Below are 115343 nucleotides of genomic sequence, written 5' to 3' on the forward strand. Positions count from 1 at the left end.
CTACATCATAAGCTGCGATAGATTCTTTTTTCTTTTCGCCAAGCTCATAGTAATGATTGTAATCTTCAAAGACTTTTAACGGTGAAATTAGACCGTAAGCCTTACCTTGATCGATATATAAATCTTGCTGTAATGCATAACCTAATTCATGTCCACGACGGCTCGCCGCCCACAACATTGCCATGGTTGAATCCTTTTTAAGGTTTACGGTTTCAATCGGATCCATGACGACAAGTACACGCATGCTCAAGCTCTTCTTAAAATTTAAATTAACATGAGTATAGCTGAGATTTTTCACTGGTTTTTCTTAATTTCAGTAAAACCTTATCTGTTATTTCTTGATCTGGAATTTAAGTAAATTCAGTTAAACTATGAGCATAAAATATTATTTTTAAAGGCTAAACATGAAACTTTATCGCTATTTAACTGGTCCTGATGACTCTGCTTTTTGTGCAAGAGTGACTAAAGCACTGAATCATGGTTGGGAATTATATGAAGCGCCAACCATGACCTTTAATGGCACGCATGTCATTGTTGGACAAGCAATTTGCAAAACAATTGACGAGAATTATGATCCAGAAATGGATATTTTAGATGTCCTCAAAAATAACGCGTAATTCCAGAAGGGTGCTTTTAATCGACAAAAGCCCCTCTCCAAAACTCAATTAACAAGAAAAACTAATGAGTTAATTCACATAGTTTGCTTAATTTACTCATTACATTCCTAAAAAATAGTTATTAAAAAATAAATATGTCATTTTTTAAGGTAATAGTTCTTTTATTCTAAACAATTAAATGATTATAATTATCATTTATACTTTTATTTTTGTTAATTGATTTTATTTTTATGTTAAGAATTTCTATACCATCTCCCCAAATTAAGCGTCTTTTCCCGCTGAGCTTACTCAGTCTAATGATCTTGAATATTCAAGGTGCCTACGCAGAAGACTTGATTGACTCGTCATCGAAAGTGGCAGCTACCATGCCCACCATAAAAATTGAGGCCATGAGTGAACTCGACCCAATTAAAAGTTATATCGACTATGACAAGGCCAATGTCACACGCAATGGTTTAGACAAAAAAGATATTCCTCAAACCGTTGATACCATTGATGTACAGAAATATAAAATTTATGGATCAAATGATTTAAGCGTTATGCTGCAAGGCACCCCTGGCGTATCAACCAGTTATGATATGCGCGGTGATGGGATCACGATTCGTGGTTTTGGTGCTGATACAGGTGATATTTACCGCGATGGCATACGTGAAAGCGGACAAGTACGTCGTAGTACAGCAAATATCGAACGTATTGAAATTTTAAAAGGCCCCGCCTCTGTTTTATATGGCCGTAGTGCTGGCGGCGGTGTTGTGAATATGGTGAGTAAGTTCGCCAATTTTGTCTCTAAAAGTTCAGTTGGTGCGTACGCTGGTTCATATGATAACTACGGAACAACGGCTGACATCAACCAAGTACTTAATGACAATCTAGCAGTACGTTTAACTGGAGAATATGGCGAGTCAGGCAGCTTCCGCTCTGGCATTGAAAATAAGATTGAAATGTTTTCACCAAGTTTCACTTATAAAAATGACGATGGAACACTCACTTGGACCACGCAATATACCTATGACAAATTAGGTCGTGTACCTGATCGTGGTCCATCACATGACATTCTGCCTGCGGGAACTTCAATTAAAATGGGATTTGCCCAAGAGGGCGATTATATTGATGATATTTTGCAAGTTGTGCGTACCGATGTGAATTATCAATATGCGCCTGATTGGAACTTCCACTGGGCAGCAAGTTATCGACAAGCAGAACAGAACTTTGATCACTTTTACTTTGGAACGTATTGTGGGTTAGATGGAAAAAACTCAAAGGATGAGTCTTGTACTAAAAAAGGTTACATCGACCAAATTTACTACTGGCAACAAACCAGCAATAAGACCACCACCAATACATTTGATATTAAGGGCAAGTTCAAAACAGGCCAACTTGAACATCAAATCATGATGGGTACAGACTGGACTTATGAACAGCGAGAGCCACGTTTAGCCAATAAAACTCAAAATGGGTCAGCCATTTATGGTTACGTTAATCCAATCACTGGTGAACGAGAGTACAGCCGTGGCAATGGCCCATTAAAAATTAGTCAGCATAACTATAATGAAGGCACCACTTACGGCATATTTATTCAGGATTTAATTGGTCTAAATGACCAACTTAAACTGATGATGGGTGTCCGCTACGACTACTTCGATTTTTCAACCACCAACAAGTTAACTAATGAACACCGTAACGTAAAAGATGGTAGCTTTAGCCCAAATGTTGGTTTGGTATGGCAACCGCTTCCTGAACATAGTTTTTACACGTCTTACTCTAAGAGCTTTGCACCATTTGGCGGACAAATGGGTGTTAACCAAGTCACTGGAAGCACTGATGTCGAAAAAATGGATAAAGAACCTCAATATAACGAGCAATACGAAATTGGGGTAAAAAGTGAATGGTTAGATAGTCGTTTAAATACTCAATTTTCTGTCTTTGATATTCGTAAAAATAATATCCGCTATAAACCAAAGCCTAATGAAGAACCAGAAGTATGGGCAACTGCTGGTCAGCATCAATCTCGTGGTCTTGAATTTAGTTTTATTGGCCGCGTACTTGATAATGTCTTTGTCCGTGGTGGTTATGGCTACACAGATGCAAAAGTAAAAGAAGAGAAACAAAAACCTGAACAAGAAGGTAACTATTTAGCAAATACATCTAAAAACACGGGTAATTTATTTGTTCGTTATTTACCAACCGAGCAGTGGTATACCGAGGTGGGTGTAACGTATGTAGGTTCGTATTATCCAAATCTTAATAATCAAGTAAAAATGGAAGGCTTTAACCGTGTCGATGCCGCGATTGGTTATAGTGCTAACCCATGGAACGTCACACTTGCGGTGAATAATCTAACCAATAAAGAGTACTGGCGTTCAGATAGCATGCCAGGCACACCACGTAATGTGCTATTGCGTTTGAATTATCAGTTTTAAATAAAAATATTAAAAAGGCATACCCTATTTAGAGGTATGCCTTTTTATTTTTAGATACCGTATTTTTCGCGATAAGCTTGCATATTTGCTAGGGCTTCTGTTTCGCAATTGGTGATGACTAAACAAGGTCAACAAGACAAATTGGGCATGACGTGGGATGTAAAAGATTTTAAATAAATAAAATTATAGGATTTCGCATAAGGTCCCATTATATTAAATGGAAAACTTACTCCGTTGAGTTTTCACAGTTCAGTAACATACATTTTCCATCAATTTTACTAACTAAGCTTATAGGTTTAGATGTTTCTCCATCATCAAAAGATAGCTCAACTAATAAATTTTGATCCTCGAAAGATTCTAATTCTTTAATTAATTGTTTGATACTTTTGCCCTGTATTATCCACTCTGGCTGTTTAGTCATATTATTCCCATCAATTAAATATTTCTAAAATTAACATAAGACAGCTTATACAAAATACTTTAAATTTTCATTTTAACATCAAAATCTTAGTCTAATCCGTTCTAGGTTTCAGCGCATTGGAACAGTTTTTTTATGATTGTTCACGCTCCACCACCATTATTTAACCAACTCAATAATTTGATTAAATTATAAAAAAAGGAAGCCATCGCTTCCTTTTTTAAATTATTAAAAATTAGATTCCATACTTTTCGCGATAAGCTTGCATATTTGCTAGCGCTTCTTTTTCACCTTTCGCTTCTAAATAATCCATTAAATCTTTCATGGTAATTAGGGCATGCACAGGAATTTCTAATTCTTTTTGAACTTCTTGAATTGCTGAAAGCTCACCTTGACCACGTTCTTGACGATCTAATGCCACCAAAACACCCGCAATAGTTGCACCAGCATTTTTCAAAATCGTTACCACTTCACGAATAGCAGTACCTGCGGTAATTACGTCATCAATAATCCAGACTTTTTTACCTTCAACCGCAGCACCAACTAATACACCGCCTTCACCATGATCTTTCGCTTCTTTACGATTAAAGCCCCATGGCACACTTTTGTTATGGACTTGCGACAAAGCAACAGCAGTCGCTGCTACAAACGGAATCCCTTTGTAAGCTGGTCCAAAAATCACATCAACATTTTCACATTGTGTTAATTTATCGGCATAGCCTTGCGCTAAAAGAGATAAAGCTTCACCATCGTTGAGTAGGCCTGCATTAAAAAAATAAGGACTCACGCGTCCAGATTTTAAAGTAAACTCACCAAATTTAAGCACACCGCGTGATAATGCGAGTTCGATAAATGCTTGCGGGTGAAATGACACAGGCGTTGTCATGAGGTGCTCCAAATTCACAATTGAGGTTAAACTTTCGCATGATACCAAAGGATCAGTATCCAAGTGATGTAAAAATTCTTCGAGTCGTTTCCATTAACGTAAATGGCTTACGTTCTTCAGTAACGAAAGGCTTACTTGAATGGTTAGAACAATCAGATGCCGATGTCGTATGCATGCAGGAAAGCCGCATTACCCATGAACAATGGACTGAAAAATTTAGACCCGAAGGATGGCATACCCATCTCTTTCCAGCAGAGCGTGCAGGTTATGCGGGGACTGCGATATATAGCCGCCTACCCTTCGTCTCGATTAAAGATGGTTTAGGGTTTGAGCTGGCTGACAGTCAAGGCCGCTTTATTTCTGCGGAATTCGATTTAGGTTTGTCACATCCGGTACATATTGCCTCATTATACTTACCTTCAGGCTCAAGTGGTGAAGAAGCGCAAGCACGTAAAGATTTATTTTTAGGTGAATACGCAAAAATCTTGAAACAATGGCGTGATGAAAATAAGTCAGTCATCATTTGTGGTGACTACAACATTGTTCATAAACGTATTGATATTAAAAACTGGTCGGGTAACCAAAAATCATCTGGTTGTTTACCCCATGAGCGTGCATGGCTTGACCATATTTACGATGAACTTGGCTATGTTGATACATTCCGTATCGTTCGCCCAGAAGCAGAACTTTATTCATGGTGGTCAAATCGCGGCCAAGCTCGTGCAAAAAATGTAGGGTGGCGTATTGACTATCATGCATGCTCACCAGACTGGAAAGCACGCACAACCAACGCTTGGGTCTTTAAAGATCAATGGTTTAGCGATCATGCACCAGTAATTATCGACTATAAAATTCAAGAGTAAGTGAACGAGTGTTCACTTGCATTGTCGTTTTCGCTTACAGCATATGTCGTTTTTGAGTATTTTTCTTACACAGCTTTAACGGCATTATAGCCCCACGGCACAAGGACGCAGTCAGGATGACGCAAAAGGATAGGACGCCGTAGGAAGATAAAATAAACTTATGATAAGTTTATTTGCAAGGATGTGACATTGGACGTTGAAATGAGACCCGCATGATCAGGATGATTAAATGCGGGTTTTCTCTTTTTTAGTCTCTTATTTTTTGCGCTAAGTTCTTTTAGTTTTAACTTCTTCTTATTAAGCTCATTATTACCTTGTCTTATGACAATAACATGACATTTCTTTTTCGATTAATCATTAATTTTCATTTGTTTTAAAAGTATGGGTATAAAGTAGTGCTTAAAAGCTTTTTGGGTTAGGCTGTGTGCTCTCTCTTTTTGACATGGTCCGATAAAATGTTAAAAATTTATGGAATTAAAAACTGTAATTCAATGAAAAAAGCATTTGATGCTTTGCAAGCTAAAGGTTTGAGCTACGATTTTCATGATTATAAAAAACAAGGCATTGATGCAGATACTCTAAAGATCTGGTTAAAAGAAATTGGGCAAGATACAGTTCTCAATAAAAAAGGAACGACTTGGCGCAAGCTTTCAGAAGAAGAACAAAATCGTGCTTTAAGCAGTGAAGATAACCTTATTGAAGCACTCATTGCTCAACCAAGTTTAATTAAAAGACCAGTTTTACAAACCTCACAAGGTTTCATTGTAGGTTTTGATGAATCTACCTATCAAAACATCCAAGCATAAAAAAACGAGCCATACGGCTCGTTTTTTTATTAAAACTTTTAGTTAGCGCGAATCCATGTTTGGTTACGACCAAGTGCAGAAACGCCAATATAACCACGTAGTTTAAGCTTTTTACCGCCATCAGTTAACTCACCTTTCAGTTTGTAAGTTTTACCTGATTTTGGGTCTAAAATCGTACCGTTTTCATAACTGTTACCACCTACATTTTTTAAATTATGTACAATGGTGACACCTTTAAGTGGTTTGTTTTTATACGGACCTTCACATTTTGTACAAGCGTTTTCTTCGCCTGGTGTCAAAATGTTTTGAATGGTTGCAGTTAAGGTTCCGTCCTTCTGTTCCGTAAATTTCACTACGGCTTTTGGCTTGTTGGTCTGATCATCAATCGTTTTCCATACCGTTCCATTGAGTGAATCAGCCGCATTGGCAAATGCAGCCATACCAATGAGTCCTAAAGCTAAAGCAATTTTTTTCATTTTTGTAATATCCTTGGGTCTTTCAAGATTTTTAGTATTCAGAAGTCGCAAAGATATTGCAATTTTTGAATGTGACTGTTTCGTGTAACCTTGTAATCTTGCAAAATAAAATTTACAAGAAAACAAGAAACTAGCATAAAAATGGATGCTCTATGAATATATCAAATGTTTGGAAATATTATTTTACAGAAACTTTTCTTAAAACAACAATTCGCAAGCCAAGTCAGTTAAATTTGCCGGCTACCGCCTTACGTCCCGTTCTAGATCAGATGTGTCGTGCTTTCCCACGACAAAAAAATGTTTCTGTACGCCCAATTCGGTTAGCAGGCATTAAAGGTGAAGAAATCAAACCACAAGATTCTGCCACTCAGCTGATTTTTCACATTCACGGCGGCGCTTTTTTTCTTGGCAGTGTCAAAACACACCATGCTTTCATGACGGATTTAGCTGCCCGTACCCAAATGCAGATTATTCATGTGGACTATCCACTTGCACCAGAGCATCCTTATCCTGAGGCAACTGAAGCTCTATATGACATCTATCAATCTTTAGTAGTACAAGGTGTTCAGCCTAAAGATATTATTTTGTCAGGTGATTCATGCGGAGCAAATTTAGCGCTAGCACTTTGCTTACGTTTAAAAGAACAACCTGAGCTCATGCCAAGTGGTCTGATTTTGCTATCTCCTTTTTTGGATTTAACACTCACGAGTGAGTCGCTCAGATTTAATAAAAAACATGATGCCTTACTCTCTATTGAAGCGCTGCAAACAGGAACTCAGTACTATATAGGCAATCATATTGCAGCTGATGACCCACGTGTTTCGCCTATTTTCGATGACTTGCATGGCCTACCGCCTACTTTAGTTCAAGTCGGGTCTAAAGAAATCTTATTAGACGATGCCAAACGTTTTAGAGAAAAAGCTGAAGATGCTGGTGTTAAAGTTCAATTCAAACTTTATACAGGCATGTGGCATAACTTCCAGATGTTTAATGCATGGTTTGATGAGGCAAAACAAGCATTGGCAGATATTGCTGAATTTGCTCACGAACTTGATAAAACTTAATTTATCTATAAATGATGTGGAGAGTGAACAAAACTTTTCGCATCATTTTCTTTATAAAAAGTCATCATCTATAAAATGAAAATCATGTTATGTTTAAAAAATAAATTATTTAAACAATCCAATTTTAGGATGGTCCAATAAAGAGGCATCTATATTTAGGAGCCCTTACATATTATGAAAAGTCGTTTAATCACTCATCCCATACATAGAATAAAACAGGTGATAATCGATTTCATTCACCATAATCACATCATTAACTGGACGCCGCTACAAAAAAGCGCACTGATGCTGACACTTGCCGGTGCAATGAATTTCAGTTGGATTTTATGGAAAGGCTATATTCTCATTACCCCAAGTGTCTGGCAATGGGCTCATTTACCTTTGGTTGAATCACAGATTTGGCTTAATTTATTTACCTTATTTTTATTAATTATTTTAATTATTCCCTGTTATCGCTACAAAAATGATGAATGGGCTCAAAGAGTTATTCCTTTCATTAGCGTTCAGTTCTTTGCACTCATGCTATGTCACGATGGATATTTAATTGGCAGTATTAGCCCAGCCACTATGGTCGGTTATGTCGGCACTATTGGGGTAGGTCTGGTGTTATTCGACCGAAAAATCGTTTATAGCGCCCTTGTACCTGCAACAATTATTTTAACGGTATGTACGTATTTAGGCATGATAGGTACTTTGCCTTATGCCCCTCTATTTAATTTTGATGCCATGGACCATGCTCAAACCAATTCATTTTGGTTGGGAAGTATGGCTTTTTTTATTATGCCGATCTTACTGGCTTGTTTTATTTTATTTGAAATATTACTTACACAATGGCGTCAGCGGGAAACCTACATTCAACGTTTAAGTCAAATTGATCCATTAACTAATGTATTAAATAGGCGTAGTTTAAATACGTATTTAGAGTCCTTACATCAACAGCAATTTGATTATGCAGTGGTACTTCTCGATATCGATCATTTTAAAAAAATTAATGATATATACGGGCATCACCAGGGTGATCAAGTCTTAATTGAAATTGCTCAATGTCTTTCTGAGAACTTGCGTAACGAGGATATTATTGGTCGATTTGGTGGAGAGGAGTTTATTTTATTACTCCCCCACACCGATATTATTCAAGCAGAGAAAATTGCTGAGCGTTGTCGTCTTGCTCTGCAAGAACTACCTGTTTGTAGCGCTCAAAACAATCCTATTCATATTAGTGCAAGTTTTGGAATCAGCAGTTCAGCTTTTGCAGAAGATCCTTATCTTGTTATTCGACAGGCTGACCAAGCACTTTACGCTGTAAAAGCTTCAGGACGTAATCAGGTACGTACATTTCATCAGAATGAAGCTGCTAATACACTATGATTCTTTTAGTTTTGCCAAACTCGCAAGTTGCTGTAAAAGCTCTTGCTGACTAAAAGCACCAGTTAAACGTAAAGCACGAATCTCTTTTTGCTCTGGGTTTAAAAATAAGTAGGTCGGTGGTCCTAAAATATTCCATTGTTTGAGTAACGCTTCATGCGACTGATCATAGTGACTCAAATCAAGCTTAATTAAATAATAAGGTGCGAGAGCAGACTGAACCTCAGGTGCTTTTAAAATACGGTGCTCAATCGGTTGGCAAGCAACACACCAATCTGCATATACATCAACCACAATAGCCCGATCAGTAGGCGCTGCTGCTAAAATCTTTTGGAAGTCTGCCGCGCTAGTCGCAACATGCCACTCGGTCATGTGGTCAGAACTTTGCAAAGTTCGATTTTGAATATGTTGATATTGATTATAGGCTACAAAAGGGGTAACGATTAATAATAAGATCGCATAGAGCCACTGTAGCTGCCCTTTTTTCCAGAAAAACTGATAAACAGCATAGGCTATAAAAGAGAGACCTAGCACTAGACTAAGTACTTGCATCCCCCAATCTGGCAATAAAGGACGAATAAAGTAGAGACTTAAACCCAACATCAGAAAAGCAAAAATTACTTTAATCTGATGCATCCAATCTCCCGCTTTAGGTAAGAATTTTGCACCTAAAATGCTCGCAAGCAATAAGGGAATTCCCATTCCAAAACCTAAACAGAATAAAAGCAAAGCGCCTTGCCATTGGTTTTGTGTTTGAGAAATAAATAATAAAGTTCCAGCGAGAGGTGCAGTCATACAAGGGCCGACCAAAAGTGCAGAAACCACACCCATGACTCCAGCACCGACTAAAGTGCCGCCTTGTTGCATTGACTGAATACGATCAAGTCGGTTTAACCATGTTTGCGGTAAACGAATTTCAAACAAGCCAAATAGGTTCAGAGCAAATACGATAAACAACAAACTAAAAGCAATTAAAGTCGCAGGCTGTTGTAACCAGCGCTGGAAATTTAAGCCTGCTGAAGAAGCAATTAAACCCAAGCCTGCATAGACCAATGCCATGCTACACACAAAAGTAAGTGCAATGGTCCAAGCCTTTAAACCTTTATGTTCTCGAATAATCAGCGAAGTTAAAATAGGCAACATCGGTAAAGAACATGGTGTAAATGCGAGCAACATGCCTAAACCGAGAAATAACAAAACCCCATACCAAAGTGAGTGTTCAATTAGCTTAGCAGACCAAATCTGATCTTGCGCAATTTGTGGCGTGGCTGGATCAATTACTGCCTCTGTGCCCTGCTCTTTTTCTAAAAGTTTTGAATCTGAGGAAGTGTCGGATTGAGTATTTGCCAAATCGAGCAATCGTTTTGGTGCTGTTCCTGCTTGGTTTTGTACACCGACCAAGCCATCTGCATCAGTTTGAAATTCAATAGTTTGTGGCGGATAACAAATACGATCTTTGGCACAGCCCTGCCAAGTCACACTATAGTGCTCTGAAGGTTTTGTTTTAATTTTGAAATTAACTTGATGGTAGTAAACCTGACTTTGCCCATAATTTTCATCATATTGGGCAATTGCTTTAGGTAACTTTAAAGCTAAAGGTTGAGTACCTTGTTGTACGGTAAATTTATGCTGATATAGATAGTAATTTGGCTGAATCTGCCAAGATAAACTCGCAGTATGCGGCTCAGAAGATTCAACCGAAAATGAAAAAGCTTGTTCGGGCGAGAGCAGCTTATCTTGTGCGGAAACCAACTGGCTAAACACACAAACAGCAACGGTTAGAAAATAAAGAATTCCCTGATGAATAAGCTTTTTCATTAACATAAATTTAAATTGCTTCGATTAGAACAAGAACGCCACGCCTAAGCCACCATTGTAGCTCTTGTCTTGACCCTCTAAATCGACCCCGATACTTGCGTCAAGCTGAGTACGATTATTTACAGCGTAGACTAAACCTGTACCTAAACCGTATTCATAGTCTTGGCTTTCAGCTTTACGGTAAATGAATTCAGAATATCCAGAAAGTTTACCGGCAATCTTATAATTGATTGCTGGAATTGCAGTCACAGCCCAGTCACTATTTTGCACTTCGTAACGCATAGTAATTGAGGTATCAATCAAGTCATTATATTTATAAGCTACTGCTGAGCTTAGGCTATAAATATCATCATGCGCAGTAAATTCATCATTACCAGTTGCAATGACAGCTTGAGCTAACACAGCCATTGATAAGTTTTCATCATCTAGATCAATTGCTTTTTTCAAACCGATGCTTACATCACCAAAGCCTGAATTGTCAGTTTTTTTACCAACACGTTTGGTTTGAGTCCATGCTGGACCTTGCCAACCTAATTGTAACTCTAAGCCATCAGCCAAACCTGTACGGAATAGCATATCTTCACTTACAGTTACGGTCTTTTCTTTAACGCCATCAACAGTCGACTCTGTATAAGTCGCGCTAGGTAAACCCTGTTCCCAAGCTAACTTACCCACTGGTGTAATACCTGTTCCGAAGCCTGCTCCAGGACGGTCAAAGGAAAATTCTGCTGCGAAAGTACTTCCAGCAGCAACAGTTGTAAGGGCAAAAGTTAAAATTTGTACTATTTTCATTTTAATGTCCAATCAAGTAGTTAATTCTTTTGTCATTTTAGCCCCATGACGGCGCAATAATTCTAATGTTTCACGCTCTTCTTCAAGTGATTCTGACCAATCTATTTCATCAAAATCACAATCAAAGAACAACTGACTGATTGAAGATAAAACGGTGAGTCCTTCTTCATCACGTGAGTTTGGATCAACTTTTTCATCGAGTAAACGTTGAACAGCTGGAGCACATGCCGAGCTTGCTGCATCCCATAATGGACCATAAAACTCTTCTGCATCCCAAAGGTGTACATTTGCTTTGGCTTGAATTAGGGCTTCAAGAATATCGAGATAAACTTGTAACGCTTGTTGCTTCTCTTCTTTTGATAATGGTGTACCTGCTTCATAAGCTTCCGATACATTTTCCCACCATTTAAAAATTCCGTCACAGATAATTGATACAGGTGGCCCTTGCTCTGGATCAATAAAGTTCGGATCAAGTCCGTCAGCAAGTAATTTCTGCACTTGCGCGAGTTCTAATTCTTCTATGGCTTTAATTAAAGCTTGCTGCTGGGTGGTTAACATGACCATCTCTCAAAAATATATTAGGGCTATTATGCCTAATCTCTTCTCCAGATTTTAGAGGTTGATTGCATCGCATTGCAAACCTAATGTTGTGAATAGTTTTATTTTCATCAAATATAAAAAAAGCCCCGAAGGGCTTTTTAGCATTTTCAATTAAACTTCATCATCAATGAATTCTGGTTGCCCACCTCTCGGGTGTTCTTTTTTCTCAAAAGTATGTTCGAGGCTACGTTTTAATTTTTCAATCGCGCCATGAATCGAGGCGTCAATATTTCCTGCTTTATGATGTACTGCAACCGGTTTCAAACCTGAAGGACGCGCTTCAATCATACAGTGGATATCTTTGTCACCACCTTTGTCCCCATTTTCATCACTAAAATGAACCGAAAAATGCGTAATACGTTCGCTATGACGTTGGAATTCTTGAGTAAGTTCTGCACGTACATAAGTAATTAAACGTTCGCTGTTATGGATGTTTTTATCTGTGCGGATTTCAATATTCATAAATACCATCCTCTCTTTCTTACTGTGGATCTTTTCTATGCAAAACTTTTTTATGTTGGCATGTTTTAAGCATGCATGAACTGACTTCAATTGTACATTTTGATGGTGTAATGGTTTGTTATCTCCTGACTTAAACGTACTGGTTTTAATTTATTTTGAAGATCTTCATATCTTCAATATCAGTCCATCTATAAAAATATGCAAGCTGATTTTTTAAATTTTTATGAAAAATTGAACAAAAGGAGAGCAATCGTGACCAAATCTTATCTATCTGGAGCCGAACTCATTGAGCAAATTCAAAAGTCTCCTTATTCACGTGATTTGATCGGTTATCACGGACAGCCTCCACAGGTTAAATGGCCTAACAATGCCAAGATTACAGTGCAATTTGTTCTTAATTATGAAGAAGGTGGCGAAAAACATATTGAGCACGGCGATGAAGGCTCAGAACAGTTTTTATCGGAGATTATTGGGGCTGCAAGTTACCCAGCGAAACATATGTCGATGGACTCGATGTACGAATATGGTTCACGTGCTGGTTTTTGGCGCATTCATAATGAGTTCCAAAAGCGCAAACTTCCAATGACCATTTTTGGAGTTGCAATGGCACTCGTTCGCAATCCTTATATTGTAGAAGCGATTAAGCAAGCTGATTATGATGTGGTTTCTCATGGTTACCGCTGGCTTCACTATCAAGATACTGATATTGAGTTAGAAAAACAGCATATAGAACAAGCTTTATCTGTTTTAGAAAACTTGTTTGGAAATAAAGTGATCGGTTGGTACACTGGACGTGATAGCCCTAATACACGTCAATTACTTGCAGAATTCCCACAAATTCAATACGACTCTGATTATTATGGCGATGATCTGCCTTTTTGGACGACTCTCACCAATGCTGCGGGTGCAACACGCCCTCATCTGATTATTCCGTATACTTTGGAATGTAACGATATGAAATTCTGCTCACCCGGTGGATTTAATAGTTCAGAACAATTTTTTCAATATTTAAAAGATAGTTTTGATGTGCTGTATGCAGAGGGAGAAAATGCACCAAAAATGATGTCGATTGGAATGCATTGCCGTATTTTAGGGCGCCCAGGTCGTTTTAAAGCACTACAAAAGTTTCTCGACTACATTCAAATGCACGATCGAGTCTGGATATGTAGTCGTCAAGACATTGCTGAACATTGGTATAAAAATCACATAACTAAATAATTGATTTTTAATTTTCCAAATTCATAAGCGAATCATGAACACCTCTTGGCACTGTTATTGCTAAAACTCTATATCACGACAACGAGTTTAGGAATAACAGTGTTTTTAGCCGAGTTTAATCAAGCCCCACCCGAACAACTTAAAACTTTGTTAAAAAACTGTGTCCACATTCCAGCATGGGCCGAGAAAATCACTTCAAGACGTCCCTATTCATCAAAAGCATCTCTTTTAGAGCATGCAGAAAATTTAAGTCAAATGTGGTCATGGCAAGACATTGAAACTGCTTTAGCAACCCATCCAAAAATTGGTGAACGACAAGCAAAAAAACAACTCAATGCAAAAGAGCAACATTTTTCAAATCAGGAACAAGCTGGCATTTCTTTAGATGAACAAACGCAACAAGCGCTGATACAAGGCAACCTTGATTATGAACAAAAGTTTGGCTTTATTTTTCTAATTAAAGCAGCGGGCCTCAGTAGCGATGAGATTTTAAAAAAGCTACGCGAACGTTTACAACATGACTTAGCTATCGAAAAAGTAATTGTACATGAGCAACTCTCAGCGATTGCTCTATTACGTCTATCTCAGGAAATACAAGCATGATCAGCACTCATATTTTAGATACGAATTTAGGCAAACCAGCTGCACACGTAGAAGTGAAGTTGTTTCATGCAGAAACCCACGAGCTGATTGCAACCGCAACCACTAATTCAGACGGTCGAGTGGCTGATTTTGGAATAACAGACTTTGCAAAAGGTGCTTATCAACTTGAATTTGAAATTGCACCTTATTTTTCATCTCAGCAAATTAAAACTTTTTTCCCACGTGTTTGTATTCAGTTTTTTGTAGAAGACGTCAATCAGCATTATCACATTCCATTACTGATCAGCCCGTTTGCTTACTCCACTTATCGCGGTAGTTAATTCAAATATAAATAGGAGAAAAATATGAATCATCAGCAAAAAAATACGATTTCTCCAGAGCATGAATATTTAGGAATTTCCAAAAGTTTTGCTTACGGCTTACAGCATGTGCTGACCATGTATGGTGGCATTGTAGCCCCGCCCTTAATTATTGGAACAGCAGCGGGCTTAAGCTCAGCACAAATCGGAATGCTCATTGCTGCTGCCCTATTTGTGGGGGGATTGGCAACACTGATTCAAACCATTGGAACCAAATATCTAGGTGCAAAATTACCTCTGGTACAGGGTGTGTCTTTTGCAGGTGTAGCCACCATGGTTGCTATTATCACTACAGGCGGTGGTTTGCCTGCTGTCTACGGCGCGGTCATTGCTGCATCTCTGATTGGACTATGCCTTGCGCCTTACTTCTCAAAAATTATTCGGTTTTTCCCACCCGTTGTGACTGGATGCGTCATTACGATTATTGGATTATCTTTGCTACCTGTTGCAATTCGCTGGATGATGGGTGGTAACAACAAAGCACCTGACTGGGGTAGCGTAGAAAATATCTCTTTGGCCCTGCTGACCTTAGGCATTGTGATTGTTTTAAATATGCTGCCGCAAGCAAGCATTCGTCGTTTATCAATTTTGTTGGCTATTGTTGTTGGTACTACTCTTGGCTACTTTATGGGTTTTGGTGATTTTAGTCAGGTGAGTTCAGGCGCATGGCTGCAATTTCCACACTTATTTGCATTTGGTTTACCAACTTTCGAGCTCAGTGCAATCTTGTCGATGCTAATCGTGACGTTAGTCATTATGACTGAAACCACAGCAGATATTATTGCAGTCGGAGATATTGTAGGAACTGAAGTCGATTCGAAACGAATCGCCAATGGCGTTCGTGCAGATATGTTTTCGAGTGCTTGTGCGCCTATCTTTGGTTCATTCATGCAAAGTGCTTTTGCTCAAAATGTTGGACTGGTTGCGATTACAGGCATAAAAAGCCGCTTTGTAGTCGCAGCAGGTGGTGTGATTCTGATTATTTTGGGCCTACTCCCTATTATGGGTCGTTTGATTGCCGCGATTCCAATGCCTGTACTTGGCGGTGCAGGTTTGGTCTTGTTTGGGTCGGTTGCAGCGAGTGGAATTCGCACTTTGGCAAAAATAGATTATAACGATCAGAAAAATTTGATTATTGTGGCAACTGCTTTATCAGCAGGGATGATTCCAATTATTAACCATGAGTTTTATGCCCATTTCCCAGTTTGGGTACAAACATTATTTCACTCAGGTATTAGTTCAACATGTATTTTTGCTATCCTGTTGAATTTATTATTTAATCATTTACCCTCATTTCGCAGTTCGCGTACACCACATTTAAGCCAAACAATAAACACAAGAAATACTCATTAAAGATTTACTTTTTAGCGCCCCACTTCGGTGGGCTTTTTTTTAACCGTTGATCAAATTTGGCTTCATTTTTGCTTAAGACCCTGTATCCTTAGCGTGCTTTATTTGGGGGGAGATCATTTAAATGCAATTAAAGCAACTTGCGGCGACTTGTGCCTTGTTATCTGCAACTGCCATGGTTCAGGCGAAACCAATCTGGCAAGATTTTAGCGTGACTGGACTTTATGGTGAAAACTATGAAGTTGTAGATGAGAAAGAAACCACGATTACTTTGGAATATGCAGCGAAAGTTAAATATGCTGACGTATTTTTCTTCTTAGACCGCATGCGTGGCGAAGATGACTATAAAAGCACTTATTTTGAGTTATCACCACGTTTAAGTTTAGGTGAAGTATCTGGTAAAAAACTGGCATATGGCCCAGTAAAAGATGTGTTGATTAGTACCACTTGGGAGAGTAACTCTCAAAACGGCAACAACTTCGACAACTTCCTTTATGGTTTCGCAGTTGATTTAGATATCCCATATTTCCAATATGCGAATTTAAACTTCTACCGTGCCAATAATGAGAAAACTGACGACGATTATCAAATGACATTCGTTTACGGCATTCCATTAAAATTAGGATCTGAAGATTTCTTGGTAGATGGTTTCCTTGACTGGTCAACTGCTGAAGATGACCATGCAAGCGAGTTGAACTGGACAACTCAATGGAAATGGAATGTAGGTAAACACATTTCTCCTGATACACGTTTATACCTAGGTATCGAGCACTCAGTGTGGAATAACAAATTTGGTATTAAAGGTGCCGACGAAAATAACGTGAGTGCATTGGTTAAATACCACTTCTAAAATTTTGATTTAGAAGCATAAAAACAGCAAGGAAAAATCCTTGCTGTTTTTGTTTTTAATCGAGTGGATTACCCACAATATTGCTAATAATCCCCTGCATAATATGTCCGCCTTGTTCACGGCGTAATTCTGCATACCAAGCTTGGGTAACAGCTTCATCTTTCATATGGGTCACATCACAACGTTTGCGCGCACGAAGTACCAATTCATTAGCGCGTTCATTACGTTTATTTTGATAGCGTCGTAAAGCATCGTCTAACCCCAAAGTATTAATTTGCAGAGAACGCGCTAAATAAATTGCGTCTTCCATCGCTTGGCAACCGCCTTGGCCAATATCAGGTGTCGTGCTGTGTGCAGCATCACCCAAAATCACCACACGACCTTTATAAAATTGAGTGAACGGTTCAATATCATGTATTTCGACCCGATTAGTTTTTTGTGGGTTTAAGCGTTCAATGAGCTGCTGTACTGGCAAACACCAATCAGCAAAATATTGTTTTAAAAGTTGTTTATATTCATCTCGGTTATTGTCTAAACCTGCTGGCAAAGGCACATCTAAAAAGAAATAGAACTTACCATCTGCAACTGGCATTAAAGAAGCTCGCTTGCCTTCACCCACATAAGTCGTCCATTGCTGAGCTGGGGCTAAATCTTCAGATATTTCAACCAAGCCATTCCAGTTCACATAACCCGCATAACGGCGCTGTACTTGTTGGCCCAAAACATAGGTCCGTGTAAGTGAGTGAGTACCGTCAGACCCAATTAATAGATCAGCCTGCGTTGAGCTGCCATCTGCAAAATGGACCTCAACAAAATCAGCTTTGTCTTCAAGGCTGACCATTTTTTTACCTAGATAAATCTGATCTCTGCCAAATTCATCCATGAGCATATTTTGTAAATCGGCACGTGCAACTGGATAAGGTCTTTGGCCTACCTCTTCAATTAATGGTAGTAAACTGAATTGTGTCATCACATCTCCAGTTAGACCATCTACATAGGCCAAATCATCCATTTGTCCACCAAGTTTGGCGATTTTGTCAGTTAATCCCAGATAGTTTAGACATTTCACACCATTCGACCACAGCGAAATTGCAGCGCCAACTGGAAGAATCTTTTCAGTTTGCTCAAAAATACGAACTTGGTGACCAAATTTTTTTAATGCAATGCCTGTGGTTAGACCTCCGATTCCCGCACCAATAATCACCACATTCATAACACGCTCCTATAGATATTCACCTATAGAGTGCTTATGCTAAAAACATGCCATCGTTCAAAATTTATTTAGCTTTTCCACAAAACTGGCATGCACCATGCTTATATATTTAAGTACAAAACTCGTCTCGGCACGCTCAGTGTGAGTGCAGTTTTAAATGAAAAATCATGTTTTTAACAAGAAATACGGATAATCCACTATGGCAATATTGCACGCTCCAGCATTTGAACTTCCTGAAATTTTGAATACGAAAACTAATTTGGCAGATGCCCGAATTGGTGCTCAAGTTATTGAGTGTTCAGATGATTTCTTTGCAGAAGCAAAGCGTATGCTGCAATTTGATGCACCTATTTTTGTTGAAGATAAATTTGATGACAACGGCAAATGGATGGACGGTTGGGAGACGCGCCGTAAACGTCACGCAGGCTATGACTGGTGTATTGTGAAGCTTGGTGTGACTGGAAAAATCAGTGCACTTGATATTGATACCAGCTTTTTTACAGGAAATTATCCTGCATCTGCATCATTAGAAGCATGTTATGCACCAAATGGTGACCTTACAGGGGCAAAATGGGAGAGTCTTTTAGGAAATACAGAACTCGGCCCAAGCCAGCATCATATTTTTATGGTCAATAATGATGCACTTTTCACTCATATACGCCTCAATATTTTCCCAGATGGTGGTATTGCTCGTTTACGTGTCTATGGAGACGTTCATATTCAGGTGACTGATAGCGAGCAAACTCTTGATTTATTGGCCCTAGAAAATGGTGGGCGTGTAGTTGCCTATAGCGATGCGCACTTTGGACATCCACGTAATTTGATTAACCCAGGCCGTGGCATCAACATGGGGGATGGATGGGAAACCAAACGCCGCCGAGCACCGGGTTATGACTGGTGTATTCTTGCACTCGGTAAAAGCGGAAAAATTGAGAAACTTGAAATTGATACGGCTCACTTTAAAGGCAATTTCCCTGCTCAAGTATCCATTCAAGCGGTTTACCTTGAAAATGCAACCGATGCACAACTGATTCCACAAAGTATGTTCTGGTCTTATTTACTTGAAGCTCAACCAATGCAAATGGACCATATTCATGAATATGTGAATGAGATTTTACAGCATGAAAAAATCTCGCATATTCGTATTAACATGATTCCAGATGGTGGTATTAGTCGTGTTCGTTTATGGGGAAAAATTGCCAAGTCATGATCATAAAGAATGTTCAAATTCAGCCCTTAACCATTGAGAACTTTCAGCCCTTCGGAGAGGTCATCTGTTGCGACGGGCATGATTTTTTTCATATTAACGATGCCCACACCGAGCGCTACCATGCGCTCGTTGAAACTGAAATTGAAGGGGAAGCAAAGGCAGGAATTAGTATTTTCCGTAATATTAAGGCCAGTATACTACCTCTGGAAATTTCAATGCTAGAGCGCCATCCAAAGGGTTCTCAGGCATTTATTCCATTACAGCAACAAAAGTTTTTAATTATTGTCGCGCCCGCTTTAGACGAGAATACTCCCGACATTTCAAAGCTATGTGCATTTGTTTCAAATGGAAAGCAAAGTATCAATTATCGAGCAGGCACATGGCATCATCCTTTGCTTACCTTTGAGGTACCAAGTGATTTTGCAGTGGTAGATCGAATTGGTAGCTGCGCAAATTGTGATGTTTTTCAATTTCCCCAGGCTATAAAAATTACGACCTAAATTAAAATAGACAAATCTGTCTATTTTAATTTAATGGCAGAAACCGTTGTGGTGATTTCCAACAACTTAGATTTACATAAAAAAATCCCCGCCTATTGAGCGAGGATTTTTTTAATTCTATTTTAAACAGTGATATCAGCTAGGTTACCCTTCTGCTCAAGCCACTGCTTACGATCTGCCGAACGTTTTTTCGCAAGTAATTTGTCGAGTAAACCTGCTGTAAAATGGGCATCATCAAGATCTAATTGAACCAAGCGGCGTGTATTAGGATCCATGGTCGTTTCACGTAGCTGAATCGCGTTCATCTCACCCAACCCTTTGAATCGGGTAATTTGCGGATTACGATTACCTTTAATATTTTTCAAAATAGTTTCAAGTTCATCATCATCAAGCGCGTAATAGACATCTTTACCAATATCGATACGGAACAATGGTGGCATTGCCACATACAAATGCCCTTCTTCAACTAATGTTGGAAAGTGTTTTACGAATAAAGCGCAAAGCAAAGTCGCAATGTGTAAACCATCCGAGTCAGCATCGGCCAAAATACAGATTTTGCCATAGCGTAGTTCTGATAAATCATCACTACCAGGGTCTACACCAATGGCAATCGCAATATCGTGAACCTCTTGAGAAGCCAAAACCTCATCAGAAGAAACTTCCCATGTGTTTAAGATTTTTCCACGAATTGGCATGATAGCTTGAAAGTTTTTATCACGGGCTTGCTTGGCACTACCGCCCGCAGAGTCACCCTCGACAATGAATAGCTCACTGTCTTCACGAGTTTGGCCAACACAGTCAGCCAATTTACCCGGTAAAGCAGGGCCAGAAACAATCTTTTTACGTTCGACTTTCTTCGCTGCTTTTAAACGACGACCAGCTTTAGAAATCGCCATTTCTGCCAATTGCATGGCAATTTCAGCATGTTGGTTTAGCCAGAGTGCGAAAGCATCTTTCGCAATATTTAAAACAATATTAGATGCTTCCCGACTCGAAAGACGCTCTTTGGTTTGACCTGAAAACTGCGGTTCTTGGAACTTGAGTGATAAAATATAGTTCACACCATCCCAAACATCTTCTGCCGAAAGTTTAAGGTTACGCGGTAACAAGTTACGTAGCTCACAGAACTCACGTAATGCCTCAGTTACACCTGAACGTAAACCATTCACATGAGTCCCGCCTTGCGCGGTTGGAATCAGGTTGACGTAACTTTCTTGAACCTGTTCACCACCTTCTACATTCCAACAAATTGCAAATTCACACGCCGCACGGTCTGCCTGACCATTACTCACAAAAGCGGGATTTGGCAAAATTTCGCGGTCTTGTAATTCATCCATCAAATAATCGACAAGGCCATTTTCAAATTGCCATTCGATTTTTTCATCGTTAATTTGATCGATATAGAGAATTTTTAAACCAGCCGCTAAAACAGCTTTGGCTTTTAAATTGTGTTTAAGTGCTTTTAAAGCAAATTTTGGACTATCAAAATATTTCGCTTCTGGCCAAAAATGTACCGTTGTACCTGTCGCGCGTTTTGGAGCTTTACCTTCGAGAACGGCTAAAGGTGCTACGGGTTCACCTTGCTCAAAGGCCATTTGATATAGGTTACCCTGACGTTGAACTTCGACCTCAACACGTGTTGATAAAGCGTTTACAACTGAAATTCCCACACCATGCAAACCACCTGAAAATTGGTAATTATCGGTACTGAATTTACCACCGGCATGCAGCTTGGTCAGAATGATTTCGATACCACTTTGGCCATATTCAGGGTGAATATCGACCGGCATACCACGGCCGTTATCTTCAACAGACAATGAACCATCTTTATAAACTGTGACACATATTTTGTCGGCATGACCAGCTAATGCTTCATCAACAGCATTATCAATGACTTCTTGGGCTAAATGGTTAGGTCGAGTCGTATCGGTATACATCCCTGGACGACGACGAACAGGGTCTAAACCAGAAAGGACTTCAAGCGATTGAGCCGTATATTGTGTCACGTTGTACGTTTTCCTTATTTGATGGTGTGCGCAAAGAATTCGATCACTAACGGTAATTTTTCTTCAAAATCTTCCATAGCATGATTGCCATGAGCATCCGTCAAAATCAATGAGGATGGCGTTGCAGCACTATAATAGCGTTGTGCTTGACGATAATCCAAAATTTCGTCGCCTTGTTGCAACAAGACGAGTATTTTGTCAGCATTTTCAGGTTGTTTCAGTTCCAGTTGTTGTAATTGTCGCAACTGAATATGATCAATTGACCATTGATCATTCACCACGTAGGGCATACTTTCAACTTGGAATAACTCATCAAACAACTTCCATGGTTGCATAGCAGGATTAATCAGTACAGCCGGAATATTATATTTCGCGACAAAATATGTCGCAAAAAATCCGCCGAGACTACTACCGACTAAAGCTACGTCTTGCAACGATTCAATCAGCGCTGAAACTTGCTCTACCACTAGATTAGGAGATCTGTTTAGGTCTGGCAAATGCACATTTATGCCTAATTCGCTACAATACTGCTTCAGGCTTAGCCCTTTAATTGAAAGAGAGCTACTATTAAAACCATGGAGGTAGATAATATTCATATATTTCCCTCTAAATTGAGAATAAACTCACATTTTTGTTCTCAGTTTGTATATAAAAACACTATTGTCAGACAAGAAAAAACACTCAACTAACCATTCATCAGTATTTTAAAAACATGTGTTATTTAAACTACTAAGATGGAAACGTTTACTGCCGTTGATAAAAAGTACAGCTTAAAACGTCGGTTATAACGTATATGGGGAAAAGATATGCCGAGCTTAACACCACTACATGAAACTTATTGTAAATGGGATCGTACGCCACCGAGTCAGGCAGACGTACTAGAAGGTTTAGCTCAACTGTTCAGTACCAGCTTAAATGGTGTACATGAATTAATACAAGTTATTAATATTGAAGTATTAAAAAATGCTTTTGGTATAAGTACTCAAAATGCTAAAAACTTTCAAAAACGACCATTTGTGCAAAAGGCATATCAATTTTCTTATGGCGCTTTACAAAAATATGGTAGCTGCTTTTTAGCGCCTGGTTTGCGTCGCATTATTGAGAAATATCCCACACTTCATGAAAAACCTTTAACGCCAAACCTTCATTTTTTAGTGGGAATTTTGAATGGGATTTTTGGGGATTACCTGCTTAAACAACATAGCCCCCTTGCTTTGCCAATGGTGCTATACGATCACTACGGTGCAATACAACAAGGGGAACTTGCAGGTCGTATTGTGATTTTGGCTCATGGTTTATGTATGAACCACCTTACTTGGTCAAATGCACATTATGGCGGTATTGGGGAGCGTCTGTTAGCCCAGCGTGACCATAACACTATGCTGTATTTAAACTACAATACAGGTCGACGCATTTCAGCCAATGGACGCAGTTTTTCAAATTTATTAGAAGATTTGGTACAACGTAATCCAAGAATTACAAGTATTGATATTATTGGCCATAGTATGGGCGGACTGGTTTCTCGCAGTGCCTTGTTTTATGGCAAACAAAATATGTATCAATGGATTCATATGGTCGAGAATCTAGTCTGCATTGGCTCTCCGCATCATGGTGCAGTGTTGGAGCGCTTTGGCTTTACCATACAAGACAAACTTGGGGCTTTCCCCTTCGTAGGTTTACTCGGTCAACTGGTTAATATTCGTAGTAATGGCATTTTAGACTTACGCCATGGTAGCGTTCGTGATGACGACTGGGAATATATGGATGCCCGAATTGGCATGATGGATGATAACCGTGCCCCAGCTCCCCTACCTTCCCATATCAATACCTTTTTAGTGGCAGGAACACTAGAGTTTGAAAAGGTGCGTAATAAAGCCCTTACCGTGATTGGCGATTACTTAGTGAGTGTGAAAAGCGCACTTGGCGAACATCCAAATCCACGTTTTCAGCTTAAAGTTCCAGACTCACATAAAGCCGTTTTTTATGGTTTAAATCACTTTGAAATTCAGTATCACTCGAGTGTTGCCGAGCAGATTACTCGCTGGCTATATCCTAATGTTAATGATTATGTGCAAGAAGGTATTCAAACCCATATTATTGATATGCCGAACTATACGCTCGAAGATTTAGAAGGAATTGTAGAGACGTAAAAAAAGCCCAACTTTTGTTGGGCTTCTTTAATTAATTGGCTTTTGTAGAAGACAGAAAATATTTTTAAATTTCAACCTTCCAAGCTTTATTGGCAACTACTTTTCCATTTTTTATATTTAAAACAATGTTATAAGCTGCTGCACCACCATTATTAAAAGTATTTAAAATATAAATATTATTATTTAAATAATATATTTTAAAATCAGCAAGCTCGTTCTTGTCACCATCTATACCATTTTTAGGAAAAAAGTATTGCTCTATATCATTTTTACCAATTTCTATTTTCTTATCTTTATCCTTAATTATGATTTTATCAAGTTGTAAAAAAATCATTATTAGGTAAAGTACCATCAGTACCAAAGAATTGTTTATTATTAAAATACTTATATTCACCTTTAAAAGTTTTATAAAGTTTAGGATCTAAAATAGCTTTTTTTGTATACACTTCTACTATTATATTTTTATCACTATAGACAACCTTTTCTCTAGAATATTGAGATAGCTTAATAGAAGTGTAACCACTAAAATTATTTATTCTATTTTTATAGACAAATCCAGTTACACCATTACTTGCATTAACCAAACAAAAATTATTTATCCCTTTATCCCTTACACAAGAAATAATTTCATTATTATTTAATTTGGACGTAACTTTAGAATTTAAACTTGAATTTCCTCGTACATTAACGTACCCATCCTTATCTTGAATAAAACCAAAGTCAGCATATGAAGCTCCTACAGGACCAATCATAAAAACAGTAAAAAAAATTATAAACTTAAGTTTTTCCTTCATTTAGGATAATTTCCATTTTGAATTTTAGTAAAATAGTAATATTATTTTTTAGATAATATTACTATTATCAAATACAATCAAAGTTCTAATAATTTATAATTATTCCTCATAATCATTACAATCAATTTTCTTATTTTTTAAATTCGCATCAGTTGTATAGCCAATTTTAAAATTTAAATTTAATAAGTCTTCTTTTCTAAAAACCTTAGGAACAATATTCCAAACATTTTTTCCATTAGTTACAAACACCAAATTAAACTCTGGGACTTTATTATTATTGGTATCAATTTGATACTCTACAGAAAATTCATCTTTTTTCTTACCAACAATATTATATATACGTGGTTCATTTAATTTTTTATCACAAGCTTGATATATATAAATCTTATTTTTTAAAATCTTAATTGTACTTTCACTACAATAACACCCGCCTACTTCCAATTCTTTTATAACACCATCTTTATAATTAAATGGCTTTATTAAGTTCCCTTCCAAACTATCAAAGTCTAGGTATGATATTCTTAAATCTTTAGTTTTAGAGTTATTAAAATCACTCAGACATTTATAATTTTCATTATTTGCTTCTTTTCCATTAAAATTACATTTTAAATTTCTATTTTTCAACCAAGCACGTTGAGTATCAACAAGATACTTAACTTCGTTTTTATTATCACTAATATAGCTTTTTATATCAGAATATGTATTATTCAGATCATGCTCACTATTTTTATATACTGTTCTCTCATCTAACTGTTGTGGCTTATAATCTGCAGCATTTGAGCAGGCACTCAAACTAAAGACTAATAGCACACTAAAAAAATTAAGATTAATGCCTTGCATCGTACGTTCCTTTAATAAACAATTGATATTCACTATTACGCCTTTTCGTCAAACCGAGATCTGGAACTTTTTTCCCATTTACAGTTATTTTATTTATATCTAACATTTCTTTAGGCCCATCTTTATAATTACTTTCATTAATAAGCTTACATAAATTTGGGGCTTTACTAGCAATATTCCCGATATTGAATGCTAACGATACTAAAGCATCAAATTCATATTGATATAGAGGAACTTTAATAGCTTTTTTGACATAAGCTTCATGTTTCAAAACATCTTCTTCAAAATAATTTTTAGCCTGAGATATTGAGATAAAATCTTTTAAAGCTTTTTTACCTAAAGCTTTACATGATGATTGTCCTACGAGATGTCCCCATCCAACTGTACAATATCCTTTAGAATCATCGTAATAGTATGTTCCTTGCCCATCAGGAGTTAAATATTTTCCTTCCCATTCTTGAACAAATAATCTTGCATTTGCACTTGTTGTTAAATTGCTTATAGGTATTCTATTTCCAATTGATTTCTGAGAAGTAGTTTGAGGCAGCTGTAAATCAAAACTATTTCTATATCCTTCTAACAATATTGCTAAAGGATCAGCTATATCATCACGTCTCGAATAAAGTCCATGTTCTTTTATTGTAAGATTTGACGCATCATCTAATGAAAAACCATTGCCTGTAAAATATTCAAAATGTAGCATTGAAACATTATGTGCTGTTTTTCCAGCAATAGGGATAGCAGCTGGTCCATTCTTATTTTTCATTACACCTGTTTTGCCCAATATTTGGCCTTGCTTAACGGGCTCCCCCACTTTTAATGTTATTGATTTTGGATCTAATTCACCATACCTAATTACAAACTCTCTACCATCATCAGTTTTATGCCTAATACTTAATTGATTAGTTTGTAGATAGAATCCTTGCGAAGCTATTACTTTACCTGGTGCTATAGCAACTACTTCAAAGCCACTTTCTGCTTTGCTGACAGGTTTACAATTACTATATAAATCTCTTCCCGCATGCTTTCTATTACCACTTCTATTTCTTCCAAAGATTGCCATTGAAGCATTAGTATCATTGAGTTTAGCTCCCCAATAATAATTTGATAGTTCTCCACCAATATCATTGATAGGTTTTACTTTAAAAGGGAAAATAATACTTGCTTTATAATTAGATATATTCTGTTTTGGATTTCCAGTATCTTGACTTTCAGCATTCATATTTTTTAATTCTGGTGCAGTACTATTAAGAATCTGATCTTTAATATGATTATAGATCTTATCTGCACTAATATCTGGTATCCAATCCGGAGCTTTCGCTAGTGTACCAAACCAATGGTCATCTTTATCATCATGATTATCCTTTTTAGCGACTCCATTATTAATATTAGAACTATTATTTATTTTCTTTGGTTCTCTATTATTTCCTTTGTTTAAAGGTAGCTTTAGTATTTGTCCTTCCGAAATCTTATTTGCATCATTAATTTTATTTATTCTTTGAATTTCTTCAATTTTACAATTCATATCTTTTGAAATTTTTAATAAAGTATCACCCTTTTTCACTTTATATGTTTTTCTACTATATTGACCAGTTTTCCCTTTCTCTCTCAGCTGAGTTTTTATTAAAACTGATGGACTATATAACTTGACGATAGCATGACTTTTTTCAAGACAAACTCTGCTGATAAGTTGCATCTGATTTAAAATATTTTGGAAATAAACATCAAGTACAACTCCTTTATCTCTACTTATATCAACAATCGCTCCTTTAGAATTTGTTAATCCTTCAGCAATGAGATTATTACCATTTTTTATTTGATATTTAGCATTTTTAATGGGATACCCTAGTAAGTCTAATAAAATAAAGGTTACTAAACACTTATTTTTCATTATTTTTTACTCCTAAAAGAAAATCCTCATTATCCCATTCATCAACAATTACATCCCACAGCTCTTGCTCTTTTCCAACTAAAACTTTTATATCAAATGGGTCTTCTTTTGTAATTTTCCCAGTTCGCCCATGTTCATCTAAGGCTCCTGAGATAAATGAATTTGTTTCTTGAATAAAAGCTTTATAAGTAAACTGACTAAAATCGCTCTCCCAAAATAAATCATAAACATCTAACTTATTACTATACATAGCAGTATTTGGAAGCTGTGGAACCTCATAAGAAACCTTAGCTCCACTCGTAAACAAATGCTGCCCAGCTTTACTTTCAAACTTACCGCCTGTTGTTGAAAATACGCCATCCGCATTAATTTTGAGCTGCGACCCACCTGCTGTTAATACAATTTCTTTTGGGCTTGTGAGCTCGATTTTTTCTTCAGTAGAAATGAGCTTGATGACCTTCTTAGCAATCGCTTCAATAGCATCGTCTTGTGCTTGTAGTTCGAGCTTTCCTTTTGCTGCATAAGCGCGGAAACCTTTTTGTGCAGCGAACAAACTGATTTTGTCTTGTGCATGTCCAATAATATTTTTCTGTGCACTTAAATTAATTGAACCGCTGGCACTTTCAGCAATATCTTGCGACGCTTGCAGAATAATATTTTCAGGTGTCGTCAAGGCAATGCCATTTGGCGATGCTAATAACATAAGCGCTTGTCTAAAAATTTTGCCTTGTTCTTGCTGTTGAGTATCGGAACTGCTTTCTAAACCTTGGGTATAACCTTCCATAAAGCCTTGCAAAGAACTTAATGCTTTAGAAGGTGATACTTCTAATTTACTGCCTTTACTAAACGTTCCACATACACTCATCATGTCAAAGTCTTTGGTCTCAACATTGGCTAAGACTTTTCCGACCTCTTGAATACTCTCAAATGGTTTTTTATGAATGCGATCTTTAATGCTGGCAAGTTTACCTTTAACGATGTCAGCTCCATGTTCTTCAATGTTTTCGATGAACGCTTTTAAATTTTCTACTGCATCTTTGGCATCGGTAAAGAAAGCATTAAATTCATCTACAACGCCTTTTGCATTGCCGCCTAGTGCGCCAATATCTTGGATAAAGCCGCCACAGTCTTTTAAGGCGTGAATAGGATCGTTATTAATCCCTTCTTTAAATAAGTTCACCGTACTATTTAATGCTTGACCTGTGGTTTTTAGCTCAAGCGACTGGATGAATTTGGGTAAGCGATTAATCACGTTCAAAGCATCAGTTTGTTGCTTGGCTGCAACTTCACTGAGCATTTTCATACTCTCGTAGCCTTGTGAAAGTAAAGATTGTGCTTGCGCAGCCTCTAAATGGTCTGCAATCGCCTGCTCTTGTGCATAAGTACTAATGAGCATGCCTTTGCCCGCACGCACGGCTCCCCAAGCATCTGTTCTAAGCTCAAAACCCTCACCACGACCTTGGCTAGTCGCTTGTTCTTTCGGATGGCTTAAGTTACCTAAATTTAGTTGCGTCGCTGCATGACTACTTTGTAGTTGAGTACTGATTTGCCCAGTTGTGTCATCAAAGCGTAATTGGTTAAAACCACTACCGCTGATTTCTTGACTGCGAATCCCGCTTAGTTTTTTAGTCGCAGGAAGCTGTCCTTTTACATCGAACTTGGTTGGCGAACGCTGCGCTTCATGGATACGCCCTGTCACAAATGGACGGTCAATATTGCCATCAAAGAAGTCTATGACAACCACCTCACCGATACGTGGCAAGAAGCGTGCTCCATAGCCTTCGCCTGCCCAAGGGGTTAGTACATCCACCCAAGCCGAGTCGGTATCGTTATCATTGCTACCTGCGCCACCATCATGGCCATGATCATCACTACGGGTAAATAGAAAACGTACTTTTATACGACCCCATTCATCGACATGAATGGTCTCTCCCTCTGGTCCCACGACTTTCGCTCTTTGTGGGTAAGCAATTGGTCGGTGCTGTTCTGGATTATATTCAGGCGCAGTTTTGATTTGACGGCGGATTAGAGTCAGCTCATTACCTTGACGCTCTACATCATCATAACCATGTCTATCCCAATGACTTTGGGTTAACAACTGGCTAACTTGCTGATGCAAATCTTTCGGTAGGTTATTTTGGTTATAGAAATTTTTAGCAATAATCAGGAACTCTTGATCAGCCCCTTCATGCTGATCAATTTCAGGATGCTCCTGTAGGTTAAACCAATAACCAACTTGGCTATCACGGACACTACTATAGGCCTTAAAGTATTTGGCCTGACTCGCATACATGTCAGTGAAGTGCTGATTTAATTTTTCTAGCTGATTACTACTTGAAGCGGTAGCTTGATCTTCCCCTTTTAAATCTTGCATCCAAGCTGGACTCATATGCCATGCTTGTTCAAGGCTTAAACTCGCTGAATCAAACTGGTCTGAATGTATGTGTGTAGTAATAACTGAACCTACACCTTCTTCGTGTGCCAGAACATCGGGTTGCCAGCGCTGCACATGTACTGCTGTCGGTTGCAGAGTCCGCACTGCTACAAAACCCGTAATGCTATCTTGATATTCTGTTGCACTACTGCGGTGATAACGAATGCTGCGTCGTTCTAAAGCTTGGTACTGGCTATTGTCATCAATGAGTCTTAGTTTTTGAGCCTGTATTGGCGCAGTAAAATGAGGTACAAAAAGTTCGGCTTCATCAATTAGCCAGCTAACGCCCTCACTTCGCCATAAGCGTGTCAGAAAGTCATAATCAGCCTCATTGTGCTGCATGATAAATGGGCGAATATCATAATTCTGACTTAACCCCCTAAGATCGAGACTTAAACTTGTCGCAAAAAGCTGACTTTTTTCTTGCCACTCTTTAAATAAAACTTCCGTGACTTCAATAATACTTTTATTCATAAAAACACGACTATTACGGCGCTTGTGCCATAAATTTGTCGCATCTTTTAAGGTCAGTTTATAAAGCGTTAAAGCACCGTCACTCTGACCATAACTAGCTTCAGTCACAATACCTGTAGTTCGGAATAATTGTCCTGAATCAGTGACCTGATCAACAGCAACCTGTACCCCTATAAATTGCTTCAATGCAATTTGGGCACTCGTCGAAAGGCAAATCAACTCAGCTTCAATTTCCCCATTTAGCTGGTGTTGGCCCTCGATACGCTGTAAAAAAACTTGGTTATTAAGCAGTTCATTAGAAAATTGCACATGAATCGCGCGTTTCTGTGCACTTAACCCTATTTTTTCCAAAACATTAAAGATATTAAAAAACATTTTTTATAATCATAAGGATATAAAACGGCTGCACTTTATAAAAAACAGACCTATCTGTCTATATCATTATTCTTTTTTTTAATTTGTTTTCTTATAGTTTGATTAATTCTAAAACAATAAAAAAAAGCCCAACATAATATTGAGCTTTTTTTAATCCGTTTAAACTTACTTTTTAGCAGTCTTAAACACTGGGTAAAAACGGAATAATTGCCATAAACAGACCAGTAAGAGCAAAAGGAAATAAACCAATGACCAAACTGGTAAAGACTGACCTAAAAAGGTCCAGTCAATAGCTGCACACTCACCTGAACCAGAAAGCACTTCTTGCAAAACTGCTTTCATAGGTAAAGCATCAATTAAATAATTTAAACCTGGTCCACAACTCGGTACTTGATCTGCAGGTAAATGCTGTATCCACACATGACGCCCTGCCACACCGACTGACCATAAAATTGCGATGCCAGCCAAAAATGCATAAAAGCGTTTAACCGCATTGGAAACTGGGTTATGCAAAAATGCTATGAGCGCCACAAAACCCATCGCCATTAAGCCAACACGTTGAAAAATACAGAGCGGACATGGCTCTAAACCTTTTACATGTTCCAGATACAACGCAAAAGACATGCCGACAATACTTGCTAAAACAAGTAGTCCACTCACCAAACGGTAACTTAATCGCATGTAAAACCTCGTTTTATTATCGATATTGTTCAAGATATTGATCAAAACTGACCTGTGTATCTTGCTCAAGTTGTTCTTGCTGCTGTAACGACTGTGCAGCCAATTGTTCAAAATGTTTCAAGGTTTCCACACTAAGCTCATGCTCTTCATAACTTTCAGCATGTAATTGCGCCATGTGGCTACCAAAACTCCAAGTTCCACCATGTTTTAACGTATCGTCAATAACATGGGCAGATAAAGTCTCATCAACTTCATCAATTCGTGCTTGCATGATCGCTAATGCTGAACCATACAAGTCCGTTGCGTAGGTCTGATCGAGTAGCTGTGCACAATCTTGCATTTTTGCAATATATAAACGTGCCCAATCTTCGATGTGATATGACCCTGTTAAATCTGTAATGGTTGCGTTCGGCGCTCGGCCTCGGTTTACCACCTCGGTCTGATTTTTCTCAACCAACTCTTGCTCTGGGCCTAATAGCTCTGGGCTGTCACTTAGCAAACAATAAAGTGCTAACACTTCAAGGAAGCCTGCCGTCGTTTCATCAACACCAATTGCCGAATATGGGTTTACATCAACAGCACGTAGCTCAACATATCCCACTCCTCGATTTTTCAAGGCTTGAGACGGTGTTTCACCTTTTTGAGGCACCTGTTTTGGGCGTACAAGACTGTAATATTCATTCTCGATCTGCAAAACATGATCATTGATTTGCAACGGCTCACCAGAGGCATCATTTAACCCTAAACGGCTAAATGGCGGGTAAGGAGAATGAACGGCTTTTTGTAAACCATCCAGATAGCCAGTCAAATTGTTGTAGTGAATACCTAAGCTTTTTTGAGCTGAGTTTTGGTAACCCAATCGTCCCATGCGCAAAGCTGTAGCATACGGTAAATAGTATGAACCTTTGATTAAAGGCAACAACTGATGTTTATGTCCAGTTAAGAAACAACGACATACTGTTGGGCTAGCACCCACTAAAAACATAACTAACGGTGTTAAACGGATAAAATTACGAATAAGACCAAAATAACGATGGCTACGATAATCCTGCAAACTTAATGATTTTAATTGTTCGTCAGTTTCATGAGCTTGTAGCTCGGCAAAAAGTGTATCTGGAAAAGATAAATTGTAATGCACGCCTGAAATGGTCTGCATACGGCGACCATATCGAATTCCCAGCCCACGGCGGTATAGTGTTTTAAAACGACCAATATTAGAGGTACCGTATTGTGCTAGACGAATCCTTTCTTCATTGTCATCTAACATACATGGCATAGACAGCGGCCAGAGTTTCTCACCATTTTCTAAATGACGATGCACAACCGCATGAATATCGGTGAGCTCATTCAAAGCTTCACCAATGGTTGGCTTAGGCGAGGTAATAAACTCCATTAATGCTTCTGAATAATCAGTCGTAATTTGTGGATGTGTTAAAGCTGAGCCCAATGCCTTTGGATGTAACTCTTGTGATAAGAACCCATTACTTTGCATACGTAGGCTTTCACGCTCTATTCCACGTAACATGCCTTGTAGTAGCGACGAATCCACCCAAGCAGGAATAACTGATTGAGAGGGTGTAGTGGGTTGACTCATGCATTTGCTCGCTTATTAAAGATCACTATATACAAAATCGTGAGATGATACGGCTATTTATATACTCACATCATTCCAGTTTGGCAATTTTTATCACAATCTTGTTATTTAAGACACGAAAGAATTGTGATTTTATTGAAGAATAATTGCTAAAGAGTTGTCAATATCATGAACGAACAAGACATTTTAAACTTTTGGTTTTCTCCTGAACACCGTTCACTTTGGTTTGCAAAAAGTGATGATTTTGACAAAAAAATTTGTGAAACTTTTTCTGACGTTCATCGACAGGCAACTCAAGCAGAACTCTGGTCTTGGCGAAAAACAGCTGAAGGCCGTCTGGCAGAGATTATTGTACTAGACCAGTTTTCTCGCAACATTTATCGTGATCAACCCCAATCTTTTGCCTACGACAGCTTGGCATTAGCTTTGGCACAAGAAACGATTAGCTTGCAACTCGATGCACAGCTTAATCCTGACCAACGCTCATTTTTGTATATGCCATTTATGCATAGTGAATCAAAATTGATCCATGAGTTTGCTTTAAAGTTATTTCAACGCCTCGGCAATGAAATTAATTTAAGCTTTGAGAAAAAGCATAAAGTGATTATTGATCGCTTTGGACGTTATCCTCATCGCAATACCATCCTCGGACGTGTTTCGACACCAGAGGAAACCGAATTTTTATTAGAACCGAACAGCAGTTTTTAAGACTGCTCTATTTTTTAATGCTGAGTTATCCATTCTTCCATGCTCAGCTGGGAGTTCACCATGAAATATCTCTCTCTTTGTTTAGCTTTAGGCACTGCCTTAACTCTAGGTGCTTGTTCTACCATACCTAGCAAACCAAAAACTTTCGATCAACTTGGCCAGTTTTCAGCCTATCCGTTAAATGCACAAACGTTCCGAATCAGCTTCCAAGCTGACTCAAACATGAGCTATGGAACAGCTGAAGAAATTACCTTGGTGAAATCAGCACAAACGACTGTACAAAAAGGCTTCCGCTTTTTTAAAGTACAAAATGACCCAAGTAATCAAAGCCAAAAACCACCTCGTCAGGCTGTGGTTTATCCAGCTGCACCGAGTTTTTATCCGTATGGTTATGGGCGTCGTTATCCGGGTTTCTGGCATGACCCGTTCTATGATTTCCCACAAGTGGTCAATATCGACCCTGTTCAAGTGTCGTATACTATTGAATGTTATCGGGATCAAAAGCAGGCTCCGCAGGACGCTTTTGATGCAACATTAATCCTCAAATCTATCGGACAAAAATATGGATTGAGTCCGACAGGAGAGCTGTTGCCACCGCCTGAGCCTCCAGTAAAACAAAAATGAATAGGATAAATTTATGAACATGGCAGAAGAAGTTCACCACGTGCCCAGTCTTAAACGTAGCAAATATTTTGCTACTCTGGCGCTTATTATTGTCGTTGTGCTGTGGATTGCACTGATGGTGGCTGATCGTTTTCTGCCAGAGTACACAGGTTTTATTCATATTTTAATGTTAGGGGCAGAAGCCGGTGTAGTCGGTGGTTTAGCCGACTGGTATGCGATTACGGTTCTGTTTCGGAACCCATTTGGTAAGTTACCCATTCCTAAGTTTTTACGCGACCATACCGAGATTATTCCGCGCAACAAAGCTCGCATTGCAGAGTCAATGGGCCGTTTTGTACAAGAAAACTTTCTTTCGCCTCAAGTGGTCGAACGAAGCTTAGAAAAAACGGACTTAAGCCTCGCAATTGGTCAATGGTTAGCAAGCCCACAAAACAATACCCAAGTGGTGCAGCTCATTCAGCAAACAGTACCGAAAATTTTTGAGTTTGTTAGCCAAGATCAAATTGCCAATTTTGTGCAAAACAATAGTGTGCAATGGGTGCGTAATACTGAAGTCAATAAACTCGCAAGTGAAATGCTACGCGCGGTCTTGGAAAATGATTTCCACCAAGACGTTTTACAGCGTGGACTCGATATTGCTCATGAATGGGTGGTACAAAACCCAGATAAAACCCGTGAATTAACCCGAAAAATGTTTAAAGCACTTGGTGTCTGGTCACTTGCAAAAGGCGCAAGCTGGATTGGTATTGATGTTCAACAACGTACCATCGATTCACTGGTTGAAAAAGTAGAATCGATGCTGGCAGACCCTGAACACCCATGGCGACAAGAAATTGAAACCATTGCCCACTCTCTCATGCTTGAGCTGGCAAAACCAGACAGCGTTGCTAGCCAACGTCTCAACAGCGGTAAAGATGCCCTTCTCGATAGTCCACAAGTCCTCAATTTCATCAGTGGCGCTGTTACGATTTTGTGTAATGCCATTAAAGAAGATTTAATGAAAGAAGACTCTGGCATTGCAATGAACCTAAGAGCTGCTATTCAGCAACTGGGTGAAAATCTTGTTCAGAATGTAAAAGTACGTGAAGTTCTCAACAAAGAAATGACAGGACTTGCGCTGACTTTTACAGATCAATATAGCCATAAAATCATACGCTATGTGAGTGAGCGCATTCATGAATGGGATTCGCGCGAAATGATTGGGAAAATTGAAAATGAAGTCGGTGGCGACCTACATATGATCCGAGTAAATGGCGTTGTAGTCGGTGCATTTATTGGTTTAACCCTCGGTGTAATTCGGGCAGTGATCGAATCAATTTTATAACTTTAAATATTTTAATAAGAGAATAATATGCTTCAACTACAGTCCAAACTGGCCACTCAAGGCGTGACTATTTTTAGTACCATGACGGCAATGGCACATCGTTTAGGTGCTCTCAACCTGTCACAAGGCTTCCCAGATTTTCCGGCACCACAAGCCTTACTGGAAGCTTTATCTCAGGCGACTTTAGCTGGGCATAATCAATATCCACCCGGCGATGGTATTCTCGGTTTACGCGAGCAACTCGCTTTACAATTTCAGCAGCGTGACCAACTTCAACTTGACCCTATAACGCAAATCACGATTACTCCCGGCGCAACCATTGCAATTTTTTGTGCCATACAGGCATGCATCAATGCAGGTGATGAAGTCATTATTTTTGACCCAAGTTATGACAGCTACGGCCCTTCTGTGCAGTTAGCAGGTGGTAAAGCTGTTCATATTGCACTTGAGGCACCTGACTTTAAGGTGAACTGGCAACACGTTAAAGATTTGATTAATGACAAAACCCGTATGATTGTGGTGAATACTCCCCATAATCCAACAGGTACCATCTGGGCAAAACAGGATTGGTTAGAACTGATTGCACTGATTCAAGATAAAAACATTGTGGTTTTATCTGATGAAGTCTATGAACACTTAGTCTTTGATGGTCAGCAACACTTTAGTGCATTGCATTTTCCAGAACTCAGAGAGCGTAGTTTTGTGATTGGATCTTTTGGGAAAACCTTTCATGTGACGGGCTGGAAAACAGGTTATTGCGTCGCTTCACCTGAGTTAATGCGTTTATTCCGCCAGATTTACCAATATGCGAATTTCTGTGGCACGACACCTTGTCAGATTGCTCTAGCGCAATATATGCAGCAACATCCGGAACATATTCAAGAGCTTTCACAGTTTTACCAAACTAAGCGAGATCGTTTTAATCAGGCAATTCACAATAGCCGTTTTTTACTAAAACCATCTCAAGGGACATATTTCCAAAATCTTGATTACAGTCAGATTAGACCTGACTTAAACGATGTAGAAATGTGCCAGTTTCTTGCCGAGCAACATAAAATTGTGGCTATTCCTGTTTCAGTTTTCTACCAGCAAGCGCCCGAGTCTTTACGCCTGATTCGCTTCTGCTTTGCTAAAAATGATGAGACATTGCAAAAAGCAGGAGAAATCTTGAATGAATGTTAATAAATTTAGAAACTTAGCATAGTAAAACACTACAAGAAATTTCACCTAAATATGCTAAGTTGAATGTCTGCCCCGCTCATCAAAGAGATGGGCGATGGAGAACACATGCCACCAAGACAGTCTTTAATTCACCAGCAAAATCTATGGAAAACATTTTTTGTTTTCTTACTGCCTCTCATTGCAACCAATATTTTGCAAAACTTGTCGGGGACGATTAACACCATCTTTGTTGGCCAAATGATGGGAGTAGATGCAATTGCAGCAGTTTCTGTATATTTCCCTATTTTATTCTTGCTTCTCGCTTTTATTATCGGGATTTCAACGGGTACTACTGTTTTAGTAGGGCAAGCGTGGGGTGCACAAAATATAGAGAAAGTCCAAAGTGTGGTCGGTTCTACCCTATTTATGACTCTGATTGGTGGGGTAATTACTGCGATTATCGGTGTGTTTTTTGCCCACGATATTTTAGAGTTATTGGGTACTGACCCTAAGGTAATGCATCTTGCTTTGCCTTATGTGCAATGGATGCTGGCGGGTAGCCCGCTTCTGTTTGTTTATATTATTTATACCTCAATTTTACGTGGTGTAGGCGACAGTACCACGCCTTTACTTGCGTTGGCTTTAACCAGTGTCATCGGCGTAATTATTACACCAATTCTACTTAAAGGTTATTTTGGCTTCCCTGCTCTAGGAATTATTGCACCTGCCATAGCATCAATTATTAGTTATATCGCAATATTAATTTTTCTTGCAATTTATCTGAACAAGAAAAATCATCCACTTCGGCCGAATCGTCAGCTTCTGCAACATATCCGTCATAATCCAGAACTGAGCAAAATCATTTTGCGCTTAGGCGTCCCAACCGGCATTCAAATGATTACCACCTCAATGGCTGGCTTGGTTATTGTTGGGTTAGTTAACCGTTATGGATCACATGCGACAGCAGCCTATGGTGCAGTGAATCAGGTGCTCAACTACATTCAGTTCCCTGCCTTATCAATCTCAATTGCGGCTTCAATTTTTGCAGCACAAGCGATTGGTGCTGGCAAATCTGATCTGTTAGCACGAGTAACCCGCACAGCTTTGGGAATGAACTTTTTATTTACAGGTACCTTAATTGCACTCGGCTATCTATTTTCAAAATATTTAATGGCTTTGTTTATTACCGACCCAACTGTGGTGGTGTTAGGGCAGCAACTTTTATTTATTGTACTTTGGGCAATTTTATTCTTTGGTGCAGGTGCCATTTTTGCATCGATCATGCGTGCCAGTGGAACCGTGACTGTTCCAATGCTACTTAATATTTCTGCTATTTTATTTATTGAAATTCCATGTGCTTACTGGTTTAGCTCAATATGGGGCCTTAAAGGAATCTGGGTTGCCTATGCCTTGGCATTTGTTAGTTTATGTATTATTCAAGGCTTGTATTACCAATTTATCTGGAAGAAAAAGAAGATCAAAGTTCTTATTTAGAACGAACTAAACCACATAAAAAAGCCATCATTTGATGGCTTTTTTACGTTAAAAAATTATTTCATTAATTTGGTCACAATGGTTGAAGCACGTTGATATCCCGTTGGGAATAAACGCTGGAATGCATCAAGAATTTTTGCATCACTGCCAATCAATAAACGGCGTTTATTTTTTAATACCGCTTGTAAAATTTGACGAGCTGCTTCTTCAGGTGGAGTACGTAGTAGCTTGTCAAAGTTTTGAATTGACTTAGTCGGGTCCATACCCAAACTATTCAAGCTATCACTCATTTTTGCAGATTTAGCAATATTGGTGCGGATTCCGCCCGGATGTACACACAAAGAGCTTACGCCACTTTTTTCAATATCTAACTCTTGGCGTAATGATTCAGTAAAACCACGTACAGCAAATTTAGTCGCGTTATAACCAGATTGAGTCGGTTGAGCAGTCAGACCAAATAAGCTTGAGATGTTAATAATATGGCCATCTTGAGTTTGCTTAATGAACGGTAAAAACTCTTTAGTACCGTACACGACACCCCAGAAGTTAATCCCAACGATCCACTCTAAATCTTCGTAGGTCGCACCTTCAACAGTTGAGCCTAACGCGACACCCGCATTGTTAAAAATCAGGTTAACAGAACCGTGATCTTGCACAGTTTCTTGCGCCCACTGCTTTACCGCTTCACGATCCGACACATCAAGCTTTTTGGTAGTAACCGTAATATTGCTGTACGGTTTTAAAAGCTCGACAGTTTGTTGTAATCCTTTTTCATTAATATCACTCAACGAAAGATGGCAGCCCTGTTTTGCCAAAAGAATTGCTAACTGTTGCCCAATGCCAGAACCTGCGCCCGTAATTGCAGCGACTTTGTTTTTAAAATTTTTCATTGTCCATCCTTTGTTTTTCGATATTTGCACAACCGGTTCATTGCATGTGCAGTTCAGACATCTTCAATATAATTTTGACAATATCCATTGTCAATATAGTACACTGTAATTTCAGATAGAATGGCACAATTCTTCTGAGGGCTTTATCATAGTGAGTATATTTGGCCAAAACCTATAAATTAGGAAACCAATCTTTAGGAAACGACTTATTTATGGCGACTAACGACTCAACCAGTAAAAAGAAAACAAAAAGTGTGAGTAAAGAACGTCAGTTCAAAGGGTTATCTCTATCTGAACGTAAAGAGGCGCGCCGTGAAAAATTGATTGAAGCAGGTATTGCGACCTACGGAACACTCGGTTTTTTTTCCGTGACGGTAAAAGATGTATGCCAAGAGGCAAAACTCACAGAACGTTATTTTTATGAATCATTTAAAAAGAGTGAAGATTTATTCCAAACAATCTTTTTAAAAATGATTGAAGAATTACAGCAGAACTTAATGCAAGCCGTGATTAAAGCTACCCCCGATCCAGAAAAAATGGTCGATGCTGGTTTAAGAGCACTGCTGACAACATTAAAAGACGACCCAAGATTAGCTCGTATTGTCTATGTCGACGCAGTTTTGGTACAAGAGTTACATAATCAGGCCACTATTCAAGAAACACTTGCGCAATTTGATCGCATGATTCAAGCCTTTGTTATGCTGACCATGCCGCAAATTCAACACCACGAAAATGAGCTTTCTTTAATCGCAACTGGTTTGAATGGATACGTCACTCAAATTGCGATTCGATGGGTCATGGGAGGGTTTGAACAGTCTCTTGAGCAGGTTTTAACCGCATGCCGTATCGTTTTCTTATCTTTATTAGCGCAAGTTTCAAAATAATATTAAAGTTTTTTGACAGCCATAAATGTGCGAAACCAGTTAAGCTATTCAAGTGATAACCTATTGAATGATTTTAAGAAAATTAAAATCTTCATGTCACAATTTGGTCATACCTTTGCCTTGGTTTTGTCACAAATTATTGCTAAATTTAATTTTATAGACTTTTCTGCAATGAAATTGTCATAATTAATCTTTGTAATAAGCCTGTCATAACTACAAAACGGTTCACCGTTAAATCTATAGGATATTGCGCTGTGAAAGATGACTATATTTTAATTGTCGATGATGAGCTTCCTATTCGCGAAATGATCCATACTTCTTTGGACATGGCAGGCTTTCAGTGTTTACAGGCAGAAGATGCCAAACAGGCTCATCAAATTATCGTCGACCAACGTCCGGCGCTTATCTTGCTTGATTGGATGTTACCTGGAGGCGTAAGTGGTGTCGATTTATGTCGCCGCTTAAAACGCGATGAGAACTTAGCAGAAATTCCAGTGATTATGTTGACTGCTCGCGGAGAAGAAGACCACAAAGTACAAGGTCTTGACGCAGGTGCAGATGACTACATGACTAAGCCTTTTTCAACACGTGAACTGGTTTCACGTATCAAGGCAGTTCTGCGTCGTGCTAATGCATTAAGTGGCGAAAAAACCATTGATGCCAATGGCTTAATTCTTGATCCTGTAAGCCAACGTGTTAGCTTTGGCAACAGCATTTTAGATATGGGTCCAACTGAATATCGCTTACTTGCATTTTTTATGACCCATCCAGAGCGTGCATATACACGTGCCCAGTTGCTCGATCAGGTATGGGGCGGTAATGTATATATTGAAGACCGCACTATCGATGTGCACATTCGCCGTTTGCGTAAAGTTTTAGAACCTTTTGGTGTTGACCGATTTGTTCAGACTGTGCGTGGAACTGGCTACCGTTTCTCAACACGTGCAGATTTAGCCGCAGGTTAACCAAGATTTATGTATGAACCCTACCCCGTCCCCGAACAGGTACGTGAACAAAAACTTTCTCGCTACAGTAGTTTATGGACGTTTGCCAAACAAGATTTACGGCTCTTATTATTTTTTCTAATTATTGCCGGTTTAGTCGGTTTAGGCGTTGGGTATTTCTGGAGCTGTATTTTTATCGCCTTCGTGGTGTTTTTTACACTCCAGTTGCGTTCTTTATATCTGGTCAATGACTGGATTGCGAATAAACCTTATGACGTTCCTCCAAATCTGAATGGGATTTGGGGGGCATTATTATTTAATGTCTACCGTGCTCAGCGCCAAGAACGAATTGTACAGGCCGAAATGGTCGGTTTAATTGACCGTGCACAGTCCTCTTTGGTTGCGCTTGCTGAAGCCGTTGTTTTAATTGATGACCAACATCAAATCGAGTGGTGGAACCCTGCTGCCGAACGTTTGTTAGGAATCAGTCCTCTCGACCGCGGCCGAAATCTATTAACGATTTTACGTCAGCCAACCTTTATTGAATATTTTAACAATATTGATCAAGCACCCGATGGGATTAAGCTTCACTCAAATTTTGATGATGACCGATATGTACAAGTTAAACTCACAAGATTTGGTGGAGAAAGTCGCTTATTGGTGGCTTACGACGTGACTCGTATGCACAACCTTGAGCAAATGCGTAAAGACTTCGTCGATAATATTTCTCATGAACTTCGAACCCCTTTAACCGTACTGAGCGGTTATATCGAGACATTTACCGATCAGGAAGATATTAGTCCGCGCTGGAAACGTGCTTTTGATCAGATGCAGTCTCAAACTAAGCGTATGAATGCTTTGGTGAATGACTTACTGCTGTTATCGAATTTAGAAAATAATAAAAAAATTGCAAAAAATCAGATTATTGAAATGCCGAGTTTAATGAGTCAACTCTTTGATGACGCTCAGGCCTACAATGCCGATTATGGACACACGCTCAATTTACACATTGATAGCCACTGTGACCTGATTGGTTCTGACATGGAAATTGCTAGTGCATTTAGTAACTTAATTACCAATGCCATTAAGTACACGCCAAAAGGTGGAACAATTACCATTGGCTGGCATGATGACGGTGAACATGCGTACTTTAGTGTACAAGACACAGGTATTGGAATTAACCCTAAACATTTGCCACGACTAACTGAGCGCTTCTACCGCGTAGACAGCGATCGTAGTCGTCAAACAGGTGGAACTGGTTTAGGTCTTGCGATTGTAAAACACGTGTTGATGCAACACGGCGCGTATTTAGATGTACAGTCTAAAGAAAACGAAGGATCAACATTTACCGCAGTTTTTCCAAAAGAAAGACTCTATAACATGACCTAAAGTTGCCCCCGCATATATAAAAAGCCGACTGATGAAAAGTCGGCTTTTTTGTAATATTTAAGCTAAGTTACTTAAAATTCGAACAATAAGATTTCGTCTGATTTTTCTCTAGGATATTTAAAAAACTAGTGGCAAAAGTATTACTTTGACGCAGTGCGTCACGGTGATCTCCGCCATCAATTGTTTGATAGATAGTTGGTTTTTTTAATTTACATAACTGTTGGTAATAAGCTGATGTCCCTCTAGGGTCGACTAAATGATCTTTAGAACCTTGAACAATCATTAACGGTACAGTAGGCACCATATTTTCAATAGACTGTTGTTTTAGATAAGCCAAAAGAGGTTTTAAATCAGCATCAGACCGAAATATGCTAGAAGGAGATTTCTTCAAGTCAGATTGAAGTTCAGATAAACAACGACTGCGCGCTTGAGTCAGTACGGTGTTCATTTCAGGACTTACCAGCTTTTCAGGAACGATGCTTGGATCTGCTGCTTGCGCACCCAATAATACAATCGGGAAGAAAGCTGCCACACTTGGTTCTGGATTTGCATTACTCTGCACATATTCTGCAATACCTTCATATTGATAGCCGCCTGGCGCAAGAGCGATGGCCCCTTTTAAATCTAGTTCAGGTGCATCTTTTTGACCATAGGCAGACACTGCAATTGCCGCAGCTCCGCCTTGACTGTGCCCCATCACCAACCACTGTTTATTAAAACTTTTGGGCTTAAGCAAATGTAATGCACGCACTGCATCGACTACCGTATGCAGTTGGCTCTTTGCATTCATATAAGGATGTGCCCCTAAAGTACCTAAGCCTTGATAATCAGGTGCAACAACTGCATAACCACGTGCAAGCCAACCATCTAAAGCTTTAGAAGCAACTTCTTGGTATGAATGAACTGGCCCACCCACATAATCACCCGAAGGTGCACAGGTGTCAGCAACTCCAGTCGTGCCATGCGCCCAAGCGAGTATTGGCCAGCCATTTTTTGGCGGAGTGCCTTTCGGTAATAAAATAAAAGCCGATGCCACAATGGGCTCGCCCTGAATTCCTCGACTACGATAATTAACTAACAAACGCTGATCAGCATGAGGAAATAAATCCGTCACATCTTGCCGTTCTAGAGACAGTATTGAACCCGGTTTGTCGCTCACAATTTGCTTACCCAAATCTGTAATGGGAGCAGCGATAGCAGAGCCAAACATCAAACAAACACTGCTAAATAAAATTTTTACAAAAGAATTACTTTTTCTAATCAAGGGATTACTCCTCTATTATTTACATTAAATCTATTTAAATAATTAATTTATAAAATATAAATTACCATAAAAAATTCTATATTTATATTCATCTTAAAATAATTTACATTTATATATAAACACTTAAAATCTAATTAGAATATATTTTAAAGAAATGCATTATAAATATCGTTGCAAAAATTAATCCAATTTCAATAATAAAAAATATATGCTGATATTTTCTTAATTACTATAGCGATTAAAATGTCAAAACAATATAAATTTATACCATACCTGATTTGTCTTATTCTCGGTTCTCTACCCATCCATAGTTTTGCAGACGTAGAAGTGTATGGTCCTGGTGGGCCAGCACCTGCCATGAAAGAAGCCGCCAAACAATTCAGCAAAAAAACGGGGATAGCAGTCCATGTGACTTCTGGTCCAACTTCTCAATGGTCTGACAAAGCGAAACTTGATGCCGATGTTATATATAGTGGTTCTGAAGCCATGATGTCTGATTTTGAAAATACTTTTTCTGAGCAAATTATAAAAGACTCGGTGGAACCTTTATATTTACGCCCCGCGGCCATTTTAGTACGCAAAGGAAATCCTAAAAATATTAAAGGATTTAAAGACCTAGCTAAATCTGGCGTTAAAGTTTTAGTTACTCATGGTGCAGGTCAGGTCGGTATGTGGGAGGATATCGCTGGTAGAACTGGCAAGATTCAATTAACCAAATCTGTTCGAAAAAATATTGCCACCTATGCAGCCAATACAGGTATTGCCAAGAAAAACTGGGAAGAAAATAGCAGCTATGATGCTTGGTTAGTTTTTAATATTTGGGGAATTAGTAACCCAGATGTTGGGCAAATTATACCTATTGAACCAGAGTTGGTTATCTATCGTGATACAGGTGTTTCCTTAACCAAACATAGTTTAAAAGACACTGAAGCTAAACGTTTTGTAGAGTTCTTATCGTCTCAGCAAGGTAATACTATTTTCAAAAAATATGGTTGGACTAAATAGTTAAAAAAGGGAGCATAGCTCCCTTTTCTTTTTTAAAATTATTCACTCTAGTTCATCTAGAATATATTCATTTCAAATTAAATATATTCCAACGGCATATAAACTTCCTAGTATTAAACAAAAGGCTGAACTGATATACCAAAATAAATCACTATTACCGACAAATTTTGACTTTAACCACGGAAAAGCCAGACCACGGATAAGAAAAACCGCTGCAACAAGCGACAAAATAAGTTTAGTAAATGGTAATAGCTGTATTCCCTTTGCTGCAAAAAAAGCATATGTAGCACATACCGTTAGAATTAATCCCACAGCTATAGCTGTAAAATTAGGATACCAATGCCCTCTTTCGACCATCTGAACAATACTTTTCCCGGCCCCTAAAAACCGAAAACCATTTGCCCCCCAGAACACACAAACAAAATGAAGTAATGCGGCACAGAATGTTAATAATGCAGCAATATAAAGTAGAGCGTTCGGAAGTGAATGCATTAGATTTTATACTAATAAATATATGTGATATTTATTATACTCAATTATAAAATATATAAAACTTATTGATAGTTGAAATGAATTTAACTTGGTATTTAATACTTTAAATACCAAGCTTGGTTTACTTAATTATTTGCTCTCAAACTCTTTAAAATCAGCTTTTCTGATTTTTGCATGAATACCTTTGGTTTTATCTACAACTTGTGAAACTTCAAAATCAGTTGCGGCACTTAAATACGCATAAGCCGTTGCTTCATCAATACCGTATTCTTGGTTTAAGAAACGAATAGCTTCACGTGTAGATTTTTTCATGGCTTCATCTAGATCTTCATCAAGTCCCGGTGTAATCCAAAACTCAGCATTTTCAGCTAAAGGTTGTTTTAGCTCTTTGCCCGGTATTTTATCTTTACCTGCTTTGAGCAAGGTAAATTTTAGTGTTGCGCGGGCTGAAGCTTCTAGTGCCGTTAATGCTACTTCACCATCCCCTTGCGCGAAATGGCTATCACCCGTATAGAATAATGCGCCTTTGACCTGAACAGGATAATAAGCTGTTGAACCTGCACCTAGTTCATTAATATCAATATTTCCACCATACATTGCAGGGGGTACAGAGTGAACAGGCTCAGAAGTATTGGCTGCTACCCCCATAATTCCCATAAAAGGATACAGTGGGAAACGTATTGATTTACCCGATTCTGTTTTTAATACACCTTCGTACTCACCTTTAGCATTTTTTTCAATTGGTGTGAAAATTGAGACATTTCCATAGCGTTCAGGATGCTCAGCCGATGCATTTTCTTGCTTTGCTTTTTTAGGAAATTCCCCCACTAACGCACCTTTACCATGTCGATTTGAAATAACACCGTAAGGTACACGCGGCTCAACTTTAAGTACCTCAACTTTCAAAATATCACCGGGCTGTGCGCCTTCAATTGCAACAGGACCTGTCACAATATGTGGCCCATCTTTATGAAAATCATGCTTTAAATTTGACTGCGTAATTGTTTTTGCATCTTCCAATATTTCATTAGATTTGACACCTTTCGATTGAAAGAACTTTTCAGCATTACGCCCTTGGTCTTCAAGCAAACCTTCATGAGAAACCGTATCAAATGTCACAACACTACCCGACGGAACAGTAAGCACAGGTTTAGCATCCCGATTCGGTAAATAACCCCATGTAATGGTATTTAAAGTAGATGGAACGTAATAATTACCTTTATATTCGCCACTTTGAAGTTGAGTAGGCTGTTTTGAAATTTGATTTAAAACTTTAAAATCATTGGCATGAGTGAGTGAAATACAAAGTACAGATAAAACCGAAGCTGTAAGGCGTTTAACTTTTAACATTATTTCAGAACCTAAAAAATATGAAAATTACAGTAAGGTCCTGAATAGTTAGCAAGCATTGTGCCAAGGCTAAAGCCTGTGCAATATTTAAAAAACGCTTCATATTTATAAAATTAAATAAATTTTTTATATTTAACAACTTATCTTCAAATAAAATTAAAATTACGACTTAAGTCTAACTTAAATATTTCTTCCTATTTTTATTTATTAATTTTCAATTATATTAATATCTTTGCTCTCTTCAGACACATATTTATAGACTAGATTATATAACGTACCAACTTAGATCACTTAATAATAATTACATTTCCATATAATATAAATTCAGACATGGTTATATATTTTACTTTTATTAATTGAAAGAAAAAATAAGCCCTGAATAATTAAATCCAGGGCTTATTTGTATTATACAGGCTATAAAATTGACTAAACTGTATGTCCCATGCGCTCGCCCATTACAACCACAGACTCAGCTTTAAAACGTTGTTCCCATTCGATCTTATCTTTTTCAAATAAAATAACCGCGGTAGAACCTAAATAAAAACGTCCAAGCTCAGCACCTTTCTCTAGCTTTAACTGATGATGCTGTAATTCAATACGACCTGAAGGTTTCACTTTGCCTGTCGCCACAGTTTCAATACCAGCAACAATCATTGCACCCACTAACACAACAGCCATACGGCCAAGTTCAGTATCAAATAAACACACCATGCGTTCATTACGGGCAAATAGTCCCGGTACATTTTCAGCAGTTACCTGATTTACCGAAAATAGCTCACCCGGTACATACAAAGTTTCAGTTAATGTACCTGCAAACGGCATATGTACACGGTGGTAATCGCGTGGAGATAGATAGACTGTCGCGAACTCGCCTTCTTGAAACGGCTGAGCAAGTTGTGGGTCGCCAATGAGTTTCTCTACAGAAAAGCTTTGGCCTTTTGCTTGAAATACTTCACCCGCAGTAATTTTACCAATCTGAGAAATAGCACCATCAGCAGGTGACACAATGCTATCTGCATTTTCGTCAACGAGACGCACACCATCTTTTAAAGCACGAGTAAAAAAGTCATTAAAAGATTTATATTTCAGTGCATTGCCTTGTTCAGCAATCGATAGATCAATCCCATATTTAGTTTTAAATGCATGAATAACAGCAGTTTTCACAACTGGATTTTCACTCGCAGCAACTTTACCTACCACACGGCTCAATTGGTGCTGTGGTACAAGGTTTTGTGCCTTAATAAATAATTCTTTTTTTAATCGAGATGTGAAACTCACGACGGTGATTCTCCAATAATAATAGGACTATCGAGGCGATTGCCCCATTCACTCCACGCACCATCATAGGCTTTTGCTTCCCAGCCCAAGAGCCTAGCCAAAATATAGGCCAAACCGGAACGGTGATGTGACTGGCAGTACACAACTACAGGTTGCTGTAAATCGAACCCAAGTTGTTCAAGGCGCTGCCGCGTGCGTTCAAGCGGATGCAATTTTAGATGATTTTGACGATTAAGTGCAGTACTCCATTCAAAATGGAGTGCATTTGGAATGTGACCGCCGCGTCGCGCTGCTAAACGGATCCCACTATATTCATCACTCGTCCGGCAATCCCACAATTGAACATTTTCTTGTTCTACTTGTTTGCGTAGCTCTTCATAGTTCACACGGAACTGAGCGGCATGCGATAAATCAATCTGAATTAAGTCTTCAACAGGAGAAACTTCTTCGACTTCTGCTGTAGTTGGTAACCCTGCTCCTAACCATGCATGGATACCGCCATTAATTAAACTGGTACGGGTGAATCCTAAGCAATGCAAATTCCAGATTAAACGTCCAGCCCATGCTCCACCTTCATCGTCATAGACCACAACATGATGATTAGGTGAAATATTCAATTTCTCAATCAGTGCTTGCAAACCTGCTTCATCTGGCAAAATGCCAGTGGCTTCTTCGTGTTGAGACACCAACCATTTAGGTTGTAAGTGAATAGCATGCGGAATATGAAGTTGCTCATAAACAGAAGCACGGCTCAAATCTACAATGCGAATATATTCATTGCCTAAATAAGGCACTAACTCTTCTGCTTCTATTAATAAATCGAGTTTAAAATCTGGAGGTGTCATCGTCATGGTTACTTTTTATACCAGCTTATTTCCAATCTTAGCATAAGCATATATCTAAAAAACTCTGATTTTCTGCAACTCTTTAGCAGAAAATCAGATATCAGCATTCTTACTTTTAAAAATACAAAATAGAGAGACTATTTATTACTTAAACCACTTCTTCAAGTTCTTCGATTTCAAAAACCTGACGTAAATAAGCCAAGAAAGTATCGTTATCAGTCATGGTTTTACCGGGACTATCAGAGATTTTCGCAACCGACTGACCATTACATTCGACTAGTTTCAACACAATATTGAGCGGCTTTTGTCCCATATCATTAGTCAAATTAGTTCCAATACCAAAACTCACCTGAAAACGATCTTTAAAGTATTGATGTAATTCCCATGCTTTTGGCAAATTAAGACCATCGCTAAAAGTCAGCATCTTAGTTTTGGTATCAATTTTTAATTTACGATAATGCGCATAGGCCTTATCACCCCATTCGTAAGGGTCACCACTATCATGGCGTAGGCCATCAAATAGTTTCGCGAAGTACAAGTCAAAATCTCGCAGGAACGCATCCATACCAACAACGTCAGTCAAAGCAATTCCTAAGTCTCCACGATATTCTTGAACCCATGTCTCTAAAGCCGCTTTTTGAAAGTCACGCAGACGTACATCAAGGGCCTGAAAAGCTTGTAGGAATTCATGAGCCATGGTCCCAATTGGTGTAATGTTTAACTCTTTTGCGAGCAGGACATTACTTGTACCACGGAACACATTTGGCACTGTTTTATGAAAGGCTGCTACAACATGTTTTTGCCATACGAAGCTATAACGGCGACGTGTACCAAAATCAGAAACTAAGAATGGAGGATCATTCGGTTTTTGTGTTTTTTCAAATTCCTGAATCAATTCAAGCTTAGCCTTTAAACGGCGCTCGCCTTCAGCCCATACTTCATCGGTTTTGATACGACTAAAATAAAGTTCATTTACAATTGCCAATACAAAAATTTCAAACATCATGGCTTGGACCATCGGACCTTCAATATGAATATCCAAACGACCTTCCGCATCGATGCTAGCTCGAATAAAGCGTCGCTTCAGTTGAAACAGTTCTAAGTAATCGACAAAGTCACTTTTTATAAAGCGTAATTTACGTAAATATTGAAGCTCGTCTTCTTTATATTTGAGATTACATAAATGGTCGAGTTGCTCGTTTAAATCATCCAAAATATCTACTAGTGGATAGACAGTATCTTCTAAATTTCTACAGCGGAAATGATAGACACTATGTGTTTGCGGGAATTTATGCAAAACCACTTGTAGCATCGTAAATTTGTACAAGTCTGTATCTAGTAAAGAATGGATAATTGGAGACATAGTCAATGATTATTCGCTTGCTTCTTAGCATTAAAGCATATTTTTATAAATCAATTGCGAGGTTTTATACCATTGTTGCAGTTCCATGAAATTTCCTTTTAAAAATCATTTAATTTAAATTCTGCTAAACTAAATCAATTCAATTAATTGCAGAAATTTGCTTTAACTATGCGCGCTTTAATACAACGAGTTCTTGAAGCCAAAGTGGTGGTTGACGGTGAGACTACTGGTGAAATCCAACACGGACTACTGGTTTTTTTAGGCATTGGCCGTGATGACACTTTAGCAATTGGCCAAAAGCTTATTGATAAGATTTTGAAATATCGAATCTTTGATGACGAACAAGGCAAAATGGGTTGGAATGTCTCTCAAGCAAATGGTGGAATCCTGCTTGTTTCACAGTTTACCCTGATGGCCCAAACGCAAAAAGGTTTACGTCCAGATTTTGGTCCAGCCATGCCTCCAGCAGATGCCAAAGCGTTATATGAACAGTTGGTTGAATACGCTCATTCACAATTTGAAAAAGTTCAAACCGGCATTTTTGCAGCCGATATGAAGGTTCATCTCATTAATGATGGTCCCGTGACGTTTAACTTAGAAGTCGAAGCGTAGATATAAAAAAACTCCCAAATGGGAGTTTTTTTATATCTGGTGATTAACGACCAGTTTTCTCTTTAATAAAAGCACGTGCTTGACGTACTTTCTCTTTAACTGGTTTTGGCAACTTAGGTGGAATGAGTCTAGCCACTTGGTTAAACCAAACAAGTAGGCTGAAGTCTCCTTCCATCTTAATACTGCCATTTTGCATGCCTGTCATAAATGCAGTTGGGTCACCTTTAATCAAAGTTTTTACACCCTGTTCGCTATCTGCAAATTGCAAGATAAAGTCAGCTTTTTCAGCTGCGCCTGCAACAGTATCGATCTGTCCATTATTAATAATGATCTGACGTGCAACACCTAAGTCCGTACCAATCTGAATACGGAAAGCGCGGTCATGAATCAATTCAATAAACTTAGGGCTAGTACGTGCCAATTGCTTCATACGCAGCACTAAACCTGCTACCAATAAATCTAACGGGTCTGTACTGACATCAACGAGAGGTAACTTGACTACAGGTATAGAAGAAAGTTTCATGAACATTCACGCCTATTGTATTTTTATGAAAACTTTAGTGCAAAACTCAACAAGAACATACCATTGCTTGTGTTTTGTGCATCAACTGATAATTTTTAGCTGGCAACGCAATCTAGATGAAACGTCAACAGACGCGTCTATCGTAGCATAACTGGCTATTTTTTAATAAATGCTTTGTATAATAAAAATCACGTTTCGTAAATAAAAAAGGCATGCTGTGCATACCTTTTTACCGTTAGATAACAATTTAATTATCGGCTAGAACATTGCTGCTGATCATCTTCATATACTGGCGTGTGTTCTATATATTGGCGATTTGCCAAAGCCTTTTGTGCCTGTTTATCCTCACGTAACAAAACAAATGTAACCATTACCATCGCTAGACTTAGTGCAGTTAAATAACTATATGTGACTGGCATTTCAAAAGTGACTTGAACTCCAAAACGGACCACTTCCAATAGCCCCCAAAAGAACATCCCTGCAAGCATAAAACCAAGCCAACGACGGTAAGGAGAAAAGAAAACAGCAACAAGCGCGACAGCGATCAAGCTGAATCCGGCGATAGCGGCAAAATTCGCTGTTACCATAGAAACCTCCGTCTTAATGAAAACGTCTAAAAAGATTCGGTCTTAAAAACCCGACCTCATTCCAAAAACAACTTTAATTCATAATTTGTGTTGAAGCTTAGGATGCATTATGGATGTTTTTTTTTAGAAAAAAAGACCCGTTTTTTCTTAATGCGACATACTTTGTCGCAACATTCTTTTGTCATTACATTTTTGTAAAATTCAAAAAGTTCGATTCCCTATATGGCATCAATTCTGGCGTGTCATTACAAAAAAATATGCTGTTTTTAAGGATCAAAATAAGTTTTTTTCAGATTTTTTTATTGCCTTTTTTCTGTGCAAAATTCTGTCATAACTTGCTTGTTTTTATGACTATTCTGCATAAAAAAAGCGCTACTCTGAAGTAGCGCTTAAAGCTTAGCCCTATAGGTTAAGCACGGTTTAAATCTTTGTCATGCATACCTAATAAATACAGCACGCCATCTAAGCCTACACTTGAAATAGCCTGATTTGCATTTTGACGAACTAACGGTTTAGCGCGATAAGCTACACCTAAGCCTGCAATAGCAAGCATTGGCAAATCGTTTGCACCATCACCTACTGCCATCGCTTGCTCTAGAGAAATACCCATTTTATTTGCAAGTTCGCGTAATAACTCAGCTTTACGAGCGCCATCAACAATTGCGCCTTTTACTTCACCTGTTACGAAACCGTCTTGCACATCTAAGATGTTTGCATGAACTTCATCAATACCAAGCTTGCCTTGTAAATATTCAGCAAAATACTGGAATCCACCAGATAAAATTGCCGTTTTATAACCAAGCGCTTTTAAAGTCGAGATCAGGCGTTCTGCACCTTCAGTAATGGTTAAACGCTCTGCAATTTTAGGTAGAACAGCAGCATCTAGCCCTTTTAATAATGCAACACGTGCGCGGAAGCTTTGCTGGAAATCAAGTTCACCTTGCATTGCTCTTTCAGTAATTTCAGCAACTTGTGCGCCTACCCCTGCTTCAATCGCTAACTCATCAATCACTTCTTGTTCAATGAGTGTTGAGTCCATATCAAAACAAACTAAACGGCGGTTACGTCGATAAGCGTTGTCTTCTTGAACGGCAACATCAATATTTAATTCGCTTGAAAGAAGTAAACATGCTGCACGCATAGCTTGAGCATCTAGAGTTGGGCCACTGCTTAAACCAAACTGTACACATGCACGACGTGGGAATGCGCTATCCTTTTCAAAGTCGACACGGCCTGATAAACGGGTAACCGTTTCAATGTTAAAGCCTTGGCTAGACACAATTTGTGTAACCGCTTGTAAGTGTGCAGCAGTGAGTTCAGGGGCTAAAGCCGTGACGATATAACGAGTACGACCACCTTCAGTTACCCATTGATCGTATTCTGCGCCTGTGATTGGTTTAAAGCGCACTGTTAAGCCAATATCATGTGCTAAAATCAGAATTTCTTTCATTGCCAATGCAGTCGCAGTTTCATTATCGGAAGCGACTACAATGCCTAATGTAAGTTGATTATGAATAACAGCCTGACCTACATCCAGTATTTGCAATGAATGTACGGATAGTACTTGCATTAATCGGGTAAACTGGTTTGGTTGGTCTGGTCCTAAAAAGGATATAAGAATGATTTCTCGCATGAATTGACTCTAGTCTGAGTGACAACTATTGTAAGAATCATAATCGAATTTCAATATAATTGCCTTGGAAGTTTAACTTGATTGCGCCTAGACAAGGGCTATTTGCTAGCCTACTGATCGTTAGTTTTGCATTGCATACCTTTTTAATGGTGATTGCAACAACACACCAGCTTAATGAAAACCGTGCGAGTCAAGGTCAGCTCATGACTAGTCAACTCGTGGCCGACAGCTTATCTGAGCTAGAACCTGCTAATACGGTGTCTTTAGCTCTGATTGCCAATCGCTATGCGACCAATCCAAGCGTTGCGTCTATTCGCATTCTTGATGCCAACAAACAAGTACTGGCAACGAGTGGAATTTCAAAAACTCGCCAAGGTGAGATTTTTGCTCGTGATGCTTTGCAAAACGAAAAGAAAGTAGGCTCTATCGAGGTTACGCTGATTCAGCCAAGTATTGGCGAAATTTTGCGCACACAATGGCTAGCAATCTTAGCATCTCTGTTTTTGCATGTTTTATTATGGCTTGCCTATCGCGCGATTGCTCGCCCAACCCGTAGCGAATACTTGGCACGCATTAATGAAGAAAACCGCTTGAAACATGAAATTCAGCAGTTAACTCAGGCGCTTGCATTAGAAAAACAAAATACGGTGACATTGGTTGCCCAAGCTCAGCAACAGGCTAAAGCTAAACCAGCGCTTCGCCCACAAGCCGAAAAAACTTCAGAGTCAGCTGATCAACATACTTTGGCACTCAATATCCAGTTTTATGACCCTAAACAATTATTAAGCAGTGTGAATCAATCGGTATCTGTTCCGTACTTTAAACTCTGTCAGCTCTTTTTAAATAAGAGTATTGAGTTATGCGTGAAGCATTACCAATTGAAGCTAACAGATATTGAAGTGGTAGATGAGTTTAATGCCGAGGGCGCGACACTCGCGATTTCAACCTCGCATACGCATGCCGTAGAGTGTTTACTCATGATTGGAACCGTATTCCAACTACTCTCAGACGTTTTATATAAACGTTACCGCGAAGATAAACGCTTTGCGCTGCAAACCCGTAGCGCAACGTGTAATGCTGTAGAAGCAATGCAAATTGATGCGAAAGAAGCTGCTCAACGTTTAGCACAGCATCTTCATGCGAAAGAATCTGCTTTATATCTTGAAAATGATCAACTCAAAGCAATTCAAGACAGCTATCAACTTGTGGCAATGCCAAACCCAAGCAATGTGATGACTCGTCATGCCTTTATGATCAATGGTATGAATGCAGAGTGTGCTGAACTTGCTCAAAATATTCGGACTGAAATTTTGATGGGGAAAAAATCAATCCCACAAAATGATAGTCCAAGCAGTGCAGCTTCATAAAAAATAACTGCGCATATCAGAACCTAGCCTTTTGGCTAGGTTTTTTTATTTAAATTCATTGTTTTTATTTTAAATTATTCCATTTTCTTATGATTTATTTGTATAAATAAAGCTGGATCTATTCTATCTCGATGCAAAGTTGGATAAATCAGAATCATAGGCAAAATTATCTAAACAGCGTAAACTATGCAAAATTTATTAAATAGAAATTGTCTAACGACAAAAAAAGGTGAGAGCGAATGCCGCTGAGTCGTGTTGAAGATCTTGTCGCCGATATTCGTGCAGGCAAAATGGTTATCTTGATGGATGACGAAGATCGCGAAAATGAAGGTGATCTTGTCATTGCAGCAACGCATGTTCGTCCTGAAGACATTAACTTCATGATTACCCATGCACGTGGTCTAGTTTGCTTAACGTTAAGCCGTGAGCGCTGTAAGCAGTTAAACCTTCCGTTGATGGTTGACCAAAACGGTGCTCAGCATAGTACAAACTTTACCTTATCAATCGAAGCCGCTGAAGGTATTACGACTGGTATTTCAGCAGCAGAGCGTGCACATACAATTCAAGCTGCTGTCGCAGCGCATGCAAAGCCAAGTGATATTGTACAACCGGGCCATATCTTCCCGTTAATGGCACAGCCAGGCGGTGTTCTACATCGCGCGGGTCATACCGAAGCGGGCTGTGATTTAACACGCTTAGCAGGTCTTGAACCAGCGTCTGTCATTTGTGAAATCATCAATGAAGATGGCACAATGGCACGCCGTGCAGATTTAGAAATTTTTGCCGAGAAGCATGGCTTAAAAATTGGTACAATTGCGGACTTGATTCACTACCGCATGACCAATGAGCAAACGGTTGAACGTCTGGATCAAAAAACCATTCAAACAGAATATGGTTCATTTGAACTCTATCGTTATCGTGAGATTGGTAACCCAGACATCCATTTGGCTTTAGTCAAAGGCGAGCCAAAAGAAGGTGTTACAACAGTACGTGTACATGGTTTCAGTCCAATTCGCGATTTGCTTAAGCTAAATAAAGCTGATGGTGAACCTGCGTGGAATTTAGACCGTGCACTACAGACAATTGCAGCGAGTGATCGCGGTGTTTTAGTCTGGATCGGGCAAGATCATTTGCAAGACTTGGGACCAGCGCTGGATGATTTAAACAAGCCGAAACCGGTGAAATCCAATGCAGCACTTTCACATCAATATCAAACCATTGGTGTAGGCGCTCAAATTTTGCGTGACTTAGGTGTTGAAAAAATGAAGCTTCTTAGCTCACCATTACGTTTCAATGCTTTATCTGGCTTTAATTTAGAAGTAGTGGAATATGTCACTGCTGATCAAATCACAACGAAATAATCGAGGTTGCTATGGCAATTCGCCGTATTGAAGGTTTATTACATCTCGCAAGCGAAGGTCGTTATGCGATTTTAGTGGGTCGTTTCAACAGTTTTGTTGTTGAACACTTATTGGATGGTGCAATCGACACATTAAAACGTCATGGTGTAAATGAAGATAACATTACTGTTATTCATGCTCCTGGCGCATGGGAACTCCCGATTGTTGCTAAAAAATTAGCTACATCAAATCAATTTGATGCAATCATCGCACTTGGCGCAGTTATTCGTGGTAGCACACCACACTTTGACTTCGTAGCTGGTGAATGTGCAAAAGGTTTAGGTGTAGTTGCGTTAGAAAGCAGCTTGCCTGTCATCAATGGTGTATTAACTACTGATAGCATCGAGCAAGCCATCGAACGTTCAGGTACAAAAGCAGGAAACAAAGGTAGCGAAGCTGCTTTAACTGCAATTGAAATGGTTAATTTATTAAAGGCAATTTAAAGCATGTCTCAAACACTGCAAGCCGCTTATGCAGCAAAACGCAAAGCACGTCGTTTTGCTGTACAAGGTATTTATGAGTGGCAAATGAGTCACAATCCTGTACATGAAATCGAAGCACGTACTCGTGCTGAAAATGCCATGCACAAGGTAGACTTAAATTACTATCACGAACTATTAACGCAAGTGATTGCACTGCGCGATGATCTTGATGCATTACTCATTCCGGTACTTGACCGTGAACTTAGTGCACTTGATGGCGTTGAGCTTGCAACCCTACGTTTAGGTGCTTATGAGTTACGTGATCATTTAGAAGTACCTTATCGTGTAGTTCTTGATGAAGCCATTGAACTCGCCAAACACTTTGGTGGAGCAGATAGCCATAAATACATTAATGGCGTTTTAGATCGTTTAAGTTCAACACTACGTAGTGCTGAAAAACAACAAGCAAACTAATAGGTTTGAAGTTGATATGGCTGAGTTTTCTATTATTGACCAATACTTTAACAGACAATCTTATACAGATGTCACCTTAGGTATTGGAGATGACTCAGCCTTAGTTACCCCTCCTCAAAATCAACAATTGGTGATCTGTGCAGATACGCTAGTTGCTGGTCGACACTTTCCTCTTAATACCTCAGCGCATGCAATTGGCTGGAAAAGTGTGGCTGTTAATCTTTCAGATATTGCTGCCATGGGTGCTAAACCTCATAGTATTTTACTTGCGTTAAGCCTACCTACCATTGACCATGAATGGCTCAAAGGATTCAGTCAGGGCATCTATGACTGCTGTAATCAATTTGGTGTTGCTCTCATTGGTGGAGATACGACCCAAGGTCCACATCTGACCATTACAGTGACGGCTATGGGTTGGATTGAAGCTGGACAAGCCGTGTTACGTTCAGGCGCAAAAGTCGGCGACTATGTTTGTGTAAGCGGTCAAGTCGGAGATGCAGCCTATGGTTTACAACACTTAGGACACCCTTTACAAACAAGACTAGACTACCCAACACCACGTTGTCAGCTTGGACAACAGTTAAAGGGCCTTGCTTCTAGCATGATTGATATTTCTGATGGATTAGCACAAGATTTAGGTCATATTTTAAAAGCATCCAAGGTCGGTGCTCGATTATTTTTAGAAAAGTTACCGATTGATTCAACGCTAGAGAAACTACCAGAACAGCAGCGCTGGCAATATGCGCTAGCAGGTGGTGATGACTACGAATTATGTTTTACAATAACACCGCAAAATTATGAAAAACTTTTGCAAAAACAACTAGACATTAAGATTACAATGATCGGACAGATCGTTGAGCAAACACAACTAACTTTTGAGCATTTGGGTTCAGATTACCCATTGCAAATTCATGGATACCAACACTTTGCATAAGCCGCCGATTCATTTTAAAGACATGTCTTGGTTCAACCGCTGCATCGTTTTCTGTGGAGTTGGTTTCGGATCTGGTCTCGCACCTAAAGCCCCCGGTACTTTTGGCTCTGCTTTTGCCCTACTCTTCGTTCCGATCTGGTTATCGCTTGGATTTAACTTAAGCTTAATCGCGATAATTATCATGTCTTTGGTCGGGATTTATATTTGTGGACAAACAGCAAAAGTCATAAATGTACACGATGATGGTCGAATTGTGTGGGATGAATTTGCAGGGCAATCTATTACCTTTCTTCCTCTCATTTACTTACAACAAATGAACTGGATGTGGGTGATCGTCGGCTTCATATTATTTCGAATTTTCGATGTTTGGAAACCTTGGCCTATCCGTGTTATTGATCGTCAAGTGCATGGTGGTTTTGGTATTATGCTTGACGATATTATTGCCGGTGTATGGGCTGCTCTTTGTACACTAATTATTATCCATTTGACTTAATCATTAGAGTTATACATGTCAACTACTGTCATTATTCTTGCTGCTGGCAAAGGAACGCGTATGCGTTCTCAGCTTCCTAAAGTATTACAACCTTTAGCAGGTCGCCCACTATTAGGGCATGTCATTGAAACAGCAAAACAATTACAAGCTAAAAATATTATTACGATTTATGGTCATGGTGGTGACCGCGTACAACAAACATTTGCCCAAGAAAATGTTCAATGGGTTGAGCAAGCAGAACAACTTGGTACAGGTCATGCAGTACAAATGACCTTGCCTGTACTTCCTAAAGAAGGTGTTTCACTGATTTTATCAGGCGATGTGCCATGTATTAATGCAAATACGCTACAAAAATTATTAGATGCATCGACTCAGACAGGAATTGGCTTAGTTACGCTCACTGTAGATGATGCAACAGGTTATGGCCGTATTGTGCGCCAAGATGGCAAAATTCAAGCCATTGTTGAACATAAAGATGCAAACGAAGCACAACGCCAAATTAAAGAGTTCAATACAGGTATTTACTGTGTTAGCAACGCAAAACTTCATGAATGGTTGCCTAAACTTTCAAATGAAAATGCACAGGGTGAATATTATCTAACTGACATCGTTGCAATGGCAATTGCAGATGGCTTAGAAGTTGCCTCTGTTGAACCAGAGCTTGCTTTTGAAGTTGAAGGTGTTAATGACCGCTTACAACTTGCAGCTTTAGAACGCCAGTTCCAGCAAGAACAAGTTAAAAAGCTAATGCAGCAAGGTGTAATGTTCTTTGACCCTGCACGTTTTGATTTACGTGGCTCTGTAAAAGTTGGACAAGACGTTCGTATTGACATCAATGTTATTATTGAAGGTGAATGTGAGCTTGGTGATTTTGTAGAAATCGGCGCTGGCTGTATTCTAAAGAACACCAAAATTGCAGCAGGCACCAAAGTTCAAGCCTATAGCGTTTTTGATGGCGCAGTTGTAGGTGAAAATGCTCAGATTGGACCATTTGCACGCTTACGCCCAGGGGCTAAATTGGCAAATGAAGTGCATATTGGCAACTTTGTGGAAGTTAAAAACACAACGATTGGATTGGGTAGTAAAGCTAATCATTTCACCTATTTAGGTGATGCAGAAATCGGTGCTGAATCAAATATTGGGGCAGGTACTATTACTTGTAATTATGACGGTGCAAATAAACACAAAACCACTATTGGCGATGCCGTTTTTATCGGTTCTAATAGCTCGCTGGTTGCCCCGGTGACCATTGGGAATGGCGCAACAGTTGGTGCGGGTTCTGTGATTACGAAAGATGTAGCCGAACAAAGTCTCTCCTTTGAACGTGCGCAACAAATTTCAAAAGCAAATTATCAACGTCCCCAAAAGGTTAAAAAATAAGAGGATTGAAGTATGTGTGGTATCGTCGGAGGCGTTGCAGAGCGTTGTGTAACCGAAATTTTAATTGAAGGTTTAAAACGTCTTGAATACCGTGGTTATGATTCTGCGGGTGTTGCTTTACTAAATAATCAACAAATTTTACGTGAGCGCCGTGTAGGTAAAGTTATCAATCTTGCTGATGCAGTTGCTGAACACCAACTTACAGGGGCTATCGGCATTGCGCATACACGTTGGGCGACCCATGGTAAGCCAACTGAAAATAATGCTCACCCACACATGTCTGGTAAGGTTGCTGTTGTACATAACGGCATCATTGAGAACTACCAAGAGCTAAAAGATGACCTTCAAGCGTTAGGTTATGTTTTTACTTCTCAAACAGATACTGAAGTTGTTGCCCACTTAGTTGCTGAAGCTCTAAAAAGCACAGATAGCCTTTTAGATGCTGTTGAAACTGTTGTACCTCAGCTTAAAGGTGCTTACGCGCTAGGTATTATCCACAGCGATTATCCAGATGAACTCATTACTGTACGTGAAGGTTCACCTTTAGTGATTGGCGTAGGTATTGGTGAAAACTTTATTAGTTCAGACCAACTTGCCCTTTTACCAGTGACAAACCGCTTTATGTACCTAGAAGAAGGTGATATTGCACGTCTTACACGTACTTCAATCGAAGTATTTGCAAATGGCGAACGCGTTGAACGTCCAGTAAGAGAGCTTGATGCAACCGTAAGCAGTGCATCAAAAGGTGAATACAAACACTACATGCTCAAAGAAATTTATGAGCAACCAGAAGCAATCAAGCAAACTATTTCTCAAGCGCTTGATGGCAATAGCTTGCGTGATGATTTCTTGAAAAATGCTGATGCAGATTTCAACAAAATTCAAAGCGTACAAATCATTGCTTGTGGTACAAGTTACCACTCAGGAATGATTGCGAAATATTGGTTTGAACAACTGATTGGCGTGCCTTGCCAAGTTGAAATCGCGAGTGAATTCCGCTATCGCACCCCTGTAATTGTTGAAAATACACTTTATATCTGTATTTCACAGTCAGGTGAAACTGCTGATACTTTAGCGGCACTACGTGAAACTCAAAAGCGTGCGAAAGCAAACAATATCGATATTCAGACTTTGACTATCTGTAACGTTGCGACGTCTTCAATGGTTCGTGAAACTGATCATCACTTATTGACTCTTGCTGGTCCTGAAATTGGTGTTGCTTCAACTAAAGCGTTCACGACTCAGCTCGCTGCGCTTATGTTGTTAATCTTGAAAATTGGTCAAGTGAAACAACGTATTAGCCCTGCTCTTCTTGAAGAAATTACACGTGAACTATGGCACAGCCCGAAAGTTATTCTTGATACGCTTAAACATGATCCAGAAATTTTGCGTTTGTCTGAATTATTCGTTGAAAAAAATCACTGCTTATTCTTAGGCCGTGGTACGAATTATCCAATCGCATTAGAAGGCGCATTAAAGCTTAAAGAAATTTCATATATTCACGCAGAAGGTTATGCGGCTGGCGAGTTAAAACATGGTCCATTGGCACTTGTTGATAATGAAATGCCAATCGTGATTCTTGCTCCAAATGATGAAATGCTTGATAAGCTAAAATCAAATATGGAAGAAGTTCAGGCACGTGGTGGTGAATTATTCGTTTTCGCTGATGAAAATAGCGGAGTGAATGAAAAAGATCGTCAACACGTTGTACATATTCCAGCAGTAAATGAATGGTTAGCTCCTATTGTTTATAGCGTACCAGTTCAGTTATTGTCTTATCACGTTGCTGTATTACGTGGTACAGACGTTGACCAGCCACGTAACTTGGCGAAATCAGTAACTGTAGAGTAATAATCAGACATGCTATCTATGCCATACATGGTCTAGATCGCTTCTGTTGATTAGAAAGCCCGATATGCATTAATTGCCTATCGGGCTTTTTTATTGCGTTCATATCGCTACAAAAGCGCTTTTACGTGAAAGAAAATCTAGTTTGATAGTAGAGAACTCCCCTAGGACCCTGTGTCACAACGGACTTTTACTTTTGCGCTGATTTAAAGTTTGAGAGATCATTGCGACACAGAGATAAAGGAGCTAAGCGAACTTAGCCCATTTGAGTTTTGTCGCAGCGTTGAATGCTGCTGAACAAGTTAGGGGCAAAGTCCTGTGGGAGAACAGGACTTTGCAAACTGGTGTGTTTTAAACGTTGTACGGTTTGAGGTGAATACACCTGCGCAAGCTGTTGGCAAATACAATTGCAACTGGCTTGCATGTGTTCACCTGACAAGCAAATTCTTTTAAATTCCTGCTGAGCATTGGCATCATCATTTGTAATACCGTAAGCACCGACCACAAGGTTTAAAAACAATATAAATTTATGAAGTTTCATATTATTCTCATGATTATTTATATCTTTAAATAAAATAAAAATATTATTCGTTTAAATATTAAAATAATTTTTAAATAATAATTAATCCTCCCACAAAAATAGGAAAATAAAATAATTAAGATTTTAAAATAAAAATAATTTATAAATTTAAAAAATCAGGATATAGAAAACCCAAATTTTAAATAAATAAAATAGTTAAATGAGAGAGAAAATGAGTTTAAATAATGGCATGGCCAACTCCTTAAAAATGGAGTCCTACCACCAAATCACCGTCAATTGATTAGGGTGGCAGAACGAAAGAGGGTTAGCAGACTGACCTAGCGACCAGCACGCGCGAACGCGTCCCCCTTCCGCCCTACCATAGAGAAAAAGGGGGCACAAAGGTTCCACATGGGAAATACTCAGAAAGTATAACCCATTCGCTAGGATACGGTCTGCTAAAACCGACTGGCAATGTAGGCCAGCAACGAAATATTAATCGGTATAATAAAGAACGTCAATTTATTTTAATGAAAAAGTTTAAATATAATAATTTAATTAATGTTTAAATAATATTATCCTCTTTATTATATTTATGTCTTTAAATTAAATTTAAAATATAAAATTTGGTTATATATATTTAGTTAATAAAATAGATTAATCGTTAATTCTAATTTAACAGTCTATATAAATATATAGAGAGATGTTGCCCGATCATGTAACTTGGCTAAGTCAGTAACTGTAGAATAATTTAAAAATATCATGTTATGAAAGTCATCTTTGTTTTGATAATTCATCTATTAAAAAGCCTGATATGTCTTTGAAATACATACTGGACTTTTTTATTACGTTCATGAAACTTTAGAAAATAGTGGTATGTTCTTCTTAAGATATTCTAATAAATACAACTAAATCAATATGTTATATACAAAAACCAACAAAAACAGTTGGATTTATATGTGAAAAATTATGGTATAAATCACGCTTCGAAATTTGCCTAATAACTATAAATTTCGACTATTACAAAAACTTTCTAATTATAAGGAGCAACTCATCATGGCTAATGGATTTCCAGGTGGAAACTTTAGAATCGTTAACAAAGAAACAGGTGCATGTATCGCCAGCGCATACGGTGGACAAACCCATGGCTTACAAGATGCTGTAACTGCACGTGGTGAAACGGGTCAGTTAGCCTATTCTCATACAAATGACCGACTCTTTACGGTACATGACAAGGTTAAAAACATAGACGAAGAGCTTTGGTATTTTGACAGCCAAGACTATCGCAGTGGTCGAGAAAATAAGCTTTATAACAAAGTTAAAGATATCCGTTCTAGTTGGGTGCTCGGTGCTCATGTTGAAACAGATGCGATTGCATATAAATTATTTGATAAAGACTTAGAGCATTTCCTTAGTCTTTTACCAAAGCAAGATGAAGAAACAATCGCCCACTTAAAAACCAGTGATTGTCTTGATATTGTTCATTTATTACAGACATTTATTTATAGTAACGGCGAAGAAACGATTAAATCGGAACTTGTTGGTAAACTCGATGAGACTAAGCTGAACGAATATTTAAATGCTGTACTCGCTCATGAGTCAATTCGTCGCATCGAACAAAAGTTCTATGAATATGCTGCCTCTCCTTGGCTCTTTTTAGATATTCCTGAACTTAAAGGTTTGTCTGAAAATCCTTTCGCTCAGCAGAATGAACAAATCTATAAGATCATTCTTGCCTCTGTACAATTAGATGTCTTGGATCAAAAAGATTGGACTACAAGATCAGAGTTCCGATTGCATTTACGCCATGACAATATCGATGCTCTACTCAAAAATATGAAGAAAGAGAGCATGGCGGAGCTTCATGGAAAAGCATATAAAGAATATGAAAATACTCAAGACCTCAAAAAAGAAGCCGTAAAAGTCCTTCTAGAGCTTAGAAAAGCACTAGATTTACATACGAATGAAAAAAATATGGAGACAGTCAAAAAGATTTTAAAAGTCAGCTTAAAATCAAATGAGTCTTTTGAACAATTGCAAACAGCGTTAAACAGTACCAATGGTAAAGAAATAAAACCAGTTAATTGGCATAGTGGCAATGTCTTCTTGCAAGGCGCGGGTCGCCAGTACCAAACTAATTGGGCATTTGAAGATGGTTATATCTTTGTAGAGGGTCAACCAGATGCTGTACTGACACATCTCTGGGGTTCATCTGTAGGTATTAGTCAACGCTCTAATGACCCAAAACAGCGCTGGGAATTGAAATAAGCCGAATCTAAGTTCTCAGAGTTTAAGCTTTAGTCATTAAGACTTTAGACAGTGACTCTAAAAACTACATAAGTTTATTTTTAATCATCCAAAGAATTTCAAATCATTCTTTGGATGATTTTTAGTTTTATAGAATAAATCTGATTATAAAATTGAAATACTTATAAATTTCTTATACTTTAAATTGTTTAAAATTCACTCAAAAATAGTAACAATAAGATAGGTAAAAACATGATTTCTTTAGAGCTATTCATTACATTTTTAATTACTACAATTATTTTTGCTTATATTCCGGGTCCGGCAATGCTGTATACCGCTGCACAGACGCTTTCTCGGGGTAGAAAATCTGGCCTAATGGCAGCATTTGGAATTTTCTTAGGAGGCTGTTTTCATATCATCGCGGCGTCTTTAGGCTTAACGACTATCTTTCAAATTATTCCAAAACTCTATGATATTATTAAAATTTTAGGTGCTTTGTATTTAGTTTGGTTAGGTATTAAATTAATTAGATCTACCTCGTCCCCGACTGTTCAGCAAAATGTTGAAAATGGTCAGTTATCTTTGAAGCAGAGCATTCTGGTCGAAGTTTTAAACCCTAAGACCGCTATTTTTTATATCGCCTTTTTACCTCAATTTATTAATACATCATTCGATTTTCCAGTTTGGTCTCAGTTCATTATTTTAGGACTGATTGTGAATCTGATCTTTGTTTCTGCTGATGTTGTTTGTGTGTTTTTAGCCAATTACATCAGTCAAAAATTAACTAAATCAAAGAAGCCCCAAAAATCTATGTCAGTGATGGGTGGACTGATTTTTATGGGGCTAGGCGTTTTTCTTGGCTTTAAAAACCAGTAGTTTCTACAGGTAAATGCTTACCTAACAAAGAAAAACTAACATCCGCAACTTCCAACGGATCTGAACTGGTCCAAATAATATGATTTCCCTCATTTGGACTTTCAGAACTTAAATGATATTGATTGAGCTGCCGAATTAATTGGGCAGTTACAGCTTCCGAAGGCTCAATAATTTGGATATCACGACCTACAATTTCCTGAATTGTGTCTGAAACAAACGGATAGTGGGTACATCCTAAAATAATCGTATCGACTTTTTGTTCGACCAACGGCGCCAAAATATTTTTTAAATAATCTTTAACTTCCGCTGTATGTGCTTTACCCGTTTCAATTTTTTCGGCTAAGCCAATACACGGCACTAAAGAGACTTTGATATCTTGTGCGTAAGTTTCAATTAAGCTTTTTAAGTTTTTGCCCTTCACCGTGGTTGCTGTTGCCAAAACAGCAATATGCTTGCTTTGTGTGATGGCTACAGCAGGTTTTACCGCGGGTTCTATGGCAATAAGTGGCACATTAATTTGCGCTCTAATCGTTTCAATTGCTACAGCCGTCATGGTGTTACAAGCGACCACAATCGCTTTGCACTTCCCGTCATTTATAAGATTTGAGATTAAGTGAGTGGTTCGTGAAACAATCCAGTCACTTTCCTTGTCTCCATAAGGGACATACTTCGAGTCAGCAAAGTAAATTATATCTTCATTCGGAAGCGCCTGCCGAATATGCTTAAAGAGAGACAACCCGCCTAAACCAGAATCAATCATTCCAATCGGGTTATTCTTCTGGTTCATTGTTTTTCCAATTTAAAATTCTAAAAGAAACTATATTTTTCATTATTATATTATGTTTTCTATCCGTTTTTAAATCAGGCCCAACGAGGACCTGACCTAAATTTCGAATTTTATTTTAAGTTGCCGATTTTTGTTCCTTAATCCAATTTTTAATACGTGCATCCAATATATTTAAAGGCAATGTTCCTGCATTTAAGATCATGTCATGGAACGCTTTGATATCAAAACGGTCTCCAAGCTCATGTTTCGCGAGCTCCCGTAGCTCTAAAATTTTCAGTTGGCCCATCTTGTAAGCTAATGCTTGAGCAGGAATAGCAATATAGCGGTCTGCCTCTGCCTGAATATCAGGTTCATCTAAAGCTGAGTGTTCTCGCATAAAATCAATCATTTGCTGACGGGTCCACTTTTTATAATGTACGCCAGTGTCCACCACTAAACGACAAGCACGGAACAACTCACTCGATAGTCTTCCATAGTCTGAAAGCGGGTCTTTATAGAAACCCACATCTTTGCCCAATTGCTCTGCGTAAAGTGCCCATCCTTCAATATAAGCGGTGTGATTCGGCTGCTTTCGGAACATCGGTAAATTTGGCAAGTTTTGGGCAATATCAATCTGCATATGGTGGCCGGGAATTGCCTCATGGTAAGCAGTCGCTTCCATTGATATTTTGGAACGCTCAGAGAAGTTGCCAGTATTTACATATACTTGTCCGGGACGTGAACCATCAGGTGTGCCTTGGTGATACTCCGCACCTGCCGCTTCTTTTTCTCGATATTGCTCTACAGGCAAAACTTCGACTTTATTTTTGGGTAATAAACCAAACAGCTTCGGCAACTCTGGTTGCATTTGGGCAATATACCCGCGATAAATCTCTAAAATTTCTTCACGAGATTTTGGGAAAACCGCAGGATTTGTTTTTAAGGATTGTTGGAAACTTTTTAAGTCATTGAAACCTTGTGCTTTGGCAATTTTAAGCATTTCCGCTTCTATACGAGCAACTTCTTTTAACCCAAGCTGATGAATAGTTTCAGGGCTTTCCGAGGTTGTCGTATTATCTTCTACATAAAAACGATAGAGCTCGTCACCGTTTGGCAAACTCCATATCCCCTCGTGTTGTCGCCCATAGGGTAAGTAATCTTTCTGAATAAACGTGCCGAGTTTTTGATAAGCAGGCCGTACATTCTGATCTATGGCTTGTAGTATTTCACGGCTTAAACGCTCTTGTTCTGCTTTCGGAATATTATTTGGAAACTGCTTTAATGGTGAAGCAAACACACTGTCTTTCCCTGCTGGAGTTGCAATGCTATCAATCTGCTTTGCCACCTTTTCAATTAAATACTTGGGTGGCATCAAGCCGTCTTTTTGCCCTTGTTTTGCTAACTGAATCCCTTGATCAAGAATAAGAGGGATTTGTTTTAAACGAGAAATATAGTCTTGATATTGCTTCGCATTATTAAAGGGAATCGAACTAATAAATCCCGGAAATTGTAAATGTAGCCCCCACATTTGATTGAAAGGCATCTCATAGAGTTTCAAATCATAACTTTTAAGTGTCTCTTTCAACTGATAAATCATTAAATCTTTATTCAATTGATCAGTTGCTGAAAATCCTGTGCTATCGATTGCTTCAAAACGTTTTAAAAAATTTTGGGTAGTTTTTTTATCTTTTTCGATCTGAGTTTTTGAAACCTCGGTCCATCGATTGTTGTAGCGTAAATCTCCTAAAGTCGTTGCAATTTCAGGGTTATTTTTCAAAGTATATTCCCATTGTTCTTGTAAAAGCTGATTTAAAACTTTCACCCGAACAGAGACATTACTGTTTAGTTTAGATTGTGATTTTTCGATGGTATTTGTATTTATTTCGGGGCTTGCAGCATCAGAAGAATGAGACATCCAAAATAAAACACTGATACAAGCAAAATGTAAGGTTCTGTTTTTCATTTAATTATCCAGAAATATTTAACGAAGTTTAAAATAAAGACAAAACAAATTACGTGCCAAGCAGCATATAAAATGGTGTAAAAATCGAGTATTTTTTAACTCAATGATTTTATAAATTAATTTTCTTTTTAATTAAATTATTTATAGTTGCTATCTTTATTCCGAATCTGACTTTAATTTACCAGAAAGTCAAAAAAAGAGCACATGAGCGATCTCAGTGCACTTTTTTATTTCTACATTAAAAATTGTTTCTCAAGAAAACAAATACTGATAAACAATATACGCAGCCAGTTTCGCTGTTCTATTGTCTAAATCAAATTTTGGATTGCACTCAGCAATATCTAAAAGTTTGATTTTCCCAGTCTCTTGAATATGCTTAAAAATTGCTTCAAAAGTGGCTAAATCAATTCCTTTTACAGCTGGTGCACTGACTCCGGGTGCAACCGCAGCCGTGAAGACATCTAAATCTATCGTAACGTACAAACAGTCTACTTTTTCAATAAAAGCATCAACCGCTACAAGCACGTTTGGTAGGTTAAAAATATTAACCTCATGATCACGTAAATATGCACAATTTAGCGCATCGGCTGTATCAAACAAAACTTTAGTATTGGCATGGTTGGCGACCCCAATACATAAATAATTAAATTGTTTTTGATGCTGTTCTGAAAGCCTTGCTGCTTGTAAAAAAGGTGTTCCAGAAGTTGCATGCTCTGCTTCACGCAAATCAAAATGGGCATCGAAATTAATAATGCCTATTTTTTTATCTGGTGCGTGGGCTTGTAGATATTGAAACAGACCGCTAAAGCTGCCAAATGCAACTTCATGTCCACCACCAAGTACAATCGGCTTTAAACCATTTTGTAAGCTAGTTGCGACTTGCTCCGCCAACTCGGTTTGGGCTTGCTCTAAATTGTCATATTCGCAGGTCACTGTACCCAAATCGACAATACTGACTGGACGATGAATAGGTAAATTGGCAAGCTGATTACGGATTGCATCTGGCGCATCGGCAGCACCAACTCGGCCTTTGTTACGTTTCACGCCTTCATCAGAGCTAAAACCAATCAACGCAAATTCGGCATGTTGGGTTTTATTCATAATATGGTGAATACGTTGGTGTGCTTCACCCTCGCCATCATGGCGACCTTGCCATTTAAATGTGTGATTCATGTGACACCGTTTAAAAAATAACTTCTTGTCCATGCTGAATGACTCGCTTAGGCAAATCTCCGCCCAGCCAGTAAACAATTTCAGATGGATGCTCAATATCCCAAGCCACAAAGTCAGCGACTTTGCCCTGCTCCAGACTGCCATGCGTTTGTTCTAAACCGAGCGCTTGTGCAGCATGAATGGTGACACCCGCTAATGCTTGCTCTGGTGTTAGACGGAAGAGCGTACTTCCCATATTCAGCATTAAACGTACAGAAAGTGCTGGAGATGTACCCGGGTTTAAATCACTCGATAGTGCAATACGCACGCCATGTTTAATGAGGCTTTCAATCGGTGGGTATTGTGTTTCACGCAATAAATAAAAGGCGCCCGGTAGTAACACAGCAACCGTACCCGACTCTGCCATAGCTTTGACATCATCTTCGGTCATGTACTCTAAATGGTCGGCTGACAAAGCATGATAACGTGCTGCCAAGCTTGAACCACCTAGCGGTGAAAGCTGTTCAGCATGCAGCTTAACGGGTAAACCCAATGATTGTGCCGTTTTAAAAACACGCTCAACCTGAGCTGGTGAAAAGGCTAAATGCTCGCAGAACGCATCAACTGCATCGACTAAGCCTTCAGCATGCAGTTTAGGCAGCATTTCTGTACAGATATGCTCGATATAAGCATCGCTTTGATCTTTGTACTCTGGCGGTAAAGCATGAGCAGCCAAGCAAGTGCTTTTAACCGTCATCGGTAATTTTTCACCAATTTGACGGATCACACGCAGCATTTTGCGTTCATTTTCGTAATTGAGTCCGTAGCCAGACTTAATTTCGATAGTGGTTACACCATCTTGTTGCATACAGCGAATACGTTTAAGTGCTGAATTTAATAGTTGTTCTTCGCTGGCTTCTCGGGTTGCGCGTACTGTACTGGCAATACCGCCACCACTTGCTGCAATTTCAGCATAACTTACACCTTGCAAGCGTTTTTCAAACTCAACACTACGGTTGCCACCAAATACACTATGCGTATGACAGTCAATGAACCCTGGGGTCACCCAAGCGCCGTTTAAATCAACTGTTTCGGAATATGTGTCGGTAGGAAGTTGTTGTTGTTTTCCAATCCATTGAATGAGATGCCCTTCTGTGACAATTGCAGCATCTTCAATGTAGGAGTATTGCCCATTTTGCATGGTCGCAATGTGGCAATTCTGCCAAAGTTTTTTCATGAGCCTTTCCTCAAAACTGCCCAATAGTGAAACCATTGGGCAGTTCATTTGTTAGCTTTCTATCTCAACATTTTGCTGGATAGGATTACTTTCCTTTCCCAAGTTTTGCTGTGGTTTTATCCATATGCGATAAGCAATAGTTAAGAGTGCAAGCCATGCTATTCCGACATAAATTGCAGGACGTGAATCAGGGAAATAACCCATCATGACTAAAATGAACACCATAAAACCAATCGCGAACGCAGGTGCAACTGGCCAACCCCATACAGGGAAATCAAGTGCCTTAATTTCAGCAGTAGATAATTTACGGCGCATCGCAACTTGCGAAAGCAAAATCATGAGCCATACCCAAACCGTTGCAAAAGTGGCAATTGATGCAATGATCATGAATACATTTTCAGGAATTAGGTAGTTCAACACCACACCAATTAACAGCACACCAGCCATAACCACAACAGTCATCCAAGGCACACCATTACGCGATAACTTTTGGAAAATTCGAGGTGCTTGACCACGGTTTGCCATACCATAAAGCATACGGCCAGCGCCAAATACATCACTATTAATTGCTGAAATCGCAGCAGTCACCACCACAATATTTAGAATATTCGCGGCAGATTTAATGCCTAAATTTTCAAAAATTTGTACAAATGGGCTACCTTGGCTACCAATTTGATTCCATGGGAAAATCGACATCAAAACAAAAATGGTCAGTACATAGAAAAGTAAAATACGTACTGGAACAGCATTAATTGCTTTTGGCAAAGTTGTTTTCGGGTCTTGTGATTCGCCAGCAGTTAAACCGATAATTTCGATACCACCGAAAGCAAATACAACCACAGATAAACATGCAACTAGGCCTGCAATGCCATGCGGCATAAAGCCATCATAAATCCATAAGTTCGAAATACCCGGTACCACACTGCTATGGTCAGCATGGAAGCCATAGAACATTAAGCCTATTCCGCCTAAAATCATGGCAACAATAGCACTGACTTTAATGATGGAAAGCCAGAATTCGAGTTCACCAAAGACTTTAACGTGAATTAGGTTAATGGCACCCAAGAACATAATCAGAGATAAAATCCAGATCCACCGTGGTACATCGGGATACCAGAATCCCATATAAATACCAAAAGCGGTGACATCGGCAATCGCGACAATCACCATTTCAAAAACATACGTCCAACCCGTAGTAAAACCTGCCAGTGGACTGATGTATTGTGATGCATAGTGGCTAAATGAACCGGATACTGGGTTATGGACAGCCATTTCACCCAGTGCGCGCATAACGATATAAATTGCAATCCCTGCAACGATATACGCGAGTAAAACTGAAGGCCCCGCCATTTTAATAGCAGTTGCCGAACCATAGAAAAGCCCAGTTCCAATTGCTGAGCCCAATGCCAAGAAACGAATATGGCGGGTGTTCAATCCCCGCTGTAGTGTGGAGTTTTGTGACATTATAATCTCCAATCCTTGAGGAAATTTAGTTAGATTCGGCCACTCCATGTGACCGTTTTATCAATCACACTTCAGATAAACTAGGGAGTAGTTTTGGAATAAGTAACTTGTTTAAGCAGCCACTCGAAAGTAATTCACTTGCTTGTTCAATATCAGGAGCAAAGAAACGGTCTTCACTGTAGTAAGGAACTTGATCGCGCAAGATTTTACGAGCTTGTTCAAGTTTAGGCGAGCTTTTTAAGCCTTCACGGAAGTCTAGACCCTGACAAGCGCCTAACCATTCGACAGCTAAAATGCCACGGACGTTATCAGCCATTGGCCAAAGACGTTTACCTGCATTCGGAGCCATTGATACATGGTCTTCCTGATTCGCTGAAGTTGGCAAACTATCAACACTCGCTGGATGTGCAAGTGCTTTGTTATCACTCGCAAGAGCTGCTGCTGTAACTTGAGCAATCATGAAACCTGAGTTCACGCCACCATTTGCAACCAAGAACGGTGGAAGCTGTGACATGTGACGGTCCATCATCATCGAAATACGACGTTCTGAAAGTGAACCAATTTCTGCGATTGCCAATGCTAAATTATCTGCCGCCATTGCTACAGGTTCTGCATGGAAGTTACCACCAGAAATCACATCACCTTGTTCTGCAAAAACAAGTGGGTTATCAGATACAGCATTTGCTTCAATTTCTAAAACTTCAGCAGCCTGACGGATTTGGGTTAGACATGCACCCATCACCTGTGGTTGGCAACGTAAAGAATACGGATCTTGAACCTTGCTACAGTCTTCATGTGAATGTGCAATTTCACTCGAATCCGTCAATAAGTCACGATAAGCCGCCGCTACATCAATTTGACCACGTTGACCACGTACTTCATGAATACGAGCATCAAAAGGTGAGCGTGAACCCAGCATTGCTTCAACACTTAAGCCACCACAAACTGTCGCAGCAGCAAATAAATCTTCAGCTTCAAACAAGCCACGTAAAGCATAAGCAGTCGAAACTTGTGTACCATTTAGAAGTGCCAAGCCTTCTTTAGCAGCTAAAGAAATTGGCTCTAAACCTGCAATTTTTAAAGCTTCAACTGCTGGTAACCATTCACCTTTGTAGCGAGCTTTACTTTCACCAAGTAAAATCAAAGACATGTGTGCAAGTGGTGCCAAGTCACCTGAAGCGCCTACAGAACCTTTAAGAGGAATGTGCGGATAAACTTCAGCATTAATTAAAGCCAACAAAGCATCAATCACTTTACGGCGAATACCTGAGAAGCCACGTGCCAAGCTATTTGCTTTCAATAGAATAATTAAACGAACCATTGCATCATCAAGTGCTTCACCTACACCTGCCGCATGCGAAAGAACTAACGAACGCTGTAATTGTTCTAAATCTTCAGGAGCAATCTTGGTTGAAGCAAGTAAACCAAAACCTGTGTTAATGCCGTAAGCTGTACGTCCTTCATTTACAATCTGTTCTACACAAGCCACGCTTGCGTTGATTGCAGCTGAAGCACTTTCATCTAATTTAACTTTAATCGGGTTGAGGTAAGCTTGACGTAAATCAGCTAAGGTTAATTTTCCCGGTTGGATCAGTAATTCCATGTTGGCTTCCTAATTTTTTGCACTATATTCTGCTGAGACAGTGCTTTTCACAATTGCAAAAAGCACCGCCAGTTCTTCCATGTATTTTTATTGCGTGATCATTGGCAAGTTTAAGCCTTGCTCTTTCGCACAGTTAATCGCAATTTCATAACCGGCATCGGCATGACGCATAACACCTGTTGCAGGGTCATTGGTCAGTACACGAGCAATACGTGCAGCAGCTTCATCTGTACCATCACACACAATCACAACGCCTGAGTGTTGAGAGAAGCCCATACCTACACCGCCACCATGGTGTAGAGATACCCAAGTTGCGCCGCCTGCTGTATTAAGCAAAGCGTTTAATAAAGGCCAGTCTGATACTGCATCTGAGCCATCTTGCATTGCTTCAGTTTCACGGTTTGGACTCGCAACTGAACCTGAGTCTAAGTGGTCACGACCAATCACAACTGGAGCTGATAATTCACCACTACGTACCATTTCGTTAAATGCCAAACCAAGTTTTGCACGTAAGCCTAGACCAACCCAACAAATACGCGCTGGTAAGCCTTGGAAGCTAATGCGTTCACGAGCCATGTCTAACCAGTGATGTAAATGTTCATCATCAGGAATTAATTCTTTAACTTTGGCATCTGTTTTATAAATGTCTTCTGGGTCACCAGAAAGCGCTGCCCAACGGAATGGACCAATACCACGGCAGAACAATGGACGGATATATGCAGGTACAAAGCCAGGGAAATCAAAAGCGTTTTCTACGCCTTCTTCTTTTGCCATTTGACGGATGTTATTACCGTAGTCAAATGTTGGAACACCCATTTTTTGGAAATCAAGCATCGCTTGTACGTGTTTCGCCATCGACTGTTTTGCAGCTTTTACAACCGCTTCTGGTTCAGTTTTCGCACGTTCACGGTATTCATCCCAAGTCCAGCCTACTGGTAGGTAGCCATTGAGTGGATCGTGTGCACTTGTCTGGTCGGTGACCATGTCTGGACGTACACCACGGCGAACAAGCTCAGGTAAAATCTCTGCAGCATTACCATGAAGTGCAATTGAAATGACCTTGCCTTCTTTCGTGTAACGATCAATACGCGCTAAAGCATCATCTAAATCAGTCGCTTGTTCATCTACATAACGGGTACGTAAACGAAAATCGATACTTGCTTGTTGGCATTCAATATTTAAAGAACAAGCACCTGCAAGTGTTGCAGCTAAAGGCTGAGCACCACCCATACCGCCTAAACCAGCAGTAAGAACCCAACGACCGTTTAAATCACCGTTGTAATGTTGGCGGCCTGCTTCAACGAAAGTTTCGTAAGTACCTTGTACAATGCCTTGGCTACCGATGTAGATCCAAGAACCTGCTGTCATTTGACCATACATTGCCAAAGCTTTAGCGTCTAATTCGTTGAAATGTTCCCAGTTTGCCCAGTGCGGTACAAGGTTTGAGTTTGCAATTAAAACGCGTGGTGCATCTTTATGAGTTTTAAATACACCGACTGGTTTGCCTGATTGAACTAATAAAGTTTCGTCAGTTTCAAGATTTTTTAAAGTATCTACAATTTTGTCGAAACATTCCCAGTTTCGTGCTGCACGGCCAATACCACCGTATACAACCAACTCTTTCGGGTTTTCTGCAACGTCCGGATCAAGGTTATTCATCAACATACGTAATGGAGCTTCAGTTAACCAACTTTTAGCCGTCAATTCAGTGCCGCGTGGCGCACGAATTTCTACATCACGAAATTTTGTTGTCATTGTTGTCACAGGCGGACTCCTTCCTTTGAGCTTACATCAGCAGAACATCACTTGTTTCTGCATTTGTATAGTAATGTATTAACTTGTATATACATCCATATACTACACAAATATTTTACGGCGTGAAGAGGGTTACTCATATTTTTTTAAAAAAACTGAATAACCTTATGAATTAAATTAATTTATTTTTATATTAAGCATAAAAAAAGCACATATCTTTTAAATCGACATGTGCTTTTTAAGTCGTAAATAATGTCTTTTTATCGCTGAATTAACTCAATGACATAGCAGCTTTTAAGTTGTTTTTTGGGAAAACTGATCGATGTCACGCCAGCATTTTTCCCAATTTTTAGCGTCTCGTGAGCAGCAAGCTGAACGGAATGATCATCCACATTTATTTGTGTTTCACCACCCTGATTAAAAATAAAAATCAGGTCTGCCGAGCTAATAAATGCCTGCTCAGCTGCATCATTCAACCACTGAAAACGCGCATGAAACTTTGCAGGATCATAAATTAAATTTAAATCTCGAATTGCACCGTCTACCAGTTCACTTTGAACCTGACTCTCACCATGAAAAGCAAAAATATCGCCTTGGTTCAGCGTTTTGGCAGGAAGATCATCGACATGCAGAACCATGCCCTGTCCATCGAGTACGCTAATAATGCGCTGCTTATTGGGAAATAAAGAAAATGGCCCAGAAGTAGTCACATCAGCCATCGAGATACGCCACTCAAAGTCGCCTTCACCTTGGCTTCGAGCAATTTCTAAAGTGAAACCTGCACCATTTTTCCAAAGCATTTTTGTATATTGATCGGCCCTGATCAACTCAATCATGGGTTAAATTTCCCTTCGAGATAATAGCGACTACCCGGATAAATCAAACGTGCGCTTGAGATCAACTGCTTGTTTGACCATGTACGGCGACGGATCAATAAGCATGGTTCAGCTTTGGTAATCTTCAACCATTTACACTCTTGAGGAGATGCTAAAACTGCCTCAACAATATGCTCACCTTCTGAGACAGGTGCTTTTGCCATGAGGTAAGCATTAGGCGTAATGGTTTTAAAGTCTTGTTGTAAATAATCTGGAATGAGCGCTGCGTCGACTAAACGATCTTCGACCTGAACAGGTACATCATTTTCATAATGCACAATAATCGAGTGGAATAATCTTTGCCCTTCGCGAGTCTGCATTAACACGCTTTGCTCTGCATTTGCATAAATTTGTTCTAAGACTAAAACTTCAGCGTGGTGCTTATGGTTTCGTGCAATAATCTCATCGGCAATGTTATTAATCTGAAAAAGTGCAGTTCGGCCTTGCCCTTCAGCAACGAAAGAACCAACACCTTGAATTCGAACAAGTAAACCTTCCGTCGTTAACTCACGAAGCGCACGATTTACCGTCATACGGCTACAACCGAGTTGATTAACCAGTTCACTTTCCGAAGGAATTTTTTTATTTACAGCCCATGAACCTTCATAAATTTTTTGTGAAATCAGCTGTTTTACGCGTTGATATAAAGGAACTGGACTATCAGCTTCAATCGAAAGCTCAGCATGTTCTTGTTTTGATGTTCTGGGCATAACAAATACTCAAAAAGGCGGCAGGCAAAAAGGTATTTTAGTTGACATGCTATGTATATACAACCACATACAACATGTTAATTTATGAAATAAATAGACTTTAAAAAGTTTAAAAAATAAACATGGCTCAATAAGACTTAATTTAAAGTTTTATGTAGAGAAATTCAAATATATAAAGGTTTTATCAATATTTATTTAATAGTCATTTCTACTATGCCTGTGCTCAATTCAAGGATGTAAAAAGTATCGTCTTTTCTAATTTACGAAACGCTGCTTAAAATTTTTATTTAAAATAACTGATCGATAGTATTCTTCTGCCACACAGTATATTAATAAAACTGGAAGCACATCGAATGCGTAATTATAAAATAGATATTCTTCGAGGAATCTCTATCCTTTTGGTTCTTTTACATCATTTTAATATTCCCTATAAACTTAAAGATACATGGTTAGGTTTTGATTTCTTAGGTGAAGCATTTAGCACAGTCATCGCAAGAAACGGAAATTATGGCGTCACCATGTTTTTTGTGATTTCGGGTTTTTTAATTACCCATCACACTTTAAAAAGAGACAAACAATTCTCTGGAATTAACCTCAAACATTTTTATATCCGACGCGCAGCGCGTATTTTACCGTGTCTGTTATTACTCATTTTAGGTGTAAGCATACTCGGTTCGTTTGACTTAAAACCCTTTATGAACCAAGCTCCGAATGGCATTGAGGTTTCCTATCCCCTAACAATTTTTGCAGCTTTAACCTTCTGGATGAATATCCTGATTATTAAATTTGGTTGGGTAAACTACGCTTTAGGCGTGTTGTGGTCGCTCTCTGTAGAAGAAGTTTTTTACTTTGTTTTTCCATTATTATGCCTGTTCACGCGTAGTAATAAGGTCTTTATTGCTGTATTGATTGGAGTGATTTTATACGGCCCTTATTTTAGGTCTCTCCATTTTGGAGAAGAAAGCGGCGCTTATTTATATCATTATTTTTCGAGTTTTGATGGTATAGCAATTGGCTGTTTAACTGCCATTTTTTCTCATAAATATCAGCCAAATTGGCACTATAAAAAACCTCTTTCGTGGTTGATTATTTTGAGCATGGTCGCTCTTTATTTATATGCGCCAATTAAAGAAGTCAGTACATGGGGTATCAGCTTATTTGCTTTTGCCACAGGCTTACTCATTTTGTGTTTTCAACAACCTTCCGAAACGCAAGCACAGAGTCTATTTACAAAAATCATGGTCTGGTTAGGGCAAAGAAGTTATGAAACTTATTTGTTTCATCTGGTTGTGCTGGGCCTTATGAAGGTTGCTTTTGTTCCAGCTCAAACCGACTCTAGCATCAAAATTATACTTTTAATTGGCTATCTGATTCTGACCTTTATTATCAGCGCAGCAATTGAGAAATATTATTCCACACCGCTTAACAGCTACATTCGAAAGATTTTCATTAAAGACAAATCATAAAAAAAGCCCCTTTAAAATAGGGGCTTTTTTAATTAAGCAATCAACATGGTTTCATCTTCTTGTTTAAAAGGATTAGGCCAGCGTTGCCAAGCTTGTGGTCCTAAAGCCATTTCTTCATCACTTAACAAGCAACGGTCTAAGCGTTCTATTAAAGCTTGCTCATCCATTTGCATACCAATTAACACCAGTTCCTGACGTGCATCACCTGTTTGAACGTCCCAAACCTTTTTAATTTGTTCGATGCTGTCTAAGTCACTCGGCCAATCTTCTTCTGCAACGGCCGCCCACCAATAACCTGCTAAGCCATGTCGTGCCATCGCCCCCGCTTGTGACCATGAGTAAGCCAATGTCGGTTCAGCAGCCAACCAGAAAAAGCCTTTAGAACGTACGACACCCGGCCATTCAGCCTGTACCAAATCATAAAAACGCTCTGGATGGAAAGGTCGACGCGCACGGTAAACAAAGCTACTGATTCCATACTCTTCAGTTTCTGGCGTATGTTCTCCACGTAATTCTTTTAACCAGCCTGGCGCTTGTGCAGCTTCATCAAAATCGAATAATTGTGTATTTAAGATTTTATCTAAAGCGATCTTTCCAAATTGAGCAATTTCAATTCGAGCACGCGGGTTTAGAGTTTTTAAAATCGCGATGAGTTGGTCTTGCTGAGCCTGATCAATCAAATCAATTTTATTCAGCATAATCACATCACAAAACTCAATCTGATCAATAAGAAGATCAACCACAGTTCGCTCATCTTGTTCACCTAGCGACTCGCCACGTTGTTGCAGGGAGTCGATTGAACCGTAATCTTTAAGAAAGTTAAAAGCATCGACTACCGTAACCATGGTGTCGAGTCGAGCAAACTCATTGAGAGAGTTTCCATCTTCATCTTCAAAAGTAAAAGTTTCTGCAACAGGGAGTGGTTCAGAAATACCTGTCGACTCAATCACCAATTGATCAAAGCGTCCTTCATCGGCTAAACGTTTAACCTCAACCAGTAAATCTTCTCGTAACGTGCAACAGATACAGCCATTACTCATTTCCACCAGCTTTTCATCTGTTCTTGAAAGCTCCGCCCCACCTTCACGTACTAGTGCCGCATCAATATTCACTTCAGACATATCATTGACAATCACGGCAATACGGCGGCCTTCACGATTATTTAAAATATGGTTGAGTAATGTGGTCTTTCCTGCACCCAAAAAACCAGATAAAACAGTGACGGGAAGCTTGGCAAATGAGTTGGCGATTGCAGTGCGCATGGCTTGATCTCTTTGAATAATATTTAAACTGATCATGGCTGGCCATTTAAATATGGCCAGATCACAGGCGTAATCTATTTCTAAACCACAATAATGTTATGTTATAACATAACTATTGATCAAGCTTTTATTCCAGTTTTATTTAAGCCCATTCACTTAGTCTTTGAAAAAATTGCTTTTATAGTTACTGACAAATCGAGGTTCTATAGTGATGATCAGGTCCCCATGAACGGAATCCTTGGCTATCAATATGGATTTGTCCCGAAGCATAAACACCCAGCCCCATATTAAGTGCTTGGCCCTTGGTTTCCCAGAACTGACAAAGTTTAGTTTTGGTTTGTTGAATATTGAACTGGTCTAAATCGGTAGGCTGTTCTGGTCCAATTCGAAAATCAAGCGCTGCATTAAAGACATGTCGAGAAGCATCTGCGCCACCCGCACAGCGATTTAAAGATAAAGCTCGATAGGCCGAGGTCACTTCAAAATCGTTAATTACACCATCGTCAACTAATGCTTTTAAAATGCTAAGCGTCGGAACGATATTGGACCAAATCTCTCTTGGTGGCACCGCATAGGGTTCAACTCCACATTTTTGCCAATCGCGAGCCGAGCGTAATAACTCATAGTCTGGAACTAAATTGGCAAGCCCTTTTTGCTTAAGAAATTGCTTATAGGCTTGTACAGACTGTCCGTGATCTGCGGTTGCGATCCAAGCCACATAATCTTCAGGTTGCTGCTTTATTCTGACCACTGTTTTAGAAGGCTGAGGCAAAGAGTGAAAATGCTTAGAATCTGTTGGCTTGGGTGTTTGAGTACTACACGCTGTAAGAGATAATAAAATTAAACCTAAATAACGTTTCATAAATATGCTCTATCTTCGCCAAAAATGGGAAAACTGCTCATCATTAAATTGAGCAAATGTTATATTATAACAATAATAAAGTCCTTTAATTTCTGTTGTTAAATTTTAAAAATAAAAAAGGACGTATTAGATACGTCCTTTTGATAACAACAACTTAAGCTGTTATTAAATATCGGCTTCTACAGCAGTTAAAGACTGCTCAGCTTTTAGTTTTCGGCGTTTAAATTGATAAGCCACCATCAAACACAAGATCCAACCAGGAATCATCATGACCGCAACACGCATATCTGGAGTTAAAGACATCACAATTAAGATGCCCAACATAAATACGATGCATAAATAGTTGCTAAATGGATACATGAAGCTTGGGAACTTCGTTGTTTGCCCTTGGCGTTGCATATATTTACGGAATTTTAAATGCGTCCATGAAATTACAACCCAGTTAATCACAATGGCTGCTACAACCAACATCATGAGTAAACCAAATGCTTTTTCAGGGAAAATATAATTTAACAGTACACATAAAATAGTCACAGCAGCAGAAAGGATCACTGCATTGGTTGGAATACCACGTTTATTAATGTGTGCAAATACTTTTGGTGCATTTCCTTGTTGTGCAAGGCCCAATAGCATACGGCTACTGCAATAACTTGTGCCGTTATAAACTGAAACCGCTGCTGTCAAAATGACAAAGTTCAATAACGTTGCAATGCCTTGGCTATCTAAAGAAGCAAACACCATCACAAATGGGCTTCCGCCTTGTGCCATTTGATTCCATGGGAATAGCGAGAATAAAACAAAAAGTGTCGCAATATAGAAAATCAAAATACGGTAAATAATTTGATTTACAGCTTTAGGTAAAGTTTTATCAGGGTCACGTGCTTCAGCCGCAGTAATACCGAAAAGCTCAATACCACCGAAAGCAAAAATAATGACCGCCATTGCCATGACTAAGCCTTCAACACCAAATGGGAAGAAACCACCCAGTGCCCAAAGGTTCGAAATGCTTGCCTGTGGACCTGCCGTTCCTGTTGCAAGCAAATATGAACCAAAACCAATCATTGCAAGAATCGCCAAGATTTTGACAATAGAAAACCAAAATTCCATTTCGCCAAAAAACTTAACATGCAGCAAATTAATGCCATTAATTAAGACAAAGAAGGTTAAAGCAGATGCCCACGTTGGGATTTGCGGCCACCAATATTGAATGTAAAGACCAATTGCGCTTAGTTCTGCCATACAGACGAGCACATTGAGTACCCAATAGTTCCATCCTGACATGAACCCTGCAAATGGTCCCCAATATTTGTAGGCAAAATGACTAAAAGAACCACTAACGGGCTCTTCAACCACCATTTCACCAAGCTGACGCATCATTAAAAAAGCAATAAATCCTGCAATGGCATAACCGAGGATGACCGATGGACCTGCTAATTTAATCGATTGTGATATACCAAGAAAAAGCCCTGTGCCAATCGCCCCACCCAATGCAATAAGCTGGATGTGCCGATTACTCAAACCATGTTTCAGGTTTCCTTGCTCTTGTGCTGACATATGATTATTCTCATCCGTGTCACGTAATTTTTTTCCAATAAATTACGTATATCATAAATTGATCAAACTTTCATAGATATTCATGAAAAAATAATTGCGTGACTTTTCTCATGACCGCGAATGAAAACAGAAAATACAAGAAATGACAATTATTATGAAATGTGTAATTAAATTATGTATTGCGTAATTTGGTGAATTCAGTATTATAGAGACATGAAGCAATTGGTTGTGCTCGGTCTATATCAAACTCATAAGACAAAAGATGATCTAAGCAAAGGTTAAAACTTATTGAGTAGCTCAGTCCTAGACCGAACTTTTATTTGTATAAGACCCGAGATAAAGACAAGGACGCGAAAATGGAACAAAAACTAAACTCTTTTATTGAAGTTTCACCTCAATCAGATTTCACTATTCATAATTTGCCTTATGGTATTTTTAGCAAAACAGCTGATGGCGAGCGTCAAGTTGGCGTAGCTATTGGTGATTGGGTGATTGATCTCGCTGCTCTTGAAAAGTACGGTCTTTTAAAACTCTCAGAACAAGACACATACTTTAATCAACCCACACTGAATAAATTTATCGAGTCTGGCAAAGCCAACTGGTCAAAAGTTCGTAAAACGTTACAGTCTCTTCTTTCAGTTGAAAATTTAACACTTCAAGAAAATGAAGCATTACGCCAAGAAGTTTTAGTTAAGCAAGACAGCGTTACTTTGCATTTACCTCTTCAGGTGCCTGGTTATACCGATTTCTATTCTTCTAAAGAGCATGCAACCAATGTGGGCTGTATGTTCCGTGATCCTAAAAATGCTCTACTTCCAAACTGGAGTGAATTGCCTGTTGGTTATAACGGTCGTGCTAGCTCTGTTGTAGTTAGTGGCACTCAAATCGTTCGTCCATCTGGGCAAATTAAACTTCCAAATGAAGAGCGCCCAGTTTTTTCTGCAACGCGTAAACTCGATTTTGAACTTGAAACAGCATTTGTTATTGGTAAACCAACGGGGCTTGGCCAGCCAATCTCGATTGAAAATGCGTGGGACCATATTTTTGGAATGGTATTACTCAATGACTGGTCAGCACGTGACATCCAGCAATGGGAATATGTTCCACTTGGGCCATTTAATGCAAAAACTTTTGCAAGCTCGATTTCACCTTGGGTGGTAACGCTTGAAGCACTTGAGCCATTTAAAGTTGAAGGCCCGAAACAAGAACCAAAACCACTGGCTTATTTACAAGAAAGTGTTGCCAATAGTTACGACATTAATTTGAGTGTTGAAATTCAAACCCCGAAATCTGCACAAGCTGATGTGATCTGCAAAACCAATTTTAAATATATGTATTGGTCTATGTCTCAGCAGCTCACTCATCACACCATTGCTGGTTGTAACGTTCAAGTTGGTGATTTAATGGGTTCAGGTACGATTTCAGGTTCTACACCAGATTCATATGGCAGTTTGCTTGAGCTTACATGGAACACTACTAAACCTCTGACACTTGCTAATGGTGAAACTCGTGGTTTCTTACAAGACGGCGATACACTCATCATGAAAGGCCACTGTGAGAAAAATGGTATTCGCATTGGCTTTGGTGAAGTTCGAAATACGGTGCTTCCTGCATTAACGTTCGATTTTGCAGAGACTTCGGAGCCTGACTATGAAGCTGTATAGTTACTTTCGTAGCTCTGCAGCCTACAGAGTACGGATTAGTCTAAACATTAAAGGTTTAGCTTATGAGACTGTTCCAGTTCATCTGGTAACAAACGAACAGCAAAACGAAGACTATTTAAAGTTAAACCGCAGTGCTCTCGTTCCGACATTAATTGACGGCGATTTAACCTTGTCTCAATCGTTAAGTATTTTGGAATATCTGGATGAAAAATATCCAGAAACCAAATTACTTCCAAGTGATGTGCAAGAGAGAGCCAAAATCCGTGCTTTTTCCCAAGCAATTGCTTGCGATATTCACCCGTTAAACAACTTACGCGTACTGAAATATTTAAAAAATGACCTAAATGTTTCGGACGAACAAAAAAATTATTGGTATCAGCACTGGATTATTGAAGGCTTTCAAAATCTCGAACAGTTACTTCAAGATTCAAACGGACAATTTTGCTTTGGAGAAGAAGCCACAATTGCCGATTGCTGTCTGATTCCACAAGTTTACAACGCGAAACGCTTCAATATTGATTTATCTGCGTTTCCAAAAATTGAATCGATTTATCACCATTGTTTGTCTATCCCAGCCTTCTATAACGCGGCGCCAGAACAACAACCAGATTGGGAATAGTAAAAAGGAGTTTCAACATGACATTTGCCATTAAAAAAATACATCACGTTGCATATCGTTGTAAGGATGCGAAAGAAACTGTTGAGTGGTATAAAAAAATGCTCAATATGGACTTTATTTTAGCTTTTGCTGAAGACCATGTGCCTTCAACTAAAGCCTTTGACCCATATATGCATTTATTCTTAGATGCAGGTCAAGGCAACGTTTTGGCTTTCTTTGAATTGCCAACTCAACCAGACATGGGCCGAGACGAAAATACCCCACAATGGGTACAACACATTGCTTTTGAAGTTGAAGACTTAAATGCGTTGATGGCTGCGAAGCAACATTTAGAAGAAAATGGCGTGAAAGTTTTGGGCGTAACCAACCATGGCATTTTCCACTCAATTTATTTCTTCGACCCAAATGGCCATCGTTTAGAATTGACTTATAACGATGTGCATGCTGAAGAAAAAATTGCAAAAATTACAGAAGAAATGAAAGCTGAAATGCTAGAGGAATGGAGCAAAACCAAACGCGCTCCGCACCACACTCATTTCTTACATGAAGCAGAGTTAGGAACCTAATTTAAAAGAGCAAACTAAAAAGTCGGCATTGATTAGAATTGTTTGAATGAACGGTTCTATATCAATGCCGATTTATATTATTTAAAACTGCTAAATTTCTAGAAAATCGCGCTATAAATAAGAGTGTCGGGATTTTAGAAAATTGTTGATTATTAAACATGCCAATTTCGCTAATAGAAAAAGGTGATTTCTATTTCTCACTAGGCTCAGGCATGATGTAAATCGCAGCAATTTCAATTTATTTTTTTGAACATCGCTGTTTAACAGCTGAAGTAACTTTATTAAGGGTATTTAAATGATTGAAGAAAAAGTATCTGGGGGGGTTCAATCACTTGAAGTCGGTTTATCTGTACTAAACGCCCTTTTAGAGCACAATCAACCTATTATTCTCAAAGACCTATCGAGCAAGCTAGAAATGCATCCTGCCAAAGTGCATCGCTATCTGGTCAGCCTTATTCGCATGGAATATGCAAAACAACTTGATGATGGGCAATATGCTTTAGGTGATCAGGCATGGCGCTTAGGCCTAAACTGTGTTCAGCATAGCGACACACTACAGCTAGTACAGCATTTAATTTATGACCTACAAAACAAAATTGGTTGTGGCATACAAATTAGTAAATGGTCGCCTAAAGGCCCTGTAGTTGTTCAATCGATTGAATCAAACCACCCTATTTCGATTGTCACTAAAGTCGGCTCAATTATGCCTTTAGTCAATTCTGCTGCGGGACGTTTATTTGCTTCTTATCTTCCAGAGCATTTTGTTCGCCCCTTAATGGAAACAGAATGGCAAAAGCATCAAGAGCTTGGTCTAAACATCGCACCACAAAACTGGGAAGCGTTTACAGAGCTTAAAGAAACCATTCGCCAACAAGAAATGTCAGCAGCGAAAGGTGACTTACTGACAGGAATTAATGCGGTGGGTTTACCTGTGTTTAACTCAAACCAGAGCATTGAGTTTTGTATTGTTGCACTGGATAGCGAAATGTTTTTACCAGTCGACCCTCACAGTAAAACGATTGAAATCTTGAAAAATGAAGTGAAGCTCATCAATCAATATATTAAAAGCCGCTAATCAACATCAATAAAAAAACCAAGAGATCAAACTCTTGGTTTTTTTAGATCAGGAATAAAGCTCAGCTTATTTATTTAGTTTCTAAAACACCACGGCGAATCTGGTCACGTTCAATCGACTCAAATAACGCTTTGAAGTTACCTTCGCCAAAGCCATCATCATCTTTACGTTGAATAAATTCGAAGAAGACTGGGCCAATCATGTTTTCAGAGAAGATCTGCAATAACAGCTTCTTCTGGCCATCTTTAGTGTTGCCATCTAGCAAAATACCACGCTGTTTTAACTCTTCAGTTGGCTCACCATGCTCAGGTAAACGTTCTGGTAGCATTTCATAATACGTATTTGGCGGCGGTGTCATAAATTTCAGACCGAGGCTTTTTAACTTATCCCAAGTCGAAATTAAGTCATCACAAATAAACGCGATATGTTGAATACCTTCGCCATTAAAGTCAGATAGGAACTCTGCAATTTGGCCGTTTCCTTTGTCCGAATCTTCGTTTAATGGAATACGGATCTTGCCGTCTGGCGCTGTTAATGCTTTAGACGTTAAGCCTGTATATTCGCCTTTAATATCAAAGTAGCGAATTTCTTGGAAGTTAAAGATTTTTTCATAGAAGTTTGCCCAATACTCCATACGGCCTTTGTAGACATTATGAGTTAAATGGTCAATTTCGTTTAGACCTGCACCCACTGGGTGTCTTTGAGCATCATCAAAGAACGTAAAGTCGTTTTCATAAATATCGCGGTCAACTAAAAAGATTGGCATGCCACCAATACCTTTAATTGCCGGAATGTTGAGCTCCATTGGCCCAACTTTTGAATACATTGGTTCAGCACCTAGCTCTACAGCCTTTTGAAAAGCTTTTGCTGCATCACGTGTTTTAAAACCCATTGCACAAGCTGATGGGCCATGTTCATTAAAGAAGAATGAAGCATAAGATTCTGGCTGATAATTCAGGATAATATTGATATTTCCTTGACGCCATAAGTACGCTTCTTTCGATTTATGCTTGGCTACTTTTGAAAAGCCGATTGTTTCAAAAACTGGATCTAATTCATTTTCTTTCGAAACAAACTCAATAAATGCAAAACCGCATAATTCTAATGGGTTCTCTAAAATATCCATCTAGTTTCCCTCTGGTGATTACCTGTTCCGTTTATCTCTATTGCTGATGAACTCAGCTCCTTTCTCTATAGAATACGTAATCATTGGGTGAGTATTTGAACCGTCAAAATGCCTTAACCCAACGCATCCTATGAGAAAAAAACGAGTCGCTAAAACGAAGATATGATGGGCGTAAAGCCTTTGATGATTAATTTCCGTTCCATGTGGTGTTTATTTTCCATACACACTGTCCTTTGTTATCTAAAAGTACGATTGAGATTTTTCAATAAACCTTTAAAAATCGTCTTTTCCTAAAAATCATTTATAGATTTATGGAGACCAACATCCTTGTTGGATCTCCAATGGCCATTTACCTTGAATTAGATGCTACTAAAAACAATCAAATTATGCAATACATAACTTAATTATGAATTGCATAATTTTAGTAATCTTGAATTAAGCTATTTTAAAATTTATGGTCAGTTTTCAAATTTTGTTTATGATTTCTACAATAAGCCCCACCATCCATTTGATTTAGGAAAACTTATGATCTTGGTTAGCGCCTGTTTAATTGGTGAACCTGTTCGATATGATGGTAAATCTTGTCCAAATACTTTACTTAAGCAACTATTACTCAATAAAAAAGCCCAATCATTATGCCCAGAGTTATTAGGGGGTTTTACGACTCCTCGCTTACCTGCAGAAATTGTAGGAGGAACAGGTCAAGATGTGCTTGATGGCAAAGCAAAAGTTACCGACTCATCTGGTCTAGATGTAACTGATCTATATTTAAAAGGCGCTTATCGCACACTAGAAGTCGCACAACAAATAAAAGCAAGTTGTGTGGTATTAAAAGAAAATAGCCCGTCTTGTGGTAGTCAAAAAATTTATAACGGTACTTTTCAAGGCGAAAAAATTGTGGGAACTGGAATCACCACGGCACTGTTGCGGCGCCATGGTTTTGAAGTGATTTCTGAAAATGAAATTGAAGATTGGTTAGTGAAGCACCCTCTTTAAAAGTTACTCAATTTTGTTTTTAGCAAGATCATTTACATCTTTACGACTTGCCCAGTAAGTCGCAAGCGCAGGGCCAGAAATATTGTGCCAAAGGCTGAAAATTGCGCTGGGTACGGCCGTAATTGGAGATGCAGCAAAATGTACTGCTGCCAGCGCAACACCTAAGCCTGAGTTTTGCATCCCTACTTCTACCGCAATTGCCTTACTGTCCGCATACGGTAGTTTAAAGAAACGTGCCGCGGTAAAACCTAATAAATATCCAAGGCCATTATGCAATATCACCACAGCTAAAATGAGCAAACCCGACTGTAAAATTGCCGCTTTACTGCCGCCAATAATGGCTGCCACAATCGCGACAATTGCAATGACTGACACTAAAGGCATCACTTGAATATAGGACTCGACTTGACGCTTGAGCAACGTTCTTAAAATTAACCCAACTACAATAGGAAGCAATACCACCTGCAAGATTGAAATAAACATAGAAGCTGCATCAATCTTTAACCATTGGCTAGCAAGCAGATAGAAAATAGCAGGTGTTAATACAGGTGCTAAAAGCGTAGATACCGATGTACAAGCCACCGATAAAGCCACATTGCCTTTGGCCATGTAGGTAATCACATTTGAAGCAGTTCCGCCCGGACAACATCCCACTAAAATGACGCCGACAGCGATTTCAGGGGGTAAATTAAATAATTTACATAAGATAAATGCCAAGCCCGGCATCACTGCAAACTGCGCTACGACCCCAATTAATACTGCTTTAGGGCTTTGTAATACCCCTTTAAAGTCGTCTACAGTCATAGTCATTCCCATGCCGAGCATAATAATCCCCAAAATCCATGGAATGTATGCTTTGAGCCAAACAAAAAATTCAGGCTGCCATAGCGCTAGCGCTGCAAAAACAATCACCCATAGGGCAAAAGTTTTTTGAATAAATTGAGTAAAGCGCAAAAATGCAGCCATATTTTCTATCCCTAAAAATAAAATATGAAAGTTAAAATACTAGAGCAATATACTTAGTGCTTACTCAACAGATCAGTCGATTGAATACGGACAACACCTTGTTGCTGCATGGTTTGCCACGCATTTTCTAATGAACCATTCAGATCAATACCTTTGCAAGCATCTTCAACCACTAAAGTTTTAAAACCTTGTTTTACTGCATCTAAAGCAGTCCATGCGACACAAAAATCTGTGGCAATTCCAACCACATAAACCGTATCAATGCCACGCTCTTTTAAATACCCCGTTAAACCCGTCATTGTGGTGTGGTCTGCTTCCATAAAAGCTGAATAGCTATCAATATGCGCATGAAAGCCCTTTCGAATAATCAGTTGAGCGGTCGGAATATTTAAATTCGGATGAAATTCGGCATCTTGAGTACCCTGCACACAATGCTTAGGCCAAAGCACTTGTGGCCCATAGTCGAGTTCAATGGTTTCAAATGGCTGCTTACCCGAATGGTTTTGTGCAAAAGATATATGATTATCGGGATGCCAATCTTGGGTCAGCACAACATTTTCAAAACAACCTGCCAATCGGTTAATGGTTGGAATAATTGTATCGGCATCGGCAACTGCTAAGTTTCCACCCGGTGTAAAACCATTTTGTACATCAACTACGATTAAAACCGCATTTTGTGGTTGTTTATTCATATTCATGTCATCTTCAATCCCAACCGGGAAAATTGCATTCTATCTTGCCATAAAAAAAGTACATATTAAGTAAGGTCCAGTCGAATCAGGCTCTATTGTTATATTTAATGGCCTCTCTCAGCTGACAATAATGAAAACATCCTATCTTTTCCTCAAGTTTACCTCGCGATTATCCGTTAGGCGTATTGTTCTTATGCGTCTGATCAGTCATAATTTGCATAATTGTCATTCAACAATCTGTTATTGTTAGAACTGGACAATCAAAATACTGCAACCATCCCACATTTTGTTTTTCTTACCTCAGATTCGGATGGATAAATAGGATATTTTTAAAAATGACTCAGCAAGCACAGACCATTCAAGGCTCAATCGTCGCAATCGTCACACCAATGTTGAAAGACGGCGGTGTAGATTGGAAGGGTCTTGAGAAGCTGGTTGAGTGGCACATAGAACAAGGTACAAACAGTATTGTAGCCGTCGGTACAACTGGCGAAGCCTCAACATTGAGCATGGAAGAGCACACACAGGTTATTAAAGAAATTATTCGTGTAGCCAATAAACGTATTCCAATTATTGCCGGTACTGGTGCAAACTCAACCCGTGAAGCAATCGAATTAACTAAAGCTGCGAAAGATCTGGGCGCGGATGCAGCTTTACTTGTGACGCCGTACTATAACAAGCCAACTCAAGAAGGCCTATTCCAACACTATAAAGCGATTGCTGAAGCCGTAGAACTACCTCTTATTCTTTATAACGTACCAGGTCGTACTGGTGTAGATCTTGCAAACGACACAGCTGTACGTTTAGCAGAGATCCCTAATATTGTTGGTATTAAAGATGCGACAGGTGATGTACCTCGCGGTAAAGCTTTAATCGAAGCTTTAAATGGTAAGATGGCTGTCTACTCAGGTGATGATGAAACTGCTTGGGAACTCATGCTTCTTGGCGCTGATGGTAATATTTCGGTTACTGCGAATGTTGCACCTAAAGCAATGAGTGAAGTATGCGCTGTTGCAATTGCTAAAGATGAACAACAAGCGAAGACGATTAACAATAAGATTGCAAATTTACACAATATTCTATTTTGCGAATCAAACCCAATTCCTGTGAAATGGGCACTACATGAGATGGGACTGATTGATACTGGTATTCGTTTACCACTCACTCCTCTCGCTGAGCAATATCGCGAACCTCTCCGCAATGCCCTAAAAGATGCGGGAATTATTTAATAAGAGCAATTTATGATGCAATTACGTCTTGGTTTAGTCCTTGCAGTTTCAGCCTTAAGTTTAGCTGGTTGTGGTCGCTTCGCAATTAATAATCACTCTTTAGATTATAAAAATGCCAAGCAACTTGCCCCGCTTGAGTATCCTGCCGATGCAACTGTACGACCAGTGACACCTTTGTATCCTGCACCAACTGTTGACCAGCTCGCTATTGAGCACGCGCCGAAGTTTGAAAACCAGCGTGGTAACCGTTTTGCATTGCCACGCCCTGAACAAACTCAAGGTAGCAATGCAACAGCAGATGTATCTGCTCAAACGACAACTGCGCTTGGTCGTCCTCAGCTTGTGACCGACGGTAATAAAAACCCATTATTAAAAGTTGATGGGAATACGACCGAGATCTGGCAATACACCAAAGCGACATTAAGTACTTTAAATTACAACATCATCGCTCAAGGCAGTAATCAGGCGACGATTAAAGTAAATGACAATACTTATGTGCTTAAACTTACTGGTGTAGGTTCAAGTCATACTCTTGCTCTATTTAATTTAGACAACACTTTTGCAAGCCCAGATGTGGCCGCTGAAGTGTTAAACCAGATTTACCAAAATTGGCCAGCCTAGTCGTTTACTAGGCATTTTTTTTAAAAGGTTCCCTCATGTTAAAACAAACCTTGCTCTATACTGGTAAAGCAAAATCTGTATATGAAACAGACAATGCCGACCATCTGATTTTAGTCTTTCGTGATGATGCCTCTGCGTTCAACGGCGAAAAAATCGAACAACTAGATCGTAAAGGCAAGGTGAACAACCTTTTTAACGCCTTCATCATGGAAAAACTTGCTGCTGCGGGTATTGAAACGCATTTTGAAAAATTGCTTTCTCCAACTGAAGTGCTTGTTAAAAAACTTCAAATGATTCCTGTTGAATGTGTAATTCGTAACTACGCAGCTGGTTCTCTATGCCGTCGCTTAGGTGTAGAAGAAGGTAAAGAGTTAACTCCTCCTACATTTGAATTGTTCTATAAAGATGACGGTCTAGGCGACCCAATGGTTAACGAATCTCAAGCGATTGCTTTAGGTTGGGCGACTGCTGAACAATTAGAACAAATGAAAGTGTTAACTTACCAAGTAAACGATGTATTAAAAGCATTATTTGCTGAAGGCAACATGATCTTGGTGGACTTCAAGCTTGAATTCGGTGTTTTCCATGACCGTATCGTGCTTGGTGATGAATTCTCTCCAGACGGCTGCCGTCTATGGGATAAAGACTCTAAGAAGAAACTCGACAAAGACCGTTTCCGTCAAGGTTTAGGCGGTGTGGTTGAAGCTTATGAAGAAGTTGCTGCTCGTTTAGGCGTAGATTTATCTGCTCTCTAATGGTTCAAACTTCATGAAAAACCGGGCTTTAGCCCGGTTTTTTTATATAAGGTATTTTAGAAAATAAATAATGTAGACAGATTTGTCTATTAAAGTAAATTAGCACTTGCACAAACTCAATTTAAAACACTAAAATCTAAAAAAACATTAAGCACTTCACAATAATTAAATTTCAAAACTAGGGTAAAGCTATGGAAATATCTAAGCTTGAAAAGAGATTAATGAATCATCCAATCCATTTTGGTGAAAATCCTTTGGTCTTATTAACTAACTTTAGCAATTCAGCCTTAAAACAAGGCTGGAGTCAGGCAGAAGTCGAATCTGTTATTTCTAAAGCCTCTCAAGGTGACTATATGGCACTGATCCGCACGTTAAGGGCTTATACATTTCTTTAATCTTATTGCTGATGATCTGCTGCCATTTAACATTCAATTTATAAAAAGACACATAAAGCTGTTAGGAATCGACTGGATTTATCCCAAGCACTGCCTTATCAATGAATAAAAATAAGAAATATAAATTATTTATTCAGTGAGGAGTAAACCTGATGGATCATGAAATAGAGGAAAAAAAGGTCGAGAAAACCTTAAGCTGGCGTGAAAAAATGGCAGTTGAAGAACATGAAAAACTGTCACCCCGTTTGGTCTATGAAATTATCCGCCGTGATGGTGCCGAAGAGCTGGATCGTCCAACGGCTGCACTCATCTTTTCAGGGATTGCTGCGGGTTTAGTTATCAGTTTTTCATTTGTATTTAAAGCGATTATTGCTTCTTATCTCCCAACTGATGCAATCTGGACCGATTTAATCACCAATATCGGTTATACCATTGGGTTCCTGATCGCTATTTTGGGTCACATGCAACTCTTTACCGAGAATACTATCACCACTGTTGTGCCTTTATTCAAACCCTTTACCTTCGATAAATTACGAGCAGTGGGCCGCTTATGGGGAATTGTGATTCTCTGCAATATTATTGGAACAGCGTTGGCGAGTTTATTTTTCTTAACTACTCACCTGTTTACTCCAGATATTGACAAAGCACTGGATGAACTCGCCCATCATGTCGGTTCCTTTTCTGCAACCCAGAATCTGCTCAAAGGTATTATGTCAGGGCTGTTAATTGCTGCCTTGGTCTGGATGTTACCTTCAGTTAGTAATAAGTTCCTGCTTATTTTTTTCATGACTTACTTGATAGGACTGGGTGACTTTACCCATGTAGTGGTGGGTTCTACAGAAATGTCCTATCTCGTCTGGCAAGGAGAAGCTTCCATTAATGACTATCTGTTTACTTTCCTCGTTCCCACCACTATTGGCAACATTGTTGGCGGTACAGGTGTATTTACACTACTGATTTATGGTCAGGTCACTGAAGAACTAGAGCAGAAGCATAAATAAATTATTGTTCCTGCTGCCATCTGCGTTGCTGTAAGCGCTCCCCTTCAACCTCACGCTTATTTCTTGCAGATTCATAGAGTTTGGTTCCCTTTAACTCTGGCGGCAAATAATCTTGCAACACAAAGTGCTCAGGATAATCGTGAGGATAGAGATAATTAATCCCATAGCCTTGTTGTTTCATAAGCTTGGTTGGTGCGTTTCTCAAATGCAAAGGTACAGGTAAATTTGCCGTTTTTTCAGCAAGTTCCAAGGCCTTATTAATCGCTAAATAAGTACTATTACTCTTTGCACTCGTTGCTAAATAAACCGCGGTTTGGCCTAAAATAATTCGAGCCTCAGGCATCCCCACTGCTTGTACAGAGCGGAAACACTCACCTGCAAGTAATAGCGCATTAGGGTTAGAGTTTCCGATGTCTTCTGAGGCAGCAATCAGCATACGTCTTGCAATAAAAACGGGATCTTCTCCGCCTTTGAGCATACGTGCCATCCAATACAGGGTTGCATCTGGATCACTACCACGAATTGATTTAATAAAGGCAGAAACGAGGTCGTAATGCTGCTCACCCGATTTGTCATAACGCGCAATATTTTGCTGAGCGACTTTCACCACCACCGCATTGGTAATCGTGTTTTCAATTTCTGGTTCAAAGGTACTTGCAATTAAATCCAGTAAATTAAGTGCCTTACGAGCATCGCCTGCTGCAAACTGAATGAGAGCATCATATTCTTCAACATGAATATAACGCTCTTTTAGAAATTTATCGGCTTGAAGTGCATTGTTGAGTAACGTCTGAATTGCCTCACTGTTTAAACTATTTAAGGTATAGACCTGACAGCGAGATAAAAGCGCACTATTCACCTCAAAAGATGGGTTTTCAGTCGTCGCGCCAATTAAGGTAATTTTGCCTTTTTCAACTGCACCTAATAAAGCATCTTGCTGAGATTTATTAAAACGATGAATTTCGTCAATAAAAACGACTGGTGTTAGTAAATCGCCACTTTCTGCAATCACTTCACGTAATTCTTTTACACCCGTATTCAGCGCAGATAAGCTCACAAATGGGCGATCTATCGCTTGAGCCAAAAGCAAAGCAATTGTTGTTTTACCAACGCCTGGTGGCCCCCAAAAAATAATAGAAGGCAAATGCCCCTGATCAATCATTTGACGTAGTGGCGCATGTTCACCTAACAAATGATCTTGCCCAATAATTTCAGACAAGTCTCTCGGGCGCAGGCGTTCAGGAAGTGGAATATGGGTGTCTGACATCTCAAATGGCTTTATCGTCTTTTCTCTATAGTCTATTGTGTCTCACAGAAATCTACAATTTGAATCTATGAGACACGCCCTTTATTTACAAGCTATTTCCTAGCTTTAAGTGGGTTTCTTACTTAGCTTCAGTAAACGCGCATTTGAGCCGTCTTCAATGACCCAAATCGAGCCATCTTGTGCTTCATGTAATCCACGAATACGTTTTTTCATATCTATTCTTTGCACTTCTTTCACGGGTTTATGCTCTAAATCCACCACAATAATTGCTTCTGAAGATAGCCCGCCAATTAATGCCTTATTTTTCCATGCAGGAAATTGTTGTCCCCGATAAATGATTAGGCTCGACGGAGAGATTACGGGAGTCCAGTCAATTTCTGGTGCTTTAAATTCTGGGCGAGTGTGATGGTCTGGAATAGGTTGACCTGAATAATGGTCTCCATTTGAAACGATTGGATAACCATAATTTTCACCTTTTACGATGACGTTAAGCTCATCACCACCTTTAGGCCCCATTTCAACTACCCAGAGCTGTCCTTGGCGATCAAAAGCTATACCTAATGGATTACGATGTCCTAGTGACCATATTTCAGCAGTGACCCCACCTTGCTTATAAAAAGGGTTATCTACAACCGCAGAACCATCCTCATTTAAATGCAAGATTTTACCCAAGTTACTTTTCATGTTTTGAGCAGGGTCAAACTTTTGTCGTTCACCTGAACTGACCCATAGCTTACCGTCTGCACCAAAAAGCATACGATGTCCATAATGGCCTTGTCCTGAAACTTTGGGTACTTGCTGCCAAATCTGCTTTATATCGTTAAGTTTTGGCTGATTAGGATTAGATAAATCTAATTTAGCACGTGAAATAACTGCTCCAGATCCGCCTTGCCCTTTTGTAGCGTAGCTGAGATAAACCCAATGATTATTAGCAAAGTCAGGATGCAAAATGACATCTCCTAAACCACCTTGCCCCCCATAGTTCACTGCTGGAACGCCTTGAACATCCAAGATTTTTTTATTTTTAGGGTTAAAAATTTTTAATTTACCTTGCCGTTCAGTGACTAATAAACGCTGATCAGGCAAGTTGGTCAAAGCCCAAGGTTCATTGAATTGAGCAAATATTTCAGTTTGATAAGGTTGTTTGGTTAAAGCAGTCTGCTCTGTTTTTACAGACGTATTTTGTTCAAGATTTTTTGAATTTGTATTATTAGACCCACAAGCTATCAACAAAAAAAAGCTACTACATAATAATGGGGTTGCTAATCGTCTCATCATTCTTGTCTCCTTTTGTTTTTATTGTTATATAACGGAGATGAGCAAAAAATTTACGATAAAATGTTACTTTATAATACGTTGTAATTAAAAATGCCCATCACGAGCATATTAACGCACCCATCGTACGACATAATCTTCAAGATCATCTTCATGGACATCAACTTCAGAAAGACAACGTCCAGCAACCGACTTTTTCGCCTTAACGACGCTTTGTCTAGAGCCTGTATTTAAATAATGCCAAGAAGGTAGATTTTTTCCTTCATTCAAGCGTTTATAAGCACAGCTCGATGGTAACCAATGAATTGTTTTTAAAGACTCTGGGGTTAATTGCAAACAGTCAGGCACTTGCTGCTGACGATTTGGATAATCGGTACAACGTCCTGTATCACAATCGAGTAATTTACAGGCCACTTTGGTGTAAGCCACCTCATGGGTATCTTCATCTTCAAGCTTGACCAGACAGCACAAACCACACCCATCGCATAAAGCTTCCCACTCAATTTGAGTGAGTTGCTCTAATGGATAGTTTTTCCAGAAGAGTGGTCGAAGTGAGGTCTCGGTAGACATAATATTTTGGCAGCTGATGAGATGAAACAGTGACTAAGTATAACATTGAAGTCGTCTGTACGAAAAAAGAAGCTGTATTCGTAGCATCACAAAATGATTGTTTAATATACATTTCAACCACATAAACGACACATTCGGTGCAAAAAACAAGCTATATAGTTAAACAACAATGAAAAAATAAGGAGAACAGCATATGTTCCGTTGGGCTATAATTTTTGCAGTGATTGCACTCATTGCCAGTCTATTAGGGTTTGGTGGTGTTGCAGGACTATCTAAAGACTTTGCCGTGATTTTATTAGTTGTGGCTGTAATTCTGGCTGTAATTGGGTTCATTTCCCGAGGCAGAACGTAACTTAATCATGATCACCTAAAAAGAAGGAACTGGTTTCCTTCTTTTTTATTGCGTGAAGATTTCTATCTTTTGTTTTGATGTAGATTCTTACACAGTTATTTATATTACTTTTATCTTTTTATGCTTTAATCAAGCGTGTTTAAATCTCTTTAAATTTCAGGATTAAGGTTATGAGTACAGCAATTAAAACCCGTGAAATTCAATATACTGCACCAGATGGCAGCCATTTAATTGGTTACTTTGCGGCTCCAGATAGTGAAACACCTGTTGCGGGTGTAATTGTTGGTCCTGAGTGGTGGGGTCGTAACGAATATACTGAACAACGTGCACGTGAGCTTGCTGAACATGGCTATGCTGCGCTTGCAATTGATATGTATGGCGATAAAAAAGTAACCTCGACTGCCGCTCAAGCCTATGAATGGATGATGCAGACATTTGAAAATTTAGATACTGTTACTGATCGTGCCAATGCAGCGCTTCAAACTCTAGCGGCCCAACCAGAAGTAAACAGTGAAAAACTTGCTGCAATTGGCTTCTGCTATGGTGGCAAAGTCGTGCTAGATCTTGCTCGCTCAGGTGCACCACTTAAATCAATTATAACGTTCCATGCTACATTAGCTCCGAAAGCACCTGCTCAAAAAGGCAGCATTCAAGGTGAAGTTTTAGTACTACATGGTGAACTAGACAGCATGGTCACCTTAGAAGATGTTGCTAATTTTGAAAAAGAGATGCAAGCTGCTGAGGTTAAACACGAAGTAGTGGTTTTAGAAGGTGCTAAACATGGCTTTAGTAACCCACTTGCAGATGAGAAAGCTAAAGCGAACGGTGTAGACCTTGGCTACAATAGCGAAGCTGAAAAACAAGGCCTTGCTAAAATGTACGCTTTGTTAGATCGTACTTTAAAATAAAAGAAGCCAATTTGGAGCAAATGTTTTTTCGCATTTGCTCCCTTAAATGTTTATGACTTTGCAATATTTTTACTGTATTTTTTAAACCATACTTCAATAACTATACTCCCGTTGAGCTAGACCAAAGCCTAGTCTTATTTCCCGCACTCGGGGTTTAATGGAATAACATGAGAGGATACAACAATGACTGACAAGAAATGTCCGTATTGCGAATTTGATGAATATGACATCATTGATAAGAATGAATTTGCTGTAATTTTGCCTGATTCTAATCCACTAGCTAAAGGCCACTGCGTAGTAACACCACTGCGCCATGTTCGTTCTTTTTTTGATATCACTTCTAAAGAACATCAAGGCTTGCTTACACTCCTTGAAATTGCTCGCCACGAAACACAGCTTCGCCATCAACCAGACGGTTTCCATATCGGCTTCAATGATGGTGAAGTTTTTGGACAAAATTCAGATCATTTCCACATTCATGTCATTCCGTACTACAAAAACCAACCATTGAAACTTGACCAACGTTGGGGTGTACAAAAGGATTAATCCTTTTTATACATGAAACAGAGATTGCTCATTATCAAGTAATCTCTGTTTTAACACACTCTCGCTGTTCGCCTGCTTTAAACAAAATTTCATCTAAATTTCAGCTATAATTTAGCCCTTACTTCTCTTCTATAGCTGTTCATGCCTGAATTTTCTTTTTCTGATGCCCTTTTAAACTGGTTCGATCAACATGGTCGTCACGATTTGCCTTGGCAAGTTGCAGATGATCCGTACAAAGTTTGGGTTTCTGAAATTATGTTGCAGCAGACTCAGGTGAAAACGGTTCTGCAATATTTTGACCGTTTTATGGAGCGCTTTCCTACGGTAGAAACATTAGGTCATGCAACTTGGGATGAAGTAGCGCCTTACTGGGCGGGTCTTGGCTATTACGCTCGTGCACGTAATTTGCATAAAGCTGCTGGTCTTGTTACTCAGCAGGGCAAGTTTCCTGAAACACTAGAAGAATGGATTGCACTACCCGGCATTGGTCCCTCTACCGCAGGTGCACTCATGTCTTTGGGTTTACGTCAGTACGGCGTGATTATGGATGGCAACGTAAAACGCGTTTTAGCTCGCTTCTTTGCCATTGAAGATGATTTAAGCAAACCACAGCACGAACGTGAAATGTGGAAACTCGCTGAAGAGCTTTGCCCGACACATCGTAATCATGACTACACTCAAGCAATTATGGACTTGGGTGCAACTATTTGTACGCCCAAAAAACCGCTGTGTTTATATTGTCCAATGCAAGCTCATTGTCAGGCTTATCAGCAAGGTTTAGAACAAGAATTACCTTTTAAAAAACCGAAAAAAACACCGCCTGTTAAAACAGCAGATGTTCTTATTATTCAGTGCGAAGGTGAATGGTTCTGGCAACAACGCCAAGCCCATGGTCTATGGGGCGGTTTAATCTGTTTACCTATTTTAGAAAATGAACAAGAGCGACTGAGCTTAAGTCAGCAATTTAAACTGCAACCTCAACCGCAGACTTTCCAGATCAGTCATAGCTTCACTCACTTTACATGGCTACTTAATGCTCACACGTTCCACGTGGAACCTGATCAAAAAGAACATCTGGCAATTGAACTTGAAGGCCAATGGCTAAGCCCAGAACAAGCTATTGCTAAAGGTGTTCCAACAGCTATGAAAAAATTGATCTCGACGAGTCGTTCGTGACATAGTGAGCAAAATAATTTTGATATGACTGTGACAGGGAGTATTTTGTGCGACGTTTTGTTTCTCATTTCTCACTTGGTTTTCTGATTATTCTATTGGCGGCCTGTGCCAGCGCGCCTAAAAAACCTGCCCCTCTTCCACCCGCTCAAGTCATCAAGCTCAAAAGCATGCAGCTTCCAAATCGACTGCCTGTACCAGTAAAAGGTGTCGATCGAGATGAGTTAAAAGACACATGGGGAGCTGCTCGCAGTCAGGGTCGTAGTCACGAAGGAATTGATATTTTGGCTCCACGTGGAACCAAAGTGTACAGTGCAACCGAAGGACTCGTTGCTGATCTTCGCAATAACAACTTAGGTGGCAAAGTCATCTGGATTTTAGGCCCAGCGGGAACATGGCATTATTACGCCCACCTTGATGACCACAAACGTGGCTTAAATGTTGGTGACTATGTCAAAAAAGGCGATCTAATTGGCTATGTCGGCAATACGGGCAATGCACGTTATACTTCACCTCATCTTCATTACGGACTTTATCTAGATGGTAAAGGGCGTGGTGCTGTTAACCCTTATTCTTATTTACGCTAGGAACACTTTATGTCGGAAGCGCTGATCAATCGCTTAGTAGAGTTTGCCGAGTCAGGCAATCAGCAAAAGATCATTTTAAATGGCAATAGCTATCAAGGCTGGATCATGGAAATCAGCGATGATGCCCTGCTAATCAGTACCGGTTTTTCAGATAAAGTTGGTAAAGACTTTTGGCTAAAGTTTGAAGACTTAACTCAAGCTGAACTGTATTATTGGGATACTCGCCCAAATGAATGGGTGTTATTTAAACTTTAAAATTCTAAGATAAATATAAGGAGCATTATCATGAAAACTCAACGTTGCGGATGGTGTTCCGATGATCCACTCTATATTGCCTACCATGATGAAGAATGGGGTAAACCGGAACATGACGAAGCACGTTTATTTGAAATGCTTTGCCTTGAAGGCCAGCAAGCTGGTTTATCCTGGATTACCGTACTAAAAAAAAGAGAAAGCTACCGTCAGCATTTTTTTAATCATCCGATTGCAGAAATTGCTTCATTCACAGATGATTTTTTAGAACTAAAATTATCCGATGCAGGCTTAATTCGCCACTTAGGCAAACTCAAAGCTATTCGTGATAATGCAATTGCTTGGCAAGCGCTCAAAGCACAAGTCAGTGATGTTCCTACATGGCTTTGGCAGTTTGTAGATGCAGCTCCACAAAATAATGATGTTGAAGATTACCGCCAAGCTCCTGCACAAACTGAACTCAGCGTAAAACTTTCCAAAACGCTTAAAAAGAATGGTTTCAAATTTGTCGGCCCAACCACCTGCTATGCTTTTATGCAGGCAGTAGGCATGGTCGATGATCATGAAAATAATTGTCAATTTAAAGCTTCATAACCCACCAGAACGGTTCAAAGCCGCTTAAGGAGTTTCCGATGAGCAATAATACGATTCAGGCTTATGCTGCAATGCAGGCAGGTGAAAAACTAGTTCCCTATCAATTTGACGCAGGTGAATTGCAGCCGCATCAAGTTGAGGTAAAAGTTGAATACTGTGGTTTATGTCATTCTGATATTTCTGTTTTAAACAATGAATGGCGTTCTACTGTCTACCCTGTAGTTGCAGGCCATGAAATTATTGGACGAATTGTTGCTTTGGGTTCAGAAGCCAAAGGTCTACAAATCGGGCAACGTGTCGGCATTGGCTGGACCGCGGAAAGTTGCCAAGCCTGTGATGAATGTATTGGTGGTCAGCAAGTACTTTGTACAGGCGGAAGTGTTGCAACAATCGTGGGGCATGCTGGTGGCTTTGCCGATAAAGTCCGTGCAGGTTGGCAGTGGGCTATTCCCCTCCCTGAAGATTTAGACGCTGAAAGTGCTGGTCCTTTACTTTGTGGCGGAATTACCGTTTTTGACCCACTACTTAAACATAAGATTCAAGCAACACATCATGTCGGTGTGATTGGCATTGGTGGCTTAGGTCATATCGCCATTAAGCTACTCAAAGCTTGGGGCTGTGAGGTCACTGCATTTAGTTCCAACCCTGATAAAACAGAGGAACTTAAAGCAATGGGGGCAGATCATGTCGTGAATAGCCGTGATACAGACGCGGTAACAGCACAAAAAGGGAAATTTGATTTATTGCTCAGCACAGTAAACGTGACCCTAAACTGGCGTGCTTTTATTTCTACGCTAGCACCAAACGGTTCGTTGCACTTCTTGGGGCTTACTCTGGAGCCTGTTCCTGTTTCTGTAGGTTCACTTATTAGTGGTGCTAAGTCAGTGACAGGTTCACCGACGGGTTCACCAGCTGCACTACGTCAACTTTTGAAGTTTGCTGCACGCAAAAAAATTGCGCCTCAAATTGAGCTATTTCCAATGTCACAGCTCAATGAAGCAATTGAACGTTTACACTCAGGTCAGGCACGCTACCGCATTGTGTTGAAAGCAGACTTCGCAGAATAAAACTAACTCACAGTTTTCATCTGTTGTCGTGACCATTCCGCCAAGTTACTAATTGCTTGGTGGACATCTGCTGTTAATTCATGACCCGCATTTAAACGAATAAAATGTCGATATCGTTCATCCTCACCAAAGACATGGCCCGGTACCACAGTAATTCCTTCAGCTTTCGCAGTGTAATAAAGCGCTAAGGTATCCACTCCCTTTGGTAACTGTATCCAGAGTGCGTATCCCCCTTCTGGCTGACTTAACGCAATGGGAAGACCGTCAAAGGCTCTTAAAATGCAACTGCGATATTGCTCGACCTGTCGCATTAGATTTGGCCGTAGCTGCTCTAAATGCTCTCGATAACCACGGCTATAAATAAAATCAGCTAAGCCTAATTGTAGCGGTGTATTTACGCCAATATTACTTGCCAGTAGCTCTAGTTTTAAATGCTGTAGCTTTGAGCTTAAACAAAACCACCCTACCCGATATGCACTCGACAGCGACTTAGAAACTGACCCACACCAAATGACATAGCCTTCGCGGTCCCAATAGCGAATCGGTAGCGGGCGTTCATTGCTGTAACCACATTCACCAAAAATATCGTCTTCAATAATAAAGCACTGATACTTTGCAGCTAATTCAGCAATCTTTTGTTTTTCCGCATTACTTAAACAATATCCTAAAGGATTTTGATAGTTGGCTGTCATCAGGCAAACCTTCGCCAAACCCTGCTGCATGAATGATTCTAAACGTTCAAGATCAATGCCTCGATGATGCGCTGGAATTTCAATAATCTGCCGTTTTAAACTAGCTAAAAGTTGTAGTTGCCCATTGAAAGTAGGTGTCGGAATTAAAATACTATCGCCTACTTCTGTTAGATGCTGAATGACTAAAGACAAAGCAGGGATGCAACCATTGGTAATAAAAATATCTTCCGTTGCAATGAAGATTCCGTCTTCACGCCAATGATCAGAAAGCGCTTTTCTTAATTGCTCATGTCCTTGTTTATTACAATAGAGAAAGTCTTGTGGCTGGCAATTTTTTAACGCCCGTTGAATAGAACGACGTAAACCTTCTACCGGAATAAAATGCGGCGTCAACTGAATCGAACCCAATGGTACGAGATGGCTTTGTAAGGCGGCTTCTTGAATTTGGTTATGCAACTCTAGATTTGAGACTTGCCGAGGTAAAGACAAAAAATCTGGGCTATCAGGAATAGGACTAGATTGACTACGAGCAACCACAAAATAACCTGATTTCGGCTTTACATAAATCAGTCCCCTCGCCTCAAGCAATTCATAGCAACTTTTTGCTGTGCTTAAGCTAATACTGTGCTGACGAGCGAAATCTCGTAATGAAATCAGCTTCTGATGAGGCTTAAGCTCATCTTGATAAATCCGATGTGCTAATTGATTGGCAAGAACCTGATATTGGAAAGTCATTCTGTGCTGCTTTTTTAAAAATTTCTGTATCTGTACTGGTTTATAGAACACCTTTACGCTATATAAATCAACTCAAAGAGTAGCAAGGTCATGAAATTAAAAGCTATATTATTATTTACTATTGTTTTAGCAGGTTGCCAGCCACAACCAAAAAATGAACAATACAGACATACCGTTTGTCAAAGTCTCATTGAAGGTTATTTAAAAATGACCAATCAACAAGACTATAAAATGGAGCAACGCACTGATGATGAGGCCGATACGATTTCTCACTATCAATATAAGCGTAATAGCTCAAATGAAGTTGTCATGGTGAATTCGACTTATTCCAAATTATATTTTAGTTGCCGACAACAGCAAAAAAGCTATTTTCTGGCACAGCATTCATCAGAGGGACAAATCACTCCAATTTTAGAAGTTCATTTTCCAACTGATGGCTATGCTACTTTTAGAGAGCGTTTTTAAAACCATCTTTTAACTGTTCTGCCAAAAATTCAATGAATAAACGGATTCGTTTTGGTAGGTGCTCTTGTTGATAATATACAGCATGGATGCTTTGATATTGATGTTCAATTTGGTCTTCGAATAATGCAATCAATCGCCCTTCTTGAATATCTTTCCAAATTTCAAATTCAGATAGTCGTGCAATACCATGGCCTCTAATCGTAAGTTGGCGTACTGTTTCCCCACTCGATGCTTTAATTTTTGATTGTGCAAAAAAATATTCATCGCCGACTTTAATCGGCCAACTATTGATATATGAAGGTCTAGTAAAACCAATTAAATCATGTTGTTCGAGTTGTTCAGGTTGTGTGGGTGTTCCCTTAATCGCTAAATAGTCAGGACTTGCCACAATATATAAACGACTTTTACACACTAGTTTGGCGTGAAGGCTTGAATCATTAAGTTCCCCAAATCGAAATGCGACATCGGTTTTATGCTGCAAGAGATCAATCACCTGATCATTACTATTGAGTTCAATTTCAATATCAGGATAACACTCGCGGAACTTATGCATTAATGGCGCAATGACATGCAGAACGAATGGTGTGGCAGAATCAATACGAATAAGCCCGGCAGTACCTTGATCAGACTTTTGTAAGTCTTCTTCGGCCGCATTTAACTCATTTAAAATTTTACGAGCCTTTACCAGGAACTGTTGCCCTTCTTGGGTGAGTTTCAGTTTACGCGTAGTACGCTCTAATAAAGTCACATCAAGCTTTGCTTCCAAACGTGTTAAAGATCGGCTAACCCCTGAAGGTGTTTGTTTTAGATGTTCTGCTGCCGCTACAAATGAACCTGTATCAACAATTGTGATAAAGGCAACGAGTTCTTCAATTGTTGATTTCATGTCTTATTCCATTATTGACTAATGATCAAAGATATTTTGCTTATTCATCTATTTTTTCGCAACAATAAAAAAAGCAAAATGCACCTCAAGTTAAACAATTATTTAAATTCAGGTGAACACATGAATATCCCTCGTTTTGGTCTAGGAACTTTCCGTCTTAAAGAACAAGCGGTGATTGATTCTGTTAAAAATGCACTAGATGTAGGTTACCGTGCAATTGATACGGCTCAAATTTATGACAATGAAGCGGCGATTGGTCAAGCTATTGCTGAAAGTGGCGTGTCACGTCAGGACTTATTTTTAACTACAAAAATCTGGGTAGATAATTTTGCTCAAGATAAGTTTATTCCGAGCTTAAAAGAGAGCTTGGAAAAGCTTCGTACTGACCATGTCGACCTCACTTTGATTCACTGGCCAGCCCCAGATTTAGGCGTTTCAATTCCTGAGGTTATGAAGCTTTTACTTGAAGCGAAACAACAAGGTCTTACTCAACAAATTGGTATTTCAAATTTCAATATTGAGCTTACCCAACAAGCGATTGACACAATTGGTGCAGAGCATATTGCAACCAACCAGATTGAGCTGAGCCCTTATCTTCAAAACCATAAACTTGTGAATTTCTTACAAGAGAAGAATATTGATGTCACTTCATATATGACGCTTGCGTACGGTAAAGTGCTTCAAGACCCTGTTTTAGCGGAGATTGCAGCAGCTCATCAAGCAACGACCGCGCAAATTGCACTTGCGTGGGCATTGCAACGTGGTTTTGCAGTTATTCCATCTTCGACTAAACGTGAAAACCTGATGAGCAACTTAAAAGCACAGGATATCGAGTTAACTTCAGCTGAAATGCAAATGATTGCCGAACTTGATCGTAACAGTCGTGAAGTTAGCCCAGAGCCATGGGCACCAGTTTGGGACTAAACTCATGAACACTCAATCAAATACGGCGTTCTCGTTATTGGCATTGGCAATTGGTGCCTTTGCCATTGGCACCACAGAATTCTCTCCAATGGGATTGTTGCCGAATATCGCTCATGATTTAGGGATTTCAATTCCAACGGCTGGAATGTTAATTACGGGCTATGCTCTTGGCGTCATGCTAGGTGCCCCATTCATGACCCTGTGGTTTGGTGGTTTTGCACGACGTAATGCGCTTATCTTCCTAATGGCGATCTTTACGGTAGGTAACCTGATAGCAGCGTTTTCACCAAGCTATATGAGCTTATTAGGTGCGCGTCTCATCACAAGCCTTAACCATGGTGCTTTCTTCGGGATCGGTTCAGTTGTAGCAGCAAGCATTGTACCCGCACATAAACAGGCCAGTGCTGTAGCAACCATGTTTATGGGATTAACAATTGCCAATATTGGTGGTGTACCGTTGGCAACATGGGTTGGGCAAAACATTGGCTGGCGTATGTCTTTCCTTGCGATTTCATTGCTTGGTGTGATTACTATGCTCGCTTTATGGAAAGCATTACCACAAGGTATGGTTGCCCAAAAGCCGAATGTGAAAGCTGAGTTGAAAGTGTTAACGCGCACTCCAGTAATACTTGCTCTACTTACCACCGTGCTTGGTGCGGGTGCAATGTTTACGCTCTATACCTATATTGCGCCAAGTTTGACTGAGTTTACACATGCTTCTCCGACCTTCATTACGTTTATGCTGATGTTGATTGGTGTCGGTTTCTCAGTGGGGAACCATTTAGGAGGTCGCTTTGCAGATTTGTCTATTAACAAAACTCTGATTGGTTTCTTGGTTCTGTTAATTGTGATGATGGTGACTTTCCCAATCCTTGCACAAAGCCAGATTGGAGCAGCCATTGCATTAGTGATCTGGGGTGCTGCAACTTTTGCTTTAGTTCCACCATTACAAATGCGTGTAATGTCTGTCGCTCACGAAGCACCAGGCCTTGCCTCTTCAGTAAATATCGGTGCCTTTAACTTAGGTAATGCAGTTGGAGCAGCAGCAGGTGCGTTAGTACTCGATTTAGGTTGGGGCTATAGCGCAGTATCATTTGCTGGTGCATTGCTAGCAGGGTTAGGTTTGTTATTGGTTTTATTCCAAATCAAACGCGAGACTATTCCCGCCCAAGCATTACAGCAGTGTTCAGATTAATAAAAAAAGCGCCTAATCTCAGGCGCTTTTTTTAAGTTATTTATTTTAAAATATCTGGTAATTTAGGTTGTTCATAAATCGGACTAGTCACTTCCCGCTTCATTTTCAACAACATCTGGTAAGGCTGTTGTTGAACAAACATATTTACGAAGCTGAGCGGAATCGCACCGGCTGGGTCAGCATAACCACTTGTGGTTACTTTAACTTTGTTATTCGCTAATTTCTGGAAGGTCCAATCCCCTTCATAGCGTGTTAAGCGCACTACATCAGGTTGTATCGGATAATTACTATTAATCGCCGTGTTCTTAATGGTAATGAGACCATTGGCCGCTTTACTCATTTTTCCTTTCACGACCACATCACGATCTTTTAAAGGAAAAGGAAAATCTAATAGCATATAGAGTGTGAATTCACCCTTTTTCTCATCTTGAGACAACATCTGAACCTTGCCCATATAAGGCACCCACTGATCAGCACGATTTACATCTAAAATCACAGCGACAGCGCGTTCAAGTGGCACATCAAAAGTCGTTTCAGCCTTATATTGAAAGACTGGATTATCAGTCTTTTGATAGGTCCAGACTTTAATATTATTACGGTCTAAGCTGAGTTTAGCTTTTTCCGTAGAAGCAGCCCCCGTCCAGAGGCTGCTTAAGCAAAGAAGAGTGGTCAAGGCAATTTGTTTTTTATTCATGTTCTGCTCTATCTTTTTTTTCTCGCTACACATGGAATACGTACAGGGTTTTAAACCTGTACGTCGTTCAATCCTAAAACATCTTTCATGTCATATTTACGCGCTTCACGGCCCACAACCCATGCAGCAGCTCGCACTGCACCAGCAGCAAAGTTCATACGGTTAGTTGCTTTATGAGTCACTTCAACGCGCTCACCTTCACCAATAAACATCACAGTGTGTTCACCAACAATATCCCCACCACGAATGGTTTCAAAACCAATCGTTTGACGGTCACGCGGACCTGTGTGCCCTTCACGTCCATAGACAGCAACTTCTTTTAGGTTACGGCCTAAAGTATCTGCAATCGCTTCACCCATCATTAACGCTGTACCAGATGGCGCATCTACTTTATGACGGTGATGAGCTTCAATCACTTCAATATCTACTGTATCGCCAAATACTTTTGCTGCAAGCTCAAGTAACTTGATTGATACATTTACACCTACTGAATAGTTCGCTGCATAAACCACAGGTGTATGAGTGGCAACTTCGTCTAATTCAGCTTTTTGCTCATCTGACATACCTGTTGTACCAATAACCATGGCAACCCCAGCTTCACGGCAAAGCTTCAAATGCTGAGCAGTTGCAACTGGTGCAGTAAAATCAATAATTACATCGCAATCTTTCAGAACATCGGTCAAGCTTCCTGAAACCTTCACACCCACTGAACCAATACCAGCAAGCTCACCAGCGTCAGTGCCCACCAAACTACTTTCCGGACGCTCTACCGCAGCAGCTAATTGATAGCCTGCTTGTTGAACTGCTTGAATAAGCGTACGGCCCATACGACCGCCTGCACCTAAAATACCAATGCGTGGAGCTGCTGACATAATCCTTCCCAATCTTCTGTTTTACGTAATTTGTCTACTATATCAAAACTCTTTGCTCACGATAAAAAGTAAAAATTATTTTTTGAGATGAACTGAAATTTAAGCTGTTTTCACAAAAGTTAAAGAATTGATCTGCACACTACGGACCACGAATGAAAAAAAGATGACTATAAGGAGTTCAGCATGCATTCGAGAATTATTGGCTTTACTGTAATGATGGGGATTATGAGTTCAATGGCATTTGCAGAGCCTGCAATCCAGCTAGGAGACACATTAGAAAGCTTATCTAAAGCACGTATTACAACTAACGTAAGTACTCAAACAGCAACACCTACAGCTCAAACTGTAGCAACTGATGCCAACACTGACGTTAAAGTTGAAGATATTGACCCGATTATTGGCGAAACAACAGCAGAGGCACCAAAAGTAGCTGTACAGGCAGAAGCTGTAGCCGCACCAGTGATCGAAAATGCTCCGACTCTTGCTTCTAGCGAACCGACTGTAAGCATTAATGATATTGATGTTGCTCATCCTACAGAGTAAGCAGACGTAATTTTCTTTTAAGCAGAATAAAAATAATAAGATGAATCAGCGCAATAAAAAGGCGGATATTTTATCAATATCCGCCTTCTTTTTAATTTCTTATCTAATCAAGTATTAATCGAACAAACGATCAAAGAATGATTTTTTCTTCGGTGAAGAAGCACTGTCTTCGCCATCAAAAGAAGCTTGCAACTCTTTAAGTAATTCACGTTGACGAGAATTTAAGTTGACTGGTGTTTCTACCACAATACGGCAAAGTAAATCACCCACCATGCTGCTACGTACTGGACGAACACCTTTGCCACGTAAACGGAATAATTTACCTGTTTGAGTTCCCTCTGGAATCTTCAAGCTAACGCGACCTTCCAAAGTTGGAATTTCAATTTCTTTACCAAGTGCAGCATCAGCAATGCTCACTGGTACGTCCATATAAAGATCGGCACCATCGCGTTGGAAAATTTCGTGTTCACGAACAACGACTTCAACGTACAAATCACCTGATTGGCCATCACGAATTGCTTCGCCTTTACCACTCAAACGAACGCGGTCACCATTATCTACACCCGCTGGAATTGTAACTTCCAACGTTTGCTGGCGATCAGCTACACCTGAACCATGACATGCCTGACAAGGGTTTTTAATAATTTTACCTTGGCCACGACAAGTACCACATGTTTGTTGTACAGAGAAGAAACCTTGCTGCATACGTACTTGTCCTGAACCATGACAAGTTTTACAGGTTTCAACATCTTTTGGATTTTTTGAACCTTTACCATCACACACATCACAAGGTGCTGGAGCAGTAAAGGTAATGGTTTTTTTCACCCCTTTTACAGCTTCTTCAAGGGTAAGTTCCATTACATAGCGTAGATCTGATCCGCGACGTTGACGCTGTTGACGTCCACCGCCACCGAATGCACCACCGAAGATATCACCGAACTGGCTGAAAATGTCTTCGGCACTAAATCCACCAAAGCCACCACCACCACCGCCAAAGCCACCTTCGAACGCATTATGACCCATGCGATCGTACATGCTACGCTTTTCGCTGTCCGATAAAACTTCATAAGCTTCAGCAGCTTCTTTAAATTTCTCTTCAGCTTCGGCATTGTCAGGGTTTCTATCAGGATGATATTTCATCGCCAATTTACGGTAGGCTTTTTTGATCTCATCATCACTTGCGGTTTTTGAAACGCCTAAAACCTCATAATAATCACGTTTAGCCATTTTTGGCGGTGCTCCTCACGGAATTTTATCAATACTCTATTGCCGACTAAATGGGGGGCTTTAGCCGAATTTACAAGGGTAAAATGTTTAAAAAATAGATATATTAAAAAACTGCCTTATTTTTTAAATATTTAGACAAGCCTTTTAACCATGCATTTAATAGAAATAACCACGCAATAGCGCTAAATACCACACCAGCAACCGTAGAGGCGGTTACCCAGAGGTTACTGTCCCATGCAAAAAAGAAGAGCGGAATAAACCAGACCACAGCAAAAATTGCCATACAAAGAAATAGAATCCCGTTTCGCATAATCCATAGTGCATGCGCATGAATCCAAACTTCTGCATTATCTACAACCGCCACTTTACGAGCGACCAAATAAGCAAAGGCCGCAAAAATAACCGTAAACAATGCAAGAAACATGAACGCATAAGAAATTACTATATAACGGCGATGCTGTTCGATATGGTCTTGCCCCATCTGTATTTCACCTCAATTCACTGCACTTAGCCTATTTTTTATGCAGTAAAATAATCCTGTATTTTTTGTGTAAAGACAGGTGCTACTATATTGGAGTTTTCAATATTTCGCACCTTTATTCACAAAAAATTTATGTATTTTATGCGGTTTTTTTCACCTTAAACCATGCTGCGTAGAGCGCAGGTAAGAAAAATAATGTCAGTAAGGTGGCAACAATCAAGCCGCCCATGATCGCAACTGCCATCGGACCAAAGAAAATACTTCGTGAAAGTGGAATCATGGCCAAAACTGCGGCTAATGCAGTCAAAATAATTGGACGGAATCGACGTACTGTCGCCTCGATAATCGCCTCCCACGTCGGATGCCCTGCTTGCCTGTCTTGTTCAATTTGATCAATTAAAATAAGCGAGTTACGCATGATCATGCCAGAGAGTGCAATTGTGCCCAACATGGCCACAAAGCCAAATGGTTTGTTAAATAGAAGTAAGAATAAAACCACACCAATTAAACCAAGCGGAGCTGTTAATAACACAATAGTCGCACGGGATAAGCTTTTGAGCTGAATCATCAGTAATGTCATGACCACAGCCAAGAACAGTGGCATACCCGCATTAACAGAGTTTTGCCCACGTGCAGACTCTTCTACAGTTCCACCGACTTCAACAAGATAGCCACTTGGTAATTCAGCACGTAATTTATCCATTGATTCAGCTAATTCACCAACAACAGTCGCTGGCTGCAATTTGGTACGAATATCTGCACGCACAGTAATCGTTGGTAAGCGGTTACGATGCCAAATTAAACCATCTTCAAATTTATACTCAATTTTAGCGATTTGAGCTAAAGGCACAGTCGTTCCATTGGTTGTTGGTACGGCTAAACTTGCCAGTGAAGCTACTTCAACTCGCTCGCTCTGATCACCACGTAAACGGATTTCAATGAGTTCACGCTTTTCACGATATTGCTCAATCGCACTACCTGTAATTGATGCATTAATAAAGTTCGCTAAATCCAAACTAGAGACACCCATTTGTCGAGCGCGGTCTTGGTCAATTTGAATTGAAATAATCTTACTCGGCTCACCCCAATCTAAATGCACATTGGTGGTATTCGGGTTTTCGCTAATCAGCTTAGCGACTTTCTGTGCTTCTTGACGGACCAGATTTTGATCTTCACCCGACACCCGATATTGCAATGGATAACCAACAGGAGGGCCATTCTCCAGTAATGACACGCGAGTACGAACTTGCGGCAGCAATTGTCTAATTTGTTTGTCTAACGAGCGTCGAATTTCATCACGATCATCCAGAGATGATGCGAGTACAACAAACTGCGCAAAGCTGGCTTGCGGTAATTGCTGGTCTAACGGTAAATAAAAACGTGGTGAACCTGTACCGACATATGCCACATAGTTATCAATACCTTTTTGTTTAGACAGGAATTTTTCAACCTTTTTCACAGCTTGTTCTGTCGCTGTTAAAGAAGCGCCTTCTTCAAGTTTTAAATCGACTAAAATCTCGGCACGATTCGAAGGCGGGAAAAACTGCTGAGGAACGATCTTAAACATCAGCACAGATAGCACAAAAATACCCACCGTCGTCGCAATTACGGTTTTACGGTAAGTCACACAAAACTCGACCATCTTTCTAAAACGTAAATAGAAATTAGATTGATAAGGATCGTAGTGATGGTCCTGTGAAATGGCCACAGTTTGCGGTTGCGGTTTTTTAGTTAATCTCGCCCATAAACGAACATACCAAGGTGCCTGATGCCCTGTTTTAGTAAAATCGGGTAATAGCTTTTCGCCTAAATAAGGTACGAATAAAACTGCTGCAATCCAAGAGACTAATAAGGCAATCGTTACCACCTGAAAGATAGAGCGAGTGTATTCACCTGTACCAGACTGAGCTGTAGCGATCGGTAAAAAACCAGCCGCAGTAATCAGTGTTCCGGTGAGCATCGGAAATGCCGTTGTTTTCCACGCAAAGCCGGCGGCTTTAATCCGGCTATAACCCTGCTCCATCTTAATTGCCATCATCTCGACGGCAATAATGGCGTCATCGACTAACAGACCTAGCGCCAGAATCAAGGCACCCAGTGAAATCTTATGCAGTCCGACATCGAATAGATTCATTCCCGCAAAGGTCATTGCTAAAACTAAAGGAATAGAAAAAGCGACAACCAATCCTGTGCGGAAACCTAAAGAGAAAAAACTCACTAACAAGACAATAATAACTGCCTCAGCGAGTACCTTTATAAACTCATGAATACTGCGTTGTACTGCTACAGGCTGGTCAGAAACTTTTTGAAGCTTCATGCCTAAAGGTAAAGTTTTTTGTAGTTGGGCAAATTCTGTGTCGAGATTTTTACCTAAGGCAATAATGTCACCGCCCTTACGCATTGATAAAGCAATACCAATCCCATTTTCACCCATGAAGCGCATGCGTGGCTGAGCAGGTTGACTAAAACCACGGTAGACATCAGCGACATCTCCGAGCTGAATGGTTTTATCACCTACCAGTAAAGGCATTTTCTTAATTTCATCAATGTTTTGTAAATGACCGCTTACCCGAATCTGGATGCGGTCTGTGCCTGTTTCAAAAAAACCTGCACTTGCCATACTGTTTTGCTTTTGTAAGGCATCTTGAATCGCTGTAACTGGAATACCAAGCTGTACCGCTTTGGTGTTAGAAATCTCAATCCAGATTTTTTGATCTTGCAGACCAATTAGTTCGACCTTACTGACATCCTTGACGCGTTGAAGCTGTAATTGCAAACGATCTGCATATTCCTTAAGAAGCGCATAGTCAAAGTCTTTGCCTGTCAGTACATAAATATTGCCGTAAGTGTCTCCAAATTCGTCATTGAAAAATGGACCTTGTACACCGTTTGGCAGTTCATGACGTATATCATTTACCTTTTTACGAACGTTGTACCAAACATCGGGAATCTTGTCAGAAGTCAGTGAATCCTTCGCCACAAAAGTGACCAACGACTCACCTGGACGGGAGTAAGCCATGATCTTGTCATACTGCCCTGTTGTCATGAGTTCCTTTTCGATACGGTCCGTAACTAAAGTAGAAACTTCTTTGGCAGTCGCCCCAGGCCAGTAGGTCTGCACCACCATAACCTTAAAGGTAAAGGGTGGATCTTCACTTTGTGATAATTTTGAATAAGAGATTGCACCGATAATGCCAAGCAACAGCATAAAATAAAGGACAATGCCTTTATTATTTAATGCCCATTCCGAGAGATTGAATTTCATGGCTGGGTTGCTCCCTGAATTTTCACCCCACGGTTTTCACGATCAATCGGATGAATCTTCTGTTTATCACGTAGCAAATGTACGCCGCCAATCACAACCCAATCATTTGGAGCCAAGCCAGATAACACAGGTACGCTGTCTTTGCCATATGCACCAATCGTTACAGGTACTTTACGTAAAGTCTGATTCGCATTAACTACCCAAACATAAGGTTGATTATCTGTTGCTGAAACACTTGAAAGTGGCACACTCATCACATTGGTTTGAGTCGAGCTAAAAAATACGCGTGCACTTTGTCCAAGCTGAATAGCAGATTGACCTTCTTTGAGTGCAACTTTCACTGTAAATGTACGAGACTGATCCGCTGCTGGGGAAACTTCACGCACATAACCAGCAAATCGGTCATTCGGTTTAGACCATAAAGTCACCCAAGCTGCTTGGCCAACCTTGATCTCGGAAACCGCTTGTTCTGGCACACCAATGACAACTTCACGCTCTCCATCAATCGCCAGTTGATAAGCCGCTTGGCCCGCAGCAACCACTTGTCCAATCTCAATGTTTCGTGCAGTAATTACCCCGTTTTTATTAGAAACGAGTTGGTTATAACCAGTTTGGTTTGCAGAAACTTCATAATTAGAACGAGCTTGCTGTAGAGCCGCTTGTGCAGCGTCATATTGATTTTTTACCGTATCGAATTGCGAACGACTTACCGCATTAATAGGCAATAATTGCTGAAACCGTTTAAGTTCATCTGCTGCTGTTTTTGCTGAAGCCTGTGCATTGTCTAGTTGGGCTTTAGCGGCATTTAATTGTAGCTGAGCATCTGCTACGTCAAGCTTTGCTAAAACTTGTCCGACTTTAACTCGATCACCTACATCCACGTAACGTGCCGTAACCTGTCCACCGACCCGAAATGCTAAAGCTGTTTGCTGTCTAGCC

109 protein-coding genes and 2 pseudogenes (2 of these 111 running past the window's edge) are annotated in these 115343 nt (G+C 39.5%); 57 read left to right on the top strand and 54 right to left on the bottom strand.

What is annotated here, in order from left to right; translation table 11 throughout:
* Nucleotides 1-244: the start of a glutathione synthase gene (gene gshB, locus ACT53H_RS12790; RefSeq protein ID WP_151767064.1), read on the bottom strand. It extends 701 nt beyond the left edge of the window; the window shows 244 of its 945 coding nt (coding positions 1-244); its start codon is at nucleotides 242-244; its stop codon lies beyond the left edge, outside the window.
* 160 nt (nucleotides 245-404) lie between these two features.
* Between gshB and ACT53H_RS12795 the strand changes: the two genes are divergently transcribed.
* Both ACT53H_RS12795 and ACT53H_RS12800 read left to right on the top strand, forming a co-directional pair.
* On the top strand, nucleotides 405-617 hold the full coding sequence (locus ACT53H_RS12795) for a DUF1737 domain-containing protein (protein WP_002122004.1): 213 nt from the start codon (nucleotides 405-407) through the stop codon (nucleotides 615-617).
* 230 nt (nucleotides 618-847) lie between these two features.
* The gene (locus tag ACT53H_RS12800) at nucleotides 848-3037 is read left to right on the top strand and encodes a TonB-dependent receptor (RefSeq protein ID WP_476009337.1); all 2190 of its coding nucleotides are present in this window, start codon (nucleotides 848-850) and stop codon (nucleotides 3035-3037) included.
* 226 nt (nucleotides 3038-3263) lie between these two features.
* On the opposite strand, the gene ACT53H_RS12805 is transcribed toward ACT53H_RS12800, so the two are convergent.
* Nucleotides 3264-3458, bottom strand: coding sequence for a hypothetical protein (locus tag ACT53H_RS12805; protein WP_174728127.1), 195 nt, complete (start codon nucleotides 3456-3458; stop codon nucleotides 3264-3266).
* A gap of 232 nt (nucleotides 3459-3690) precedes the next feature.
* Nucleotides 3691-4341, bottom strand: a complete 651-nt coding sequence (gene pyrE / locus ACT53H_RS12810) for an orotate phosphoribosyltransferase (protein ID WP_000211305.1) — start codon at nucleotides 4339-4341, stop codon at nucleotides 3691-3693.
* 38 nt (nucleotides 4342-4379) lie between these two features.
* On the opposite strand from pyrE, the gene ACT53H_RS12815 reads away from it, so the two are divergent.
* Complete coding sequence (locus tag ACT53H_RS12815) at nucleotides 4380-5204, top strand: exodeoxyribonuclease III (RefSeq protein ID WP_312821281.1); 825 nt, start codon at nucleotides 4380-4382, stop codon at nucleotides 5202-5204.
* Nucleotides 5205-5659: 455 nt separating this feature from the next.
* Nucleotides 5660-6010, top strand: a complete 351-nt coding sequence (locus ACT53H_RS12820) for an arsenate reductase (RefSeq protein ID WP_476009338.1) — start codon at nucleotides 5660-5662, stop codon at nucleotides 6008-6010.
* 38 nt (nucleotides 6011-6048) lie between these two features.
* Here the strand turns inward: ACT53H_RS12820 and ACT53H_RS12825 are convergent, their stop codons facing one another.
* Entirely contained in the window at nucleotides 6049-6486 is a 438-nt protein-coding gene (locus ACT53H_RS12825) for a DUF2147 domain-containing protein (protein WP_002121971.1), read from the bottom strand.
* A gap of 152 nt (nucleotides 6487-6638) precedes the next feature.
* On the opposite strand from ACT53H_RS12825, the gene ACT53H_RS12830 reads away from it, so the two are divergent.
* Together ACT53H_RS12830 and ACT53H_RS12835 are read left to right on the top strand one after the other, a co-directional pair.
* The gene (locus ACT53H_RS12830; RefSeq protein WP_013196589.1) at nucleotides 6639-7550 is read left to right on the top strand and encodes an alpha/beta hydrolase; all 912 of its coding nucleotides are present in this window, start codon (nucleotides 6639-6641) and stop codon (nucleotides 7548-7550) included.
* 174 nt (nucleotides 7551-7724) lie between these two features.
* Nucleotides 7725-8918 (top strand): GGDEF domain-containing protein, encoded by a 1194-nt coding sequence (locus tag ACT53H_RS12835; protein WP_476009339.1) that lies wholly within the window; start codon nucleotides 7725-7727, stop codon nucleotides 8916-8918.
* Here ACT53H_RS12835 and dsbD read toward each other — a convergent pair.
* From dsbD to ACT53H_RS12855, 4 genes are all read right to left on the bottom strand, one after another.
* On the bottom strand, nucleotides 8913-10739 hold the full coding sequence (gene dsbD, locus ACT53H_RS12840; protein ID WP_476009340.1) for a protein-disulfide reductase DsbD: 1827 nt from the start codon (nucleotides 10737-10739) through the stop codon (nucleotides 8913-8915). The genes ACT53H_RS12835 and dsbD overlap by 6 nt on opposite strands.
* Nucleotides 10740-10757: 18 nt before the next feature.
* The gene (locus ACT53H_RS12845) at nucleotides 10758-11525 is read right to left on the bottom strand and encodes a transporter (protein WP_004790091.1); all 768 of its coding nucleotides are present in this window, start codon (nucleotides 11523-11525) and stop codon (nucleotides 10758-10760) included.
* A gap of 12 nt (nucleotides 11526-11537) precedes the next feature.
* Nucleotides 11538-12083: an ankyrin repeat domain-containing protein gene (locus ACT53H_RS12850; RefSeq protein WP_004790092.1), complete on the bottom strand. Its 546-nt coding sequence runs from the start codon at nucleotides 12081-12083 to the stop codon at nucleotides 11538-11540.
* 153 nt (nucleotides 12084-12236) lie between these two features.
* Nucleotides 12237-12587 carry an HPF/RaiA family ribosome-associated protein gene (locus tag ACT53H_RS12855; protein ID WP_001019316.1) on the bottom strand — a complete coding sequence of 117 codons (351 nt, stop codon included), beginning with the start codon at nucleotides 12585-12587 and terminating at the stop codon, nucleotides 12237-12239.
* A gap of 252 nt (nucleotides 12588-12839) precedes the next feature.
* Between ACT53H_RS12855 and puuE the strand changes: the two genes are divergently transcribed.
* The 5 genes from puuE (at nucleotide 12840) to ACT53H_RS12880 (ending at nucleotide 16967) form a co-directional block, all read left to right on the top strand.
* Nucleotides 12840-13805 (top strand): allantoinase PuuE, encoded by a 966-nt coding sequence (puuE, locus tag ACT53H_RS12860; protein ID WP_476009341.1) that lies wholly within the window; start codon nucleotides 12840-12842, stop codon nucleotides 13803-13805.
* A 99-nt stretch (nucleotides 13806-13904) separates the two neighbouring features.
* On the top strand, nucleotides 13905-14408 hold the full coding sequence (uraD, locus tag ACT53H_RS12865) for a 2-oxo-4-hydroxy-4-carboxy-5-ureidoimidazoline decarboxylase (protein WP_004790094.1): 504 nt from the start codon (nucleotides 13905-13907) through the stop codon (nucleotides 14406-14408).
* Nucleotides 14405-14728: a hydroxyisourate hydrolase gene (uraH, locus tag ACT53H_RS12870; RefSeq protein WP_151963755.1), complete on the top strand. Its 324-nt coding sequence runs from the start codon at nucleotides 14405-14407 to the stop codon at nucleotides 14726-14728. The genes uraD and uraH overlap by 4 nt, the downstream gene beginning before the upstream one ends.
* A gap of 24 nt (nucleotides 14729-14752) precedes the next feature.
* Nucleotides 14753-16120: a nucleobase:cation symporter-2 family protein gene (locus ACT53H_RS12875; protein ID WP_476009342.1), complete on the top strand. Its 1368-nt coding sequence runs from the start codon at nucleotides 14753-14755 to the stop codon at nucleotides 16118-16120.
* A 121-nt stretch (nucleotides 16121-16241) separates the two neighbouring features.
* The gene (locus ACT53H_RS12880) at nucleotides 16242-16967 is read left to right on the top strand and encodes an outer membrane protein OmpK (protein WP_016142737.1); all 726 of its coding nucleotides are present in this window, start codon (nucleotides 16242-16244) and stop codon (nucleotides 16965-16967) included.
* Between the two features lie 55 nt (nucleotides 16968-17022).
* On the opposite strand, the gene hpxO is transcribed toward ACT53H_RS12880, so the two are convergent.
* Nucleotides 17023-18180, bottom strand: a complete 1158-nt coding sequence (gene hpxO, locus ACT53H_RS12885; protein ID WP_476009343.1) for an FAD-dependent urate hydroxylase HpxO — start codon at nucleotides 18178-18180, stop codon at nucleotides 17023-17025.
* Between the two features lie 199 nt (nucleotides 18181-18379).
* Here hpxO and alc point away from each other — a divergent pair, with 199 nt between their 5' ends.
* Together alc and ACT53H_RS12895 are read left to right on the top strand one after the other, a co-directional pair.
* Nucleotides 18380-19390, top strand: a complete 1011-nt coding sequence (gene alc / locus ACT53H_RS12890; protein WP_476009344.1) for an allantoicase — start codon at nucleotides 18380-18382, stop codon at nucleotides 19388-19390.
* The gene (locus ACT53H_RS12895; protein ID WP_476009345.1) at nucleotides 19387-19890 is read left to right on the top strand and encodes an ureidoglycolate lyase; all 504 of its coding nucleotides are present in this window, start codon (nucleotides 19387-19389) and stop codon (nucleotides 19888-19890) included. Before alc ends, ACT53H_RS12895 begins: the two co-directional genes overlap by 4 nt.
* A 122-nt stretch (nucleotides 19891-20012) precedes the next feature.
* On the opposite strand, the gene parE is transcribed toward ACT53H_RS12895, so the two are convergent.
* Nucleotides 20013-21896, bottom strand: coding sequence for a DNA topoisomerase IV subunit B (gene parE / locus ACT53H_RS12900; RefSeq protein WP_353154232.1), 1884 nt, complete (start codon nucleotides 21894-21896; stop codon nucleotides 20013-20015).
* Between the two features lie 14 nt (nucleotides 21897-21910).
* Entirely contained in the window at nucleotides 21911-22492 is a 582-nt protein-coding gene (locus ACT53H_RS12905; RefSeq protein WP_004790103.1) for a YqiA/YcfP family alpha/beta fold hydrolase, read from the bottom strand.
* A gap of 210 nt (nucleotides 22493-22702) precedes the next feature.
* Here ACT53H_RS12905 and ACT53H_RS12910 point away from each other — a divergent pair, with 210 nt between their 5' ends.
* Complete coding sequence (locus ACT53H_RS12910; RefSeq protein ID WP_476009346.1) at nucleotides 22703-24046, top strand: PGAP1-like alpha/beta domain-containing protein; 1344 nt, start codon at nucleotides 22703-22705, stop codon at nucleotides 24044-24046.
* A 64-nt stretch (nucleotides 24047-24110) separates the two neighbouring features.
* Here the strand turns inward: ACT53H_RS12910 and ACT53H_RS12915 are convergent.
* The 6 genes and pseudogenes from ACT53H_RS12915 to gshA form a co-directional block, all read right to left on the bottom strand.
* Nucleotides 24111-24840 (bottom strand): annotated as a pseudogene (locus ACT53H_RS12915) (SH3 domain-containing protein).
* A gap of 99 nt (nucleotides 24841-24939) precedes the next feature.
* Nucleotides 24940-25680, bottom strand: coding sequence for a lysozyme inhibitor LprI family protein (locus ACT53H_RS12920; protein ID WP_476009347.1), 741 nt, complete (start codon nucleotides 25678-25680; stop codon nucleotides 24940-24942).
* Nucleotides 25667-27571, bottom strand: a complete 1905-nt coding sequence (locus ACT53H_RS12925; RefSeq protein WP_476009348.1) for a glycoside hydrolase family protein — start codon at nucleotides 27569-27571, stop codon at nucleotides 25667-25669. Before ACT53H_RS12925 ends, ACT53H_RS12920 begins: the two co-directional genes overlap by 14 nt.
* The gene (locus ACT53H_RS12930) at nucleotides 27561-30854 is read right to left on the bottom strand and encodes a type VI secretion system Vgr family protein (protein WP_476009349.1); all 3294 of its coding nucleotides are present in this window, start codon (nucleotides 30852-30854) and stop codon (nucleotides 27561-27563) included. The genes ACT53H_RS12925 and ACT53H_RS12930 overlap by 11 nt, the downstream gene beginning before the upstream one ends.
* 165 nt (nucleotides 30855-31019) lie before the next feature.
* On the bottom strand, nucleotides 31020-31535 hold the full coding sequence (locus ACT53H_RS12935; RefSeq protein WP_174739788.1) for a disulfide bond formation protein B: 516 nt from the start codon (nucleotides 31533-31535) through the stop codon (nucleotides 31020-31022).
* Between the two features lie 16 nt (nucleotides 31536-31551).
* Nucleotides 31552-33129, bottom strand: a complete 1578-nt coding sequence (gshA, locus tag ACT53H_RS12940; protein WP_174759137.1) for a glutamate--cysteine ligase — start codon at nucleotides 33127-33129, stop codon at nucleotides 31552-31554.
* 168 nt (nucleotides 33130-33297) lie between these two features.
* Between gshA and ACT53H_RS12945 the strand changes: the two genes are divergently transcribed.
* From ACT53H_RS12945 to ACT53H_RS12965, 5 genes are all read left to right on the top strand, one after another.
* Nucleotides 33298-33837: a DUF924 family protein gene (locus ACT53H_RS12945; protein WP_476009350.1), complete on the top strand. Its 540-nt coding sequence runs from the start codon at nucleotides 33298-33300 to the stop codon at nucleotides 33835-33837.
* Nucleotides 33838-33897: 60 nt separating this feature from the next.
* Complete coding sequence (locus ACT53H_RS12950) at nucleotides 33898-34461, top strand: CC0125/CC1285 family lipoprotein (RefSeq protein WP_004704850.1); 564 nt, start codon at nucleotides 33898-33900, stop codon at nucleotides 34459-34461.
* A 13-nt stretch (nucleotides 34462-34474) separates the two neighbouring features.
* Nucleotides 34475-35785: a DUF445 domain-containing protein gene (locus ACT53H_RS12955; RefSeq protein ID WP_476009351.1), complete on the top strand. Its 1311-nt coding sequence runs from the start codon at nucleotides 34475-34477 to the stop codon at nucleotides 35783-35785.
* 27 nt (nucleotides 35786-35812) lie between these two features.
* Complete coding sequence (locus ACT53H_RS12960) at nucleotides 35813-36967, top strand: pyridoxal phosphate-dependent aminotransferase (protein ID WP_476009352.1); 1155 nt, start codon at nucleotides 35813-35815, stop codon at nucleotides 36965-36967.
* Nucleotides 36968-37072: 105 nt separating this feature from the next.
* Nucleotides 37073-38440, top strand: a complete 1368-nt coding sequence (locus ACT53H_RS12965; protein ID WP_250375011.1) for an MATE family efflux transporter — start codon at nucleotides 37073-37075, stop codon at nucleotides 38438-38440.
* A 56-nt stretch (nucleotides 38441-38496) separates the two neighbouring features.
* On the opposite strand, the gene ACT53H_RS12970 is transcribed toward ACT53H_RS12965, so the two are convergent.
* The gene (locus ACT53H_RS12970) at nucleotides 38497-39330 is read right to left on the bottom strand and encodes an SDR family NAD(P)-dependent oxidoreductase (protein WP_004790118.1); all 834 of its coding nucleotides are present in this window, start codon (nucleotides 39328-39330) and stop codon (nucleotides 38497-38499) included.
* A gap of 212 nt (nucleotides 39331-39542) precedes the next feature.
* Here ACT53H_RS12970 and ACT53H_RS12975 point away from each other — a divergent pair, with 212 nt between their 5' ends.
* The 3 genes from ACT53H_RS12975 (at nucleotide 39543) to phoR (ending at nucleotide 42547) form a co-directional block, all read left to right on the top strand.
* Nucleotides 39543-40214: a TetR/AcrR family transcriptional regulator gene (locus ACT53H_RS12975; RefSeq protein WP_004790119.1), complete on the top strand. Its 672-nt coding sequence runs from the start codon at nucleotides 39543-39545 to the stop codon at nucleotides 40212-40214.
* A gap of 254 nt (nucleotides 40215-40468) precedes the next feature.
* Nucleotides 40469-41179, top strand: a complete 711-nt coding sequence (gene phoB, locus ACT53H_RS12980; RefSeq protein WP_000650776.1) for a phosphate regulon transcriptional regulator PhoB — start codon at nucleotides 40469-40471, stop codon at nucleotides 41177-41179.
* Between the two features lie 9 nt (nucleotides 41180-41188).
* Nucleotides 41189-42547, top strand: coding sequence for a phosphate regulon sensor histidine kinase PhoR (gene phoR / locus ACT53H_RS12985; protein WP_005300516.1), 1359 nt, complete (start codon nucleotides 41189-41191; stop codon nucleotides 42545-42547).
* 67 nt (nucleotides 42548-42614) lie between these two features.
* On the opposite strand, the gene ACT53H_RS12990 is transcribed toward phoR, so the two are convergent.
* On the bottom strand, nucleotides 42615-43811 hold the full coding sequence (locus tag ACT53H_RS12990; RefSeq protein WP_476009353.1) for an alpha/beta fold hydrolase: 1197 nt from the start codon (nucleotides 43809-43811) through the stop codon (nucleotides 42615-42617).
* Between the two features lie 243 nt (nucleotides 43812-44054).
* Here ACT53H_RS12990 and ACT53H_RS12995 point away from each other — a divergent pair, with 243 nt between their 5' ends.
* Nucleotides 44055-44816 carry an AcfC family putative adhesin gene (locus ACT53H_RS12995; RefSeq protein WP_476009354.1) on the top strand — a complete coding sequence of 254 codons (762 nt, stop codon included), beginning with the start codon at nucleotides 44055-44057 and terminating at the stop codon, nucleotides 44814-44816.
* A 72-nt stretch (nucleotides 44817-44888) separates the two neighbouring features.
* On the opposite strand, the gene ACT53H_RS13000 is transcribed toward ACT53H_RS12995, so the two are convergent.
* From ACT53H_RS13000 to pncB, 5 genes are all read right to left on the bottom strand, one after another.
* Nucleotides 44889-45308, bottom strand: a complete 420-nt coding sequence (locus ACT53H_RS13000) for a hypothetical protein (RefSeq protein WP_476009355.1) — start codon at nucleotides 45306-45308, stop codon at nucleotides 44889-44891.
* 129 nt (nucleotides 45309-45437) lie between these two features.
* A complete protein-coding gene (locus ACT53H_RS13005; protein WP_198307367.1) occupies nucleotides 45438-46658 on the bottom strand; it encodes an acetamidase/formamidase family protein in 1221 nt (406 codons plus the stop codon).
* Nucleotides 46659-47084: 426 nt separating this feature from the next.
* Entirely contained in the window at nucleotides 47085-47936 is an 852-nt protein-coding gene (gene asd, locus ACT53H_RS13010) for an archaetidylserine decarboxylase (RefSeq protein ID WP_004790127.1), read from the bottom strand.
* Nucleotides 47933-48781: a sulfurtransferase gene (locus tag ACT53H_RS13015; RefSeq protein WP_476009382.1), complete on the bottom strand. Its 849-nt coding sequence runs from the start codon at nucleotides 48779-48781 to the stop codon at nucleotides 47933-47935. The genes asd and ACT53H_RS13015 overlap by 4 nt, the downstream gene beginning before the upstream one ends.
* A gap of 148 nt (nucleotides 48782-48929) precedes the next feature.
* A complete protein-coding gene (gene pncB, locus ACT53H_RS13020; protein WP_476009356.1) occupies nucleotides 48930-50144 on the bottom strand; it encodes a nicotinate phosphoribosyltransferase in 1215 nt (404 codons plus the stop codon).
* A gap of 168 nt (nucleotides 50145-50312) precedes the next feature.
* Here pncB and dtd point away from each other — a divergent pair, with 168 nt between their 5' ends.
* Nucleotides 50313-50756, top strand: coding sequence for a D-aminoacyl-tRNA deacylase (gene dtd / locus ACT53H_RS13025; protein WP_005300497.1), 444 nt, complete (start codon nucleotides 50313-50315; stop codon nucleotides 50754-50756).
* 43 nt (nucleotides 50757-50799) lie between these two features.
* Here dtd and ACT53H_RS13030 read toward each other — a convergent pair whose 3' ends face one another.
* From ACT53H_RS13030 to serB, 3 genes are all read right to left on the bottom strand, one after another.
* Nucleotides 50800-51279, bottom strand: coding sequence for an SCP-2 sterol transfer family protein (locus ACT53H_RS13030; protein ID WP_151963730.1), 480 nt, complete (start codon nucleotides 51277-51279; stop codon nucleotides 50800-50802).
* Nucleotides 51280-51530: 251 nt separating this feature from the next.
* Nucleotides 51531-51866, bottom strand: a complete 336-nt coding sequence (gene aciT / locus ACT53H_RS13035) for a ciprofloxacin tolerance protein AciT (RefSeq protein ID WP_004704819.1) — start codon at nucleotides 51864-51866, stop codon at nucleotides 51531-51533.
* Between the two features lie 409 nt (nucleotides 51867-52275).
* Entirely contained in the window at nucleotides 52276-53499 is a 1224-nt protein-coding gene (gene serB, locus ACT53H_RS13040; protein WP_004790139.1) for a phosphoserine phosphatase SerB, read from the bottom strand.
* A gap of 59 nt (nucleotides 53500-53558) precedes the next feature.
* On the opposite strand from serB, the gene ACT53H_RS13045 reads away from it, so the two are divergent.
* From ACT53H_RS13045 to glmS, 8 genes are all read left to right on the top strand, one after another.
* Nucleotides 53559-54866 carry a hypothetical protein gene (locus ACT53H_RS13045; RefSeq protein WP_312821317.1) on the top strand — a complete coding sequence of 436 codons (1308 nt, stop codon included), beginning with the start codon at nucleotides 53559-53561 and terminating at the stop codon, nucleotides 54864-54866.
* Between the two features lie 239 nt (nucleotides 54867-55105).
* Nucleotides 55106-56227 (top strand): bifunctional 3,4-dihydroxy-2-butanone-4-phosphate synthase/GTP cyclohydrolase II, encoded by a 1122-nt coding sequence (gene ribBA, locus ACT53H_RS13050; protein ID WP_003654193.1) that lies wholly within the window; start codon nucleotides 55106-55108, stop codon nucleotides 56225-56227.
* A gap of 11 nt (nucleotides 56228-56238) precedes the next feature.
* Nucleotides 56239-56709, top strand: coding sequence for a 6,7-dimethyl-8-ribityllumazine synthase (gene ribH, locus ACT53H_RS13055; protein ID WP_002119264.1), 471 nt, complete (start codon nucleotides 56239-56241; stop codon nucleotides 56707-56709).
* A 3-nt stretch (nucleotides 56710-56712) separates the two neighbouring features.
* Complete coding sequence (gene nusB / locus ACT53H_RS13060; protein WP_004790142.1) at nucleotides 56713-57162, top strand: transcription antitermination factor NusB; 450 nt, start codon at nucleotides 56713-56715, stop codon at nucleotides 57160-57162.
* A 16-nt stretch (nucleotides 57163-57178) separates the two neighbouring features.
* On the top strand, nucleotides 57179-58096 hold the full coding sequence (gene thiL, locus ACT53H_RS13065) for a thiamine-phosphate kinase (protein WP_476009357.1): 918 nt from the start codon (nucleotides 57179-57181) through the stop codon (nucleotides 58094-58096).
* Nucleotides 58074-58589: a phosphatidylglycerophosphatase A family protein gene (locus ACT53H_RS13070; RefSeq protein ID WP_013196559.1), complete on the top strand. Its 516-nt coding sequence runs from the start codon at nucleotides 58074-58076 to the stop codon at nucleotides 58587-58589. Before thiL ends, ACT53H_RS13070 begins: the two co-directional genes overlap by 23 nt.
* Before the next feature lie 15 nt (nucleotides 58590-58604).
* On the top strand, nucleotides 58605-59969 hold the full coding sequence (gene glmU, locus ACT53H_RS13075) for a bifunctional UDP-N-acetylglucosamine diphosphorylase/glucosamine-1-phosphate N-acetyltransferase GlmU (RefSeq protein ID WP_476009358.1): 1365 nt from the start codon (nucleotides 58605-58607) through the stop codon (nucleotides 59967-59969).
* A 12-nt stretch (nucleotides 59970-59981) separates the two neighbouring features.
* Nucleotides 59982-61820: a glutamine--fructose-6-phosphate transaminase (isomerizing) gene (gene glmS, locus ACT53H_RS13080; RefSeq protein WP_004790149.1), complete on the top strand. Its 1839-nt coding sequence runs from the start codon at nucleotides 59982-59984 to the stop codon at nucleotides 61818-61820.
* 243 nt (nucleotides 61821-62063) lie between these two features.
* Here the strand turns inward: glmS and ACT53H_RS13085 are convergent.
* A pseudogene (locus ACT53H_RS13085) lies at nucleotides 62064-62358 on the bottom strand (hypothetical protein).
* A gap of 1035 nt (nucleotides 62359-63393) precedes the next feature.
* On the opposite strand from ACT53H_RS13085, the gene ACT53H_RS13090 reads away from it, so the two are divergent.
* Together ACT53H_RS13090 and ACT53H_RS13095 are read left to right on the top strand one after the other, a co-directional pair.
* The gene (locus ACT53H_RS13090) at nucleotides 63394-64605 is read left to right on the top strand and encodes a hypothetical protein (protein WP_151963721.1); all 1212 of its coding nucleotides are present in this window, start codon (nucleotides 63394-63396) and stop codon (nucleotides 64603-64605) included.
* 231 nt (nucleotides 64606-64836) lie between these two features.
* Nucleotides 64837-65460 carry a LysE family translocator gene (locus ACT53H_RS13095; RefSeq protein WP_151792515.1) on the top strand — a complete coding sequence of 208 codons (624 nt, stop codon included), beginning with the start codon at nucleotides 64837-64839 and terminating at the stop codon, nucleotides 65458-65460.
* Here ACT53H_RS13095 and murI read toward each other — a convergent pair.
* The 9 genes from murI to hutC all read right to left on the bottom strand — a co-directional run bounded on the left by murI (nucleotide 65447) and on the right by hutC (nucleotide 76985).
* The gene (murI, locus tag ACT53H_RS13100) at nucleotides 65447-66247 is read right to left on the bottom strand and encodes a glutamate racemase (protein ID WP_476009359.1); all 801 of its coding nucleotides are present in this window, start codon (nucleotides 66245-66247) and stop codon (nucleotides 65447-65449) included. The genes ACT53H_RS13095 and murI overlap by 14 nt on opposite strands.
* Nucleotides 66248-66362: 115 nt before the next feature.
* The gene (locus ACT53H_RS13105; RefSeq protein ID WP_476009360.1) at nucleotides 66363-68189 is read right to left on the bottom strand and encodes a DUF885 domain-containing protein; all 1827 of its coding nucleotides are present in this window, start codon (nucleotides 68187-68189) and stop codon (nucleotides 66363-66365) included.
* Between the two features lie 252 nt (nucleotides 68190-68441).
* Nucleotides 68442-69362 carry a formimidoylglutamase gene (gene hutG, locus ACT53H_RS13110; protein WP_476009361.1) on the bottom strand — a complete coding sequence of 307 codons (921 nt, stop codon included), beginning with the start codon at nucleotides 69360-69362 and terminating at the stop codon, nucleotides 68442-68444.
* Nucleotides 69363-69372: 10 nt separating this feature from the next.
* On the bottom strand, nucleotides 69373-70578 hold the full coding sequence (hutI, locus tag ACT53H_RS13115) for an imidazolonepropionase (protein WP_476009362.1): 1206 nt from the start codon (nucleotides 70576-70578) through the stop codon (nucleotides 69373-69375).
* A gap of 51 nt (nucleotides 70579-70629) precedes the next feature.
* Nucleotides 70630-72042, bottom strand: a complete 1413-nt coding sequence (locus ACT53H_RS13120; protein ID WP_312821331.1) for an amino acid permease — start codon at nucleotides 72040-72042, stop codon at nucleotides 70630-70632.
* Nucleotides 72043-72106: 64 nt separating this feature from the next.
* On the bottom strand, nucleotides 72107-73645 hold the full coding sequence (gene hutH, locus ACT53H_RS13125; RefSeq protein ID WP_107880409.1) for a histidine ammonia-lyase: 1539 nt from the start codon (nucleotides 73643-73645) through the stop codon (nucleotides 72107-72109).
* An 87-nt stretch (nucleotides 73646-73732) separates the two neighbouring features.
* Nucleotides 73733-75400 carry a urocanate hydratase gene (gene hutU, locus ACT53H_RS13130; RefSeq protein ID WP_081399456.1) on the bottom strand — a complete coding sequence of 556 codons (1668 nt, stop codon included), beginning with the start codon at nucleotides 75398-75400 and terminating at the stop codon, nucleotides 73733-73735.
* 260 nt (nucleotides 75401-75660) lie between these two features.
* Nucleotides 75661-76236 carry a HutD/Ves family protein gene (locus ACT53H_RS13135; RefSeq protein ID WP_476009363.1) on the bottom strand — a complete coding sequence of 192 codons (576 nt, stop codon included), beginning with the start codon at nucleotides 76234-76236 and terminating at the stop codon, nucleotides 75661-75663.
* The gene (gene hutC, locus ACT53H_RS13140) at nucleotides 76233-76985 is read right to left on the bottom strand and encodes a histidine utilization repressor (RefSeq protein WP_005066641.1); all 753 of its coding nucleotides are present in this window, start codon (nucleotides 76983-76985) and stop codon (nucleotides 76233-76235) included. The genes ACT53H_RS13135 and hutC overlap by 4 nt, the downstream gene beginning before the upstream one ends.
* A 353-nt stretch (nucleotides 76986-77338) precedes the next feature.
* On the opposite strand from hutC, the gene ACT53H_RS13145 reads away from it, so the two are divergent.
* Complete coding sequence (locus tag ACT53H_RS13145; protein WP_476009364.1) at nucleotides 77339-78451, top strand: acyltransferase family protein; 1113 nt, start codon at nucleotides 77339-77341, stop codon at nucleotides 78449-78451.
* Between the two features lie 32 nt (nucleotides 78452-78483).
* On the opposite strand, the gene zigA is transcribed toward ACT53H_RS13145, so the two are convergent.
* The 3 genes from zigA to ACT53H_RS13160 all read right to left on the bottom strand — a co-directional run bounded on the left by zigA (nucleotide 78484) and on the right by ACT53H_RS13160 (nucleotide 82129).
* A complete protein-coding gene (gene zigA / locus ACT53H_RS13150) occupies nucleotides 78484-79749 on the bottom strand; it encodes a zinc metallochaperone GTPase ZigA (protein ID WP_476009365.1) in 1266 nt (421 codons plus the stop codon).
* A gap of 148 nt (nucleotides 79750-79897) precedes the next feature.
* Nucleotides 79898-80575: a D-Ala-D-Ala carboxypeptidase ZrlA gene (zrlA, locus tag ACT53H_RS13155; protein ID WP_004790177.1), complete on the bottom strand. Its 678-nt coding sequence runs from the start codon at nucleotides 80573-80575 to the stop codon at nucleotides 79898-79900.
* 165 nt (nucleotides 80576-80740) lie between these two features.
* Nucleotides 80741-82129, bottom strand: a complete 1389-nt coding sequence (locus ACT53H_RS13160) for an amino acid permease (protein ID WP_005300436.1) — start codon at nucleotides 82127-82129, stop codon at nucleotides 80741-80743.
* Nucleotides 82130-82485: 356 nt separating this feature from the next.
* On the opposite strand from ACT53H_RS13160, the gene fahA reads away from it, so the two are divergent.
* The 4 genes from fahA (at nucleotide 82486) to ACT53H_RS13180 (ending at nucleotide 86053) form a co-directional block, all read left to right on the top strand.
* Nucleotides 82486-83793, top strand: a complete 1308-nt coding sequence (gene fahA, locus ACT53H_RS13165; RefSeq protein WP_443270574.1) for a fumarylacetoacetase — start codon at nucleotides 82486-82488, stop codon at nucleotides 83791-83793.
* Nucleotides 83780-84412, top strand: coding sequence for a maleylacetoacetate isomerase (gene maiA, locus ACT53H_RS13170; RefSeq protein WP_476009366.1), 633 nt, complete (start codon nucleotides 83780-83782; stop codon nucleotides 84410-84412). Before fahA ends, maiA begins: the two co-directional genes overlap by 14 nt.
* A 17-nt stretch (nucleotides 84413-84429) precedes the next feature.
* Nucleotides 84430-84978 carry a VOC family protein gene (locus ACT53H_RS13175; RefSeq protein WP_004790185.1) on the top strand — a complete coding sequence of 183 codons (549 nt, stop codon included), beginning with the start codon at nucleotides 84430-84432 and terminating at the stop codon, nucleotides 84976-84978.
* A gap of 295 nt (nucleotides 84979-85273) precedes the next feature.
* Nucleotides 85274-86053: an IclR family transcriptional regulator gene (locus tag ACT53H_RS13180; protein ID WP_005300427.1), complete on the top strand. Its 780-nt coding sequence runs from the start codon at nucleotides 85274-85276 to the stop codon at nucleotides 86051-86053.
* A gap of 70 nt (nucleotides 86054-86123) precedes the next feature.
* On the opposite strand, the gene hppD is transcribed toward ACT53H_RS13180, so the two are convergent.
* Complete coding sequence (gene hppD, locus ACT53H_RS13185; protein WP_151963710.1) at nucleotides 86124-87179, bottom strand: 4-hydroxyphenylpyruvate dioxygenase; 1056 nt, start codon at nucleotides 87177-87179, stop codon at nucleotides 86124-86126.
* A gap of 525 nt (nucleotides 87180-87704) precedes the next feature.
* On the opposite strand from hppD, the gene ACT53H_RS13190 reads away from it, so the two are divergent.
* The gene (locus ACT53H_RS13190; protein ID WP_476009367.1) at nucleotides 87705-88175 is read left to right on the top strand and encodes a 2-thiouracil desulfurase family protein; all 471 of its coding nucleotides are present in this window, start codon (nucleotides 87705-87707) and stop codon (nucleotides 88173-88175) included.
* Nucleotides 88176-88178: 3 nt separating this feature from the next.
* On the opposite strand, the gene ACT53H_RS13195 is transcribed toward ACT53H_RS13190, so the two are convergent.
* Complete coding sequence (locus tag ACT53H_RS13195) at nucleotides 88179-89141, bottom strand: bile acid:sodium symporter family protein (protein ID WP_004790192.1); 963 nt, start codon at nucleotides 89139-89141, stop codon at nucleotides 88179-88181.
* A gap of 53 nt (nucleotides 89142-89194) precedes the next feature.
* Nucleotides 89195-89839 carry a bifunctional nicotinamidase/pyrazinamidase gene (gene pncA / locus ACT53H_RS13200; protein WP_476009368.1) on the bottom strand — a complete coding sequence of 215 codons (645 nt, stop codon included), beginning with the start codon at nucleotides 89837-89839 and terminating at the stop codon, nucleotides 89195-89197.
* A 329-nt stretch (nucleotides 89840-90168) separates the two neighbouring features.
* On the opposite strand from pncA, the gene dapA reads away from it, so the two are divergent.
* The 5 genes from dapA to ACT53H_RS13225 all read left to right on the top strand — a co-directional run bounded on the left by dapA (nucleotide 90169) and on the right by ACT53H_RS13225 (nucleotide 93834).
* A complete protein-coding gene (gene dapA, locus ACT53H_RS13205; protein WP_005300412.1) occupies nucleotides 90169-91062 on the top strand; it encodes a 4-hydroxy-tetrahydrodipicolinate synthase in 894 nt (297 codons plus the stop codon).
* Between the two features lie 15 nt (nucleotides 91063-91077).
* Nucleotides 91078-91683: a lipoprotein-34 precursor (NlpB) gene (locus ACT53H_RS13210; protein ID WP_476009383.1), complete on the top strand. Its 606-nt coding sequence runs from the start codon at nucleotides 91078-91080 to the stop codon at nucleotides 91681-91683.
* Nucleotides 91684-91718: 35 nt separating this feature from the next.
* Nucleotides 91719-92438 carry a phosphoribosylaminoimidazolesuccinocarboxamide synthase gene (gene purC, locus ACT53H_RS13215; protein WP_004790203.1) on the top strand — a complete coding sequence of 240 codons (720 nt, stop codon included), beginning with the start codon at nucleotides 91719-91721 and terminating at the stop codon, nucleotides 92436-92438.
* A 191-nt stretch (nucleotides 92439-92629) separates the two neighbouring features.
* Entirely contained in the window at nucleotides 92630-92833 is a 204-nt protein-coding gene (locus tag ACT53H_RS13220) for a hypothetical protein (RefSeq protein WP_004790205.1), read from the top strand.
* Nucleotides 92834-92985: 152 nt separating this feature from the next.
* Nucleotides 92986-93834, top strand: a complete 849-nt coding sequence (locus tag ACT53H_RS13225) for a formate/nitrite transporter family protein (RefSeq protein WP_174759655.1) — start codon at nucleotides 92986-92988, stop codon at nucleotides 93832-93834.
* A gap of 1 nt (nucleotide 93835) precedes the next feature.
* Here the strand turns inward: ACT53H_RS13225 and ACT53H_RS13230 are convergent, their stop codons facing one another.
* The 3 genes from ACT53H_RS13230 to ACT53H_RS13240 form a co-directional block, all read right to left on the bottom strand.
* Nucleotides 93836-95101: a replication-associated recombination protein A gene (locus ACT53H_RS13230; protein ID WP_476009369.1), complete on the bottom strand. Its 1266-nt coding sequence runs from the start codon at nucleotides 95099-95101 to the stop codon at nucleotides 93836-93838.
* A 105-nt stretch (nucleotides 95102-95206) separates the two neighbouring features.
* Complete coding sequence (locus ACT53H_RS13235) at nucleotides 95207-96379, bottom strand: PQQ-dependent sugar dehydrogenase (RefSeq protein ID WP_476009370.1); 1173 nt, start codon at nucleotides 96377-96379, stop codon at nucleotides 95207-95209.
* 108 nt (nucleotides 96380-96487) lie between these two features.
* The gene (locus tag ACT53H_RS13240; RefSeq protein WP_004790211.1) at nucleotides 96488-96946 is read right to left on the bottom strand and encodes a YcgN family cysteine cluster protein; all 459 of its coding nucleotides are present in this window, start codon (nucleotides 96944-96946) and stop codon (nucleotides 96488-96490) included.
* A gap of 193 nt (nucleotides 96947-97139) precedes the next feature.
* On the opposite strand from ACT53H_RS13240, the gene ACT53H_RS13245 reads away from it, so the two are divergent.
* From ACT53H_RS13245 to ahr, 8 genes are all read left to right on the top strand, one after another.
* Nucleotides 97140-97298: a DUF1328 domain-containing protein gene (locus tag ACT53H_RS13245; RefSeq protein ID WP_002053759.1), complete on the top strand. Its 159-nt coding sequence runs from the start codon at nucleotides 97140-97142 to the stop codon at nucleotides 97296-97298.
* A 170-nt stretch (nucleotides 97299-97468) separates the two neighbouring features.
* Nucleotides 97469-98206, top strand: coding sequence for a dienelactone hydrolase family protein (locus ACT53H_RS13250; RefSeq protein ID WP_004790213.1), 738 nt, complete (start codon nucleotides 97469-97471; stop codon nucleotides 98204-98206).
* A gap of 183 nt (nucleotides 98207-98389) precedes the next feature.
* Entirely contained in the window at nucleotides 98390-98752 is a 363-nt protein-coding gene (locus ACT53H_RS13255; protein ID WP_004790215.1) for an HIT family protein, read from the top strand.
* Between the two features lie 141 nt (nucleotides 98753-98893).
* Nucleotides 98894-99928 carry an A/G-specific adenine glycosylase gene (gene mutY, locus ACT53H_RS13260; RefSeq protein WP_238612328.1) on the top strand — a complete coding sequence of 345 codons (1035 nt, stop codon included), beginning with the start codon at nucleotides 98894-98896 and terminating at the stop codon, nucleotides 99926-99928.
* Between the two features lie 47 nt (nucleotides 99929-99975).
* A complete protein-coding gene (locus ACT53H_RS13265) occupies nucleotides 99976-100512 on the top strand; it encodes a M23 family metallopeptidase (protein ID WP_004790220.1) in 537 nt (178 codons plus the stop codon).
* 9 nt (nucleotides 100513-100521) lie between these two features.
* Complete coding sequence (locus tag ACT53H_RS13270; protein ID WP_001287364.1) at nucleotides 100522-100767, top strand: hypothetical protein; 246 nt, start codon at nucleotides 100522-100524, stop codon at nucleotides 100765-100767.
* Between the two features lie 30 nt (nucleotides 100768-100797).
* Entirely contained in the window at nucleotides 100798-101358 is a 561-nt protein-coding gene (locus ACT53H_RS13275; RefSeq protein WP_476009371.1) for a DNA-3-methyladenine glycosylase I, read from the top strand.
* 38 nt (nucleotides 101359-101396) lie between these two features.
* On the top strand, nucleotides 101397-102425 hold the full coding sequence (gene ahr / locus ACT53H_RS13280) for an NADPH-dependent aldehyde reductase Ahr (RefSeq protein WP_476009372.1): 1029 nt from the start codon (nucleotides 101397-101399) through the stop codon (nucleotides 102423-102425).
* A gap of 2 nt (nucleotides 102426-102427) precedes the next feature.
* Here ahr and ACT53H_RS13285 read toward each other — a convergent pair whose 3' ends face one another.
* Nucleotides 102428-103852, bottom strand: coding sequence for an aminotransferase-like domain-containing protein (locus ACT53H_RS13285; RefSeq protein ID WP_476009373.1), 1425 nt, complete (start codon nucleotides 103850-103852; stop codon nucleotides 102428-102430).
* Nucleotides 103853-103942: 90 nt separating this feature from the next.
* Here ACT53H_RS13285 and ACT53H_RS13290 point away from each other — a divergent pair, with 90 nt between their 5' ends.
* The gene (locus ACT53H_RS13290; protein WP_174764966.1) at nucleotides 103943-104317 is read left to right on the top strand and encodes a hypothetical protein; all 375 of its coding nucleotides are present in this window, start codon (nucleotides 103943-103945) and stop codon (nucleotides 104315-104317) included.
* Here ACT53H_RS13290 and ACT53H_RS13295 read toward each other — a convergent pair.
* Nucleotides 104301-105203: a LysR family transcriptional regulator gene (locus ACT53H_RS13295; RefSeq protein ID WP_151963696.1), complete on the bottom strand. Its 903-nt coding sequence runs from the start codon at nucleotides 105201-105203 to the stop codon at nucleotides 104301-104303. The genes ACT53H_RS13290 and ACT53H_RS13295 overlap by 17 nt on opposite strands.
* A gap of 120 nt (nucleotides 105204-105323) precedes the next feature.
* Between ACT53H_RS13295 and dkgB the strand changes: the two genes are divergently transcribed.
* On the top strand, nucleotides 105324-106127 hold the full coding sequence (dkgB, locus tag ACT53H_RS13300) for a 2,5-didehydrogluconate reductase DkgB (protein ID WP_476009374.1): 804 nt from the start codon (nucleotides 105324-105326) through the stop codon (nucleotides 106125-106127).
* Between the two features lie 4 nt (nucleotides 106128-106131).
* Complete coding sequence (locus tag ACT53H_RS13305) at nucleotides 106132-107322, top strand: MFS transporter (RefSeq protein ID WP_151963694.1); 1191 nt, start codon at nucleotides 106132-106134, stop codon at nucleotides 107320-107322.
* Between the two features lie 40 nt (nucleotides 107323-107362).
* Here the strand turns inward: ACT53H_RS13305 and ACT53H_RS13310 are convergent, their stop codons facing one another.
* Entirely contained in the window at nucleotides 107363-108016 is a 654-nt protein-coding gene (locus tag ACT53H_RS13310; protein ID WP_004790231.1) for an START domain-containing protein, read from the bottom strand.
* A 50-nt stretch (nucleotides 108017-108066) separates the two neighbouring features.
* Complete coding sequence (gene dapB / locus ACT53H_RS13315) at nucleotides 108067-108888, bottom strand: 4-hydroxy-tetrahydrodipicolinate reductase (protein ID WP_004790232.1); 822 nt, start codon at nucleotides 108886-108888, stop codon at nucleotides 108067-108069.
* 183 nt (nucleotides 108889-109071) lie between these two features.
* Here dapB and ACT53H_RS13320 point away from each other — a divergent pair, with 183 nt between their 5' ends.
* Nucleotides 109072-109431, top strand: coding sequence for a hypothetical protein (locus ACT53H_RS13320; protein WP_476009375.1), 360 nt, complete (start codon nucleotides 109072-109074; stop codon nucleotides 109429-109431).
* 114 nt (nucleotides 109432-109545) lie between these two features.
* Here the strand turns inward: ACT53H_RS13320 and dnaJ are convergent, their stop codons facing one another.
* From dnaJ to ACT53H_RS13340, 4 genes are all read right to left on the bottom strand, one after another.
* Nucleotides 109546-110658, bottom strand: a complete 1113-nt coding sequence (gene dnaJ, locus ACT53H_RS13325; protein WP_002119101.1) for a molecular chaperone DnaJ — start codon at nucleotides 110656-110658, stop codon at nucleotides 109546-109548.
* Nucleotides 110659-110761: 103 nt separating this feature from the next.
* Complete coding sequence (locus ACT53H_RS13330) at nucleotides 110762-111139, bottom strand: hypothetical protein (RefSeq protein ID WP_004790237.1); 378 nt, start codon at nucleotides 111137-111139, stop codon at nucleotides 110762-110764.
* Between the two features lie 139 nt (nucleotides 111140-111278).
* Entirely contained in the window at nucleotides 111279-114404 is a 3126-nt protein-coding gene (locus ACT53H_RS13335) for an efflux RND transporter permease subunit (protein WP_174739121.1), read from the bottom strand.
* On the bottom strand, nucleotides 114401-115343 hold the 3' portion of the coding sequence (locus tag ACT53H_RS13340) for an efflux RND transporter periplasmic adaptor subunit (RefSeq protein WP_004790242.1). 164 nt of this gene lie beyond the right edge of the window; 943 of the gene's 1107 nt are visible here — the last part of the coding sequence; its start codon lies off the right edge, out of view — the gene reads right to left on this strand; it ends in the stop codon at nucleotides 114401-114403. Before ACT53H_RS13340 ends, ACT53H_RS13335 begins: the two co-directional genes overlap by 4 nt.

This window comes from Acinetobacter sp. DMC2 (assembly GCF_056314305.1).

What these genes read in the sequence shown, in the direction of transcription:
- phoR (WP_005300516.1), top strand. Translation starts at nt 41,189, where the DNA reads ATGTATGAACCCTACCCCGTCCCCGAACAGGTACGTGAACAAAAACTT.
- ACT53H_RS12850 (WP_004790092.1), bottom strand. Translation starts at nt 12,083, where the DNA reads ATGTTAACCACCCAGCAGCAAGCTTTAATTAAAGCCATAGAAGAATTA.
- nusB (WP_004790142.1), top strand. Translation starts at nt 56,713, where the DNA reads ATGTCTCAAACACTGCAAGCCGCTTATGCAGCAAAACGCAAAGCACGT.
- hutU (WP_081399456.1), bottom strand. Translation starts at nt 75,400, where the DNA reads ATGACAACAAAATTTCGTGATGTAGAAATTCGTGCGCCACGCGGCACT.
- ACT53H_RS13105 (WP_476009360.1), bottom strand. Translation starts at nt 68,189, where the DNA reads ATGAAAAACAGAACCTTACATTTTGCTTGTATCAGTGTTTTATTTTGG.
- ACT53H_RS12945 (WP_476009350.1), top strand. Translation starts at nt 33,298, where the DNA reads ATGAACGAACAAGACATTTTAAACTTTTGGTTTTCTCCTGAACACCGT.
- ACT53H_RS13250 (WP_004790213.1), top strand. Translation starts at nt 97,469, where the DNA reads ATGAGTACAGCAATTAAAACCCGTGAAATTCAATATACTGCACCAGAT.
- ACT53H_RS13175 (WP_004790185.1), top strand. Translation starts at nt 84,430, where the DNA reads ATGACATTTGCCATTAAAAAAATACATCACGTTGCATATCGTTGTAAG.
- ACT53H_RS12815 (WP_312821281.1), top strand. Translation starts at nt 4,380, where the DNA reads ATGATACCAAAGGATCAGTATCCAAGTGATGTAAAAATTCTTCGAGTC.
- hutH (WP_107880409.1), bottom strand. Translation starts at nt 73,645, where the DNA reads ATGGAATTACTGATCCAACCGGGAAAATTAACCTTAGCTGATTTACGT.
- ACT53H_RS12825 (WP_002121971.1), bottom strand. Translation starts at nt 6,486, where the DNA reads ATGAAAAAAATTGCTTTAGCTTTAGGACTCATTGGTATGGCTGCATTT.
- ACT53H_RS13270 (WP_001287364.1), top strand. Translation starts at nt 100,522, where the DNA reads ATGTCGGAAGCGCTGATCAATCGCTTAGTAGAGTTTGCCGAGTCAGGC.
- maiA (WP_476009366.1), top strand. Translation starts at nt 83,780, where the DNA reads ATGAAGCTGTATAGTTACTTTCGTAGCTCTGCAGCCTACAGAGTACGG.
- ACT53H_RS13225 (WP_174759655.1), top strand. Translation starts at nt 92,986, where the DNA reads ATGGATCATGAAATAGAGGAAAAAAAGGTCGAGAAAACCTTAAGCTGG.
- ACT53H_RS12935 (WP_174739788.1), bottom strand. Translation starts at nt 31,535, where the DNA reads ATGCGATTAAGTTACCGTTTGGTGAGTGGACTACTTGTTTTAGCAAGT.
- ACT53H_RS13330 (WP_004790237.1), bottom strand. Translation starts at nt 111,139, where the DNA reads ATGGGGCAAGACCATATCGAACAGCATCGCCGTTATATAGTAATTTCT.
- ACT53H_RS12880 (WP_016142737.1), top strand. Translation starts at nt 16,242, where the DNA reads ATGCAATTAAAGCAACTTGCGGCGACTTGTGCCTTGTTATCTGCAACT.
- ACT53H_RS13095 (WP_151792515.1), top strand. Translation starts at nt 64,837, where the DNA reads ATGATTTCTTTAGAGCTATTCATTACATTTTTAATTACTACAATTATT.
- ACT53H_RS13335 (WP_174739121.1), bottom strand. Translation starts at nt 114,404, where the DNA reads ATGAAATTCAATCTCTCGGAATGGGCATTAAATAATAAAGGCATTGTC.
- thiL (WP_476009357.1), top strand. Translation starts at nt 57,179, where the DNA reads ATGGCTGAGTTTTCTATTATTGACCAATACTTTAACAGACAATCTTAT.
- ACT53H_RS12955 (WP_476009351.1), top strand. Translation starts at nt 34,475, where the DNA reads ATGAACATGGCAGAAGAAGTTCACCACGTGCCCAGTCTTAAACGTAGC.
- ACT53H_RS13255 (WP_004790215.1), top strand. Translation starts at nt 98,390, where the DNA reads ATGACTGACAAGAAATGTCCGTATTGCGAATTTGATGAATATGACATC.
- ribH (WP_002119264.1), top strand. Translation starts at nt 56,239, where the DNA reads ATGGCAATTCGCCGTATTGAAGGTTTATTACATCTCGCAAGCGAAGGT.
- ACT53H_RS12960 (WP_476009352.1), top strand. Translation starts at nt 35,813, where the DNA reads ATGCTTCAACTACAGTCCAAACTGGCCACTCAAGGCGTGACTATTTTT.
- ACT53H_RS13285 (WP_476009373.1), bottom strand. Translation starts at nt 103,852, where the DNA reads ATGACTTTCCAATATCAGGTTCTTGCCAATCAATTAGCACATCGGATT.
- ACT53H_RS13015 (WP_476009382.1), bottom strand. Translation starts at nt 48,781, where the DNA reads ATGACACCTCCAGATTTTAAACTCGATTTATTAATAGAAGCAGAAGAG.
- dapA (WP_005300412.1), top strand. Translation starts at nt 90,169, where the DNA reads ATGACTCAGCAAGCACAGACCATTCAAGGCTCAATCGTCGCAATCGTC.
- ACT53H_RS13000 (WP_476009355.1), bottom strand. Translation starts at nt 45,308, where the DNA reads ATGCATTCACTTCCGAACGCTCTACTTTATATTGCTGCATTATTAACA.
- ACT53H_RS13005 (WP_198307367.1), bottom strand. Translation starts at nt 46,658, where the DNA reads ATGTTAAAAGTTAAACGCCTTACAGCTTCGGTTTTATCTGTACTTTGT.
- ACT53H_RS12975 (WP_004790119.1), top strand. Translation starts at nt 39,543, where the DNA reads ATGGCGACTAACGACTCAACCAGTAAAAAGAAAACAAAAAGTGTGAGT.
- ACT53H_RS13120 (WP_312821331.1), bottom strand. Translation starts at nt 72,042, where the DNA reads ATGTCACAAAACTCCACACTACAGCGGGGATTGAACACCCGCCATATT.
- glmS (WP_004790149.1), top strand. Translation starts at nt 59,982, where the DNA reads ATGTGTGGTATCGTCGGAGGCGTTGCAGAGCGTTGTGTAACCGAAATT.
- hppD (WP_151963710.1), bottom strand. Translation starts at nt 87,179, where the DNA reads ATGGATATTTTAGAGAACCCATTAGAATTATGCGGTTTTGCATTTATT.
- ACT53H_RS12835 (WP_476009339.1), top strand. Translation starts at nt 7,725, where the DNA reads ATGAAAAGTCGTTTAATCACTCATCCCATACATAGAATAAAACAGGTG.
- dsbD (WP_476009340.1), bottom strand. Translation starts at nt 10,739, where the DNA reads ATGTTAATGAAAAAGCTTATTCATCAGGGAATTCTTTATTTTCTAACC.
- ACT53H_RS13240 (WP_004790211.1), bottom strand. Translation starts at nt 96,946, where the DNA reads ATGTCTACCGAGACCTCACTTCGACCACTCTTCTGGAAAAACTATCCA.
- glmU (WP_476009358.1), top strand. Translation starts at nt 58,605, where the DNA reads ATGTCAACTACTGTCATTATTCTTGCTGCTGGCAAAGGAACGCGTATG.
- ribBA (WP_003654193.1), top strand. Translation starts at nt 55,106, where the DNA reads ATGCCGCTGAGTCGTGTTGAAGATCTTGTCGCCGATATTCGTGCAGGC.
- dtd (WP_005300497.1), top strand. Translation starts at nt 50,313, where the DNA reads ATGCGCGCTTTAATACAACGAGTTCTTGAAGCCAAAGTGGTGGTTGAC.
- ahr (WP_476009372.1), top strand. Translation starts at nt 101,397, where the DNA reads ATGAGCAATAATACGATTCAGGCTTATGCTGCAATGCAGGCAGGTGAA.
- ACT53H_RS13295 (WP_151963696.1), bottom strand. Translation starts at nt 105,203, where the DNA reads ATGAAATCAACAATTGAAGAACTCGTTGCCTTTATCACAATTGTTGAT.
- ACT53H_RS12855 (WP_001019316.1), bottom strand. Translation starts at nt 12,587, where the DNA reads ATGAATATTGAAATCCGCACAGATAAAAACATCCATAACAGCGAACGT.
- purC (WP_004790203.1), top strand. Translation starts at nt 91,719, where the DNA reads ATGTTAAAACAAACCTTGCTCTATACTGGTAAAGCAAAATCTGTATAT.
- alc (WP_476009344.1), top strand. Translation starts at nt 18,380, where the DNA reads ATGGCAATATTGCACGCTCCAGCATTTGAACTTCCTGAAATTTTGAAT.
- ACT53H_RS13135 (WP_476009363.1), bottom strand. Translation starts at nt 76,236, where the DNA reads ATGATTGAGTTGATCAGGGCCGATCAATATACAAAAATGCTTTGGAAA.
- ACT53H_RS13320 (WP_476009375.1), top strand. Translation starts at nt 109,072, where the DNA reads ATGCATTCGAGAATTATTGGCTTTACTGTAATGATGGGGATTATGAGT.
- ACT53H_RS12920 (WP_476009347.1), bottom strand. Translation starts at nt 25,680, where the DNA reads ATGCAAGGCATTAATCTTAATTTTTTTAGTGTGCTATTAGTCTTTAGT.
- ACT53H_RS13220 (WP_004790205.1), top strand. Translation starts at nt 92,630, where the DNA reads ATGGAAATATCTAAGCTTGAAAAGAGATTAATGAATCATCCAATCCAT.
- ACT53H_RS12830 (WP_013196589.1), top strand. Translation starts at nt 6,639, where the DNA reads ATGAATATATCAAATGTTTGGAAATATTATTTTACAGAAACTTTTCTT.
- fahA (WP_443270574.1), top strand. Translation starts at nt 82,486, where the DNA reads ATGGAACAAAAACTAAACTCTTTTATTGAAGTTTCACCTCAATCAGAT.
- ACT53H_RS12910 (WP_476009346.1), top strand. Translation starts at nt 22,703, where the DNA reads ATGCCGAGCTTAACACCACTACATGAAACTTATTGTAAATGGGATCGT.
- ACT53H_RS13310 (WP_004790231.1), bottom strand. Translation starts at nt 108,016, where the DNA reads ATGAATAAAAAACAAATTGCCTTGACCACTCTTCTTTGCTTAAGCAGC.
- hutI (WP_476009362.1), bottom strand. Translation starts at nt 70,578, where the DNA reads ATGAAAAAACTTTGGCAGAATTGCCACATTGCGACCATGCAAAATGGG.
- ACT53H_RS12800 (WP_476009337.1), top strand. Translation starts at nt 848, where the DNA reads ATGTTAAGAATTTCTATACCATCTCCCCAAATTAAGCGTCTTTTCCCG.
- dnaJ (WP_002119101.1), bottom strand. Translation starts at nt 110,658, where the DNA reads ATGGCTAAACGTGATTATTATGAGGTTTTAGGCGTTTCAAAAACCGCA.
- ACT53H_RS12875 (WP_476009342.1), top strand. Translation starts at nt 14,753, where the DNA reads ATGAATCATCAGCAAAAAAATACGATTTCTCCAGAGCATGAATATTTA.
- ACT53H_RS13245 (WP_002053759.1), top strand. Translation starts at nt 97,140, where the DNA reads ATGTTCCGTTGGGCTATAATTTTTGCAGTGATTGCACTCATTGCCAGT.
- ACT53H_RS13230 (WP_476009369.1), bottom strand. Translation starts at nt 95,101, where the DNA reads ATGTCAGACACCCATATTCCACTTCCTGAACGCCTGCGCCCGAGAGAC.
- ACT53H_RS12845 (WP_004790091.1), bottom strand. Translation starts at nt 11,525, where the DNA reads ATGAAAATAGTACAAATTTTAACTTTTGCCCTTACAACTGTTGCTGCT.
- aciT (WP_004704819.1), bottom strand. Translation starts at nt 51,866, where the DNA reads ATGGTAACAGCGAATTTTGCCGCTATCGCCGGATTCAGCTTGATCGCT.
- pyrE (WP_000211305.1), bottom strand. Translation starts at nt 4,341, where the DNA reads ATGACAACGCCTGTGTCATTTCACCCGCAAGCATTTATCGAACTCGCA.
- ACT53H_RS13195 (WP_004790192.1), bottom strand. Translation starts at nt 89,141, where the DNA reads ATGGCTGCATTTTTGCGCTTTACTCAATTTATTCAAAAAACTTTTGCC.
- ACT53H_RS12970 (WP_004790118.1), bottom strand. Translation starts at nt 39,330, where the DNA reads ATGAAAAATTTTAAAAACAAAGTCGCTGCAATTACGGGCGCAGGTTCT.
- hutG (WP_476009361.1), bottom strand. Translation starts at nt 69,362, where the DNA reads ATGAATCACACATTTAAATGGCAAGGTCGCCATGATGGCGAGGGTGAA.
- ACT53H_RS13210 (WP_476009383.1), top strand. Translation starts at nt 91,078, where the DNA reads ATGCAATTACGTCTTGGTTTAGTCCTTGCAGTTTCAGCCTTAAGTTTA.
- ACT53H_RS13235 (WP_476009370.1), bottom strand. Translation starts at nt 96,379, where the DNA reads ATGATGAGACGATTAGCAACCCCATTATTATGTAGTAGCTTTTTTTTG.
- hutC (WP_005066641.1), bottom strand. Translation starts at nt 76,985, where the DNA reads ATGCCCAGAACATCAAAACAAGAACATGCTGAGCTTTCGATTGAAGCT.
- pncB (WP_476009356.1), bottom strand. Translation starts at nt 50,144, where the DNA reads ATGTCTCCAATTATCCATTCTTTACTAGATACAGACTTGTACAAATTT.
- ACT53H_RS12895 (WP_476009345.1), top strand. Translation starts at nt 19,387, where the DNA reads ATGATCATAAAGAATGTTCAAATTCAGCCCTTAACCATTGAGAACTTT.
- zrlA (WP_004790177.1), bottom strand. Translation starts at nt 80,575, where the DNA reads ATGAAACGTTATTTAGGTTTAATTTTATTATCTCTTACAGCGTGTAGT.
- mutY (WP_238612328.1), top strand. Translation starts at nt 98,894, where the DNA reads ATGCCTGAATTTTCTTTTTCTGATGCCCTTTTAAACTGGTTCGATCAA.
- zigA (WP_476009365.1), bottom strand. Translation starts at nt 79,749, where the DNA reads ATGATCAGTTTAAATATTATTCAAAGAGATCAAGCCATGCGCACTGCA.
- ACT53H_RS12965 (WP_250375011.1), top strand. Translation starts at nt 37,073, where the DNA reads ATGCCACCAAGACAGTCTTTAATTCACCAGCAAAATCTATGGAAAACA.
- ACT53H_RS13030 (WP_151963730.1), bottom strand. Translation starts at nt 51,279, where the DNA reads ATGAAACTTTCTTCTATACCTGTAGTCAAGTTACCTCTCGTTGATGTC.
- ACT53H_RS13290 (WP_174764966.1), top strand. Translation starts at nt 103,943, where the DNA reads ATGAAATTAAAAGCTATATTATTATTTACTATTGTTTTAGCAGGTTGC.
- ACT53H_RS13190 (WP_476009367.1), top strand. Translation starts at nt 87,705, where the DNA reads ATGATCTTGGTTAGCGCCTGTTTAATTGGTGAACCTGTTCGATATGAT.
- serB (WP_004790139.1), bottom strand. Translation starts at nt 53,499, where the DNA reads ATGCGAGAAATCATTCTTATATCCTTTTTAGGACCAGACCAACCAAAC.
- ACT53H_RS13180 (WP_005300427.1), top strand. Translation starts at nt 85,274, where the DNA reads ATGATTGAAGAAAAAGTATCTGGGGGGGTTCAATCACTTGAAGTCGGT.
- ACT53H_RS13305 (WP_151963694.1), top strand. Translation starts at nt 106,132, where the DNA reads ATGAACACTCAATCAAATACGGCGTTCTCGTTATTGGCATTGGCAATT.
- ACT53H_RS12995 (WP_476009354.1), top strand. Translation starts at nt 44,055, where the DNA reads ATGTCAAAACAATATAAATTTATACCATACCTGATTTGTCTTATTCTC.
- murI (WP_476009359.1), bottom strand. Translation starts at nt 66,247, where the DNA reads ATGAACCAGAAGAATAACCCGATTGGAATGATTGATTCTGGTTTAGGC.
- ACT53H_RS12805 (WP_174728127.1), bottom strand. Translation starts at nt 3,458, where the DNA reads ATGACTAAACAGCCAGAGTGGATAATACAGGGCAAAAGTATCAAACAA.
- gshA (WP_174759137.1), bottom strand. Translation starts at nt 33,129, where the DNA reads ATGAGTCAACCCACTACACCCTCTCAATCAGTTATTCCTGCTTGGGTG.
- ACT53H_RS12820 (WP_476009338.1), top strand. Translation starts at nt 5,660, where the DNA reads ATGTTAAAAATTTATGGAATTAAAAACTGTAATTCAATGAAAAAAGCA.
- dapB (WP_004790232.1), bottom strand. Translation starts at nt 108,888, where the DNA reads ATGTCAGCAGCTCCACGCATTGGTATTTTAGGTGCAGGCGGTCGTATG.
- dkgB (WP_476009374.1), top strand. Translation starts at nt 105,324, where the DNA reads ATGAATATCCCTCGTTTTGGTCTAGGAACTTTCCGTCTTAAAGAACAA.
- ACT53H_RS12925 (WP_476009348.1), bottom strand. Translation starts at nt 27,571, where the DNA reads ATGAAAAATAAGTGTTTAGTAACCTTTATTTTATTAGACTTACTAGGG.
- ACT53H_RS12795 (WP_002122004.1), top strand. Translation starts at nt 405, where the DNA reads ATGAAACTTTATCGCTATTTAACTGGTCCTGATGACTCTGCTTTTTGT.
- ACT53H_RS13160 (WP_005300436.1), bottom strand. Translation starts at nt 82,129, where the DNA reads ATGTCAGCACAAGAGCAAGGAAACCTGAAACATGGTTTGAGTAATCGG.
- uraH (WP_151963755.1), top strand. Translation starts at nt 14,405, where the DNA reads ATGATCAGCACTCATATTTTAGATACGAATTTAGGCAAACCAGCTGCA.
- ACT53H_RS13070 (WP_013196559.1), top strand. Translation starts at nt 58,074, where the DNA reads ATGGATACCAACACTTTGCATAAGCCGCCGATTCATTTTAAAGACATG.
- ACT53H_RS12950 (WP_004704850.1), top strand. Translation starts at nt 33,898, where the DNA reads ATGAAATATCTCTCTCTTTGTTTAGCTTTAGGCACTGCCTTAACTCTA.
- ACT53H_RS13090 (WP_151963721.1), top strand. Translation starts at nt 63,394, where the DNA reads ATGGCTAATGGATTTCCAGGTGGAAACTTTAGAATCGTTAACAAAGAA.
- hpxO (WP_476009343.1), bottom strand. Translation starts at nt 18,180, where the DNA reads ATGAATGTGGTGATTATTGGTGCGGGAATCGGAGGTCTAACCACAGGC.
- ACT53H_RS13275 (WP_476009371.1), top strand. Translation starts at nt 100,798, where the DNA reads ATGAAAACTCAACGTTGCGGATGGTGTTCCGATGATCCACTCTATATT.
- ACT53H_RS12930 (WP_476009349.1), bottom strand. Translation starts at nt 30,854, where the DNA reads ATGTTTTTTAATATCTTTAATGTTTTGGAAAAAATAGGGTTAAGTGCA.
- pncA (WP_476009368.1), bottom strand. Translation starts at nt 89,839, where the DNA reads ATGAATATGAATAAACAACCACAAAATGCGGTTTTAATCGTAGTTGAT.
- ACT53H_RS12905 (WP_004790103.1), bottom strand. Translation starts at nt 22,492, where the DNA reads ATGAATATTATCTACCTCCATGGTTTTAATAGTAGCTCTCTTTCAATT.
- ACT53H_RS13145 (WP_476009364.1), top strand. Translation starts at nt 77,339, where the DNA reads ATGCGTAATTATAAAATAGATATTCTTCGAGGAATCTCTATCCTTTTG.